This is a genomic window from Streptomyces sp. NPDC007929, assembly GCF_042959065.1.
In the GTDB taxonomy this organism is placed as follows: Bacteria; Actinomycetota; Actinomycetes; order Streptomycetales; family Streptomycetaceae; genus Streptomyces.
The window spans coordinates 93067-206730 of the sequence record NZ_JBIBKD010000009.1 but is presented as its reverse complement, the minus strand read 5'-3'; the positions used below and the strand labels follow the sequence as shown (position 1 = coordinate 206730).

The 113664-nt window shown below is 71.3% G+C and carries 101 protein-coding genes, 1 tRNA gene and 1 pseudogene (2 of these 103 cut by a window edge); 39 read left to right on the top strand and 64 right to left on the bottom strand.

Translation table 11 applies throughout. The features are described 5' to 3' along the window. From ACFZDE_RS29295 to ACFZDE_RS29225, 15 genes are all read right to left on the bottom strand, one after another. Positions 1-80, bottom strand: the 5' portion of a protein-coding gene (locus tag ACFZDE_RS29295; protein ID WP_391002532.1) for a DUF742 domain-containing protein. Its footprint begins 319 nt before the window's first position; only the first 80 of its 399 coding nucleotides appear in the window; its start codon is at positions 78-80; the stop codon falls past the left edge of the window. Continuing rightward, positions 77-484 carry a roadblock/LC7 domain-containing protein gene (locus ACFZDE_RS29290; RefSeq protein WP_391002534.1) on the bottom strand — a complete coding sequence of 136 codons (408 nt, stop codon included), beginning with the start codon at positions 482-484 and terminating at the stop codon, positions 77-79. The genes ACFZDE_RS29295 and ACFZDE_RS29290 overlap by 4 nt, the downstream gene beginning before the upstream one ends. Next, positions 481-2124 (bottom strand): ATP-binding protein, encoded by a 1644-nt coding sequence (locus ACFZDE_RS29285; protein ID WP_391204786.1) that lies wholly within the window; start codon positions 2122-2124, stop codon positions 481-483. The genes ACFZDE_RS29290 and ACFZDE_RS29285 overlap by 4 nt, the downstream gene beginning before the upstream one ends. Before the next feature lie 398 nt (positions 2125-2522). Then, entirely contained in the window at positions 2523-5372 is a 2850-nt protein-coding gene (locus tag ACFZDE_RS29280) for a DEAD/DEAH box helicase (RefSeq protein ID WP_391204783.1), read from the bottom strand. Positions 5373-5427: 55 nt separating this feature from the next. Then, positions 5428-6318, bottom strand: coding sequence for a diacylglycerol kinase (locus ACFZDE_RS29275; protein WP_391204780.1), 891 nt, complete (start codon positions 6316-6318; stop codon positions 5428-5430). Between the two features lie 31 nt (positions 6319-6349). Continuing rightward, positions 6350-7312 carry a twin-arginine translocase subunit TatC gene (gene tatC, locus ACFZDE_RS29270; RefSeq protein WP_391002541.1) on the bottom strand — a complete coding sequence of 321 codons (963 nt, stop codon included), beginning with the start codon at positions 7310-7312 and terminating at the stop codon, positions 6350-6352. 47 nt (positions 7313-7359) lie between these two features. After that, positions 7360-7641 (bottom strand): Sec-independent protein translocase subunit TatA, encoded by a 282-nt coding sequence (gene tatA, locus ACFZDE_RS29265; RefSeq protein WP_391204777.1) that lies wholly within the window; start codon positions 7639-7641, stop codon positions 7360-7362. Positions 7642-7900: 259 nt separating this feature from the next. Then, a complete protein-coding gene (locus ACFZDE_RS29260) occupies positions 7901-8095 on the bottom strand; it encodes a hypothetical protein (RefSeq protein WP_391002545.1) in 195 nt (64 codons plus the stop codon). A gap of 45 nt (positions 8096-8140) precedes the next feature. Beyond that, complete coding sequence (locus ACFZDE_RS29255) at positions 8141-8437, bottom strand: hypothetical protein (protein WP_391002548.1); 297 nt, start codon at positions 8435-8437, stop codon at positions 8141-8143. A 104-nt stretch (positions 8438-8541) separates the two neighbouring features. After that, on the bottom strand, positions 8542-9609 hold the full coding sequence (locus tag ACFZDE_RS29250; RefSeq protein WP_391204774.1) for a WYL domain-containing protein: 1068 nt from the start codon (positions 9607-9609) through the stop codon (positions 8542-8544). A gap of 17 nt (positions 9610-9626) precedes the next feature. Further along, a complete protein-coding gene (locus ACFZDE_RS29245) occupies positions 9627-10604 on the bottom strand; it encodes a WYL domain-containing protein (RefSeq protein WP_391002552.1) in 978 nt (325 codons plus the stop codon). Between the two features lie 128 nt (positions 10605-10732). Continuing rightward, entirely contained in the window at positions 10733-11104 is a 372-nt protein-coding gene (locus tag ACFZDE_RS29240) for an FKBP-type peptidyl-prolyl cis-trans isomerase (protein ID WP_221757963.1), read from the bottom strand. A 56-nt stretch (positions 11105-11160) separates the two neighbouring features. Then, the gene (locus ACFZDE_RS29235) at positions 11161-12141 is read right to left on the bottom strand and encodes an FKBP-type peptidyl-prolyl cis-trans isomerase (RefSeq protein ID WP_391204771.1); all 981 of its coding nucleotides are present in this window, start codon (positions 12139-12141) and stop codon (positions 11161-11163) included. Between the two features lie 184 nt (positions 12142-12325). Beyond that, positions 12326-13687 carry a Pup--protein ligase gene (pafA, locus tag ACFZDE_RS29230; RefSeq protein WP_031106199.1) on the bottom strand — a complete coding sequence of 454 codons (1362 nt, stop codon included), beginning with the start codon at positions 13685-13687 and terminating at the stop codon, positions 12326-12328. Positions 13688-13696: 9 nt separating this feature from the next. Further along, a complete protein-coding gene (locus ACFZDE_RS29225; RefSeq protein ID WP_391204768.1) occupies positions 13697-14956 on the bottom strand; it encodes an MFS transporter in 1260 nt (419 codons plus the stop codon). A 96-nt stretch (positions 14957-15052) separates the two neighbouring features. Between ACFZDE_RS29225 and ACFZDE_RS29220 the strand changes: the two genes are divergently transcribed. Further along, complete coding sequence (locus tag ACFZDE_RS29220) at positions 15053-16063, top strand: substrate-binding domain-containing protein (RefSeq protein ID WP_391204765.1); 1011 nt, start codon at positions 15053-15055, stop codon at positions 16061-16063. 235 nt (positions 16064-16298) lie between these two features. Here the strand turns inward: ACFZDE_RS29220 and prcA are convergent, their stop codons facing one another. The 6 genes from prcA to arc all read right to left on the bottom strand — a co-directional run bounded on the left by prcA (position 16299) and on the right by arc (position 22448). Then, positions 16299-17042, bottom strand: a complete 744-nt coding sequence (gene prcA / locus ACFZDE_RS29215) for a proteasome subunit alpha (protein WP_391002561.1) — start codon at positions 17040-17042, stop codon at positions 16299-16301. A 66-nt stretch (positions 17043-17108) separates the two neighbouring features. Next, positions 17109-17954: a proteasome subunit beta gene (gene prcB, locus ACFZDE_RS29210; protein ID WP_391204762.1), complete on the bottom strand. Its 846-nt coding sequence runs from the start codon at positions 17952-17954 to the stop codon at positions 17109-17111. After that, a complete protein-coding gene (locus tag ACFZDE_RS29205; protein WP_391205033.1) occupies positions 17906-18139 on the bottom strand; it encodes an endonuclease domain-containing protein in 234 nt (77 codons plus the stop codon). Before ACFZDE_RS29205 ends, prcB begins: the two co-directional genes overlap by 49 nt. A 400-nt stretch (positions 18140-18539) precedes the next feature. Then, positions 18540-18758, bottom strand: a complete 219-nt coding sequence (locus ACFZDE_RS29200) for a ubiquitin-like protein Pup (RefSeq protein WP_030848612.1) — start codon at positions 18756-18758, stop codon at positions 18540-18542. Positions 18759-18936: 178 nt separating this feature from the next. Further along, positions 18937-20448, bottom strand: a complete 1512-nt coding sequence (gene dop, locus ACFZDE_RS29195) for a depupylase/deamidase Dop (protein ID WP_391002568.1) — start codon at positions 20446-20448, stop codon at positions 18937-18939. Between the two features lie 233 nt (positions 20449-20681). After that, on the bottom strand, positions 20682-22448 hold the full coding sequence (gene arc / locus ACFZDE_RS29190; RefSeq protein WP_391002570.1) for a proteasome ATPase: 1767 nt from the start codon (positions 22446-22448) through the stop codon (positions 20682-20684). Between the two features lie 245 nt (positions 22449-22693). Between arc and ACFZDE_RS29185 the strand changes: the two genes are divergently transcribed. Then, positions 22694-22999 (top strand): ferredoxin, encoded by a 306-nt coding sequence (locus ACFZDE_RS29185; protein ID WP_391204758.1) that lies wholly within the window; start codon positions 22694-22696, stop codon positions 22997-22999. A gap of 59 nt (positions 23000-23058) precedes the next feature. Here ACFZDE_RS29185 and ACFZDE_RS29180 read toward each other — a convergent pair whose 3' ends face one another. From ACFZDE_RS29180 to ACFZDE_RS29170, 3 genes are all read right to left on the bottom strand, one after another. Next, a complete protein-coding gene (locus tag ACFZDE_RS29180) occupies positions 23059-23637 on the bottom strand; it encodes a hypothetical protein (RefSeq protein WP_391204755.1) in 579 nt (192 codons plus the stop codon). Positions 23638-24013: 376 nt separating this feature from the next. Then, positions 24014-24916 (bottom strand): tRNA (adenine-N1)-methyltransferase, encoded by a 903-nt coding sequence (locus tag ACFZDE_RS29175; RefSeq protein ID WP_031108685.1) that lies wholly within the window; start codon positions 24914-24916, stop codon positions 24014-24016. A 55-nt stretch (positions 24917-24971) separates the two neighbouring features. Next, positions 24972-26837 (bottom strand): site-2 protease family protein, encoded by a 1866-nt coding sequence (locus tag ACFZDE_RS29170; RefSeq protein ID WP_391204752.1) that lies wholly within the window; start codon positions 26835-26837, stop codon positions 24972-24974. Positions 26838-27023: 186 nt separating this feature from the next. Between ACFZDE_RS29170 and ACFZDE_RS29165 the strand changes: the two genes are divergently transcribed. Together ACFZDE_RS29165 and ACFZDE_RS29160 are read left to right on the top strand one after the other, a co-directional pair. Further along, the gene (locus ACFZDE_RS29165; protein WP_391204749.1) at positions 27024-28052 is read left to right on the top strand and encodes a PD-(D/E)XK nuclease family protein; all 1029 of its coding nucleotides are present in this window, start codon (positions 27024-27026) and stop codon (positions 28050-28052) included. 54 nt (positions 28053-28106) lie between these two features. Continuing rightward, complete coding sequence (locus ACFZDE_RS29160) at positions 28107-28778, top strand: response regulator transcription factor (RefSeq protein ID WP_184597440.1); 672 nt, start codon at positions 28107-28109, stop codon at positions 28776-28778. A 99-nt stretch (positions 28779-28877) separates the two neighbouring features. On the opposite strand, the gene ACFZDE_RS29155 is transcribed toward ACFZDE_RS29160, so the two are convergent. The 4 genes from ACFZDE_RS29155 to metH all read right to left on the bottom strand — a co-directional run bounded on the left by ACFZDE_RS29155 (position 28878) and on the right by metH (position 36941). Then, positions 28878-30461: an ABC transporter substrate-binding protein gene (locus ACFZDE_RS29155; protein WP_391204747.1), complete on the bottom strand. Its 1584-nt coding sequence runs from the start codon at positions 30459-30461 to the stop codon at positions 28878-28880. A 108-nt stretch (positions 30462-30569) separates the two neighbouring features. Beyond that, entirely contained in the window at positions 30570-32174 is a 1605-nt protein-coding gene (locus ACFZDE_RS29150) for an ABC transporter substrate-binding protein (RefSeq protein WP_391204744.1), read from the bottom strand. A 409-nt stretch (positions 32175-32583) separates the two neighbouring features. After that, positions 32584-33285, bottom strand: a complete 702-nt coding sequence (locus tag ACFZDE_RS29145; RefSeq protein ID WP_391204741.1) for an HAD-IA family hydrolase — start codon at positions 33283-33285, stop codon at positions 32584-32586. A gap of 140 nt (positions 33286-33425) precedes the next feature. Next, positions 33426-36941, bottom strand: a complete 3516-nt coding sequence (gene metH / locus ACFZDE_RS29140) for a methionine synthase (protein WP_391204738.1) — start codon at positions 36939-36941, stop codon at positions 33426-33428. A gap of 303 nt (positions 36942-37244) precedes the next feature. Between metH and ACFZDE_RS29135 the strand changes: the two genes are divergently transcribed. The 6 genes from ACFZDE_RS29135 to ACFZDE_RS29110 all read left to right on the top strand — a co-directional run bounded on the left by ACFZDE_RS29135 (position 37245) and on the right by ACFZDE_RS29110 (position 44273). Then, complete coding sequence (locus tag ACFZDE_RS29135; RefSeq protein WP_391002590.1) at positions 37245-38009, top strand: IclR family transcriptional regulator C-terminal domain-containing protein; 765 nt, start codon at positions 37245-37247, stop codon at positions 38007-38009. 262 nt (positions 38010-38271) lie between these two features. Continuing rightward, complete coding sequence (locus ACFZDE_RS29130; RefSeq protein ID WP_391002592.1) at positions 38272-39066, top strand: MIP family channel protein; 795 nt, start codon at positions 38272-38274, stop codon at positions 39064-39066. Between the two features lie 93 nt (positions 39067-39159). After that, positions 39160-40698 carry a glycerol kinase GlpK gene (glpK, locus tag ACFZDE_RS29125; RefSeq protein WP_391204733.1) on the top strand — a complete coding sequence of 513 codons (1539 nt, stop codon included), beginning with the start codon at positions 39160-39162 and terminating at the stop codon, positions 40696-40698. Positions 40699-40706: 8 nt separating this feature from the next. Next, a complete protein-coding gene (locus tag ACFZDE_RS29120; RefSeq protein WP_391002596.1) occupies positions 40707-42323 on the top strand; it encodes an FAD-dependent oxidoreductase in 1617 nt (538 codons plus the stop codon). 136 nt (positions 42324-42459) lie between these two features. After that, positions 42460-43131, top strand: a complete 672-nt coding sequence (locus ACFZDE_RS29115) for an FCD domain-containing protein (RefSeq protein WP_391002598.1) — start codon at positions 42460-42462, stop codon at positions 43129-43131. Between the two features lie 158 nt (positions 43132-43289). Then, complete coding sequence (locus ACFZDE_RS29110; protein ID WP_391002600.1) at positions 43290-44273, top strand: PAC2 family protein; 984 nt, start codon at positions 43290-43292, stop codon at positions 44271-44273. A gap of 66 nt (positions 44274-44339) precedes the next feature. Here ACFZDE_RS29110 and mshC read toward each other — a convergent pair whose 3' ends face one another. The 4 genes from mshC to ACFZDE_RS29090 form a co-directional block, all read right to left on the bottom strand. Further along, on the bottom strand, positions 44340-45569 hold the full coding sequence (gene mshC / locus ACFZDE_RS29105) for a cysteine--1-D-myo-inosityl 2-amino-2-deoxy-alpha-D-glucopyranoside ligase (protein WP_391002602.1): 1230 nt from the start codon (positions 45567-45569) through the stop codon (positions 44340-44342). 96 nt (positions 45570-45665) lie between these two features. After that, complete coding sequence (locus ACFZDE_RS29100) at positions 45666-46496, bottom strand: SCO1664 family protein (RefSeq protein ID WP_391204730.1); 831 nt, start codon at positions 46494-46496, stop codon at positions 45666-45668. After that, positions 46460-47047, bottom strand: coding sequence for a DUF3090 family protein (locus tag ACFZDE_RS29095; protein ID WP_391002606.1), 588 nt, complete (start codon positions 47045-47047; stop codon positions 46460-46462). The genes ACFZDE_RS29100 and ACFZDE_RS29095 overlap by 37 nt, the downstream gene beginning before the upstream one ends. A 78-nt stretch (positions 47048-47125) precedes the next feature. Further along, positions 47126-47812 (bottom strand): MSMEG_4193 family putative phosphomutase, encoded by a 687-nt coding sequence (locus ACFZDE_RS29090; RefSeq protein ID WP_391002608.1) that lies wholly within the window; start codon positions 47810-47812, stop codon positions 47126-47128. A 61-nt stretch (positions 47813-47873) separates the two neighbouring features. Here ACFZDE_RS29090 and corA point away from each other — a divergent pair, with 61 nt between their 5' ends. Beyond that, positions 47874-48869, top strand: coding sequence for a magnesium/cobalt transporter CorA (gene corA / locus ACFZDE_RS29085; protein ID WP_391204727.1), 996 nt, complete (start codon positions 47874-47876; stop codon positions 48867-48869). A 10-nt stretch (positions 48870-48879) separates the two neighbouring features. On the opposite strand, the gene ACFZDE_RS29080 is transcribed toward corA, so the two are convergent. Continuing rightward, a complete protein-coding gene (locus tag ACFZDE_RS29080; RefSeq protein WP_391204724.1) occupies positions 48880-49668 on the bottom strand; it encodes a ferritin-like domain-containing protein in 789 nt (262 codons plus the stop codon). 261 nt (positions 49669-49929) lie between these two features. After that, positions 49930-50985 carry an LLM class F420-dependent oxidoreductase gene (locus ACFZDE_RS29075; RefSeq protein WP_391204721.1) on the bottom strand — a complete coding sequence of 352 codons (1056 nt, stop codon included), beginning with the start codon at positions 50983-50985 and terminating at the stop codon, positions 49930-49932. Positions 50986-51208: 223 nt separating this feature from the next. Here ACFZDE_RS29075 and ACFZDE_RS29070 point away from each other — a divergent pair. The 3 genes and pseudogenes from ACFZDE_RS29070 to ACFZDE_RS29060 all read left to right on the top strand — a co-directional run. Further along, positions 51209-52309, top strand: a pseudogene (locus tag ACFZDE_RS29070) (polysaccharide lyase family 1 protein); the annotation flags it as partial. A gap of 144 nt (positions 52310-52453) precedes the next feature. Continuing rightward, entirely contained in the window at positions 52454-53440 is a 987-nt protein-coding gene (locus ACFZDE_RS29065) for an aldo/keto reductase (protein WP_391204717.1), read from the top strand. Beyond that, positions 53437-55926 carry a helix-hairpin-helix domain-containing protein gene (locus tag ACFZDE_RS29060; protein WP_391204714.1) on the top strand — a complete coding sequence of 830 codons (2490 nt, stop codon included), beginning with the start codon at positions 53437-53439 and terminating at the stop codon, positions 55924-55926. Before ACFZDE_RS29065 ends, ACFZDE_RS29060 begins: the two co-directional genes overlap by 4 nt. 63 nt (positions 55927-55989) lie before the next feature. Here ACFZDE_RS29060 and ACFZDE_RS29055 read toward each other — a convergent pair whose 3' ends face one another. Further along, positions 55990-56688, bottom strand: coding sequence for a hypothetical protein (locus ACFZDE_RS29055; protein ID WP_391204711.1), 699 nt, complete (start codon positions 56686-56688; stop codon positions 55990-55992). Positions 56689-56735: 47 nt separating this feature from the next. Between ACFZDE_RS29055 and ACFZDE_RS29050 the strand changes: the two genes are divergently transcribed. After that, positions 56736-56924 (top strand): DUF5703 family protein, encoded by a 189-nt coding sequence (locus ACFZDE_RS29050; RefSeq protein ID WP_391002623.1) that lies wholly within the window; start codon positions 56736-56738, stop codon positions 56922-56924. A gap of 76 nt (positions 56925-57000) precedes the next feature. Here the strand turns inward: ACFZDE_RS29050 and ACFZDE_RS29045 are convergent, their stop codons facing one another. From ACFZDE_RS29045 to ACFZDE_RS29035, 3 genes are all read right to left on the bottom strand, one after another. Then, positions 57001-57846, bottom strand: coding sequence for a chaplin family protein (locus tag ACFZDE_RS29045; protein ID WP_391204708.1), 846 nt, complete (start codon positions 57844-57846; stop codon positions 57001-57003). Between the two features lie 132 nt (positions 57847-57978). Then, positions 57979-58212, bottom strand: a complete 234-nt coding sequence (chpH, locus tag ACFZDE_RS29040; RefSeq protein ID WP_030608446.1) for a chaplin ChpH — start codon at positions 58210-58212, stop codon at positions 57979-57981. 149 nt (positions 58213-58361) lie between these two features. Next, positions 58362-59687 (bottom strand): M20/M25/M40 family metallo-hydrolase, encoded by a 1326-nt coding sequence (locus tag ACFZDE_RS29035; RefSeq protein WP_391002629.1) that lies wholly within the window; start codon positions 59685-59687, stop codon positions 58362-58364. Between the two features lie 196 nt (positions 59688-59883). Here ACFZDE_RS29035 and ACFZDE_RS29030 point away from each other — a divergent pair. Beyond that, positions 59884-59968 (top strand) — tRNA-Leu (locus tag ACFZDE_RS29030). 240 nt (positions 59969-60208) lie between these two features. Continuing rightward, complete coding sequence (locus ACFZDE_RS29025; RefSeq protein WP_391204705.1) at positions 60209-60409, top strand: hypothetical protein; 201 nt, start codon at positions 60209-60211, stop codon at positions 60407-60409. Positions 60410-60439: 30 nt separating this feature from the next. Here ACFZDE_RS29025 and ACFZDE_RS29020 read toward each other — a convergent pair whose 3' ends face one another. Continuing rightward, a complete protein-coding gene (locus ACFZDE_RS29020) occupies positions 60440-64141 on the bottom strand; it encodes an AAA family ATPase (protein WP_391204701.1) in 3702 nt (1233 codons plus the stop codon). An 88-nt stretch (positions 64142-64229) separates the two neighbouring features. On the opposite strand from ACFZDE_RS29020, the gene ACFZDE_RS29015 reads away from it, so the two are divergent. Next, positions 64230-64637 (top strand): YchJ family metal-binding protein, encoded by a 408-nt coding sequence (locus ACFZDE_RS29015; protein WP_391204698.1) that lies wholly within the window; start codon positions 64230-64232, stop codon positions 64635-64637. A gap of 2 nt (positions 64638-64639) precedes the next feature. On the opposite strand, the gene ACFZDE_RS29010 is transcribed toward ACFZDE_RS29015, so the two are convergent. After that, on the bottom strand, positions 64640-65341 hold the full coding sequence (locus tag ACFZDE_RS29010; protein ID WP_391002637.1) for an FCD domain-containing protein: 702 nt from the start codon (positions 65339-65341) through the stop codon (positions 64640-64642). Positions 65342-65479: 138 nt separating this feature from the next. On the opposite strand from ACFZDE_RS29010, the gene ACFZDE_RS29005 reads away from it, so the two are divergent. From ACFZDE_RS29005 to ACFZDE_RS28990, 4 genes are read left to right on the top strand one after another with little or no spacing between them, the layout of a single operon-like run. Further along, positions 65480-65998, top strand: coding sequence for a gluconokinase, GntK/IdnK-type (locus ACFZDE_RS29005; RefSeq protein ID WP_391204695.1), 519 nt, complete (start codon positions 65480-65482; stop codon positions 65996-65998). A 56-nt stretch (positions 65999-66054) separates the two neighbouring features. Further along, positions 66055-67452: a gluconate:H+ symporter gene (locus tag ACFZDE_RS29000; protein WP_388467632.1), complete on the top strand. Its 1398-nt coding sequence runs from the start codon at positions 66055-66057 to the stop codon at positions 67450-67452. 13 nt (positions 67453-67465) lie between these two features. Further along, positions 67466-68230: an SDR family oxidoreductase gene (locus ACFZDE_RS28995; protein ID WP_391204692.1), complete on the top strand. Its 765-nt coding sequence runs from the start codon at positions 67466-67468 to the stop codon at positions 68228-68230. 20 nt (positions 68231-68250) lie between these two features. Then, positions 68251-69282: an alcohol dehydrogenase catalytic domain-containing protein gene (locus ACFZDE_RS28990; protein ID WP_391002644.1), complete on the top strand. Its 1032-nt coding sequence runs from the start codon at positions 68251-68253 to the stop codon at positions 69280-69282. Between the two features lie 75 nt (positions 69283-69357). On the opposite strand, the gene ACFZDE_RS28985 is transcribed toward ACFZDE_RS28990, so the two are convergent. From ACFZDE_RS28985 to ACFZDE_RS28970, 4 genes are all read right to left on the bottom strand, one after another. Then, a complete protein-coding gene (locus ACFZDE_RS28985) occupies positions 69358-69981 on the bottom strand; it encodes a cytochrome b/b6 domain-containing protein (RefSeq protein WP_391002646.1) in 624 nt (207 codons plus the stop codon). Further along, complete coding sequence (locus tag ACFZDE_RS28980; protein WP_391204689.1) at positions 69965-70714, bottom strand: molybdopterin-dependent oxidoreductase; 750 nt, start codon at positions 70712-70714, stop codon at positions 69965-69967. The genes ACFZDE_RS28985 and ACFZDE_RS28980 overlap by 17 nt, the downstream gene beginning before the upstream one ends. Before the next feature lie 87 nt (positions 70715-70801). Beyond that, complete coding sequence (locus tag ACFZDE_RS28975) at positions 70802-72337, bottom strand: APC family permease (protein WP_391002650.1); 1536 nt, start codon at positions 72335-72337, stop codon at positions 70802-70804. Positions 72338-72423: 86 nt separating this feature from the next. After that, positions 72424-73374 carry a hypothetical protein gene (locus ACFZDE_RS28970; RefSeq protein ID WP_391002918.1) on the bottom strand — a complete coding sequence of 317 codons (951 nt, stop codon included), beginning with the start codon at positions 73372-73374 and terminating at the stop codon, positions 72424-72426. 345 nt (positions 73375-73719) lie between these two features. Between ACFZDE_RS28970 and ACFZDE_RS28965 the strand changes: the two genes are divergently transcribed. The 4 genes from ACFZDE_RS28965 (at position 73720) to ACFZDE_RS28950 (ending at position 76438) form a co-directional block, all read left to right on the top strand. Next, on the top strand, positions 73720-74643 hold the full coding sequence (locus ACFZDE_RS28965; protein WP_391002652.1) for a DMT family transporter: 924 nt from the start codon (positions 73720-73722) through the stop codon (positions 74641-74643). Positions 74644-75153: 510 nt separating this feature from the next. Beyond that, positions 75154-75669 (top strand): NUDIX domain-containing protein, encoded by a 516-nt coding sequence (locus tag ACFZDE_RS28960; protein ID WP_391204685.1) that lies wholly within the window; start codon positions 75154-75156, stop codon positions 75667-75669. A 44-nt stretch (positions 75670-75713) separates the two neighbouring features. Then, the gene (locus ACFZDE_RS28955) at positions 75714-76106 is read left to right on the top strand and encodes a DUF202 domain-containing protein (RefSeq protein WP_391002656.1); all 393 of its coding nucleotides are present in this window, start codon (positions 75714-75716) and stop codon (positions 76104-76106) included. Further along, entirely contained in the window at positions 76103-76438 is a 336-nt protein-coding gene (locus tag ACFZDE_RS28950; RefSeq protein WP_391204682.1) for a DUF202 domain-containing protein, read from the top strand. Before ACFZDE_RS28955 ends, ACFZDE_RS28950 begins: the two co-directional genes overlap by 4 nt. A gap of 174 nt (positions 76439-76612) precedes the next feature. Here the strand turns inward: ACFZDE_RS28950 and ACFZDE_RS28945 are convergent, their stop codons facing one another. After that, on the bottom strand, positions 76613-77569 hold the full coding sequence (locus tag ACFZDE_RS28945; RefSeq protein ID WP_391204679.1) for a zinc-binding dehydrogenase: 957 nt from the start codon (positions 77567-77569) through the stop codon (positions 76613-76615). A 200-nt stretch (positions 77570-77769) separates the two neighbouring features. Between ACFZDE_RS28945 and ACFZDE_RS28940 the strand changes: the two genes are divergently transcribed. The 5 genes from ACFZDE_RS28940 (at position 77770) to ACFZDE_RS28920 (ending at position 83415) form a co-directional block, all read left to right on the top strand. After that, positions 77770-78804, top strand: coding sequence for a phosphotransferase (locus ACFZDE_RS28940; RefSeq protein WP_391204676.1), 1035 nt, complete (start codon positions 77770-77772; stop codon positions 78802-78804). 5 nt (positions 78805-78809) lie between these two features. Further along, positions 78810-80024 (top strand): acyl-CoA dehydrogenase family protein, encoded by a 1215-nt coding sequence (locus ACFZDE_RS28935; protein ID WP_391002664.1) that lies wholly within the window; start codon positions 78810-78812, stop codon positions 80022-80024. Positions 80025-80318: 294 nt separating this feature from the next. Then, entirely contained in the window at positions 80319-81935 is a 1617-nt protein-coding gene (locus ACFZDE_RS28930; protein ID WP_391204673.1) for a SpoIIE family protein phosphatase, read from the top strand. Continuing rightward, positions 81932-83029 (top strand): cobalamin-dependent protein, encoded by a 1098-nt coding sequence (locus tag ACFZDE_RS28925; protein WP_391204670.1) that lies wholly within the window; start codon positions 81932-81934, stop codon positions 83027-83029. The genes ACFZDE_RS28930 and ACFZDE_RS28925 overlap by 4 nt, the downstream gene beginning before the upstream one ends. Positions 83030-83061: 32 nt before the next feature. Beyond that, positions 83062-83415 carry an STAS domain-containing protein gene (locus ACFZDE_RS28920; protein ID WP_391204666.1) on the top strand — a complete coding sequence of 118 codons (354 nt, stop codon included), beginning with the start codon at positions 83062-83064 and terminating at the stop codon, positions 83413-83415. Between the two features lie 17 nt (positions 83416-83432). On the opposite strand, the gene ACFZDE_RS28915 is transcribed toward ACFZDE_RS28920, so the two are convergent. From ACFZDE_RS28915 to ACFZDE_RS28905, 3 genes are read right to left on the bottom strand one after another with little or no spacing between them, the layout of a single operon-like run. Next, on the bottom strand, positions 83433-84026 hold the full coding sequence (locus ACFZDE_RS28915; RefSeq protein ID WP_391002673.1) for a TetR family transcriptional regulator: 594 nt from the start codon (positions 84024-84026) through the stop codon (positions 83433-83435). A 28-nt stretch (positions 84027-84054) separates the two neighbouring features. Continuing rightward, positions 84055-85719, bottom strand: a complete 1665-nt coding sequence (locus ACFZDE_RS28910; RefSeq protein WP_391204663.1) for an AMP-binding protein — start codon at positions 85717-85719, stop codon at positions 84055-84057. Continuing rightward, positions 85716-86489, bottom strand: a complete 774-nt coding sequence (locus tag ACFZDE_RS28905; protein ID WP_391002677.1) for an SDR family NAD(P)-dependent oxidoreductase — start codon at positions 86487-86489, stop codon at positions 85716-85718. Before ACFZDE_RS28905 ends, ACFZDE_RS28910 begins: the two co-directional genes overlap by 4 nt. Before the next feature lie 196 nt (positions 86490-86685). Here ACFZDE_RS28905 and ACFZDE_RS28900 point away from each other — a divergent pair, with 196 nt between their 5' ends. Both ACFZDE_RS28900 and ACFZDE_RS28895 read left to right on the top strand, forming a co-directional pair. Then, positions 86686-87921, top strand: a complete 1236-nt coding sequence (locus ACFZDE_RS28900) for an exo-beta-N-acetylmuramidase NamZ domain-containing protein (protein ID WP_391204660.1) — start codon at positions 86686-86688, stop codon at positions 87919-87921. 91 nt (positions 87922-88012) lie between these two features. Then, positions 88013-89329 (top strand): serine-threonine protein kinase, encoded by a 1317-nt coding sequence (locus tag ACFZDE_RS28895; RefSeq protein WP_391204657.1) that lies wholly within the window; start codon positions 88013-88015, stop codon positions 89327-89329. Between the two features lie 19 nt (positions 89330-89348). Here ACFZDE_RS28895 and ACFZDE_RS28890 read toward each other — a convergent pair whose 3' ends face one another. Further along, positions 89349-92147, bottom strand: a complete 2799-nt coding sequence (locus ACFZDE_RS28890) for a penicillin acylase family protein (protein ID WP_391204654.1) — start codon at positions 92145-92147, stop codon at positions 89349-89351. 264 nt (positions 92148-92411) lie between these two features. On the opposite strand from ACFZDE_RS28890, the gene ACFZDE_RS28885 reads away from it, so the two are divergent. Continuing rightward, positions 92412-93014, top strand: a complete 603-nt coding sequence (locus tag ACFZDE_RS28885) for a hypothetical protein (RefSeq protein WP_391002685.1) — start codon at positions 92412-92414, stop codon at positions 93012-93014. Between the two features lie 76 nt (positions 93015-93090). After that, positions 93091-93840, top strand: a complete 750-nt coding sequence (locus tag ACFZDE_RS28880; RefSeq protein WP_391205030.1) for a 3-keto-5-aminohexanoate cleavage protein — start codon at positions 93091-93093, stop codon at positions 93838-93840. A 138-nt stretch (positions 93841-93978) separates the two neighbouring features. On the opposite strand, the gene soxR is transcribed toward ACFZDE_RS28880, so the two are convergent. Then, a complete protein-coding gene (soxR, locus tag ACFZDE_RS28875) occupies positions 93979-94446 on the bottom strand; it encodes a redox-sensitive transcriptional activator SoxR (RefSeq protein ID WP_391002687.1) in 468 nt (155 codons plus the stop codon). Positions 94447-94555: 109 nt separating this feature from the next. Between soxR and ACFZDE_RS28870 the strand changes: the two genes are divergently transcribed. Continuing rightward, complete coding sequence (locus ACFZDE_RS28870) at positions 94556-95017, top strand: MaoC/PaaZ C-terminal domain-containing protein (protein ID WP_391002689.1); 462 nt, start codon at positions 94556-94558, stop codon at positions 95015-95017. 20 nt (positions 95018-95037) lie between these two features. Here the strand turns inward: ACFZDE_RS28870 and ACFZDE_RS28865 are convergent, their stop codons facing one another. From ACFZDE_RS28865 to ACFZDE_RS28855, 3 genes are all read right to left on the bottom strand, one after another. After that, the gene (locus ACFZDE_RS28865) at positions 95038-95673 is read right to left on the bottom strand and encodes a TetR family transcriptional regulator (RefSeq protein WP_391002691.1); all 636 of its coding nucleotides are present in this window, start codon (positions 95671-95673) and stop codon (positions 95038-95040) included. 70 nt (positions 95674-95743) lie between these two features. After that, positions 95744-95995, bottom strand: a complete 252-nt coding sequence (locus ACFZDE_RS28860) for a YiaA/YiaB family inner membrane protein (RefSeq protein ID WP_221760245.1) — start codon at positions 95993-95995, stop codon at positions 95744-95746. A 60-nt stretch (positions 95996-96055) separates the two neighbouring features. Then, entirely contained in the window at positions 96056-97207 is a 1152-nt protein-coding gene (locus tag ACFZDE_RS28855) for an acyl-CoA dehydrogenase family protein (RefSeq protein WP_391204651.1), read from the bottom strand. A 76-nt stretch (positions 97208-97283) separates the two neighbouring features. Here ACFZDE_RS28855 and ACFZDE_RS28850 point away from each other — a divergent pair, with 76 nt between their 5' ends. From ACFZDE_RS28850 to ACFZDE_RS28840, 3 genes are all read left to right on the top strand, one after another. Beyond that, positions 97284-97925, top strand: coding sequence for a TetR/AcrR family transcriptional regulator C-terminal domain-containing protein (locus ACFZDE_RS28850; protein ID WP_391204648.1), 642 nt, complete (start codon positions 97284-97286; stop codon positions 97923-97925). Between the two features lie 62 nt (positions 97926-97987). After that, a complete protein-coding gene (locus ACFZDE_RS28845; protein ID WP_391204645.1) occupies positions 97988-98698 on the top strand; it encodes a helix-turn-helix domain-containing protein in 711 nt (236 codons plus the stop codon). Between the two features lie 56 nt (positions 98699-98754). Beyond that, positions 98755-99723: an EamA family transporter gene (locus tag ACFZDE_RS28840; protein WP_391002922.1), complete on the top strand. Its 969-nt coding sequence runs from the start codon at positions 98755-98757 to the stop codon at positions 99721-99723. On the opposite strand, the gene ACFZDE_RS28835 is transcribed toward ACFZDE_RS28840, so the two are convergent. The 11 genes from ACFZDE_RS28835 to ACFZDE_RS28785 form a co-directional block, all read right to left on the bottom strand. Then, on the bottom strand, positions 99712-101079 hold the full coding sequence (locus ACFZDE_RS28835) for an MFS transporter (RefSeq protein WP_391204642.1): 1368 nt from the start codon (positions 101077-101079) through the stop codon (positions 99712-99714). The genes ACFZDE_RS28840 and ACFZDE_RS28835 overlap by 12 nt on opposite strands. A gap of 194 nt (positions 101080-101273) precedes the next feature. Further along, positions 101274-102356, bottom strand: coding sequence for a zinc-binding dehydrogenase (locus ACFZDE_RS28830; protein WP_391204639.1), 1083 nt, complete (start codon positions 102354-102356; stop codon positions 101274-101276). 19 nt (positions 102357-102375) lie between these two features. Further along, a complete protein-coding gene (locus ACFZDE_RS28825) occupies positions 102376-103764 on the bottom strand; it encodes an aldehyde dehydrogenase family protein (RefSeq protein ID WP_391204636.1) in 1389 nt (462 codons plus the stop codon). A 128-nt stretch (positions 103765-103892) separates the two neighbouring features. Beyond that, entirely contained in the window at positions 103893-105227 is a 1335-nt protein-coding gene (locus ACFZDE_RS28820; protein ID WP_391204633.1) for an ATP-binding cassette domain-containing protein, read from the bottom strand. 196 nt (positions 105228-105423) lie between these two features. Continuing rightward, positions 105424-106356 (bottom strand): class F sortase, encoded by a 933-nt coding sequence (locus ACFZDE_RS28815; protein WP_391204630.1) that lies wholly within the window; start codon positions 106354-106356, stop codon positions 105424-105426. A 700-nt stretch (positions 106357-107056) separates the two neighbouring features. After that, positions 107057-107644 carry a hypothetical protein gene (locus ACFZDE_RS28810; RefSeq protein WP_391002709.1) on the bottom strand — a complete coding sequence of 196 codons (588 nt, stop codon included), beginning with the start codon at positions 107642-107644 and terminating at the stop codon, positions 107057-107059. 100 nt (positions 107645-107744) lie between these two features. Further along, the gene (locus tag ACFZDE_RS28805) at positions 107745-108980 is read right to left on the bottom strand and encodes an MFS transporter (protein WP_391205027.1); all 1236 of its coding nucleotides are present in this window, start codon (positions 108978-108980) and stop codon (positions 107745-107747) included. Between the two features lie 22 nt (positions 108981-109002). After that, positions 109003-110457 carry a citrate:proton symporter gene (locus ACFZDE_RS28800; RefSeq protein ID WP_391204627.1) on the bottom strand — a complete coding sequence of 485 codons (1455 nt, stop codon included), beginning with the start codon at positions 110455-110457 and terminating at the stop codon, positions 109003-109005. A gap of 135 nt (positions 110458-110592) precedes the next feature. After that, a complete protein-coding gene (locus ACFZDE_RS28795; RefSeq protein WP_391204625.1) occupies positions 110593-112860 on the bottom strand; it encodes a molybdopterin-dependent oxidoreductase in 2268 nt (755 codons plus the stop codon). Between the two features lie 93 nt (positions 112861-112953). Continuing rightward, entirely contained in the window at positions 112954-113574 is a 621-nt protein-coding gene (locus tag ACFZDE_RS28790) for a TetR family transcriptional regulator (RefSeq protein ID WP_391002716.1), read from the bottom strand. After that, positions 113571-113664, bottom strand: partial view of a hypothetical protein gene (locus ACFZDE_RS28785; RefSeq protein ID WP_391204622.1) — the end only. 503 nt of this gene lie beyond the right edge of the window; only the last 94 of its 597 coding nucleotides appear in the window; the start codon falls outside the window, past its right edge — the gene reads right to left on this strand; it ends in the stop codon at positions 113571-113573. The genes ACFZDE_RS28790 and ACFZDE_RS28785 overlap by 4 nt, the downstream gene beginning before the upstream one ends.

Genomic DNA, 113664 nt, shown 5'->3' with positions numbered 1-113664 from the left:
TTGCCGGGTTTGCCGTCGCTCTCCTGGGGCGGGGCCGGTTCCGGGGCGAGGTCGCGCCTCTGGCGTTGCGGAGGCGTCATACGATCTGCCCGTTACGCCGGGGCGGACTGGTGAGGTGCCCACCGATCCGGACGACCAGGTCGCGCATCATGGCGCTCATCCGGCCGGGTTCGCACCGCACGTCGGAGAGCACCGCGAGGAAGGCGTTGGCGCCCGCGTTCATCAGGTAGAAGTAGCCCTGGTCGATCTCGATCATGACGAGCTTCATCTCGCCGTCGCCCACGGTGAGTTCCTGGCACACGCTGCCCGCGAGGGACTGCAGGCCGGCGCAGGCCGCGGCGACCCGGTCGGCCGCGTCCGGCTCGCCGCCGTAGCGGGCGATGCGCAGACCGTCGGCCGAGAGCACCACGATCATCTCGATGCCCGGTACGCCGTCGGCGAGTTGCTTGAGCATCCAGTCGAAGTTGCCTCGCTGCTGGATCACTTGAGGTCCCCCTCGTCATCGGCCTCGGTGGGGGCCGGGTCGTTGATCAGGTGCAGGTACTTGTGCGGGTTGCGGATGAAGTCGGTCGGGTGGGTGCCGGGTTCGATGCCCTGCTTGAGCCCCTCCCAGAAGGCCTCGAGGCCCTTGCCGGGGGCGTCGGGGGCCGACATGTCGCGCAGGGGCGGGGTCTCGGGCTCCTGCACGGCCGCCCAGGGGTTGTACTCGCCCCGTTCGGCTGCCTCCCGGTCGGCCTTCTCGTTGGCCGCCTGCTGGGCGAGGCGCTCGGCGAGGGGCATCTTCACCTTGCTGCGGCGCTGCGGCAGGCCGTTCGCGGTCCATTCGGTGACCTCGGGGACGTCGTCGTCCTCCATGGAGACCGTGGCGGGGATCTTCGGGCTGGTGGGACGGCGCCTCTTGGGCGCGCGCTTGGGGCCCTCGGGGATGCCGACCGTCATGGGGATGCCGGTGGCGCCGATGCCGTGGGCGAGTCCGACACCGGGCTCGTGGGTGATCATCTCGCTCGGCACGATGAGGATGGCCCGGACACCGCCGTACGCGGAGGCGCGCAGCGAGACCTGCATGTTGTACGCCGTGCAGAGGCGGCCCACGACGGCCAGGCCCAGGCGCGGGTGCTCACCGATGTCCTGGAGGTCGATGCCGGCCTTGGCGGCGTCCAGCATGCCCTCGATCCGGGCCCGGGCCTCCTCGTTGAGGTTGACACCGCCGTCCTCGATCTCGATGCAGACGCCGGTCTGCACCTCGGTGGCGGTGACGTGCACCTTGGTCTGCGGCGGCGAGTAGCGCGTGGCGTTGTCGAGGAGCTCGGCGGCGGCGTGGATGACCGGTTCGACGTAGATGCCCTTGACGCTGATCTTGGCGATGGAGGACAGCTGGATGCGCCGGTACTCCAGGATGCGGGACATGGCGCCGCGCAGGGTGCTGTACAGGGACACCGGCTGGGGCCACTGCCGGCCGGGGCGGCCGCCGCCGAGGACGGAGACGGAGTCGGCCAGGCGGCCGATCAGGGCGTTGCCGTGGTCGATGCGCAGCAGGTCGTCGAAGACCTCGGGGTTGCGGCCGTGGTCCTCCTCCATCTCCCGGAGTTCCTCGGCCTGCTGGTGGATGATCGCCTGGACGCGCCGGGCGACACTGACGAAGGAGCGGGCGGCCGCGTCGCGCATGGTCACTTCGCGGTCGACGATCTTGAGCACCGTCAGCAGCGTCTCGGCCTGCGGGGCGGGCAGGTCGCGGAACGCGGGGTGGGACAGGCCGAGCTTGCGAATCACCTCCCTGGGGGATTCTCCGGTGCGCAGCAGGTTGAGCGCGGCGGGCACGATCTCCCGCGAGAAGTGGACCAACTCGTTCTCGTGGGCGGCGATCCGCTGCTGCAGTTGCGCGCTGTGCCGGGCGTGCTCCGCACGCTGGTTGCGCAGCGCACGGCCGCGGCGCACCGCCTCGGCCGCCGTCGCGAGCACCAGCGCGGTGGCGATGCCGCCACACCAGCCGACGGCGCCCCGGGCCGGTTGCGCCACCAGGGCGACGGCGGCTCCGGTCGCCGCGGCCATGACTATGGCGGGCAGCAACAGCACGCGCGCGTAGGGGAGTTCACGGCGACCGGGAGGAGTTTGAACACTCACCATGTGGGCCTTCTGACAGGAGTCGACTGAGGTTCGGGGGGACGTACAGAGGGGTATGTCATGAAGCTGTCGGGATCTTCCACACATTGGGGAACAAGCGCACGAATTCATCTCAAGCCGGTGCGCTGCGGGCGAGCTTAGTCCGACCGGATCATCGCCGTGTCATATTCAGCAACTGCCGGAAAGCGGACGCGAAGGGATAGTACGCTCAGTCGTTTACACGCTGCGACATCGTTCGAATACTGTGTGTAGCCGCGAACGGGCATACGAAAACCCACTCACCGTGACGAGTGAATGGGCTCCCGTACAGCGCCCTCAGGGGGCGCGGGGCTGTGTCGCTGTGCGGCTCCGCCGCGCGGGCGCGAGCAACCGCCGACAACCGGCACCCGCGCAGCGAACGATCACCCCACCGACGAGTAGGCGACCACTCCCCGCAGCAACAGATCCACCGCCTTGCGCGCGTTCTTCACGACGGAAGACCCCTGCGGAGCCGCCGCCGCGATCTGCCCCAGCACGTCGATGACCTGCTTGCACCACCGCACGAAGTCCCCCGCCGGCATCTCCGCCTCGCGCAGCACCTCGTCGAGCCCCTTCCCGGAGGCCCACTCGTACGCGGCCCAGGCGAAGCCGAGATCGGGCTCGCGCTGCCCGACCCCCTCGGTCTGGTTGATCCGGAAGTCCTCCTCCAGCGCGTCCAGCCGACCCCAGATCCGCACCGTCTCGCCCAGCGCGGCCTTGGCCTTCCCGGACGGGACCTTCGGCGCCAGCGCGTCGTCCGCGGCCCGCGCCTCGAACACCAGCGCCGAGACGCACGCGGCCAGTTCGGCCGGGCCCAGGCCCTCCCAGACCCCCGCGCGCAGACACTCGCTCGCGAGCAGGTCCAGCTCGCCGTACAGCCGCGCGAGCCGCTTGCCGTGCTCGGTGACCTCGTCGCCGCGCAGGTAGTCCAGCTCGGTCAGCAGCGCCACGATGCGGTCGAACGTCCGGGCGATGGTGTTCGTGCGGCCCTCGATGCGCCGCTCCAGCTGCGAGGTGTCCCGCAGCAGCCGGTGGTACCGCTCGGCCCAACGGGCGTGGTCCTCACGGTCGTTGCAGCCGTGGCAGGGATGCGCGCGCAGCGCTGTCCGCAGCCGGGCGATCTCACGGTCGTCGGCCGCCTGGGAGCGCCGCTTGCGGTGCCTCTCGGCCGGGATGTGCCCGGCCTTGGTGCGCAGCGCCGAGGCGAGGTCCCGACGGGACTGCGGGGAGCGGGGGTTGAAGGACTTCGGGATCCGCATCCGCTCCAGCGGCTCGACGGGCACCGGGAAGTCCATGGACGCCAGCCGCTTCACCTGCCGCTCGGCGGTCAGCACCAGCGGGCGCGGCCCGTCGTGGTGCTCGAAACCGCGGTGACCGTTCGAACGGCCCGCCGGAAGGCCCGGGTCCAGCACCAGCGCCAGACCGGCGTACTTGCCGGTGGGCACATGGATGACGTCACCGGGCTTCAGCTTCTCCAGCGCGACGGCGGCCTCGGCGCGCCGCTGTACCGCGCCCTGCCGGGCGATCTCGTTCTCCCGGTCCTTCAGTTCGCGGCGCAGCCGCGCGTACCCCTCGAAGTCGCCCAGGTGGCAGGTCATGGAGGCCTTGTAGCCTTCCAGGCCTTCCTCGTTGCGCTGCACCTGCCGGGAGATGCCGACGACCGACTTGTCCGCCTGGAACTGCGCGAACGACGTCTCCAGCAGCTCGCGCGAGCGGTGCCGCCCGAACTGCTCGACCAGGTTGACCGCCATGTTGTACGACGGCTTGAAGCTGGATCGCAGCGGGTAGGTGCGCGTGCCGGCCAGGCCCGCGAGGTGCTCGGGGCTGGAGCCGCGCTGCCACAGCACCACGGCGTGGCCCTCGACGTCGATGCCGCGTCGGCCCGCGCGCCCCGTCAACTGCGTGTACTCGCCGGGCGTGATGTCCACGTGCTGCTCGCCGTTCCACTTGACGAGCTTCTCCAGCACCACCGAGCGGGCGGGCATGTTGATGCCGAGGGCGAGGGTCTCGGTCGCGAACACGGCCTTGACCAGTCCGCGCACGAACAGCTCCTCGACGACCTCCTTGAACGTCGGCAGCATGCCCGCGTGGTGGGCGGCAATGCCGCGCTCCAGGCCCTCCAGCCACTCGTAGTAGCCGAGGACGTGCAGGTCCTCGGTGGGGATGGAGGCGGTGCGCTCCTCGACCAGGGTGCGCACCCGGTCGCGCGCCTCCTCGTCGTTGAGCCGCAGTCCCGCGTGCAGGCACTGCTGGACGGCGGCCTCGCAGGCGGCACGGCTGAAGATGAACGTGATGGCGGGCAGCAGCCCCTCGGCGTCGAGCCGCTCGATGACCTCGGGCCGGCTCGGCGTCCAGATCCGGGACCGCTGCCGGCGCTCGCGCTCACGGTCGGCCTCGCGCATGGACCGGCCGCGCCGCCGGTCCTGGTACGACGGCCGGCTCGCCTCCATCCGCGCCAGGCGCGTGAGGTCGGGGTTGACGGCCTTCTTGTGGCCCTCGCCCTCCTCGAACAGGTCGTACATCCGCCGCCCGGCCAGCACGTGCTGGAACAGCGGCACGGGCCGGTGCTCGGAGACGATCACCTCGGTGTCACCGCGGACCGTGTCGAGCCAGTCGCCGAACTCCTCGGCGTTCGACACGGTCGCCGACAGCGAGACGAGCGTGACCGACTCGGGAAGGTGAATGATCACCTCTTCCCACACGGCACCCCGGAACCGGTCGGAGAGGTAGTGCACCTCGTCCATGACCACGTATCCGAGGCCCAGGAGGGTCTGGGAACCGGCGTACAGCATGTTCCGCAGCACCTCGGTGGTCATCACGACCACCGGCGCCTCGGAGTTGACGCTGTTGTCGCCGGTGAGCAGGCCCACCTTGTCCGTGCCGTAACGGCGGCACAGATCCGCGTACTTCTGGTTCGACAGCGCCTTGATGGGTGTCGTGTAGAAGCACTTCTTGCCCTGCTGGAGGGCGAGGTGGACGGCGAACTCGCCGACGATCGTCTTGCCGGAGCCGGTGGGCGCCGCGACCAGCACGCCCTTCCCCGCCTCGAGCGCCTGGCAGGCCTCGATCTGGAAAGGGTCGAGGCCGAAGTCGTACATCTCGCGGAAGCCCGCGAGCGCGGTGGCCTGCTCGGCTGCCCGCAGGCGGGCTGCCGCGTACCGCTCGGCCGGTGAGAGGTCCTCTGTCATCGTGCTTTCGAGCGTACCGGGCCGCACTGACAACAGGACGATCATTATCCGGATCGTTCCTGTGAAACCAGGGATCGGCGCAGCTCAGGGGCGCCGGACCTCAGGGGCCGACGACCCGCACGCCCCCGCGCACGCAGCGCGCGTTCAGCGGCAGCGGGCCGAGCGGCTCCCCGTCGGCGTAACCGGTGACGCCCTCGGCGGCGATCTCGACCCGGGCCGCCCGCAGCACGGTCACCTTGGGGTGGCCGACGTGCGTCCCGCGGTACACCTTCGGGAACACCCGCAGCAGGGTGGTGCGACTGCACTCCCCGACCACCGTGATGTCGAACAGCCCGTCGGTCAGGTCGGCGCCGGGGCAGATCCGCATGCCGCCGCCGTACGAGGAGCCGTTGCCGACGGCCACGAGCGTCGCCTCGACCTCCAGGACCTCGTCGTCGTCGAGCCGGATCCGGTACGGAACGGGCCGGAACCCGGCGAGTTCGCCGAGCATCGCCAGGTCGTACTTCAGGCGTCCGGTGGGCCATCTCATGCGGTTGCCGCGGTCGTTGACGCGGGAGTCGAAGCCGGAGGCGAGGACCGTGCCGAACCAGTGGTCGCCGACCCGCCCGAGGTCGATGTCGCGGATCCGGCCGCACTTGAGGGCATCGGCGACCATGCGGCCCGCGGCGGCCGGCTCCCGCACGGGCAGGCCGAGGGCGCGGGCGAAGTCGTTGCCGGTGCCGACGGCGACCAGGCCGAGCGGGGTGCGGGTGCCCGCGACCGCCCGCAGCGCCAGCGCCGCCATCCCGTCGCCGCCGACGGCGATCAGTGCGCCGGTGCCGTCCTCGACGGCGCCACGCGCGCGTGCCAGGGCGTCCGCGGGGTCCTCCCCGAGGACCGTCCGCACCGAGAAGCCGGCCGCCCGCAACGCGGAAGCGGCCGGCTGCGCCGCGCGGGCGCCCCGGCCGCGGCCCGCGGTGGGGTTGACAAAGAGGGTGAGCTCGCTGGTCACGGGAGCGACCCTATGAGCTGTCCGCCGATCTTCAGGTCACGTCGTCATAACCGTTGACCCGGTCCGAGCGGTCCGCGCTCGCCTGCTCGGGCAGGGCGGCCCGGCTGGTGGTCACGGGCTCGATCTCGCCGATGTCGTCGGGCGTGAGATCCAGCTCGGAAGCCTCGTCGTCGGCGGGGCCGAGGGCCTCGCGCCGGGCCCTGCGACGGTCGTTGACCAGGGAGAAGGCGACGGCCGCGAAGTACAGGATCCAGATCGGCGCCGCCAGCGCCAGCATGGTCAGCGGGTCGGTGCTGGGGGTGGCGATGGCCGCGAAGACCGTGATGCCCATGATCATGCCGCGCCACCAGCCGAGCATGCGCTTGCCGGTCAGTACCCCGGTGAGGTTGAGCATGACCAGCAGCAGCGGCAGCTCGAAGGAGAGGCCGAAGACGAGCACCATCCGCATGACCAGGTCGAGCAGGTCGTCCAGCGGGAGCAGGTTGGACGTGCCGCCCGGGGTGAACTCCAGGAGCACCTTGGCCGTGGTGGGAAGCACCGTGTACGCGAAGTACGCACCGACGATGAACAGCGGAGCGCCGGTGGCGACGAAGGCGTAGGCGTACTTCTTCTCGTGCCGGTGCAGACCCGGCGCCACGAAGGCCCACAGCTGGTAGAGCCAGACCGGCGAGGCCAGGACGACGCCGGCCATCAGGGAGACCTTCAGCGCCAGCGTGAAGGGGGTGAGCAGGCCGTTGATGGTGATCTGCGCACAGGGCTTCGCACCGGGCTGCGAGCGGGCCAGCTCCGCGAAGGTCTTGTCACAGCCGACCGAGTCGAGGATCGGCTTGGTGATCAAGTTGATGATGTCGTTGTAGAAGAAGGCGGCGAAGACCGTGACGACGACGATCGCCAGCATCGCCTTGGCGAGCCGGTTGCGGAGCTCGCGAAGGTGCTCCGCGAGGGGCATGCGCCCCTCCGGATCCCTCTCCTGCTTGCGGGCAGACTTCAGCAACCCACGTTCCCATCTCGTGCGGCGGGCCGGAGGTCACCGGCCCTGCGTCAGCGCTTGGTCGTGTCCGTGGGCTCGCTGACCGGGCGCGAGCTGGTCACGTCACCGGGCGCCGCCTGGATGGTGCGCTGCGAGGACTCGTCCGTGTTGGGCGGGCCCGCGGGCGTCGTGGAGGACTTGCCCTCGTCCTTCATCGCCTTGGCCTCGCTCTTGAGGATGCGAGCGGACTTGCCGAGCGACCGAGCCATGTCCGGAAGCTTCTTCGCGCCGAACAGCAGGATGATGACGACGAGGATGAGAATGATCTCGGGGGCTCCGAGCCTTCCGAACATAAGTCTTTACCTTCTCACCGAGGCGGCTGTGGTGGGGTGCTGTCCGACCCGTCGGACACATGTCCGAACAGATCGTGCTGGCAGCGATCGTAACGCTCGGGGGTTAACGTGAGGCAATCCCTCTGCATCCCCTGTGCGCACTCCCGTCCGCGGCCAGTGCCTCGTTAACCGGGCCGCGACCAGCAGCGTACCTGTACGAACCGCCGAGGTGACAGGGCGAAGTGTCCCAAAAGCAACTCATGGCCGACGCCCGGCCGCCTCACAGAGCGTCCACGGATCGGGCCGCGCTCTCAGCGGCCCGCTCCAGGTCCTCGGCGGCCCGGTTGATACGGCGCGCCGAGTCCGTGACCTGCCTGCCCAGCCGCTGCGCCTCCACGAAGACCCGCACGGCGAACACCCCGAGCACGACAAGACCCACGAAACCCACGGCAACCGCGAACATCGGCCAGAACATGACGCCGAGCCTAGACCTTCCTGAACGGACGAACGCCCCGACCCTCTAGACGGTGGAGTGCAGCCGCAGGGTCCGCACCCCGCCGCCGGTGAGCAACTCCACGATCCGCTCCCCCGCCGGCTTGCGGACGGACGCGCCGCACTGCGGGCAGGTGAAGGAGTAGAAGGTCGTACGGTCCGTGGCGCCGATGGCCAGGCGCAGGGCGCCCGCGGCGAGCTCGAAGGACCCGCGGCAGTCCGGGCAGCCCGCTCTGAACACGACCGGGGCCACACTTCTCATCCCGGCGAACGCGGACTCCACCGTCATGCCCCCGACACCACCGGACGTCGCCGACTCGTTCAAGCCCTCGCTCCTCTTCCTGGGTCGTTCGCCTCCGAAGGGCGCCACGCCCGGTGCCGCGGTCCGGCGGCCCCGCCCGGCCGTGGACCCCGAGGGGCGCCCGCGGTTCACTCGGGTCCGCCGCCCCGCCCGTCCACCACCACGTGCGCCGCGCGGACACCGGCCTCCGCCGCAGGCGTGGTCCGCACCGCCTCGATCCCGTCGTACGCCGCCAGCGCCTCACGGGCCGCCTGGCGGGCGCTGTCGGCGAGGTCCGGCGGCGAGACGATCCGGCCGTCCCGCCCGAGCCGCAGCGCCAGGCGCCGCAGCGACGCCGGGTCGGGGGTCCGCAGAGTGATACGCAGCCCGCCGTCGGGGAGCTCATCCGCACTGTCGTGCGGGTAGTACTCCGCGACCCAGCGACCGCCCGGCCCCACCTCGACCACGACCTCCGGATCCTCCGCCGCGGGCTGCACCAGCGCCTCCGACAGGTCCCGCAGCTCGATCTCGGGCGGCGCCGACGGCTCGTCAAGGATCTTGATCTCGGCGACCCGGTCGAGCCGGAAGGTGCGGCGCGCCTCGGAGCGGCGGCACCAGGCCTCGACATACGTGTGCCCGACGCTGACCAGGCGGATGGGGTCGATCTCCCGCTCGGTGACCTCGTCGCGCGCGGGCGAGTAGTAGCGGATCCACAGCCGGCGGCGCTCGGCGATCGCCCGGTCGACGTCCGCGAAGACGCCGCCCTCGGACTCGAAGGTCACCGACAGGCGCGAGCTGGCACCCGCGGCCTCACCGGCGGCGGTCTCCACCTTGGCCGTCGCCCGCAGCAGCGCCTGCCGGTCGCTCTCGCGCAGTCCGGGCAGGGTGGCCACCGCCCGGGCGGCGACCAGCAGCGCCGTGGCCTCGTCCGCGGCGAGTCTGAGCGGCTCGGCCGCCTCCGCCGCCAGGGCGGCCGGGTTGTGCCACCAGATGCGCTCACCGTCGGTGTCGATGTCGAGCAGGTCGCCGCCACGGAAGCTGGTGCCGCACATGGGCAGCACGTCGAGATCGGAGACCAGCTCGTCCTCGCTGATGCCGAAGGCACGCGCCACGTCCTCGACCCGCGCTCCGGGCCGCTCCTTCAGATACGTCACCAGCGAGAGCATCCGCCGGGTCTGGTCGATGGCGTTCACGGGCCTGACCGGTTTGCCTGCCACTGTCTTTCCGCTCCCCCTCAGCCCTTGGCCACGGCCCGCAGCCGGTCCACCACGTCGGCCCGCAGCTCGGCGGGCTCCAGGACGACCACGTCCGGCCCGAACTCCACCAGCCAGGCGTCCAGCCCATGGCCGTACGGAATCTCCAACTCGTCCCAGCCGTCGCCGAGTTCCCGAACCGCGGTCGCCTTCGCCCGAAGGGGGTACCCCGCTCCCGCACGCAACCGGATCCGCGCCGAGCGGTCGGCGACCTCACCGGCCCAGCTCGCCACGGTCTCCCGGACGGTGACGACATCCGGCACGGCAGCGGTGTACCGGCCGCCGCGCGAGCGGACCTTGCCGGTGATCCGCGACAGCCGGAAGACCCGCTCGGCGCCCCGGTCGCGGTCCCAGCCCGCCAGGTACCAGTGGCCCCGCCAGCACTCCAGCGCCCACGGCTCCACAAGCCGCTGCTCGGGACGGGCCGCGGTGGCCTTGCGGTACTCGAAGGCCACGGGCCTGCGGTCCCGGCAGGCCAGCATCAGCGGCTCGAAGGCCGCCTCGTGCACCGGGATACGCGGCTCCAGCGCGCCGTGCGACCCGTACGGGTCGACGTCCTCGGGGAGTCCGGCCGCGCGCAGCTTCTGCAGGGCGCCGCTGGCCGCTCCGGCGAGCCGCGCCTGCTGCCACACCTTGGCGGCGAGCCCGAGGGCGGCGGCCTCCTCGGCGTCCAGGGTGATGGGCGGGAGACGGTTGCTGTCGCGGCGGGCCAGGTAGCCGACCTCGCCGTCGAGGTTCTCGACCGTCTCGATGACCAGCCCGAGTTCGCGCAGGTCGTCCTTGTCGCGCTCGAACATGCGGTTGAAGGAATCATCAGAGCCCACCGCGCCGTTGCCCGGCCCGAAGGCCTCGACATAGGCCTCGATGGAATCGCGCAGCTCACGCTTGCTGAGCGGCCGGCGTGTCCCGAGCAGACACAGCGCCAGGTTCATCAGCCGCTCGGCCTTGGCAATGGCCATCGACGCGCTTCGCCTCCCTATGGTGCTTACGAGCGATGACCGTACCGCCACACGGTGGCACGGCAAAAGCCGAGGGCCCACGCCCGAACAGGCATGGGCCCCACATGATCGAGTCTGTCGGAGCTTGCTCAGACCCCGAGCAGGTCGACCACGAAGATCAGCGTCTCACCGGGCTTGATCAGAGGGGTCGGGCTCTGGTCGCCGTAGGCGAGATGGGCGGGGATGGTCAGCTGACGACGGCCACCGACCTTCATGCCCTGCACGCCCTGGTCCCAGCCCTTGATGACGCGGCCGCCGCCCAGCGGGAAGCGGAACGGGGCGCCGCGGTTCCAGCTGGCGTCGAACTCCTCGCCCGTGCTGAAGGAGACACCCACGTAGTGCACGGTCACGGTCTGACCGGCCTGCGCGACCGGGCCGTCGCCCTCCCAGATGTCCTTGATCTCGAGGTCCGCCGGGGGCTCGCCGCCCGGGAAGTCGATCTCGGGCTTGTCGATGCTCACTTCATCTCTCCTTGTTACGTGACCTGCGTCGGGGACAGTCTCACAGACCGGCCGGGTCAGACCGTGCCGAGGATGTCCACCGTGAAGACCAGCGTGTTCTTGGCCAGCTCGCTCTGCGGGTTCGCGCCGTAGCCCAGCGAGGGCGGGATCACCAGCAGCACCCGGTCGCCCACGTGCTTGCCGACGAGACCCTTGTCCCAGCCTGCCACCACGGAGCCGTTGCCGATCTGGAAGGCGGTGGCGCCGCCGTGATCCCAGGAGGAGTCGAACTTCTTGCCGTCCTCCCACTTGACCCCGGTGTACTGGGCGATGAGTCCCTGGCCGGCCTCGACCTTCTTGCCGTCGCCCTTGATCAGCACCTGCTCCTTGAGGTCCTTCGGGGCCTTCTCGCCCTTGGGAACGGTGATGACCGCGGCCTTCTGCGACGGGGACTTCACCTCGGGCATACCCGGCTCGGAGGGCGCCTGCTCACCCTTGGCCTCGGCCTTGGGATCGACGGTCGCGGCGGCGACCGGGTCGACCACCCAGATCAGCACGTCCTTGGCGGCGATCCCCGAGGAGGTGTTCAGACTCTGGCCGATCAGATCACCGGCCGTGCCCTGCACCAGGACACGACTGCCGGGCTTCTTGCCCTTCACCGCGTCCAGGACCTTCTCCGGAAGCTGCTGGCTCGGCTTGCCGATCTGCTCGATCGACTGCCGACGGGGCGCCTTGTCATCCGTCGCCGCCGCGGCCCAGGTGCCACCGAGCTCCTGGTCACCGCCCCACTTCTCGACGGTCCAGTCCAGCCGGACGAAGTCGGAGCCCTTGATCGGGGTACCGCTGCCCGCCGAGACCGTCTCGACCACGGTCTTGTCGGACGGCTTGCCGTCCTTGGGCACGGAGATCTCGGGCTTGGCCCCGACCTTCCCCTTGATCTCGGCGACGCCTCCGGCCGCTTCACCGTTGTTCCCGTCGTCCGATCCGCACGCGGCGGTGAACAACAGGGCGGGAACGGCCAGCAGCGCGGCCACGAGTCGTTTCGTGTTGTAGTTCATCAGTCCAACTGGGATCGGGAGTGGGGGGCAATGTCCGCCACTCTACGGCGTACACGCTCCGCACTCGCCTCACCCCGCGACACGGCACAGCCCCGGCCCCGCCGGCAGACCGGAGCCGAGCCGGAAAAGGCCGGTGCCCGCAGGTGCGAAAACCCGCGGGCACCGGCATTCGGAAGAGCAGGACTCACATTCCGGCGATCAGCTTCTCCACCCGGTCGTCCACGGAACGGAACGGGTCCTTGCACAGCACGGTCCGCTGCGCCTGGTCGTTGAGCTTGAGGTGGACCCAGTCGACCGTGAAGTCACGACGCTGCTCCTGGGCCCGCCGGATGAAGTCGCCCCGCAGCCGGGCCCGAGTGGTCTGCGGCGGAACGGACTTGCCCTCGAAGATCTTCAAGTCGTTGCAGATACGGGCCGCCTGGCCCTTCTTCTCGAGCAGGTAGTACAGGCCACGACGACGGTGGATGTCGTGGTAGGCGAGGTCTATCTGCGCGACCCGCGGATGCGACATGGTCATGTTGTGCTTGGCACGGTAGCGCTCGATGAGCTTGTACTTCATGACCCAGTCGATCTCGGTGCCGATACGGTCGAGGTCCTCCGCCTCGATCGCGTCCAGCGTACGGCCCCACAGCTCCAGGACCTGCTCCACGGTGCCGGTGCGGATACCCCGGCGCTCACAGAAGTCCAGAGCCTTCTCGTAGTACTCGCGCTGCACCTCCAGGGCGGAGGCCTCACGTCCGCTGGCCAGACGCACCTTGCGCCGACCCGTGATGTCGTGGCTGACCTCGCGGATCGCCCGGATCGGGTTCTCCAGCGTGAGGTCCCGCATCACCGTGCCCGCCTCGATCATGCGCAGCACCAGATCGGTGGCACCGACCTTGAGCAGCATGGTCGTCTCGGACATGTTGGAGTCGCCCACGATCACATGCAGGCGGCGGTAGCGCTCGGCGTCCGCGTGCGGCTCGTCACGCGTGTTGATGATGGGCCGGGAGCGGGTCGTCGCCGAGGAGACGCCCTCCCAGATGTGCTCGGCCCGCTGGCTCACGCAGTACACGGCACCGCGCGGCGTCTGCAGCACCTTGCCGGCACCACACAGCAACTGCCGGGTGACCAGGAACGGAATCAGAATGTCCGCGAGCCGGGAGAACTCCCCGTGCCGGGCGACCAGATAGTTCTCGTGGCAGCCGTAGGAGTTGCCCGCCGAGTCGGTGTTGTTCTTGAAGAGGTAGACGTCGCCCGCGATTCCCTCCTCGTGCAGGCGTCGTTCGGCGTCCACCAGGAGTCCTTCGAGAATGCGCTCGCCTGCTTTGTCGTGCGTGACCAGTTCGGTCACGTTGTCGCATTCCGGTGTCGCGTATTCCGGATGCGATCCCACGTCGAGATAGAGGCGGGCGCCGTTTCGCAGAAAGACATTGCTGCTGCGGCCCCATGACACGACACGGCGGAAGAGGTACCGCGCCACCTCGTCAGGAGACAGGCGGCGCTGTCCCCTGAACGTGCACGTGACGCCGTACTCGTTCTCCAGCCCGAAAATGCGGCGGTCCATGAGGGAACATTACGCCCGATCCCCTGAACTGAAACGGGGTTCGGGGGCACGGTTCGGATCATTTTCCGAACCGGACACAACAACCCCGCCCTGGCCGGGAGCTGCGACTACCCGTCCTGTGGCGATCAAAACCACAAGAGACACGCCACCGGCGAGAGCCGGCACGGCGAAGCCCCACAGCGCCCCGCCCACCTCGACGACAGGCCCCGCCACACCCGCTCCCACCGAGTGGCCCACCGTGAACGTCGTCACCAGCCAGGAGAACGCCTCGGTGACCGTCCCCCGCGGAGCGTGACGGTCGACCAGGACGAACGCACAGGCGATGGCGGGCGCGAGGAACACCCCGGCGAGCGCCGTGAGCCCCACCATGGGCACCGCGTCCGGCATCAGCATCAGCGGGAGATAACACACCACCAGAAGGGCCACCAGCCCGGTCAGTCGCCGCGCCGGCTCCCCGGCCCACTGCCGGGCGCCATAGACGGTGCCGCCGACCAGCGCACCGAAACCCAGCGCCGCCATCAGCCAGCCGTACACGGCGTCACCCCCGTGAGCGTCCGCGTAGGGCACCGAAGCGACCGTGATGGACCCGAGCGCCATCCCGATGAACAAGAACGCCGCCAGCAGCGCCAGCAGACCGGACGAGCGCAGCGCACCCAGCCAGTGCGCCTCCCGCGGCGCCGACCGCCAAGCACGCGAAGGCGGCGACACGACGACGGACAGCGCCCCCAGCACCCCGATCACATTCAGCACGAGCAGCGCCGCCTGGGCCGACCACAGCGACACGCACAGCGTCACCAGCAGCGGCCCGACGGTGAACATCACCTCCTGGGCCACGGCGTCCATCGCGTACGCCGTGTGCACCTGCTCCTCCCGGCGCAGCACCGACGGCCACAGCGCCCGCAGCCCACCCTCGAGCGGCGGCGTGAAAAGCCCGGCCGCGGCGACGGCCGCGTAGGCCAGCGGCAGCGACCCGATCCCGGAGAAGGCGAACAGAGCCATCGCGAGCGCGGACAGAACGGCCGCGGGCAACTGCACACGCGGCTGCCCGCGCAGGTCCACGATCCTGCCCAGCACAGGCTGCCCGACGGCGTTCGCGACGCCGTAGACGGCCGTCAGCGCCCCCGCGAGGCTGTACGTGCCGCCCTCCGCCCGGACGAACAGCACGATCGCGATGGCGGCCGTGGCGCAGGGCAGCCGGCCGACCAGCGTGCCGACGAGCAGCCGGGCGGCATGCCGCGCCCGAAGGATCTCCAGGTATCCCGTCGCCATGTCCCGCCGTCCCCGCCTAAGGTTGTACGTATAACGTCGGTTTCCATACGTACCATGTCCGCTGTTCAACAGTCCAGACGAAGGAGCAGGCTTACGGTGGCACGAGGCAGCACCCGCCCCACGAGCCGGGACGTCGCCCAAGCCGCCGGCGTCTCCCAGGCAGCCGTGTCCCTGGTCCTCGGCGACAAATGGCGCGGCCGCGTCTCCGAGACCACCGCGGAACGCGTCCGCGCAGCCGCCCGCGACCTGGGCTACCGCCCGAACCTGGCCGCCCGCAACCTACGCCTCGGCCGCACCCGCACCGTCCTCCTGGTCGTCCCCGCCCTCACCACCGAATTCTTCGCCGGCGTCTACACCGGCGCCGCCCGCGTCGCCGCCGAACACGGCTTCGGCGTCGTCCTCTACCCCTCCCCCGAGGGCATCGGCCCCGCCCGCGACCCCTTCGCCTCCGCACAGACCGCCCTGGACGGCGTCATCGCCTCCTCCATGGCCGCCGACGCCCTGACCGCCATCCGCGGCGAAGCACTCCCCCTGGTCATGCTGGACAGCGACCCCACCGGAAGCCTGGGCGCGGCCACGGTGAACCTGGACATCGCCGACGGAATCCGCCAGGTCGCCGAGCACCTGCTCTCCCTGGGCCACCGCCACTTCCTCCACCTGGCGGCGGACGTCCCCTCCTGGACCTTCGACGTACGCGCCCGGGAACTGGCGACAAGGCTCGCACAGGCCCCCGGCACATCGATCCGCACGGCCCGGTCCCCGATCTCCATCGAGGGCGCCCTGACCGCCGCCGAAGCGGCCCTCGCGGCCCCCGGAGCCCGCCCCACCGCCGTGATCTGCGACGACGACCAGCTCGCGGCCGGCACCTACAAAGCGGCCCGGCGCCTTGGCCTGCGCATCCCGGACGACCTGTCGGTCACCGGCGTCGACGACCTCGCCCTCGCCACGGCCATGGACCCCGAGCTGACAACGGTCCACCTGAACGCCGAACTCTTCGGCGAACACGGCATGCGAGCCCTACTGGCCGTCCTGGACGACCGCGCCCCCGACAGCGGCGACATCCCGGTACACCTGATCGAACGAGGCTCCACAGCCCCACCCCACTGAGAGCCCGGGGCGGGAGGCTACCCAGCAGCTGGGCGCGCCACGACGCTCCCGCAGCGGTCGGCGCGTCAACCGACAGCGAGTCGATACGGAACCCCATCGCCCCGTTCCGAGGACGGACACCCCCGGCGGCCCCGACCCCCACGCGACCGGCACACGACCGGCACACGAAAACGCGACGCGCCCCAGCCGGAAGCACCGACCGAAGCGCGCCGCACCACGTACAGCGAACGCAGAACTACTCGGCGTCCTCCGACGCCGACCCCGCGTCACCGCCGGCGGCCCCCGCATCGAGCAGCCGCGACAGCTGCGGCCCACTGATCCGCTTGAACTTCCGCTTCTGCGGCCGCGTACGGTCCAGCACCGCCACCTCCAGCCGCTCCGCGGGAATCTCCCGCTCACCACCGTTGGTGTCACGGGACAACGCCTGCACCGCCAGCTTCAGCGCCGCCGCCAGCGTCATGCCCTCCTCGTGGCGCTGATCCAGATAACTGCTGATCTGCTCGGCATTACCCCCCACCGCGACCGACCCGTGCTCGTCCACGATGGAACCGTCATGAGGCAGCCGATAGATCTGGTCACCCTCGGGCGTCTCCCCGACCTCGGCGACGACCAGCTCCACCTCGTACGGCTTCTCCGCGGCACTGGAGAAGATCGTGCCCAGCGTCTGCGCGTACACGTTCGCCAGACCCCGGGCCGTCACATCGTCCCGGTCATAGGTGTAACCCCGCAGATCGGCATAGCGCACCCCGCCGATCCGCAGGTTCTCGTACTCGTTGTACTTGCCGGCGGCCGCGAAGCCGATCCGGTCATAGATCTCGCTGAACTTGTGCAGCGCACGGGACGGGTTCTCGCCGACGAACACGATGCCGTCGGCAAACTGCAGCACGACCAGGCTGCGACCACGGGCGATGCCCTTCCGGGCGTACTCCGCCCGGTCGGCCATCGCCTGCTGGGGTGAGACATAGAACGGCGTCGACACCGGTTATCCGTCCCTCTCTGGAAGATTCCGTCGGTTCACTGGACCACCCTCACGAAGACGATCGCGCTACAGCAGCGCGGCCCGCGGCCCATCGGGCTGCTCCAGCCGCCGCTCGAGAATCGAACGCGCGATCTCGGACGCCTCGCTGTCGGTGAGCCGGCGGAAGCCGTCGTCGGTGATCACGGTGACGATGGGATAGATCCGGCGGGCGACATCGGGACCACCGGTCGCCGAGTCGTCGTCTGCCGCGTCATAGAGCGCCTGGACCACCAGCGTGGTGGCCTCGGCCTCGCTGAGGTCGTCCCGGAACAGCTTCTTCATCGCACCACGGGCGAAGATCGACCCAGAGCCGGTCGCCGCGTAGTTGTGCTCCTCGGAGCGGCCACCGGTGACGTCGTAGGAGAAGATCCGGCCCCTGTCGCGGTCCACGTCGTACCCGGCGAACAGCGGCACCACGGCCAAGCCCTGCATCGCCATGCCCAGGTTGGAGCGGATCATCGTCGACAGCCGGTTCGCCTTGCCCTCCAGGGACAACTGCGCGCCCTCGACCTTCTCGAAGTGCTCCAGCTCCAGCTGGAACAGCTTCACCATCTCCACGGCCAGACCCGCCGTGCCGGCGATACCCACCGCCGAGTACTCGTCGGCCGGGAAGACCTTCTCGATGTCCCGCTGCGCGATGACGTTGCCCATGGTGGCCCGCCGGTCACCGGCGAGGACCACACCACCGGGGAACGTCACGGCCACGATCGTCGTCCCGTGCGGTGCCTCGATCACGCCCTGCGTGGGGGGCAGTTGCCGGTTGCCGGGCAGGATCTCCGGCTGGTGCTCGGACAGGAAGTCCATGAAGGAGGAGGACCCTGGCGTCAGGAAGGCAGCCGGTAGACGCCCGGTGCTACGAGTGTTGGCTTCCACGCGATTCCTTCCAAGTAAGCGGCGGCCCGGCGGACGGCGTCGGGATCGTCTCCCAACTTGCCGATGGCCGAATTGCAGTTGAAGCACAGTACGCCTCGGACCTTACCCGTCTTGTGGCAGTGATCCACATGGGCAGCCGGGGCTTTTAGGCAGATCACGCAGAGACCCCTCTGAGAGGCGATCATCTCGTCGCGCTCAGCTTCGGTCAGCCCGTAGTTGCGCTTCAGATGACGCGCACGCCCTTCGATTGCTCGGCATGCCTTGCAGGCCGTCGAAAGGCCATCGGAAGCCGTTCTGTTGCGACCCCACTCGGAGTGCGGTTTGATCTCCCGGCAGCGTTGGCAGTACTTGTGCCCGTCCGGAGCGGCAACCCTGGGACGGGGCTTCCTGCCCCGGGCATCCTGCCGCTGCCGGTAGTACGCCGCGGAGCACTCTCGGCAGTACGCCTGGAGACCGTCCCTCATAGCCTTGTTACTCGCGAAGGCTGCTCGCGGCTTGTTCTGCTTGCACCGCGAGCAGCACTTCACGCTCTCACTCTCGAGCAACCCCAACTCCCCCGCATGACCTTCGAATCGAAGGAGAAAGTCACTCTCCGCCCTTTTGAACGAAGGAGCGCACGAAGTCCTCGGCATTTTCTTCGAGCACATCATCGATTTCGTCGAGGACCGAGTCCACGTCGTCGCTCAGCTTCTCCTGACGCTCCTTGAGGTCCTCGGAGCCCTGCGCGTCCTGCGCCTGCTCCTCGACCTCCTCGGTGGACCGGGTGGCCTTCTGCTGTCCGCCGCCGGTGTCCTTGGTCGCCATATCCCTCACCCCGCTCGGTTCGCCCGACACAGTTGCTCGGTCAAGATCAGACCCTACTCGCCGGGTCCGACAATGGCCCCGCAGTTGCTCCAACGTACGGGGGCCACCTCGATGATTCCCGGACCAGGGCTTTTCCACCCTGTCCGGCCGGTTACGAACGAGTACCCGCTTCCAGCGGTCACCCGCCCGAAAGGACCCTGACCAGGTCTTCCGCGGTGCGGCAGCGGTCCAGGAGCTCCTTGACGTGATTACGCGTTCCGCGAAGCGGTTCCAGGGTTGGGACGCGCTGCAGCGAGTCCCGGCCCGGCAGATCGAAGATCACCGAGTCCCAGGAGGCCGCCGCGACGTCGTCCGCGTACTGCTCCAGGCAGCGGCCGCGGAAGTAGGCCCGGGTGTCCTCGGGGGGCACCGTACGGGCCCGCTCCACGTCCGCGTCGGTCAGCAGTCGCTTCATGCGTCCGCGGGCGACCAGGCGGTTGTACAGGCCCTTCTCGGGCCGTACGTCGGCGTACTGGAGGTCGACCAGGTGCAGGCGCGCCGCGTCCCAGTCGAGGTTGTCCCGGCGCCGGTAGCCCTCCATGAGCTCCCGTTTGGCGACCCAGTCCAGCTCGCCGGCCAGGCTCATCGGGTCGTGCTCCAGACGGGTGAGGGTGTCCTCCCAGCGGGACAGGACGTCCTTGGTCTGGTCGTCGGCGTCGGCCCCGAAGCGCTCCTCCACGTACTTGCGTGCCAGCTCGTAGTACTCCATCTGCAACTGGACCGCCGTGAGTGTGCGGCCGCTGCGGAGTGTGACCACGCGCTTGAGCGACGGGTCGTGCGAGACCTGGTGGAGGGTGCGGACGGGTTGGTCGACGGCGAGGTCGACGGCGATGAAGCCGTCCTCGATCATCGACAGCACCAGCGAGGTCGTGCCCAGCTTGAGGTAGGTCGAGATCTCCGACAGGTTCGCGTCGCCGATGATCACGTGCAGGCGCCGGTACTTCTCGGCGTCCGCGTGCGGCTCGTCGCGGGTGTTGATGATCGGGCGCTTGAGGGTCGTCTCAAGGCCGACCTCGACCTCGAAGTAGTCGGCCCGCTGGCTGAGCTGGAAGCCGTGCTCGTGGCCGTCCTGGCCGATGCCGACGCGGCCGGCTCCGGCGAAGACCTGGCGGGAGACGAAGAACGGTGTCAGGTGGCGCACGATGTCCGAGAAGGGGGTCTCCCGCTTCATCAGGTAGTTCTCGTGCGTGCCGTAGGACGCGCCCTTGTTGTCGGTGTTGTTCTTGTAGAGGTGGATCGGCTGGGCGCCGGGCAGCTGGGCGGCCCGTTCCGCGGCCTCGGCCATGATCCGCTCGCCGGCCTTGTCCCAGAGGACGGCGTCCCGGGGGTTGGTCACCTCGGGAGAGCTGTACTCGGGGTGTGCGTGGTCGACGTAGAGCCGTGCACCGTTGGTGAGGATCACGTTGGCCAGGCCGATGTCCTCATCGGTGAGCTGGCTGGAGTCGGCGGCTTCGCGGGCGAGGTCGAAGCCTCGCGCGTCCCGCAGCGGGTTCTCCTCCTCGAAGTCCCAGCGGGCCCGGCGGGCCCGGTGCATCGCCGCCGCGTAGGCGTTCACGATCTGGGACGAGGTGAGCATGGCATTGGCGTTGGGGTGGCCGGGGACGGAGATTCCGTACTCCGTCTCGATGCCCATTACTCGCCGTACGGTCATGCGGCCCTCCTTGCCCGGCGGCACCCTCGGTCGTGGGCGCCACTCAGATACCGCTGGCGCTCGGTTGCGTGTGCGGTGCCCGTCCCCGCACTGCGCGACTCGGCGGTATGGAAGAGCCTAGAACGCCTTTGCGCTGGTGGGGAGATCATTTGCGTCATTGCGTGCTCCAGCCGTGGCCTGAAAAACAGTCGGCTGCGGGTACCCGTCGAGGGCACCCGCAGCCGCCCTGTGTTTTACAGGTACTGACCGGTGTTCGCCACCGTGTCGATGGAGCGTCCGGTGTCCGCGCCCTGCTTTCCGGTGATGAGCGTACGGATGTACACGATCCGTTCGCCCTTCTTTCCGGAGATGCGGGCCCAGTCGTCCGGGTTGGTGGTGTTGGGCAGGTCCTCGTTCTCCTTGAACTCGTCCACGCAGGCCTGGAGGAGGTGGGAGACGCGGAGGCCCTTCTGGTTCTTCTCGAGGAAGTCCTTGATGGCCATCTTCTTGGCGCGGCCGACGATGTTCTCGATCATGGCGCCGGAGTTGAAGTCCTTGAAGTAGAGGACTTCCTTGTCACCGTTGGCGTAGGTGACCTCCAGGAAGCGGTTTTCCTCGGATTCGGCGTACATGTGTTCCACAGCCGTCTGGATCATGCTCTGGACGGTGCTGGTCTTGGAGCCGCTGTGTTCGGTGAGGTCGTCGCCGTGCAGCGGGAGGCGCTCCGTGAGGTACTTGCCGAAGATGTCCTTGGCCGCCTCGGCGTCCGGACGCTCGATCTTGATCTTCACGTCGAGCCGGCCGGGCCGCAGGATGGCGGGGTCGATCATGTCCTCGCGGTTGGAGGCGCCGATCACGACCACGTTCTGCAGGCCCTCCACACCGTCGATCTCGGCGAGCAGCTGGGGGACGATGGTGTTCTCCACGTCCGAGCTGACGCCGGAGCCGCGGGTGCGGAAGAGGGATTCCATCTCGTCGAAGAAGACGATGACGGGGGTGCCCTCGCTGGCCTTCTCGCGGGCTCGCTGGAAGACGAGGCGGATCTGCCGCTCCGTCTCACCGACGTACTTGTTGAGGAGCTCGGGGCCCTTGATGTTGAGGAAGAAGCTCTTGCCGGCGGCCTGGCCGGTCACTTCGGCGACCTTCTTGGCCAGTGAGTTGGCCACGGCCTTGGCGATGAGCGTCTTGCCGCATCCGGGGGGCCCGTAGAGCAGGACGCCCTTCGGCGGCCGCAGTTCGTGCTCCTTGAACAGGTCGGGGTAGAGGTAGGGGAGCTCGACGGCGTCGCGGATGGCCTCGATCTGGCCGCCGAGACCGCCGATCTGCTCGTAGCCGATGTCGGGGACTTCTTCGAGGACGAGTTCTTCGACCTCGCTCTTGGGGACGATCTCGTAGACGTAGCCCGAGCGGGGTTCGAGCAGCAGGGCGTCGCCGGGCCGGATGTTCACGTCCAGCAGGGGCTCGGCGAGTCGTACCACTCGCTCCTCGTCGGTGTGCCCGAGCACGAGGGCCCGCTCGCCGTCCTCGAGGATCTCCTTGAGGGTGACGATGTCACCGACGCGCTCGTATTCCATGGCCTCGACCACGTTGAGCGCTTCGTTGAGCATTACTTCCTGGCCGCGTCGTAGCTCTTCGAGCTCGACGCTGGGGCTGACGTTCACCCTGAGCTTGCGGCCGCCGGTGAAGATGTCGGCGGTGCCGTCCTCGTTCGCCGTCAGGAAGACCCCGAAGCCGGCCGGCGGCTGTGCGAGCCGGTCGACTTCCTCCTTGAGGGCCACGATCTGGTCACGGGCCTCACGGAGCGTGTTGGCGAGTCGCTCGTTCTGTGCGGACACGCCGGCCAGATTGGTCTGCAGCTCGACGATCCGCTCTTCGAGAATCCTCGTGTGTCGCGGAGAGTCGGCGAGCTTACGTCGCAGGACGGCGATCTCCTGCTCAAGGTAGGCGATCTGCCCGGCCGGGTCGTCGGACCCGCGTCCCGGGCGGATGCCGCGGTTCATGTCGTCGTCGTGGGCTGCCACGGTCCTCACCTCCTCCAAGGGGAGCTGGACGCTTCCAGACCCTACCTGGGCGGGTGTCGATTGAAACCCCTAGATCACAAAGACGGTCGGGGTGTGTCCGATCTTCACCCTTGCGCTCTCCCTCACGCCAGGGGAATACCCAGCGAACATGATTGGAACCCAGCCGGAGGTAGGGTCGAACTGTTCAACACCCGCCGGAGCTGGCCGGATTCCCGATGCGGCTCGGCGGAGAAACGGCAGGAGAGATGAGCGTGCAGCAGGTGGCCGGGGCCGATGGTGAGGCGCTGGAGGTCTGGATCGATCAGAACCTGTGTACCGGCGACGGCATCTGCGCCCAGTACGCGCCTGAGGTGTTCGAGCTGGACATCGATGGTCTGGCGTATGTGAAGAGCGCCGAGGACGAGTTGCTCCAGGACAAGGGCGCGACGACGCCGGTTCCGCTGCCGCTCCTCACGGACGTGATCGACTCGGCGAAGGAGTGTCCGGGGGACTGCATCCATGTGCGGCGGGTTTCGGACAAGGCAGAGGTCTACGGTCCGGACGCGGAGTGACTGCTTCTCTACGTTCTGTTACTACTGTCTGATATCTCACACGCGCTGTCGCAGGGGCCTCACACGCTGCGAGCTCCGGCCGGGGTCGAGCGGACGAACGAGCCGCCCTGCCAACGCCATTTCGCGTCGGTCTTCTCGTCGGGGCAGCAACGCGGCACGTCGGAGGACGAGTAGCCGAGGAGCGTGGCCGTGACGGCCCCGGAGGAGACGGCGAAGTCGCTGACGGTGGTGCCGTCCTTGGGGTCGAGCAGGGTGGCCACGACGCGGGGCTTGCCGCCGTCGGCGTCGCGTGTCAGGACGTAGACGCCGTCCGGCGGGGTGCCCATGGGCGAGTCGCAGTGGACCACGGCCACCGTCTCGGGGCTGCCGTCGCCGTCGAGGTCGCCGGAAGCCCGCTTCTGCACCACGGCCTTCACGGGGCCGCACTCGATGGGGTACGTCACGGCGGCCGGGTCGGGGGGAGTGGTGTGCGCCGGAGCGCTCTTGGTTTCGGGGGCGGCGGGCTGGGCCGCCGTCGCGGCGCCGGGCTGCAGGACGGAGGAGAAGGCGACGACGCCCGCGACGGCGGTCGCGGTGGCGAGCCAGTGGATGGGACGGGTGTGGGTGTGGGCGAGCTCCGGGACGGCGGAAGACTGCACTAGGAGGGTCTCCTGAGGCTGTGCCGGTGGGGTGGCCAGCATGGTGCCACACGTCACACCGCGTGGGAACGGCGGGGTGTGGGCGTCCTGTGCCGGGGAAGTCTGAAGGGTTGCGTTTCCTGCCGCTGTGTCAGCGGGCCTGTGCGGGGGCGGGCTCCCGCTTGCCGTGCCGTGGGGCTTGGTGGTCCGTGCGGACGGTCAACGGCATCGGATGAGGGTTCACCCGGGGTGGCACGGAATCCGGGGCGGGCGACGATGGAGATCAGGCGGTGGCGGAGACCGGGGTGGCAACGGAAGGGCGCCGTGGCGGAGTTCCCGGTACGGATACGGGAACTCCGACACGGCGCCGGTGCGTTGGACGAGGTGACGGGCCGTTTCAGCGGCCGGCGCCGCCGTCGGCGTTGGGGCCCGCGTAGTCCTCGCCGTAGGCGCCCTTGGCGGGGCGGCGGCGGCGCATGGGCGGCTCGACGCCGTCGGCGAGGCGTCGTGCGGTGAGCAGGAAGCCGGTGTGGCCGATCATCCGGTGGTCGGGGCGGACGGCCAGGCCTTCGATGTGCCAGTTGCGGATCATCGATTCCCAGGCGCTCGGCTCGTTGAAGCAGCCGATCTCGCGGATGGACTCGACGGTCCGGGCGAGCTGGGTGGTGGTCGCCACGTAGCAGCACAGGATGCCGCCGGGGACGAGCGCCTTGGAGACGGCCTCCAGGCACTCCCAGGGGGCGAGCATGTCGAGGATGACGCGGTCGACGTCGGCGTCGGACAGGTTGTCCTGGAGGTCGCCGACGGTGAGCTGCCAGGCGGGGTGCGGGCCGCCGAAGTAGCGCTCGACGTTCGCCTGGGCGATCTCGGCGAAGTCGGCGCGGCGCTCGTAGCTGTGCAGCATGCCCTGGTCGCCGATGGCGCGCAGCAGGAAGCTGCTGAGCGAGCCGGAGCCGACGCCCGCTTCCACGACGCGTGCGCCGGGGAAGATGTCGGCGAAGGCCAGGATCTGCCCGGCGTCCTTGGGGTAGACCACGGCGGCGCCGCGGGGCATGGACAGGACGTAGTCGGGGAGCAGGGGGCGCAGCGCGAGGTAGGCGACGTTCCCCGTGGTGCGGACAACGCTGCCCTCGGGAGCGCCGATCAGCTCGTCGTGGGGGAAGGAACCCTTGTGGGTGTGGAAGTTCTTCCCGGCCTCGAGCGTGAACGTGTAGTGGCGGCCCTTGGGGTCGGTCAGCTGAACCTGGTCCCCGACCTTGAAGGGCCCGCGCCTGCGGGCGGCACCGGTCGGTTCGGACATGTGACCAGCCTACCGGCCCGGGAGAGGGCCACCGACCACCAGGACGGGCTCGTGGTCAGGACGGCCGTGCCATGGCCTTGACGAAGGCGCGTTCCACGTCGGCGGCGGACAGGACGCCGTAGATCTCGCCGGTCTCCTCGACCACGAGGTACTCGGTGGCCGGGGTGGCGCGCAGGGCGTCGAGGAGTTCTTCGCCGGAGAGCTCCGCGGAGACGCGCATGCCGTCGGTGAGGTCCTGGGCGAGGCCGCTGACGGCGACCCAGGGGCGGCGGTGCTCGGGGACGCCGACGATGGCGGCCTCGCGGACGAGGGAGAGGGGTTTGCCGTCGGTGTCGACGACGACCAGGGCGCGGGCGCCGGAGGCGTTGGCGCGGCGCAGGGCCTCGGAGAGGGGGGTGTCGGACTCGACGGGGACGGCGCGGCGGGTGAGGGCGCGGGCGCGCAGTTCGGGGAGGTGCTCGCGCAGGCGGGCCATGCGCAGGCTGTTTCCGGCGCCGGTCCAGATGATCGCGGCGAGGATGGCGGCGAGCAGGGCGTCGAGGACGGTGTCCATGCCGACGTTGTCGACGGCGTCGGTGCCGAGGGCGCCGGACTGGGTGAGCAGGGGCAGTCCGATGAGCACGGAGACGGCGAGGGCGCGGCCGACCCAGGCGGCGGCGATGGTGCCGGTCATGGGCTTGCCGGTGATCTTCCAGACGACGGCGCGGAGCATGCGGCCGCCGTCGAGGGGGAGGCCGGGCAGGAGGTTGAACGCGGCGACGATGAGGTTGGAGATCATCAGGCCGGCGAGCAGGACGCCGGGGACGGTGCCGGGTTCTACGGTCTGTACGGCGGCGTAGAAGACGCCGGCGAGGACGAGGGAGAGCAGGGGTCCGACGAAGGCCAGCACGAATTCCCGGCCGGGGGTCTCGGCCTCCTTCTCGATCTCGGAGACGCCGCCGAAGAACTGGAGCTGGATGCGGCGGACCGGGAGTTTGAAGCGGAGGGCGGCGACGGTGTGGGCGAGTTCGTGGACGAGGACGGAGGCGTAGAAGGCGACCGCGAAGAAGAGTGAGACCAGGTAGCGGGCGGCGCCGAGTTCGGGCAGTACGCGCTCCAGCTGGCCACCGAAGACCCAGGTGATCAGCGCGGCGACGAGGAACCAGCTCGGCGCGACGTACACCGGCACGCCGAAGGGCCGCCCCATGAGGAGCCCGCCGCGTGGCTCGGGCCGCTGGGGGGCGGGGCCTTTGCCGTCGGCGGAGTGAGCGAGGTGGCGGTCGCCGTGGGTGGGGGTGGGCTGCTGGGGGCGGTTGTGGTCACCGGAGCCGGTGGCGGGGGTGTGCGCCTTGCGCAGACGGTCCGCTTCGGGCCGGCCGGGGGCGGGTGCGGAGTGCGGGCCGCTGGCGTAGGCGCGGTCGGGGTGGGTGTCGTCCTGCGGCACGTCAGCGCCGTCGCGCGCGCCGGGGGCGGGGGCGGGGGCGGGTGCGCTCTGTGGTGCGTCGGTGTCGTGATCGGCGGGGGCCGGTGCCGGGTGCCGGTCGTCGGCGTGGGCGCGGTGGGTGTCGTCCTGCGGCACGTCGGCGCCTTCGCGCGCGCCGGGGGCTGCGCTGACGTCAGCGTCGGTGTCGGCGGGGGCGGGAGCCGGGTGCTGGTCGTCCGCAGGGGCGCTGTGGGGGTGCCTGTCCGCCTTCGGAGCGGGTTTGTCGGACCGCGTCGGGCTGTCAGCCGTCGAGTCGTCCCGCGCGGCGTCTTCGGGGGGCGCCGGGGTGTCGGCGGGCGTGGTCGGGGCGGCCGTCTGCGGTGACGGGGTGGGGTGTTCGTCCGTGGGCTGTTCGTCGGCGGGGGTCGGCTCGGCGGGCCGGGGCGTGTGCCCCGCCTGGCGCTCGGCCGGCTCGTCGTTGCCGGATCGCGGCCGCCCGCGCCCGCCGCTCTCGTCCACCGGTGTCCCCTCGATCGAAGCGTCTCCCGCGCCTGCCGGGCGGGAGGTCTCGTGTCGATGGTATGCGTCCGTCGCGGTGCGTTCCGCCCCGGCACCCCTGTGTTTCCCGTACGTCGACCTCCTCTCCCGGCTTCCCCCACGAACACGGCTGGGTCACTGTCAGTGGCGGGCCGTATGGTCTGGGGCATGGAGACGAGCACCGAGGGCGCGCCGCGGCCCGACAGCGTCCTGGCCGCGGCGGAGGAACCGCCGGTCCCGGCCGGGCCTGCGGAGTCGGCGGTGGAGACTGCCGTGGAGACGGCGGCGGACGCGCGGACGATGGCGGAGGCGGCGGCCGAGACCGCCGCCGTGAGCGACCTCGTGACCGGCACCACGGCCATAGCACCGGCCTCGTTGTCCCCCTCGCGTGCGAGTGACTTCATGCAGTGCCCGTTGCTGTACCGCTTCCGGGTCATCGACCGGCTGCCGGAGAAGCCGAGCGAGGCGGCGACCAGGGGGACGCTGGTGCACGCGGTGCTGGAGCGGCTCTTCGACGCCCCGGCCGCCGAGCGCACCCCGCCGCGGGCGAAGTCGCTGATCCCCGGCCAGTGGGACCGGTTGCGGGAGACGCGGCCGGAGGTCGTGGAGCTGTTCGCCGACGATCCGCAGGGCGAGCGGCTGGCGCGCTGGCTGGGTGAGGCCGAGCAGCTCGTCGAGCGCTGGTTCACGCTGGAGGACCCCAGCCGTCTGGAGCCGGCGGAGCGGGAGCTGTTCGTCGAGACGGAGCTGGAGTCGGGGCTGCGGCTGCGCGGCATCATCGACCGGGTCGACGTGGCTCCCACGGGCGAGGTCCGCATCGTCGACTACAAGACGGGCAAGGCACCCCGGCCCGAGTACTCCGAGGGCGCTCTGTTCCAGATGAAGTTCTACGCCCTGGTGGTGTGGCGGCTGAAGAACGTGATTCCCCGGCGGCTCCAGCTGGTCTACCTCGGCAGCGGCCAGGTGCTGACGTACGACCCGGTGCTCGCCGATCTGGAGCGGGTCGAGCGCAAGCTGCTGGCGCTGTGGGAGGCGATCCGGCTGGCCACCGAGACGGGTGACTGGCGGCCGCGTCCCACGAAGTTGTGCGGCTGGTGCGACCATCAGGCCCACTGCCCGGAGTTCGGGGGTACTCCCCCGCCCTATCCGCTGCCGGTGCGTGCGGCGCAGCCGCCGGTGCCGGGTGAGGGCGGCTGAGTCGGGCGTCTGCGCGCAGGGCAGAATGGGGCCGGACTAGCGAAGGAGACTTACGTGGCCATCCGCGTCCTACTGGTCGACGACCAGCCGCTGCTCCGTACCGGCTTCCGGATGATCCTGGAGGCCGAGCAGGACATCGCGGTCGTCGGGGAGGCCGGTGACGGACTGCAGGCACTTGACCAGGTGCGTGCGCTTCAGCCCGATGTGGTTCTGATGGACATCCGCATGCCGCGGATGGACGGTGTGGAGGCGACCCGGCAGATCACCGGGCCGGAGCGGGACGGCCCGGCGAAGGTGCTGGTGCTGACGACCTTCGATCTCGACGAGTACGTGGTGGAGGCGCTGCGCGCCGGTGCCAGCGGGTTCCTGCTGAAGGACGCACCGGCCAATGAGCTGGTGCAGGCGATCCGGGTCGTGGCCTCGGGTGAGGCGATGCTCGCGCCGAGCATCACGCGTCGGCTGCTCGACAAGTACGCCACGCATCTGCCGTCGGGTGAGGAGCCGGTGCCGGACACGCTGCACACGCTCACCGACCGCGAGGTGGAGGTGCTGAAGCTGGTGGCGCGGGGGCTGTCCAACGCGGAGATCGCCGCCGATCTGTTCGTCAGCGAGACCACCGTCAAGACGCATGTGGGGCATGTGCTGACCAAGCTGGGCCTGCGCGACCGTGTCCAGGCGGCGGTGTACGCGTACGAGAGCGGGCTGGTGCGCCCCGGCGCGCAGTAGCGGCCGCGAGCCGGTATGTGAGAGGGCGCCCCCCGCCGCGCGGGGGGCGCCCTCTCACATAGGTGCGTCTTCACATGGGTGCGTCTTCACATGGGTGCGTCAGGCGTCCTTGCTGAGCTCCCAGAAGCGGAAGACGGTGGACGCGTCGAGGCAGTACTCCAGGCCGTAGACGCCGTCACGTACGACCGCGTACTGCTTGGCCTGCCACACCGGCAGGACGGGGAGTTCGTCGGCGACGATGTCCTGCAGCTCGCCGAACTCCTTGTCGGTGGCGGCCCGGTTGGTCAGGGCGGCGGTGCGCGGGATGAGCGAGCCGGTGATGGTGCCGTTGTCGTAGTTGTTGCTCAGCACGTTGCCCTTGCCGAAGAAGGGGGCGGTGAAGTTGTCGGCGTCCGGGTAGTCCGGCACCCAGCCCTTGACGTAGACGCCGTACTTGCCCGCGGCGATGTCCTTCTCGTACTGGCCGAAGGGGACGGACTTGACGTCGGCGGCGAACAGGCCGCTGGCGTTGAGCTGGCCGGCGATGGCGGTCAGCTCCTGGTCGGTCGCGGGTCCGTAGCGGGACGGGGTCGACCAGAGGGTCAGCTTCACCTTGCCGGTGATGCCGTCCTTGCGCAGCGCGGCCTGGGCCTTCGCCTTGGAGGGGCGGGCGCCGTAGGTGTCGAAGAAGGCCGTGTTGTGGCCCGCGATACCGGCCGGGATGATCGAGTACAGCGGGGTGGCGGTGCCCTGGTAGACGTTCTTGATGAGGGCTTCGCGGTCGAGCAGGTGGGCGATGGCCTTGCGGACGCCGAGCTTTCCGGCGACCGGGTCGTCCATGTTGAACACCAGGTGCTGGACCTCGGCGCTGCTGCCCTCGACGACCTCGACGCCGGTGCCGTCGTCGGCCTTCTCGGTGTCGGCGATGTCGCCCGCAGTGAGGCCGCGGTAGGCGATGTCGACGTCCCCGTTCTGGATGGCCTGCTTCAGGGCGGTCTGGTCGCCGTCGAAGAACCTGAGCGTCACGCCGGTGTTGTTCACCTTGGCGGTGCCCTTGTAGTTGTCGTTGACGGAGAAGACGGCCTTCTCGTCGTCGAACGATTCGAGCTGGTAGGGGCCGGAGCCGACGGCTTTGCCGTCCTTGCGCAGCCCGTTCGCGTCGTACTGGGTGTGGTCGACGATGGAGCCGGCGCCGGAGGCGATCTTGCTGGGGAAGGTGGCGTCGGCGGTGTTGAGGCGGAAGACGACCGTCTTGTCGTCGGGTGTCTCGACCTTGTCCAGCATGGGGAACATGATCGCGGGCCCGTCGGGGTCGTTGATCTTCAGCATGCGGTCGAAGGAGAACTTGACGTCCTCGGAGGTGAGCTCGTCACCGTTGCTGAACTTGAGGCCGTCCTTGAGCGTGCACTTGTAGACGGTGGTCTGCGTGTCGGTGAACGCGCAGTTCTCGGCGGCTTCCGGCTGCGGTTCCGTGGCGCCCTTGGGGAAGCTCAGCAGGGACTGGAAGACGTTGTTGAACAACAGCCAGGAGCCGGGGTCGTAGCCGGAGGCCGGGTCCGTGGCCAGGACGTCGTCGGACATCCCCACCACCACGTTGGAGCCGTCCCCCGCGGAGTCTCCGCTCTCCGTGCCACAGCCGGTCAGCAGTCCGGAGGCGAGGCCGGCCACGATGGGCAGGACCGGCCACTGGTTGCGTATCTTCACGTGTGTGCCTTGTCGTCGGTTCTCGAGAACTCCCGGAGCATGTCCCCGGCTCCGGGGCACGGCTCCCCGGGGGCCGCGGTCACAGGCCCCGGGGATCCAGCGGGTCCGTCAGCCGCTCACGCCCCGCCCGAGCTCCCACAGCTGGAGCGTCGAGGCGGAGTTGAGCGCGTAGGCGGTACCCGTGACGTCGTCGCGAGCGGCGACGTACTGCTTGCCCTGCCACAGCGGCAGCACCGGCACGTCGCCGGCGACGATGTCCTGAATGTCCGTCAGGCTGGAGGAGGCGGACAGCCGGTCCGCCTCTCGGCGCGATTCCGGGATCAGGGTGTTGCGGATCCGGCTGTTGTCGTACGGCGAGCCGAGGGTGTTGTCGGCGTCGAGGAAGGGCGCGAGGAAGTTGTCGGCGTCCGGGAAGTCCGGGAACCAGCCCATGCCGTAGACGTCGTAGTCGCCCTTCTTCTCGGCCGGGCGGAAGGTGTCCCAGGGGGTGCCCTTGATGTCGACGTCGAACAGGCCGCTGGAGTTGAGCTGCTGGCGCAGGACCTCGAACTCCTTCTTGGTGGCGGGGCCGTAGTGGTCGGTGGTGTAGTGCAGCGTCAGCTTCACGGGGGTGGTGACGTTCGCCTGGGTGAGCAGGGAGCGGGCCTTGGTGACGCTGGGGTCGCCGTACTTGTTGAAGAACGAGTTGGAGTGGCCGGTGACGCTGGCCGGGACGAGCGAGTACAGCGGCTCGGCCTGGGAGCCGTAGACCTTGGAGACCAGTTCGCTGCGGTCGATGAGCTGGGCCATGGCCTGGCGCACGGCCTTGGACTTCACCGTGGGGGCGTCGGTGTTGAAGCCCAGGTAGCGGATCTCGAGGCCGGGCATCTCGACGAGGTCGACGTCGGTGTCCGCGTCGCCGGAGAGCTTGCGGATCTGCTCGGGCGACATGGCGCGGGTCATCAGGTCGATGTCGCCCTTCTCGAGCGCCTCGCCCATGGCGCCGGCGTCCTTGAAGGAGACCATGTCGACCTTGTCGTTGTTCACCTCGATGGTGCCCTTGTAGTCGGGGTTCTTGGTGAACTCGGCCTTGACCAGCTCGCCGTCCTCGACGTCGGCCTTGAGGGTGTAGGGGCCGGAGCCCTCCAGGTCGAAGCCGTCGCGCAGCTTGTTCTTCGGGTAGTCCTCGGGGTTGACGATGCCGGCGACCGGGGTCGACAGCTTGTAGGGGAACGTCGCGTCGGCGGTCTTCAGGTGGAAGATGACCTCGCGGTCGCCCTGGGTCTCGATGGTGTCGATGGTGGACAGCAGCGCGAACACGCCGCTGTCGGCCTTGAGGGACCGGGCGCGGTCGATGGAGTACTTCACGTCGGCCGCCGTGACAGCGTTGCCGTCGGCGAACGTCAGGCCGTCGCGCAGGGTGCAGGCGTAGCGCTCGTTGCCGGTGTCGGTGAAGCCGCAGCGTTCGGCGGCCTCCGGTACGGGCTCGCCCTCGCCGCGCGGCTGGATCATCAGGGTCTGCACGGTCTGGCGCAGGATGTTCCAGGTGCCGACGTCGTAGGCGTAGGCGGGGTCGAGGGGCGCGGGGGCGTCCTTCGAGGCGGTGAACCGGTCCGTGGTGCCGACGACGATCGCGCCGCTGCCGCCGCTCCCGCTGTCGGACCCGCCGCAGGCGGCGAGCACCGGCGCGAGCAGGCCGATCACGGCCGGCAGCACCAAAGTCTTGCGGTTCATGCTCGAGTTTCTCCAGAGCTGTGTACTCCGTGTACCCGGCATGCAGGGGTGGCGCAGCGGATCACGGGGATGGGGCGATGTTCTCGCGTCGAGATTAGTCGGGGCCGGCAGGAGGGTTCGCAGCCACCGGAGTTGAGCACCCATCACGCTGTGGAACCGGGTGTGGACAGACCGAAGGCCCGACAGTGGAAGCTTTGGGGCAGCGTTTCACCAATCGGGACACAAGGGCACGCCCGCGGCCCCCTGGAGGGGGTGCGCAGCACACGGAAGATCGGCTGTCGACCTCGGACCGCGTGGGGAACGTCACACGCGTAAACGGGTTCGAAGGTACAGGAATTCGATCGTTCGCCGGGGGTCGAATTCGCCTGGGGAATTACCTCCCAATCGCCGTTGCACGCTGGGTGAACGCCTAACGCATTTCCGTCATCAGGCCGTGCAGAAATGACAGGTCGACCTCTTCGAGGGAGGTCACGACCGTGCGGCGCAGGGCCGGGGCGATGGGGGCCACGGAGGGCACGGCGACGACCTGGCAGCCGGCGGCCTCGGCGGCGGCGACGCCCGTGGCGGTGTCCTCGATGACGGCGCACCGGGCCGGGTCCACGCCGAGCCCGGTGGCGGCGGCGAGGTAGGGGTCGGGGTGGGGCTTGGTGCGCGGCACCTCGTCGCCGGCCACTGTGAGGCCGAAGTGATGGGCGCCGAGCGAGGTCAGGACCTTGTCGATGATGCGCCGGTGGGAGGCGGAGACGAGGGCGGTGGGGATCTCGTACTCGTACAGCTCGGCGAGCAGCCGTCCGGCGCCGGGCATCAGTGGCAGGGCGCGGCCGATGCGGGCTTCGAAGCCGTCGTTCAGGAGCACGGTGAGTTCGTCGAGGGGGATGTCGGCGCCGGTGGCCTCGATGAGGAAGCCCGCGCTGCGGGTCATGGGGCCGCCGACCACGACGTGCCGCCAGGACTGGTCGAGTGTGTGGCCGAGGGAGGCGAAGACCTCGCACTCGACGTCCCACCAGAAGCCCTCGGTGTCCACCAGGGTGCCGTCCATGTCGAGGAGCACGGCTTGCAGAGCCGATCCTTCGACGGTGCGGGTTCCTGGCGCGGGGACCGTACTGGTCATCCACGTACCTCCTTGAGGGACGATCAGGCCGGCTCCCACGAGGGGAACCGGCCTGCGGTGGACCGACCAGTCTACGACGTGCGCGCGGGAAGCGCCTCTTTTTGCTCTCTGGGCCGGGTGGGACGGCCCCGGGGCGTTGGTCAGCGGGCGTTGAAGTACTTCGCCTCGGGGTGGTGGATCACGATGGCGTCCGTGGACTGCTCGGGGTGCAGCTGGAACTCCTCGGACAGCTCCACGCCGATGCGCTCCGGCTCCAGCAGGTCGGCGATCTTGGCCCGGTCCTCCAGGTCGGGGCAGGCGCCGTAGCCGAGGGAGAAGCGGGCGCCGCGGTACTTCAGCGCGAACATGTCCTCCATCTCGGCCGGGTCCTCCCCGGCGAAGCCCAGTTCGGAGCGCACGCGCGCGTGCCAGTACTCGGCGAGCGCCTCGGCCAGCTGCACGGACAGCCCGTGCAGTTCGAGGTAGTCGCGGTAGGCGTTGGCCTCGAAGAGCCGCGCGGTCTCCTCGCCGATGCGTGAGCCTACGGTGACGACCTGGAGGCCGACGACGTCGGTCTCGCCGGACTCCTCCGGGCGGAAGAAGTCGGCCAGGCACAGGCGGCGGCCGCGGCGCTGGCGCGGGAAGGTGAAGCGGGTGCGCTCGTTGCCCTGCTCGTCCAGGATGATCAGGTCGTCGTCCTTGGAGACGCACGGGAAGTAGCCGTAGACCACGGCCGCCTCCAGCATGTTCTCCGTCTGGAGCCGGTCCAGCAGGCCGCGCAGCCGGGGCCTGCCCTCGCTCTCGACGAGTTCCTCGTAGGTCGGGCCCTCGCCGGTGCGGGCCTGCTTGAGGCCCCACTGGCCCTTGAACAGGGCGCCCTCGTCGAGCCAGCTCGCGTACTCCTTGAGCTGGATGCCCTTGATGACGCGGGTGCCGCGGAAGGGCGGGGTGGGGACGGGGTTGTCGGTGGCGACGTCGGAGCGGACGTGCCCTTCCTCGGGGCGCTCCTCGGTCGCGGCCGGGGTCGTGGCCCTGACCCGGCGCTGCTTGAGCTCGGGGAGCTGCACGCCGGGCACGCCGCGCTTGACGCCGATGAGGGCGTCCATCAGGCGCAGGCCCTCGAAGGCGTCGCGGGCGTAGCGGACCTCGCCCTGGTAGATCTCGTGCAGGTCCTGCTCGACGTAGGCGCGGGTGAGGGCGGCGCCGCCGAGGATGACCGGGTAGCCGGAGGCCAGTCCGCGCTGGTTGAGCTCCTCCAGGTTCTCCTTCATGATCACCGTGGATTTCACCAGCAGGCCGGACATGCCGATGACGTCGGCCTTGTGCTCCTCGGCGGCTTCCAGGATCGCGGAGACCGGCTGCTTGATGCCGAGGTTGACGACGTTGTAGCCGTTGTTGGACAGGATGATGTCGACGAGGTTCTTGCCGATGTCGTGCACGTCGCCGCGCACGGTGGCCAGCACGATGGTGCCCTTGCCGGCCTCGTCGGTCTTCTCCATGTGGGGTTCGAGGTGGGCGACGGCCGTCTTCATGACCTCGGCGGACTGCAGGACGAAGGGCAGCTGCATCTGGCCGGAGCCGAAGAGTTCGCCGACGACCTTCATGCCGTCCAGCAGGGTCTCGTTGACGATGTCGAGGGCGGGCCGCTCCTGGAGGGCCTCGTCCAGGTCTGCCTCCAGGCCGTTCTTCTCGCCGTCGATGATGCGCCGCTTGAGGCGCTCGTCCAGCGGCAGGGCGGCCAGTTCCTCGGCCTTGCCGGCTTTGAGGGACTTGGCGGTGGCGCCCTCGAACAGCTCCATGAGCTTCTGCAGCGGGTCGTAGCCCTCGGCGCGGCGGTCGTGGATGAGGTCCAGGGCGGTGCGGACCTCCTCCTCGCTGAAGCGGGCGATGGGCAGGATCTTCGAGGCGTGCACGATCGCCGAGTCGAGTCCGGCCTTGACGCACTCGTCGAGGAAGACGGAGTTCAGCAGGATGCGGGCGGCGGGGTTGAGGCCGAAGGAGATGTTGGACAGGCCGAGCGTGGTCTGCACCTTCGGGTGGCGCCGCTTGAGTTCGCGGATGCCCTCGATGGTGGCGACGCCGTCACCCCGGGACTCCTCCTGGCCGGTGCAGATGGTGAAGGTCAGGCAGTCGACGAGGATGTCCTCCTCGTGGATGCCCCAGTTGCCGGTGAGGTCCTCGATGAGGCGTTCGGCGATCTCGACCTTCTTCTCGGCGGTGCGGGCCTGGCCCTCCTCGTCGATGGTGAGCGCGATGAGGGCGGCGCCGTGCTCCTGGGCGAGGGCGGTGACCTTGGCGAAGCGGGACTCGGGGCCGTCGCCGTCCTCGTAGTTCACCGAGTTGATCACCGCGCGGCCGCCGAGCTTCTCCAGGCCGGCCCGGATGACGTCGACCTCGGTGGAGTCCAGCACGATCGGCAGGGTGGAGGCGGTGGCGAAGCGGCCGGCCAGTTCCTCCATGTCGGCGACGCCGTCGCGGCCCACGTAGTCGACGCACAGGTCGAGCATGTGGGCGCCTTCGCGGATCTGGTCGCGGGCCATCTCCACGCAGTCGTCCCAGCGGGCGTCGAGCATGGCCTCGCGGAACTTCTTCGAGCCGTTGGCGTTGGTGCGCTCGCCGATGGCCAGGTAGGAGGTGTCCTGCCGGAACGGCACGGACTGGTACAGGGAGGCCGCGCCCGGCTCGGGCTGCGGGGTCCGCTCGGTGGGGGCGGTGTCCCGGACGCGCTCGACCAGCTGTCGCAGGTGCTCGGGGGTGGTGCCGCAGCAGCCGCCGACGAGGGAGAGGCCGTAGTCGCGGACGAAGGTGCCCTGCGCCTCGGCCAGCTCGGGCGCGGTCAGCGGGTAGTGGGCGCCGTCCCTGGTCAGCACCGGCAGGCCGGCGTTGGGCATGCAGGACAGCGGGATGCGCGAGTGCCGGGACAGGAAGCGCAGGTGCTCGCTCATCTCGGCCGGGCCGGTGGCGCAGTTCAGGCCGATCATGTCGATGCCGAGCGGCTCCAGCGCGGTCAGGGCCGCGCCGATCTCGGAGCCGAGCAGCATGGTTCCGGTCGTCTCGACGGTGACGGAGACGATCAGCGGGACGGTCTGGCCGGTGGCCTCCATGGCCCGGCGGGCGGCGATGACGGAGGCCTTGGTCTGGAGGAGGTCCTGGGTGGTCTCCACGAGCAGCGCGTCGGCGCCGCCCGCGAGCAGGCCCTCGGCGTTTTGCTGGTAGGCGTCCCGGATGGCGCCGAAGGTGGTGTGGCCGAGGGTGGGCAGCTTGGTGCCGGGTCCCATCGAGCCGAGCACCCAGCGCTGCTGCCCGGTGCTGCGGGTGAACTCGTCGGCCACCTCGCGGGCGATGCGGGCGCCGGCCTCGGACAGTTCGGTGACGCGCTCGGGGATGTCGTACTCGCCGAGGGCGGTGAGGTTGGCGCCGAAGGTGTTGGTCTCCACGCAGTCCACGCCGACGTCGAAGTACGCGGAGTGGACCGATCGGACGATGTCCGGGCGCGTCACGTTGAGGATCTCGTTGCAGCCTTCGAGATTCTCGAAGTCGTCGAGCGTGGGGTCCTGCGCCTGGAGCATGGTGCCCATCGCTCCGTCGGCCACGACCACGCGGGTGGCCAGGGCTTCTCGGAGCGCGGACACACGGGCCCGGCTGTCTGCGGAAGGGGTCGGCGGCACAGAGGCCATGGAAAGGGCTCCCTCGGATGCGACGGCTGTCGGCTTTGCGGCTTCCCGGACAGCCGGAGGGCTTCCGGGATGGGCGCACCGCGCCAGCGTAACCGCCCGTGGGCTTGGATGGGCAGCACGTCCACGGGGCGGACTTCCGGTGGTGCCGGATCGGCCACCGGGTGACGGATCGGCCACGGGTGGCTGAAAAATGGCGTCCTGCCATTAGCGGGAGGTCGACATCGACCGGTAGTGTTCGACATTGCCGAACGACGGCTGTGGTGCCGCTTGTCGGCGGTCGAAGGGGACGGAGGCAGTACGGCGATGGCACGGAACATCCAGTCGCTCGAGCGGGCGGCCGCGATGCTGCGGCTGCTCGCGGGCGGCGAGCGACGGCTCGGCCTGTCGGACATCGCCTCGTCGCTGGGCCTGGCCAAAGGCACCGCCCACGGCATCCTGCGCACCCTCCAGCAGGAGGGTTTCGTGGAGCAGGACGACGCCTCCGGGCGCTACCAGCTGGGCGCGGAGCTGCTGCGGCTGGGCACCACCTACCTCGATGTGCACGAGCTGCGGGCGCGCGCCCTGGTGTGGGCCGACGACCTGGCCCGCTCCAGCGGCGAGAGCGTCTACCTGGGCGTCCTGCACCAGCAGGGCGTGCTGATCGTGCACCACGTCTTCCGGCCCGACGACAGCCGGCAGGTGCTGGAGATCGGGGCCATGCAGCCGCTGCACTCCACGGCCCTGGGCAAGGTGCTGTCCGCCTACGACCCGGTGGCGCACAGCGAGGCGCTGGAGGCCGACCGCAAGGCGTTCACCGACCGGACCGTGTGCGAGCCGGAGGACTTCGAGCACCTCCTGGACGTCACGCGGGCGCGGGGGTACGCGGCGGACGTGGAGGAGACCTGGGAGGGGGTGGCGTCGCTGGCCGCCCCCATCCACGACCGGCGGCGCATGCCGGTCGGGTCGGTCGGCATCACCGGCGCGGTGGAGCGGCTGTGCCGGGACGGCGAGCTGCGGCCGGAGCTGATCGCGGCGGTGCGCGACTGCGCCCGCGCGGTCTCACGGGACCTGGGCGCGGGGCGGTTCTGACGCCCCAAGGGCCGACCGGGGCGCCGTACGGCGTTCCGGGTTTCGGCATGCCCGCGCTCACCTGCGGCAAAGATCCTTCGGACCGCCGCGATCAGTAACGATCGCATTTTCGACAACCCAGCCCTTGACGTGTTCGTAACGCCGAAGCAAGACTCCCGTCCATCGGTCGACATTGTCGAACAGCTACCGGCAATACGCGCTAGAGTGTGACAACGCCAGGCCGGTATCGAACTTCCCTGGACGTAGGACAAAGGAGTCGCGGGTGTCCAGCTCCGACATCTTCATCGGCGAGACCATCGGTACCGCCATACTCATCCTCCTCGGCGGCGGCGTCTGTGCCGCCGTCACGCTGAAGGCCTCCAAGGCACGCAACGCCGGCTGGCTGGCCATCACCTTCGGGTGGGGCTTCGCGGTGCTCACGGCCGTCTACACCTCGGCACCGCTGTCCGGTGCCCATCTGAATCCGGCCGTGACGCTGGGTATCGCCATCAAGGACGGCGACTGGAAGAACGTCCCGGTCTACTGGGCCGGCCAGGTCCTGGGCGCCATGATCGGCGCCACCCTGGTCTGGATCGCCTACTACGGTCAGTTCCACGCCCACCTCACCGACCGCGAGATCGTCGGCGGTCCGGGGGCGCAGAACACCAAGGTCAAGGCCGTCGAGGCCCAGGAGAAGGGCGCCGGCCCCGTGCTGGGCGTCTTCTCCACCGGCCCCGAGGTCCGGGTCGCCTGGCAGAACATCGCCACGGAGGTCATCGGCACCATCGTGCTGGTGCTCGCCGTGCTCACCCAGGGCCTGAACGACAAGGGCAACGGCCTGGGCAACCTGGGCGCCCTGATCACCGCGCTGGTCGTGGTCTCCATCGGCCTGTCCCTCGGCGGTCCGACGGGGTACGCGATCAACCCGGCCCGTGACCTCGGTCCGCGCATCGTGCACGCCCTGCTGCCCCTGCCCAACAAGGGCGGCTCCGACTGGGGCTACGCCTGGGTCCCCGTGGTGGGTCCGCTGATCGGCGGCGCCATCGCGGCAGGCATCTACAACGTCGCGTTCGCCTAGGAGCGTCCCCCGGAGCGATTTCCTCCCCTGCGGGAAACTTCCAGCACGCGCCGTACGTAAAGCCCCATAAACCCGGAATTACCAGGAGACACAGTGACCGACGCGCACACCGCCGGCCCCTTCATCGCCGCCATCGACCAGGGCACCACCTCCAGCCGCTGCATCGTCTTCGACCGGGACGGCCGGATCGTCTCCGTCGACCAGAAGGAGCACGAGCAGATCTTCCCGAAGCCGGGCTGGGTCGAGCACAACGCCACCGAGATCTGGACCAACGTCCAGGAGGTCGTGGCCGGAGCGATCGCCAAGGCCGGCATCACCCGGGACGACATCAAGGCCATCGGCATCACCAACCAGCGCGAGACGACCGTGCTGTGGGACAAGAACACCGGTGAGCCCGTCCACAACGCCATCGTGTGGCAGGACACCCGCACCGACGCCCTGTGCCGCGAGCTCGGCCGCAACGTCGGCCAGGACCGCTTCCGCCGCGAGACGGGCCTCCCCCTCGCCTCCTACTTCGCCGGCCCCAAGGCCCGCTGGCTGCTCGACAACGTCGACGGTCTGAAGGAGCGCGCCGAGGCGGGCGACATCCTCTTCGGCACCATGGACACCTGGGTCATCTGGAACCTGACCGGTGGTGCGAGCGGCGGCAAGCACGTCACGGACGTCACCAACGCCTCGCGCACGATGCTGATGAACCTGCACACCATGCAGTGGGACGAGAAGATCTGCGAGTCCATCGGCGTCCCGCAGCAGATCCTCCCCGAGATCCGCTCCTCCGCCGAGGTCTACGGCGAGATCACCGGCGGAAAGCTCGGCGACCTGCTCGGCGGCATCCCGGTCGCCTCCGCGCTCGGTGACCAGCAGGCGGCCCTGTTCGGCCAGACCTGTTTCGCCGAGGGCGAGACGAAGTCGACCTACGGCACCGGCACCTTCATGGTGATGAACACCGGTGACAAGATCATCAACTCCTACAGCGGCCTGCTGACCACGGTCGGCTACAAGATCGGCGACCAGAAGACGGTCTACGCCCTGGAGGGCTCGATCGCGGTCACCGGTTCGCTGGTGCAGTGGATGCGCGACCAGATGGGCCTCATCTCCACCGCCGCCGAGATCGAGACCCTCGCCCTGTCGGTCGAGGACAACGGCGGCGCCTACTTCGTACCGGCCTTCTCCGGCCTGTTCGCCCCGTACTGGCGCTCCGACGCCCGCGGTGTGATCGCCGGCCTGACCCGGTACGTCACCAAGGCGCACCTCGCGCGCGCCGTGCTGGAGGCGACCGCCTGGCAGACGCGGGAGATCGCCGACGCCATGACCAAGGACTCCGGCGTGGAGCTGGCCGCCCTCAAGGTCGACGGCGGCATGACGTCCAACAACCTGCTGATGCAGACCCTCGCCGACTTCGTGGACGCCCCCGTGGTGCGCCCGATGGTCGCCGAGACCACCTGCCTCGGCGCCGCCTACGCCGCCGGCCTCGCCGTCGGCTTCTGGAACAGCACCGACGACCTGCGCGCCAACTGGCGCCGGGCCGCCGAGTGGACCCCCCGCATGGACGCGGAAAAGCGCGCCCATGAGTACAAGAACTGGCTCAAGGCCGTCGAGCGGACCATGGGCTGGCTCGAGGACGAGGAGTAAGAAACAGCATGACCACCAAGTCCACCCTGCAGTCCGTGCCTGCCCTGGGGACGCACCCGGCCTCCGGCTCGAACCCGAGCCGAGCCGAGACCAGGGAGCAGCTCTCCAAGGCGTCGTACGACCTTCTCGTGATCGGCGGCGGCATCCTGGGCATCTCCACCGCCTGGCACGCCGCGCAGTCCGGCCTCAGGGTGGCTCTGGTGGACGCCGGTGACTTCGCCGGCGCCACGTCCTCCGCCTCCTCCAAGCTGCTCCACGGGGGTCTGCGCTACCTGCAGACCGGCGCGGTGAAGCTGGTCGCGGAGAACCACTTCGAGCGCCGTGCGGTCTCCCGTCAGGTGGCTCCCCACCTGGCGAACCCGCTCACGTTCTACCTCCCCGTGTACAAGGGCGGGCCGCACGGCGCGGCGAAGCTCGGCGCGGGCGTCTTCGCCTACTCCGCGCTCTCCGCGTTCGGTGACGGCGTCGGGCACCTGCTGTCGCCGGCCAAGGCCGCGCAGGACGTGCCGGAGCTGCGCACCGAGAACCTCAAGGCCGTGGCCGTGTACGGCGACGACCAGATGAACGACGCCCGCATGGCGCTGATGACGGTCCGCGGGGCCGTGGAGGCGGGTGCGGTCGTCCTGAACCACGCCGAGGTGACGGGCCTGCGCTTCACGCAGGGCCGGGTCACCGGCGCCGAGCTGAAGGACCGGCTGTCCGGCGACGAGTTCGGCGTCAGTGCCCGGCTGGTGCTGAACGCGACCGGCCCGTGGGTCGACCACCTGCGCCGGATGGAGAACCCGAACGCGGCGCCGTCCATCCGCCTGTCCAAGGGCGCGCACCTGGTCCTCAAGCGCACCTCCCCGTGGAAGGCCGCGCTCGCCACCCCGATCGACAAGTACCGCATCACCTTCGCCCTCCCCTGGGAGGACATGCTGCTGCTCGGCACCACCGACGAGGTGTTCGAGGGCGACCCGGCGGATGTGTCGGTCACCGAGCAGGACATAACCCAGATCCTCGACGAGGCCGCCTTCTCGGTGCGCGACCAGCAGCTCAGCCGCGACCTCATCACCTACTCCTTCGCGGGCCTGCGGGTGCTGCCGGGCGGCCCCGGCGACACCGCCAAGGCCAAGCGCGAGACGGTGGTGACCGAGGGGCGGGGCGGCATGCTGTCCGTCGCGGGCGGCAAGTGGACCACCTTCCGGCACATCGGCCGCACGATCATGAAGAAGCTGGAGGCGCTGCCGGGCCACCCGCTGGGTGACGACTTCGAGCCGATCAGCGCGCTGCCGAAGAAGCTGCCGCTGCCCGGCATCGCCAACCCGCGCGCGGTCGCCCACCGGCTGCTCACCGACCGCCCGGCGCCCGGCCCGCGGATGGCGGCCGACACGGCCAGGCACCTGGCCACGCACTACGGCTCGCTGGCCTTCGACATCGCCCGCATGGCCAACGAGAGCCCGGAGCTCGCCGAGCGCGTCCACCCCGACGCCCCGGAGATCTGGGCGCAGGTCGCCTGGGCCAGGGACCACGAGTGGGCCGAGACGCCGGACGACGTGCTGCGCCGCCGCACGACGCTGACGATCCGCGGTCTCGCCACGGACGACGTCCGCGCCAAGGTGCGGGACCTGCTCGACAAGAAGTAGGCACGGGCCGGGGACCCGATGTACGGAAGGGGCGGCTCCACGCCGACGGAGCCGCCCCTTCCGCGTTCCCGCGTCCGCATAATGACCTGATACGTCGGAGGTCTTGAACCCACTTGAACCCACTGGGAGGCCGGCCATGGCAGTCACCGACGAGGCGATCGAGAAGATCAAGGCAATGATCGTCTCCGGCGCGCTGCGCCCGGGCGACCGGCTGCCCAAGGAGAGCGAACTCGCCGCCGACCTCGGGCTGTCCCGCAACTCCCTGCGGGAGGCGGTGCGCGCCCTGTCGCTGATCCGGATCCTGGACGTACGGCAGGGCGACGGCACCTACGTCACCAGCCTCGACCCGCAACTGCTGCTGGAGGCGCTGAGCTTCGTCGTCGACTTCCACCGCGACGACACGGTCCTGGAGTTCCTGGCGGTGCGCCGCATCCTGGAGCCGGCCGCGACCGCGATGGCGGCGGTGCGGATCAGCGAGCAGCAGCTGGACGCGCTGACGGCCCAGCTGGACAAGCTCGGTGAGGCCCCGTCCGTGGAGGATCTGGTCGCCTGCGACCTGGAGTTCCACCGGGGCATCGTGCACAGCTCGGGCAACTCCGTGCTGTGCTCGCTGCTGGACGGGCTGTCGGGCCCCACGACCCGGGCCCGGATCTGGCGCGGCCTCACCCAGGAGGACGCCGTCGCCCGCACCCTGCGCGAGCACCGGGCGATCCTCGCGGCCCTGCGTGACCGGGACGCCGAGGCGGCCCGCTCCTGGGCGACGGTGCACATCGCGAGTGTGGAGCAGTGGCTGCGCTCCACGCTGTGACCAGGGCCTCACCGACCGCTCGGAGGGATCCGGGGTGTTCGGGGGCGGATCGCGGGGCAGTGATGGGGGCACTCCCCCTGCAAGGGGGCTGCGGGCGCCCCCGCGGCACGCCGTAAGGTTGGGTGGTCAAGCGAGGGCACGTCGGAAGGAGGCGCTGGGTGATCGAGCTCGAGGGGGTTCCCGAGCTGGTCGACCCGGTCATGGTGGCCGCGTTCGAGGGCTGGAACGACGCCGGCGACGCCGCCTCCACCGCGGTCGCGCATCTGGACAGGGAATGGAAGGGCGAGGTCTTCGCGGCGCTCGACGCCGAGGACTACTACGACTTCCAGGTGAACCGCCCCACGGTGTTCATGGAAGCGGGCGTCCGCAAGATCACTTGGCCCACGACCAGGCTGTCGGTGGTCCGGGTCGGCGGTGACAAGCCGCGCGACCTGGTCCTCGTGAGGGGCATCGAACCGTCCATGCGGTGGCGGTCGTTCTGCAACGAACTGCTCGGCTTCGCGCACGAACTGGGCGTGGAACTGGTGGTCGTCCTCGGCGCCCTGCTCGGCGACACCCCGCACACCCGTCCGGTTCCGATCAGCGGCACGACGTCCGATCCGGATCTGGCCCGCCGGATGGATCTGGAGGAGACCAAGTACGAGGGCCCCACGGGCATCGTCGGCGTCCTCCAGGAGGCGTGCACGCACGCGGGCGTGCCGGCCGTCTCACTCTGGGCGGCGGTGCCGCACTACGTGTCGCAGCCGCCGAACCCGAAGGCCACCCTGGCGCTGCTGAACCGCCTGGAGGACCTGATCGACGTGCGCATCCCGCTGGGCGAGCTGGCCGAGGACGCGCGTGCCTGGCAGGTCGGCGTGGACCAGCTGGCCGCCGAGGACAGCGAGGTCGCCGAGTACGTCCAGTCGCTGGAGGAGGCGCGGGACACCGCCGAGTTGCCCGAGGCGTCCGGGGAGGCCATCGCCCGGGAGTTCGAGCGCTATCTGCGGCGCCACGACGGTGGCGGACCGCCCGCGCCCGGTGGTCACGCCACGGCGGACGGCAGCGACAGCACCTCGTACCTGCGGGACAACCCCAGCGGCCGTACCCGCCCGCCGAAGCCGCCGAAGCCGGGCACGGACGACGACGAGTCGTCGGACGACTAGAGGCGCGCCACGATGCGCCAGAGGGGCGTCTCCCGGCCGGGAGACGCCCCTCTGCGTGCCTGTGGGCTACAGCGCCACACCCAGCAGCGCGTCCACCGCCCGGGAGACGACCCCGGGTGCGCCGATGTCTGTGCCGCCGCTCCGCTCCTGGAGCGCGACCCAGCGGTCGACCGCGGCGAGCGCGGCCGGGGCGTCCAGGTCGTTGGCGAGGGCCTCGCGGATCTCGTCGACCAGCGCGTCCGACGGCGGCCCGTCGGGCCGGGACACGGCGGCCCGCCAGCGGCCGAGCCGCGCCACGGCGTCCTGGAGGACCTGGTCGGTGTACTCCCAGTCGGCGCGGTAGTGGTGGGCGAGCAGCGCGAGCCGGATGGCGGCCGGGTCGACGCCGTCGTGCCGGAGCTTGGAGACGAAGACGAGGTTGCCCTTGGACTTGGACATCTTCTCGCCGTCCAGGGCGACCATCCCGGCGTGCACGTACGCCTTGGCCATGGGGAACTCGCCGGTGAGGGCCTGGGCGTGCGAGGCGCCCATCTCGTGGTGCGGGAAGGCCAGGTCGGAGCCGCCGCCCTGGATGTCGAAGCCCATGCCGAGGTGGTCCAGGGCGATGGCCACGCACTCGATGTGCCAGCCGGGGCGTCCGCGTCCGAGCGATCCGCCGTCCCAGCTGGGCTCGCCCTCGCGGGCCGCCATCCAGAGCATCGGGTCGAGCGGGTTCTTCTTGCCGGGGCGGTCGGGGTCGCCGCCGCGCTCGGCGGACAGCAGCCGCATCGCCGCGGCGTCGAGGCGGGAGACCTTGCCGAAGTTCGGGTCGGACTCGACGGAGAAGTAGACGTCCCCCTCCAGCTCGTAGGCGGCGCCCATGTCCCGGAGCCGCTCGACGAGCGGGACGATCCCGGGTATGGCCTCGACGGCGCCTATGTAGTGCCGCGGCGGCAGCATCCGCAGGGCCGTCATGTCCTCGCGGAAGAGGGCCGTCTCCTGCTCGGCGAGCGCCGCCCAGTCGAGGCCGTCGCGCTGCGCCCGCTCCAGGAGGGGGTCGTCGACGTCGGTGACGTTCTGGACATAGTGAACCTGCCGCTTGGTGTCGAGCCACACGCGCTGCACGAGGTCGAACGCGTTGTAGGTCGCCGCGTGTCCCAGGTGTGTGGCGTCGTACGGGGTGATGCCACACACGTAGATACGGGCGACGGGACCGGGGTCGAGGGTGACGAGGCCGCCGGTCGCGGTGTCGTGGATCCTCAGGTCGCGGCCCTGACCAGGCAGGGCGGGGACCTCGGAAGCGGGCCAGGCATGCATGCCATGAGCCTAACCGGACTGAAGTTCCATATACGAATGGGAGCGGGCCACACGGCCGAGAAGGCGCTCTTGCGGTGTTCCGGGTGCCTGTGCTTGCTACACGGGTGGCCAGGGGATCGCCGGCCACTCGCCGCTCGGCTCCGGGTGGGTCCCCGAGGTGAGCAGCGCGTCGACCCGCGCGCGGGTGGCGTCGATCTCGGCACCGGTGATCAGCGGTTCGAGCCGGGCGGCGAGCGGGCCGCCCTCGGCAAGGGCCGTGCGCAGGCCCTGGAGGACGCCGGTGGCCTCCTCGGTGAGGGCCTCCCCCGCCCAGCCCCACAGCAGGGTCCGCAGCTTGTTCTCGGCGTTGAAGGTGACCCCGTGGTCGATGCCGTAGAGCCGTCCCGCACCGGTGGGCAGCAGGTGGCCGCCCTTGCGGTCGGCGTTGTTGATGACCGCGTCGAAGACCGCGAGCCGCCGCAGCCGTTCGTCGTCGGCGTGCACGAGCAGCGCGGTGCGTCCCTCGCCGACCTCGGCGAAGCCGACCGCCTTCCAGCCCGGTCCCGGCTCCTCGCCGTCGACCAGGGCGAGCAGGTCCGCCTCGGGCGTCACCTCGACCCACAGCTGGCACATGCCCTCGCCGTAGGGGCCCTCGCGCAGCACGGTGGGGGGCACGAGGCCCCAGCCGGTGGCCTCGGAGACCTCGTACGCGGCGACCTCGCGCTGGGCCAGCGTCCCGTCGGGGAAGTCCCACAGGGGCCGCTCCCCCGCGACCGGCTTGTAGACGCAGGCCGCCTCCTCGCCGTCGAGGGAGACCGTGCAGTACAGGGCCGCGTTGGAGGCCTCACGGATGCGTCCGCGCACGGTCAGTTCGCCGCGGGCGAGCAGTTCGGCGGCGTTCACCGGAGGTGTCACGCTCCGCGGCGGTATCCGTTCTGGCGCGGACATACGTGTCCTTCCGGGTCGAGCGGGAGGCTGCACAGGGGGCACGGCGGCCGCCCGGCGTTGACGACGTCGAGGGCGCGCTTGGCGAAGGCCCTGGCCTGGGCGCCGGTGAGCCGGACCCGCAGCATCGGGGGCCCGTTCTCCTCGTCCTGGAGGAGTCGCTCCTCGGCCTCGGCGAGGTCCTCCTCGGATTCCGCGTCGAGCTCCACGAGCGCCTGCGCCTCGACGATCATGAGCTGCTCGTCGCCGTCCCAGGCCAGCGCCATGGTGCCGACCCGGAACTCCTCCTCGATGGGGGTGTCCAGCGGGGCGCTGTCGGTGTCCGAGGGTGCGACGGCGGGGACGTGGGCGCTGCCGCCGCTACGGCGTACGACCTCGTCGAGCAGTTCGTCCATGCGCTCGGCGAGGGCGGCGACCTGGGTCTTCTCCAGGGCCACGCTGGTCACCCGGGAGCCGGCGGAGGCCTGGAGGAAGAACGAACGGCGCCCGGGCAGTCCGACCGTGCCGGCCACGAAACGCTCCGGATGGTCGTAGAGGAACACCTGACGGGACACGTCCTGTCTCCATTGGGATCGTGGGAACCGTGTGACCACGGCACTGCTGCGACCGCTTCACCCTACTGCGGCGAACGATCACGGTGCGCCCGCACCGCCTCCGACTTCGGCCTCGCCGCCCGGCGGTTGCGCGCGCGGCGCCAGGGAGGTGAAGTCGCCGGTGTCACCGAGGCGGACGAGGAACGGCCGCAGCCGTGTGTAGCGGATCGCGGTGATGGAACACGGTTCGACGGAGATCCGCTGGAAGAGGTCCAGGTGAAGTCCGAGTGCGTCGGCGACGAGCGATTTGATGATGTCGCCGTGCGAGCACATCAGGTAGACGGCGTCGGCGCCGTGGTCGCGCTCCACGCGCGCGTTCCACTCGCGTACGGCCTCGGCGGCGCGCGTCTGCATGGCCCGCATGGACTCTCCGCCGGGGAACGCCGCCGCGGACGGGTGGGTCTGCACCACCTCCATCAGGGGCTCGTCGTTGAGCTCGGCGAGCTTGCGTCCGGACCAGTCGCCGTAGTGGCACTCCCCGATGCGCTCGTCGGTGTGCGGGCTCAGGTCCGGCCGGGCCTGGAGCAGCGGCCGGAGGGTCTCCTGGCAGCGCTGGAGCGGGCTGGTGACGATTTCGGCGAGGGGCAGTTCGGCGAGCCGCCCGGGGAGCGCGGCGGCCTGGGCGGCGCCGCGCTCGTCGAGGGCGACGCCGGGCGTCCAGCCGGCGAGCAGACCCTCGGTGTTGGCGGTGGAACGTCCGTGCCTGACCAGGAGAAGCGTGGGCATGCGCTCCAGCGTAGGCGCACGCGCGCGTGTGGTGTCGTTCGAGTGACGGGAGAGTTCCTTCGTGATCGTCGACTGTGCCATCTACCGCGAGGGGCAGCGGTCGGAAGGGCCCGAGGACCTCTCCGACGCCCTGGGTGAGGCCCGCACGGCGGGCGGGTTCGTGTGGATCGGGCTGCACGAGCCGACGGAGGCCGAGTTCGACCGGGTGAGCCGGGAGTTCGGGCTGCACCCGCTGGCTGTCGAGGACGCCCTCAAGGCCCACCAGCGGCCCAAGCTGGAGGTGTACGACGACTCGCTGTTCGTGGTGCTGAAGCCGGTGGCGTACGAGGCGCGCAGCGACACCGTCTCCTCCGGCGAGATAATGATCTTCCTGGGTGAAGGGTTCGTGGTGACCGTCCGGCACGGCGAGGGCGCCCCGCTCAAGGCCGTACGGCACCGGCTGGAGCATGAGCCGGAGCTGCTCGGCAAGGGCCCCACGGCCGTGCTGTACGCGGTCGCCGACGCGACCGTCGACCACTACCTGGACGTGGCGACCGAGTTGCAGACCGACCTGGAGGGGCTGGAGGCGGAGGTGTTCTCGCCGGACGGCGGGGGCTCGCGGAACACGGCGTCGCGGATCTACGACTTCAAGCGGCAGGTCCTGGAGTTCCGCCGGGCGACCGGGCCGCTGGCCCCGCCGATGAGCCGGCTGGCGGGGACGGCGTCGACCGGGGTGGCCGTGCCGTTCGTGGACGACCGGGCCCGGCCGTTCTTTCGTGACGTCAGCGACCACCTGACGCGGGTGAACGATTCCGTGGAGAACCTGGACCGGCTGGTGTCGGACATCCTCTCGGCGCATCTGGCGCAGATGAGCGTCCGGCAGAACGACGACATGCGGAAGATCTCCGCGTGGGCGGCCATGGCCGCGATCCCCACGATGCTCGCGGGGGTCTACGGCATGAACTTCGAGCACATGCCCGAGCTGCGCTGGGTCTGGTCCTATCCGGTGCTGATCGCCGTGATGGCCGTCCTGGAGGTGATGGTCTTCCGGCTGTTCAAGCGACGGGGGTGGCTGTAGCCGGGCCCGTTCAGGCGAACTCGGGCTCCGGGTTCGCGGGCCCGCCGAGGGCGTTGCGGCGCTCGGGCGTGGCCAGCGACACCATGCGGCGCCAGCCGCCCAGGCGTTCGTAGGCGTAGACGGCGTGGATGCCCGCGACGAGCACCGCCGACCTGGCCTTGGGCCAGCCGAGGATGCGGCCCATGTGCGCCATGACGGCGAGGCTGACGTCGCGGTAGATCCGGATCTCGGCGAGCGCGCACGCGCGCAGGGTGCGCTGGATGGCCCGGCCGTGGCCCGCGTAGGCGAAGCGCAGCAGTTCCTCGTGGCAGTAGGCGAGGTGGTTGTCCTCGTCGCCCGCGATCTGCTTGACCGCGCGGCCGATGTCGGGGTGGTCGGAGAAGTGCTTGCGGAGCAGGTCCATCTGCTCGGAGGCGCGCTGCTCGGTGACCCTGCTGTGCGAGAGGTAGGTGACGATGTCCTGGACCGTGAGCCGCTCGTCGCGGTTCAGCTGCTCGTGCGGGAGGCCGATGCCGTTCTTCTCCAGAAGCATGGTGTAGTCGGTCTCCGGCGGGACCGGTACGGGGTCGAGGCCGCGCTTCTTCAGCAGGGCGTTGAAGATCCGGCCGTGCTTGTCCTCGTCGGCGCCGTGCCGGCTGATCTTGGGGGCGAGGGCGCGCTCGGCCTCGGGCACGAGCGCGGCGATCCGGGCGTTCTCCCAGCCGCCCTGGGACTCGCCGCTCGCGGCGATGGAGCAGAACAGGGCGAAGGACTCGTCGTTGTCGAGGATCTCCTGGAACAGACTCTTGGCCGAAAGCATCGTGGGCACCTCTCCCGCGCGCGTGGGCGACTGCGGCTTTCCCGCAGGTTCCGCGAACAACGAGTCAAGTGCGGGGCGGTAGGTGCTGCAACAGGTGTGAGGGACAACTCCGCCGAATGGAGGACGCGGGGGCGGGCGTGCCGGGCCGGGCGGTGCCGCCAGGGCCGTAACCGCGGGGGGCTGCGCGCGTTGTTCCGCGTGACGGCCGTGGCGGGGAAGACCCCCGAGCCCCCACCACGGCCGCGAAAACTTCCCGTCGGTTCAGGCGAGCCCGGCGCGCTTCAGGGCCTCCGTGCCGGCTCGCAGGGACGCGAGCCGCTCGTCGAGTGTGAAGCCCGCCGGTGCGAGGGACAGGGTGGTGACGCCGGCGGCGGCGTAGGCCTTCATCCGGTCGGCGATCCGGTCCACGGAACCGAGCAGGGTCGTCTTGTCGATCAGGTCGTGCGGTACGGCGGCCGCGGCGCCCTGCTTGTCGCCGGAGAGGTACTTGCTCTGGATCTCGGCGGCTTCCTGCTCGTAGCCCATGCGCTGGGCGAGCTGGTTGTAGAAGTTCTGCTTGGGGCTGCCCATGCCGCCGACGTACAGCGCGGTGTACGGGCGGAAGGTGTCGGCGAGCGTGGCCACGTCCTTGTCGTCGCCGACGGCCAGCGGGAGGGTCGGGCAGACGTCGAAGCCGTCGAGGGTCTTGCCGGCCTTCTCGCGCCCGGCCCGCAGGTGGGAGATCGCGGTGTCTTCGAGGTGTTCGGCGGACGGGAAGATCAGCAGGGCGCCGTCGGCGATCTCGCCGGTCTGTTCCAGGTTCTTCGGGCCGATCGCGGCGATGTACAGCGGGATGTGCTCGCGCTGCGGGTGCACGGTCAGCTTGATGGGCTTGCCCGGGCCTCCGGGCAGGGGCAGCGTCCAGTGCTGCCCCTCGTAGGACAGCCGCTCGCGGGTCATGGCCTTGCGGACGATCTCGACGTACTCGCGGGTGCGGGCGAGCGGCTTGTCGAACTTGACGCCGTACCAGCCCTCGGAGACCTGCGGGCCCGAGACGCCGAGGCCGAGGCGGAAGCGGCCGCCGGAGAGGGAGTCGAGGGTGGCGGCGGTCATGGCCGTCATCGCGGGCTGGCGGGCCGGGATCTGGAAGATGGCCGAGCCGACGTCGATGCGCTCGGTCTGGGCGGCGACCCAGCTCAGCACGGTGGCGGCGTCGGAGCCGTAGGCCTCGGCGGCCCAGCAGACGGCGTATCCGAGCCGGTCGGCCTCCTGGGCGACGGCCAGGTTGTCCGCGTCCATTCCGGCACCCCAGTAGCCGAGGTTGATACCGAGCTGCATGCCGCATCCCCTTACTGATCAGTAACGTGCCTTGTGCGGGCACCTTAGCGCGGGGGCCGGGGCGAGGTACACGGCCACAGCCGGTCGGTCGCGTCAGCCCGTCGTTTAGATGGGTGAACAAGAATCATGGACGCGACCATTGACGCGTCCACGACGAGTCCATACCTTTCGCGGGAAAGCGCTTTCCATCCTCCACCTTCCGCAGTCGAACGGAGAGGCACCGATGAAGCGATCACTCCCCCCGCGACTCCCCGCGGCCCTGGCCACCCTGGCCCTCGCCGCCGCCACCGGCACGCTCGTGGCGACGCCCGAGGCCTCGGCGGCGACCGGCAGCGCCACCGGCTACGCGACCCAGAACGGCGGGACCACCGGTGGCGCGGGAGGCCAGACGGTCCGGGCGACGACGGGAACGGCGATCCACCAGGCCCTCTGCGGCCGGACGAGCAAGAGCACCCCGATCGTCATCGAGGTCACCGGGACCATCAACCACGCCAACACCAAGAAGGTCTCCGGCACCGGCTGCGACACCGCCGACGGCGTGATCGAGCTCAAGAAGGTCAGCAACGTGACCCTGGTCGGGGTCGGCAGCGGCGCCGTCTTCGATCAACTGGGCATCCACATCCGCGAATCGAAGAACATCATCATCCAGAACGTGACCGTCCGGAACGTCAAGAAGTCGGGCTCCCCCACGTCCAACGGCGGGGACGCCATCGGCATGGAGAGCGGCGTCCGCAACGTCTGGGTCGACCACACCACCCTGGAGGCCTCGGGCGGTGAGTCGGAGGGCTACGACGGCCTGTTCGACATGAAGAACAACACCCAGTACGTGACGCTGTCCTACAGCGTCCTGCGCAACTCCGGCCGCGGCGGCCTGGTCGGCAGCAGCGAGAGCGACCGGTCGAACGGCTTCATCACCTACCACCACAACCGCTACGAGAACATCGACTCCCGGGCCCCGCTGCTGCGCGGCGGCATCGCGCACATGTACAACAACCACTACGTGCGCCTCAACGACTCCGGCATCAACTCCCGCGCCGGCGCCCGCGCCAGGGTGGACAACAACTACTTCGAGGACTCCAAGGACGTCCTCGGCACCTTCTACACCGACGAGGCCGGCTACTGGCAGGTCAACGGCAACGTCTTCGACAACGTGACCTGGTCCCGCCCCGGCAGCGAGAACAACCCGGCGGGCCCGGACCCGAAGTCGAACACCACCGTCTCCATCCCGTACGCGTTCGGCGCGGACGCCGCCGCCTGCGTACCGGCCGTCGTGAGCCGAACCGCGGGCGCCGGGAAGGGCCTTCAGGTGTCGGACGGCAGGTGCTAGCGGAGCCCTCCCGGCACCGGCGGATCACACGGGGGCGGGGGCCCACGCCCGCCCCCGCCCCCGTCCCGCCCCGTCCCGCCCCGGAAATCCATGGTCCGCGGCCACCCACACCGCAGGTTCTGGCCAGTAATCTCGGCGTTCATGGAGCAGAGGCATCTCGGCCGCACCGGCCTTCGTGTGTCCCGGATCGGGCTCGGCACCCTGACCTGGGGGCGGGACACCGACGAGCATGACGCCGCGGACCTCATGAAGACGTTCTGGGAAGCGGGCGGGACCCTCGTCGACACGGCGGACGTGTACGGCGACGGTGAGGCCGAGTACCTTCTCGGCAGGCTCATGGACGGTCTGGTGCCGCGCCGTGACCTGGTCATCTCGACCAAGGCCGGCAGTGTGCCGGACCCGGACCGCCGCTTCGACGGCTCCCGCGGCCATCTGCTCTCCGCGCTGGACGACTCACTCGCGCGGCTCGGCACGGACCACGTCGACCTGTGGCATGTGCACGCGTACGACCCGGACACCCCGCTGGAGGAGACCCTCCAGGCCCTCGACCTGGCCGTCTCCAGCGGGCGTGCCCGCTATGCCGCCGTCTCCAACTTCTGCGGCTGGCAGCTGGCCAGGGCCGCGACCTGGCAGCTCGCGGCTCCCGGCACCCGGACCCGGGTGGCCGGCACGCAGTTGGAGTACTCCCTGCTCCAGCGCGGTGTCGAGCGCGAGGTGCTGCCGGCCGCGCTCGACCTCGGCATAGGCCTGCTGCCGTCCTCACCGCTCGGGCGCGGGGTGCTGACGGGCAAGTACCGGGGCGACACGATGCCGCCGGACTCGCGGGGCGCCTCGGAGCATCTCGCGCCCTTCGTCGCGCCGTACCTCGACGACACGGCGAGCCGCATCGTGGACGCCGTGGCGACCGCGGCCGACGGCCTCGCGGTGACGCCGCTCCAGGTGGCCCTGGCGTGGGTGCGCGACCGGCCCGGTGTGACCGCCCCGATCGTCGGCGCGCGCAACGCGGCCCAGCTCAGGGCGGCATTGTCAGTGGAGACCCTTAGTCTTCCTGACGAGATCTGCCGGGCGCTCGACGATGTGTCGGCGCCCGTGCACCGCTATCCCGATCACGACTGGAGCACGCTGTGAGCACGGAGCCCGAGACCACGGAGGACACCGAGCCGGGGACGCCGGGCACCGGACAGCACCACGGGGCGGTCCCCGCCGACGTGGACACCGGGGGCACCGAGACGGCCCCGGACGCGCGGCAGGCGTCCGGGGCCGAGGGTGCCGACGCGGGCGTCGGGGAGATGCCCGAAGCCGGGGGCGCGGACGCTGGCGCCGGCACGGGGCCGGTGGCCGGGGCTGAGGGCGATGCAGCGGCTGCCGGGGAGCACTCCGAAGCCGGCGGCGCCGACGCGAGCGCGGGGCAGGGGTCCGAGGCCGAGGGTACCGACGCGGTCTCGGAGTCCGGGCAGGCGTCCGGAACCGAGAGCGCCGACGCGGTCTCGGAACCCGGGCAGGCGTCCGAGGCCGAGAGCGCCGACGCGGTCTCGGAGTCCGGGCAGGTGTCCGAGGCCGAGGCCGAGTTGCGGGCTCAGCAGGTCGAGCGGGAGCGGATCGAGCAGCGCAAGGCCGAGAAGAAGACGCCGATCGAGAGCGGCACCAAGCTGAGCGGCACGGCCGCCGATCTGCTCGCGGCCGTACGGGCCGTCGAGAGCGGTGAGAAGCCGGCGGCCACGGTGTTCGAGGAGCCCCGGCCTGCTCCCCGGCCCTCCGCCCCCGAGCCGGAGCGGCGGCCGCAGCCGGTGGTACCCCAGCCCGCCACCGCGTCCACGGCACCCGCGCCCGAGGCGGTCCGGTCCGTACGGCAGGTGCTCTCCGAGGGCGGTGCCCCGGAGGCCCTCGCACCGCAGGTCGCCGCGGCCCTCGGCGAGGGCGCGGAGGAACAGTTGCGCGCCGACCCCTGGCAGTTGCTGCGGACGCCCGGTGTGCGGCCGGAGCAGGCCGACGGGTTCGCGCGCTCGCTGCTCGGCGCCGAGTGCGGGCCGGACGACGAGCGGCGCGGCCGGGCCGTCACCGGCTGGCTCCTGGAGCAGGCCGCGCTCGCCGGGCACACCGCCCTGGAGATGCCGGCGCTCCTCGCGGCCCTGGCCCAGCGCGGCGTCCCGGAGCCCGAGAGCGCCGTGCAGGACGCGATCGCGGAGGGAGAGGCACTGGTCTTCCAGGACGCCCTGGAGGAGACCGGCGCCCCGGCCCCGGTGGCCACCGACGGAGACGAAGAGGACGTGGAGCGTCCGGTCCGTGTCCTGGTCGGTCTGGAGCGATACGCGCTGGCGGAGGAGAGCCTGGCCGACGGCCTGGGCCGGCTGGTCAACTCGGTGCCCAAGCAGGACGGTTCGGCCGAGGACTGGGAGCGGGCGGCCGCCGCCGCGCAGGGTTCGACGGCGGAGCTGATCCGCGCGGTGGCCGGACAGGGCCTGGTGCTGCACACCGGCGGGGAGGCGTCCCTCGCCGAGCCAGCGGCACTGCTGAACACCGCTCGGTCTCTTGGGCTGCGAGCCTGGGCGGCCGCGCACGGCCCGATCGGCCGCAGCCGTTTCGCGGCTCTGCTGAAGCGGTCCGGCCCGGCGGCGGACGACCCGGGGCGAGCCGGCGAGGCTCCGGCCGGACCGGGCGGCTCCCCCGTCGCCACCGTCTCGGGGCTGCTCTCGGGCGCCGAAGGGCCCGGCCGGGACGCGGACGGGGCTCTCGATCTCGATCTGCTCGTGGTGCTCGACGCACCGCAGCTGGACGTCGAGACGGCGGCCCTGCTGACGGAGTCGCTGCCGGACGGGGCGCGGCTGGTGCTGGCCGGGGATCCGGCGGTGCTGTGGTCCGTGGGGCCGGGGCGGGTGTTCGCTGATCTGCTCGCGGCGCGGATCTGCCCCCAGGTGGCCTCGCGGCGGCCGGATCCTGGGCCGCTGGGCGAGCTGGTCTCCGGCATCGGCATCGGCGAGCTGAACCAGGTCGAGGCCCCCGGCAAGGAGGTCGTGATCGTGCCGGTGCGGGACGCCGGCGAGGCCGTGCACCGGACGGTGCAGCTCGTCGCGGACTCGGTGCCCCGCGCGATCGGCGTACCGGCCGAGGAGACACAGGTGATCACCCCCGGGCACGGCGGCGCCGTCGGGACGCGCGCGCTCAACGCGGCCCTGAAGGAACGGCTCAATCCGGGCCCGGGCCGCTTCGGCGGCTTCGACCCCGGCGACCGGATCGTCCACTCCCCTGCCCCGGGGCGTGCGCTACCGGGCCGGGTGGTGACGGCGGACGCCGAGGGACTGCATCTGTCGTGCGGGGGCGAGAGCGTCGTCGTCCCCAAGGAGCGGGTGGAGCAGTCGGTGCGGCACGGGTGGGCGCTGACCGCGCACCAGGCCGCGGGGAGCCGGTGGTCGGCGGTGGTCGTGGTGCTGCCCGGCGATGCGGCGCAGGCACTCAGCAGGCCGTGGGTGTACACGGCGTTCGGGCGGGCCGACCGGCATCTGTCCGTGGTGCACGGGGTGGAGCAGGCACTGCCCCGGGCCGTGGCCGAGGTCCCGGCGAAGCCGCGGACGACCCGGCTTCCGGTGCTGCTCGCGCCGCAGGTCAGCGGCGCGTGACGGGGGTGGTGGTCAGGGGCCCGGGCTCCTGACCACCACCCCCGTGGTCGCCGTCGTACGCGCTCAGCGGCGGTCCGCGTCCAGCGGCTCCAGGTCCTCGTCCTCGTCGCCGTCGAGCTCGTCCTCGAGATCGTCGCCGTCCTCGTCGTCGACGTCGTCGATCTCGTCGTCGAAGACGGCGCTGACGTCGAAGCGGCAGACCACCTGCTGCGGATCCACCTGCTCGAACGGCGCCTCCAGCCACTCGCCGGGCTCGGCCGGTTCCTCCGCCGCTGTCACCCAGAGCGTGGAGTCGCCCTCCTCCAGTCCGAACTCCTTGTGCCGGGAGGCGATCTCGTCGGGCTCGAACTCGCCGAACAGCAGCCCCAGCGCGCCGTGCACGGTCCCGGAGGCCGGGGAGCCGTCCTCGCCCTCCGCCGCCTCGATCCGCTCGGCGTGAGACAGCAGGCGCTGCGGCTCGGCGACGGCGTAGTCACGGCGGATCAGCACACTCAGCGCGTTCGGTTCCTCGGGGCCCGTGTACGGGGGCAGCGCGTCCTCCGCACCGGGGATCTCGAAGGGTGTGACCTCGTCGTAACGGTCGTAGAGCAGTTCGTCGTACACCTCTGCGGCCGCGGCCAGCTGGTTGAACGCCTCGAACACGGCCGGGTCGTCGTCCCCTGACCTGCGTTCGACCGCGGCCAGGTGGCGGTCGAGCGCGGTCTTGACCGCCTCGGCGGCGGCGCGTACCTCGGCAGCGGTGGGCTGCGCAGCATCAGACATAGTGCAGACGCTATCCGTACCGGGCCCCAGCCCGCACAATAGATGCGATGCCGGAATACGAATTTGTCGACGTACACGTCCCCCGCGGGGTCTCCCGCAAGGAGACGGCACGTCTGCTGACGGACCACGCGGAGTACGGACACTGGGAGTTGCACCGTCTGACCCTGCTGCGCGACGGCAGCCGCAAGGTGCGGTTGCGCCGGCGGATCATCCGCCAGGTGCGGGCCACGTGGTGAGCGGGGACGGGGCACTGGGAGAACACATGACGGAGCGGGCCCCGCGGCAGCGGGGCCCGCTCCGTGCGCGGGGGTGTCAGGCCGAGGCGCGGGCCTTGCGGTAGAGGATCGCGCCCGCGAGCAGCGCTCCCGCGCCGGCCGGCAGGGCCAGACCGAGCGGCAGATCGCTGCCGGTGCTGGCGAGCTGCGCGTCGCCGTCGGGCTGTGTGACGAACTGGCCGCCCGGCTTGTTGCCGTGCGAGGAGCCGCCCGGGGTCTCGCCGTCGGTGGAGGGCGGGGTGCCCGGGGTGCCGGGACCGCCCGGGTCACCGGGGCTGCCGGGGTCACCCGGATTTCCGGGGGTGCCGGGATCGCCCGGGTCGCCGGGGTTGCCCGGGTCACCGGGGTCGCCGGGGTTGCCCGGGGTCTCGTGGCCGCCGCCCGGCGGGGTGCTGTGGCCGCCGCCGTTGGAGCAGTCGTTGCCCGTGCTGGGGTTGCCGACGCCGATGACGTTGACACTGTTGCCGCAGACGTTCACCGGCACGTGGACCGGCGCCTGGACGTGGTTGCCGGAGCCGACGCCGGGCGAGTCGGTGGCGTGCCCACCCGCGTGGGAGCCGCCATGACCGCCGTTGCCGCCGTTGCCGCCGTGACCGCCTCGGCCGCCGTGCTCGTCGTATCCCCCCGACGACGATTTACCACCCTTGTTGGCGCAGGAGTTGCCCACCGACGGGTTGAGCACACCGATGACGTCGACCGTGTTCCCGCACACGTTGACCGGCGCGTACACCGGGGCCTGCACCGAGTTGCCGGACAGTACGCCGGGCGAGCCCGACGCCGAGCCCTGGGCGCCCGAGTCGGCGTGAGCGGAGCCGCCCGCGGCGGCGATCACGCCGGTCGCGGCCGCCACAGTCATCAGACCCTTGCGGGTAGCCTGTCGCATTTGCTGAATACCTGCCTTCGACCGTGTCTCGAATTCTTCTCGAATTCCGCGAAAGAAGCGTTCGGTCCCGGAGCGCATGGCACGCGCTCCGGGACCGATGGCTTTGAAACTCCCCTCAGCGAGGGGAAAGCATCACTTGTTGATGCAGGTGTTGCCGAAGGCGGGGTTCAGCAGCCCGATCACGGAGACCGTGTTGCCGCAGACGTTCACCGGGACGTGAACGGGCACCTGGACAACGTTGCCGGACAGGACGCCCGGGGAGTGCACGGCGGCACCCTGAGCACCCGAGTCGGCGACGGCCAGGCCCGCGCCCGCGAGAACCAGCCCACCGGTGGCAGCCGCAGCAGCGACGACCTTCTTGATCATTATTCCTCCTAGTTGGCAAAGCGACCCATCTTGCGATCGCATTACCTGTAACGAGGAGGGAGTAATGAGGCTACGAGCTTATGGTCGCATTCACTCTTCCCAGTCGATTCCGTACGCGCGACCGAATATGACGGTGCGCGGGCCCGGTTTCAGGACGCGTCGATGAAGCGGTCGAGCACGCGCACACCGAACCGCAGGCCGTCCACCGGCACCCGCTCGTCCACGCCGTGGAACATCCCGGCGAAGTCCAGCTCCGGGGGGAGCTTCAGCGGCACGAAGCCGAAGCCGCGGATGCCCAGGTCGTCGAAGGACTTCGCGTCCGTGCCGCCGGAGAGCATGTAGGGGACCGCCTTGGCGGTCGGGTCCTCCGCCAGCAGCGCGGACTGCATCGCCGCCACCAGCGCTCCGTCGAAGGTGGTCTCGACGGCCTTGTCGGCGTGGACGTCCTCGCGCCGCACGTTCGGGCCGAGGATCCGGTCGAGGTCGGCGAGGAACTCCTCCTCGTGGCCCGGCAGGAACCGTCCGTCGACATGGGCGGTCGCCTCGCCGGGGATGACGTTGACCTTGTAACCGGCACCGAGCTGGGTGGGGTTGGCCGTGTTGCTCAGGGTCGCGCCGATGAGCTTGGCGATGCCGCCGAGCCTGGCCAGGGTCGACTCCATGTCCTCCGGGTCGAGCTCCAGGCCCAGCGCGTCACCGAGTTCGTCGAGGAAGGCGCGGGTGGTCTTGGTGACGCGCACCGGGAACTTGTGCCGTCCGAGCCGGGCGACGGCCTCCGACAGCTCGGTGATCGCGTTGTCCCGGTGGATCATCGACCCGTGCCCCGCCGTGCCGGCCACGGTGAGCTTCATCCAGTGCATGCCCTTCTCGGCCGTCTGGATCAGATAGAGCCGGCGCTGCTCACTCACGGTGAACGAGAATCCGCCCACCTCGCTGATCGCCTCGGTGACGCCCTCGAACAGGTCGGGGTGGTTGCGCACGAGGTGCTTGGCTCCGTACGTACCACCCGCCTCCTCGTCCGCGAGGAACGCCAGGACGATGTCGCGCGGGGGCTTGCGCCCACTGCGCAACCGGTCGCGGACGACCGCCAGGGTCATCGCGTCCATGTCCTTCATGTCGACGGCCCCACGGCCCCACACACAGCCGTCGGCGACCTCGCCGGAGAAGGGGTGGTGGGTCCAGTCGTCGGCGTTGGCCGGTACGACGTCGGTGTGGCCGTGGATGAGGAGCGCGGGCCGGGAGGGGTCCTCGCCCTCGATGCGGGCGACCGTGGAGGCGCGGCCCGGGTGGGACTCGAAGATCTGCGGCTCCAGCCCGACCTCGGCGAGCTTCTCGGCGACGTACTCGGCCGCCTTGCGCTCGCCCGGACCCGAGTGGTCGCCGTAGTTGCTGGTGTCGATCTGGATCAGCTCGCGGCAGAGGTCCACGACCTCGTCCTCGCCGGTGACGCTCCTGGCCGTGTCCGTCTCGCTCACGTGCTTCCTCCCGGTGTCACTGCTGGTGGGTCCCTCTCATCCTCTCTCTCCCGGGCCCGCACCCCAAGAGCGCTCCCGACCCGTCACACGCCGTTCACCCCTCGCCGGGGTGCAGACGGGGGGTGATCGGCCACCCCGGAAAGCCTGGTAATGTTTACGTCGTCGCCGCGGGGATAACCCACGCGACAGACACCTTGTCCGGGTGGCGGAATGGCAGACGCGCTAGCTTGAGGTGCTAGTGCCCTTTATCGGGCGTGGGGGTTCAAGTCCCCCCTCGGACACATGAAGCCTGAGGGCCGTGACCACGAGGTCACGGCCCTCAGGCGTTGTCGCATACGCAGGGCGGCCGGCAAGCGTGTCCGGCGTTCGGCGTTCGGACCTGTTCGGCCGAACAGGCCTTCGTTATCTCTCTGACCTGCCCTTTCGCGTACGGCTTCGGAGTGATTCGGGGCCCGGCCCTCCGAGGACCGCGTGGGATCAGGGTGATGTCACCAACCAGACGCGGAGTCCAGGAGGACGGCATGCGGAAGATGATCACCCTGAGGAGCGCGGTCATCATGGGCGCGGCGGTGGCAGCCGGTGTGGCCACGGGCGGCGCGGTGGAGGCCGTGGCCGGGATCGAGGAGGCGGGCCCCGTGGTGACCGGGGCGGTGGCGCTGTGGTTCGCGGAGAAGCTGGACCGGATCATCGGCGAGGACGGCGGCGAGGAGCCGCGGGCCTGAGCCCCGGAGGGCATGAGGAAGGGCGCATCCTCAGGGGTGCGCCCTTTGCCGTGCCACGTCCAGCCGGACGGCCAGGGACGAGCCGAGGTAGTCGGCCTCGAAGGGAAGCAGGCGGTTCTGGATGTCGGGGCGGAGGCTCCGCAATGCCCGCTCCGCGTATCGGCGGCACCAGGATCCCTGGTCCAGCGCGACCGCCAGTCTGAGGAGCCGAAGCAGGGCGACCTGGCCCTCCCCTCCCTCGGCCGGGCGGATCAGGAAGTGGAAGAGGGCCTCCATGAGCGGCTGGATGATGCCACCGTCGTTCGTCCGGCGCTTTCGCCACTCTCCTTGGACGAGGCGTGTCTCCACAGCGGAGAGGTCCGTCGTTGAGATGTCCGCGCCCAGAAGTGTCACGATGCGGCCGACCAGTCCTTCGCTCCGGGTCCGGTCGAGCAGGCGGCAGCTGGTCACCAGCAGGGAGATCCGGGCCCTGTCCAGCTCGTCGCTCTCCTGCAGTCCGCCGCCCAGCTTCGTCAGTTCCTGGACGATGTCGTCGACGGCGTCGGACGGCAGCGATTCGCTCTCCGTCGCCAGCCGCCGGCTGATCAGCTCCAGCAGGCGCGCGCCGCCCGAGCCGCTGAGTGTGGGGAGCGCGGCCAGACATGTCTCGTAGCGGGGCAGGACGTCCTGGTGCGGGGCGGGCGGGCAGATCAGGAGGGCAATCAGGGCATGCGCCGCGGAGACGGGGCGTCCGGCGGAGTCGAGGGTGAAGCTCGATGTGAGCGGGGTGAACTCGTCGAAGACGGGGAGCGAGGGCTCGACCAGACGTTCCGCGTCCGGGTCGTACAGCGGGCGGGTCCGTAGCAGTGCGCTCAGTGGTTCGTCCTTGATCCCCGGCATGACCGTCCGCAGCAGCCACGACGTGGTGGGTGCCTCCGGATGCGCGTCGTGCTGCCCCAGCCGGAGGACGAGGTCCAGGTGCGCGACGCCCTGTCCGGTCGGCACCGGGACGGTGCCCACGGCGCCGACGAAGGCGTCCCAGGACGCGGGCGGCAGCTGGGACTTCCAGAGCGTCGCGTGGGTGCGCCAGACCTCCGCCGGGAGTTCGCCCTCGGTGATCAGCTCGGAGAATCTCAGGAGCCGGCCGGTGGCCATGGCGACCAGCAACAGGTTGGCGCTGTAGCAGGCGTGGCGGAAGGTTACCGGTACCGGGCCCAGGGTGTAGCCGGTGTCGCTGCCCGGCGGCAGTCCGTGCAAGGCCTGGGGAAACAGGCGGGTCACCGTGTCGTCGGTTCCCGGCAGCAGGTCGCCGAGGTAGTCGATGATCTGGGCGCGGTCGGTGAGCGGCGCGAACGACAGCAGGGCGAACAGCAGTCCCTCGTAGGGCCCTTGGTCGGGGCAGTGCCGCAGCGTGCGTGCGATCTTGCGGGCGACGAGGTACTCGCCGAAGGTGGCGTGCAGGAACTCGTACCAGACACGGTCCTCGCCACCGTCGAACGTCGCCTTGGCTTCGTGGATGAAGAAGAAGAACTCTCCGAACAGCAGGCGCGTGGATCTTCGGGCTCCGGTGTGGCCGGGGGCGCGCAGGAAGGTCAGGTCGTGGTCGGCCTCCTCGGCGGTCACTCCCTGGCTGCCGCGGTTGAACATGCCGACGGCGATCACGGAGAGCAGGTCGAGTTCTTCGTCCACCTTCGCTTCCACGGCTTCGGGGCGCATTTTGCAGTGGTGTTTGCGGATCTGGCGGCGGACGAACAGGGTGAGCAGGCGCTCGTAGAGGGTGGTGACGCCGTTCATCGGCGAGGGCCACGCGGCGTCGCCCTCGTCGCGCATCGTGTAGTAGAGCGTCAGCATCAGCAGGAGCAGGGGCTGGGGGGCCAGGTCGGGGTGGAGGGCGCCCAGGTCGCTGGGGAGAGCCGGGATGCGGCGGCCCTGGTTGAGGGTGTTCCAGACGTCCGACCAGCGGGCGATGCGGGCCGCGTCGAACGGCTCCAGGCGGATGATGACCGTCTCGTCGGGGATCTTGGCCTGGTCCGCGACCACGGTGCGGCTGGTGACGACCGCGGCCACCGGAAGCCCGGCCTCGGCCGACCTCTCCTGGAAGTGGGCGATCTCTTCCAGGTAGTACCAGTGGTCGGCCCCGCCCGCCTGGAGCAGTTCGTCGAGGCCGTCGAGGATCAGGACGGGCAGCACGCCCTCGCAGGAGGAGGTGACGCTGTCCCAGGTGACGTCCTTGTTCGTGGCGTCGCGCAGTGCCTGGGCGATCTGGTCGAGGATCTCGGCGTCGGCCGTCACGTTGCGCAGCTCGACCCTGATGGGCAGGTAGTCGGTGGGTGGGAGGCGTGCGGCCAGCAGGCGGGTGAGCAGCGACTTGCCCGCGCCCGGGTCGCCCAGGATGAGCATCGGCCGGTTGACCGTGGGGAAGCCACTGAAGTGCCCGGCGAGGAAGCCCTGGATCTCCTGCCTCAATGGCCGGGTGCTCCACCAGGCGTCGACGTGGGGTCTGCTGTCGGAGTGGTAGACCGCCGTCCGGAAGGCCGGATTCACATAGCCCCTGGACAAGGTCGGGACCCGGGGGGCGGAGTTCGACCGGCCCCGGTGGGCTTCGCTGATCGGTGAGACGGGGTGGTTGAGCGCACGGCGGTGGATCTCGGACAGCCGGGCGGACCAGGCCGGTGCCGGAGCCCGTCGTGCCAGCGCCCTCAGCAGCGTTTCCAGTCCGTCGAGTCCCCGCTTCTGGGTGTGCAGGTCGTGGTACAGCTCCCGTAGCCGGTCGCGTACCTCGTCGTCGACGCGGGCCCCGAGGGCTCCCGCAGCGTTCGAGCCGTCCTGCATGCCTGCCCAGACGAACAACTCCGGGCATTCGGAGGCCAGTTCCGCCAGGCGGCTCTCATAGACCGAGACGCAGCGGTACGTCTCCTGAGGGGACGGTCGCCGTCCCGTCAGCCGCGCCCAGACGGTGGCGTAGTGGTCGACGACACGGCTGTGGTGGTCGTCGTAGCGGGTGTTGGCGACCGGCAACGGTGCTGCGGCGAAGGCGCCGTCACCCAGGCTGTTCTCGAAGACGAGGTTCAGGTCGAGCCCGACGCCGTCGGCGAGGACGGCGTCCAGCAGGGGGCCCGCGACACAGCCCTCGACCACCACGATGGTGTGTGCGGCGTGCAGCAGTCGTACCCGATGAGGATGGCAGGAGCGGCGTACTCGGCGCCCGAGGTCTGCCATCATGCCCCGGGAGAGGTCGTGGAACTGGTCCCGGAAGGCGGACGCCCCCTCCGCGGACAACAGCGTGCCCGCTCTCAGGGCGTGCATCTCGTCCCGTAACTCCTCGGTGCGGCCGGCGAGTACGGCGCCGGCGCCGTACGGCACCGCCGGATCCCATTCGTCTCCGAGCCCGACGGCGTACTCCTGGAAGCGTTCCGCCTCGTAGGCGTCCTGGCAGACCGGGCAACCCGGCTGGTCCCCGGGATCACCGTGTTCACGGCCCGGGCGCTTCTCCGGGGCCCGCTGGGCGTCGAGTTCACGCACCAGTTCGTCGAGCCGGCGCCGCCAGTAGGACAGGGACCCGCCGCAGGCGGTCACGACCTCTCGGATGACGTCCCAGTCGGGGGCCTTCGCCCGCTTGCCGTTCAGCAACTCCGAGAGGGCTGACGGGCTGAGGTTCAGCAGGCCGCAGAGTTGCTGCCGGCTGATGCCGCTCCTGGTGACCTCGTCCTTCAGCGGCCTCCAGAAGGCAGCCACCGCGTCGACGCCCGTCACGTGGTTCCCCCTGTCGTGCAACTCTTCCCTGCGACGGAGGATAAGGGCGCCGGGGGGTGCCGGGATGTCTGTCTGCACAATGGTGGCCATGACACGCCGCAGCGCCAGTCGCCCTCGCCCCGCACAGCCCGCCGCCTGCCCCTGCGGGCTCCCCCAGGCCTACGAGGACTGCTGCGGTCGGTTCCACTCCGGGGCCGCTGCCGCGCCGACCGCGGAGGCGCTGATGCGGTCGCGGTACTGCGCCTTCGTGAAGGGGGACGCCGGGTATCTGCTGCGGACCTGGCATCCGGGGACGCGGCCCGGGACGCTGGAGCTGGATCCGGGGATGCGGTGGACCGGGCTGGAGGTCCTGGGGACGAGCGAGGGGTCCGCGTTCCACGCCACCGGCACCGTGGAGTTCCGGGCGTCGTACCGGGGTGGGTCGCTGCGTGAGCTGAGCCGGTTCGAGCGGGTCGACGGGGCGTGGGTGTACGTGGACGGGGTGTTTCCCGCGTAGCGCTACGGCGCCAGGATGTCGAGTTCCTGGAGGGCGCCGACCGTGATCTCGCGGGTCAGTTCCTCGGCGCGGGGGGCGTCGCCCTCGCGGATGGCCTCGGCGACCTGGACGTGCAGGGTGACGGCGGCCGGGTCGGGGTCCTCGAACATCACGTCGTGCTGGGTGCGGCCGGTCAGGACCTCGGCGACGACGTCGCCGAGGCGGGCGAACATCTCGTTGCCGCTCGCGACCAGGACGACGCGGTGGAAGGCGACGTCGTGGTGGAGGTACCCCTCCAGTTTGTGACCGCGGGAGTGGGCGACCATGCCGAGGGCGCATTCGGTCAGCTCGGCGCACTGCTCGGCCGTGGCGTGCCGGGCGGCGAGGCCGGCCGCGACCGGTTCGATCGCCGAGCGCAGGACGGTGAGGGAGCGCAGCTGCCCGGGGCGGTCGGCTCCGGCCAGGCGCCAGCGGATGACCTGCGGGTCGTAGACGTTCCACTCGGACTTCGGGCGGACCGTCACGCCGACGCGGCGGCGCGACTCGACCAGGTACATGGACTCCAGGACGCGGACCGCCTCGCGCATCACGGAGCGTGACACGTCGAAACGCTGGGCGAGCTCGTCGGTGCGCAGCACACTGCCCGGCGGGAACTCACCCGCTGTGATCTCGGGGCCGAGGGTGTCCAGTACCCGGCCGTGCAGCCCCCGGCCCGTTGTGCTCATGCACTCAGCGTACGGGGTAGATCACGGAGACAAAAAGTCAGACTTATTCATGACAGGCTCTTGAATTCGTCGTACCTAATGGGTTTCAGTTGCGTCGACATCACGGGTCGACCTCGGACAGCAGACAGTGAGGCAGCGATGAACACCCCCCACGTCGTCGTGGTCATGGGCGTAGCGGGCACCGGCAAGACCACCATCGGTCCCCTGCTCGCGGCCCGGCTCGGCGTTCCGTACGCCGAGGGCGACGACTTCCACCCGCAGGCCAACATCGCCAAGATGTCGGCCGGCACCCCGCTCACCGACGAGGACCGCCTGCCCTGGCTCGACGCCATCGGCGCGTGGGCGCACGGGCGGGCCGGGCTCGGCGGGGTCGTGAGCTGCTCGGCACTGAAGCGGTCGTACCGCGACAGGTTGCGGGCCGCCGCGCCGGGCGTGGTCTTCGTGCACCTCACGGGTGACCGCGCGCTGATCGAGGACCGGATGTCGCACCGGCAGGGGCACTTCATGCCCACGGCGCTGCTCGACTCCCAGTTCGCCACGCTCCAGCCGCTCGCGGCGGACGAGGCGGGGGTCGGGGTGGACGTCGCGGGCGGCCCGGAGGAGATCACCGAGCGGGCGGCGCACGCCCTCGACGACCTCCCCGAGCCCGTCCAGTAGCCCCTGACGGGTTTCCCTCTCCCCTCCCCTTCTCCCCGAACGCAAGGGAACTCACCGTGACCAGACTCAGCGTCGAGATGCTGGCAGCGGACGCACCCGAGCCGATCACCTCGGCCGGCCACGCTCAGCTGGGCATCGCCGTCCTGGCGGGCATCGCCGTCATCGTCCTGCTCATCACGAAGTTCAAGCTGCACGCCTTCCTGTCGCTGACCATCGGGTCACTGGCGCTCGGCGCGATCGCCGGGGCGCCCCTGGACAAGGTGCTGCTCAGCTTCAGCGCCGGCCTCGGCTCCACGGTCGCCGGGGTCGGTGTGCTGATCGCCCTCGGGGCGATCCTCGGCAAGATGCTCGCCGACTCCGGCGGCGCCGACCAGATCGTCGACACCATCCTGGCCAAGGCCGGGGGGCGGTCGATGCCGTGGGCGATGGTGCTGATCGCCTCCGTGATCGGGCTGCCGCTGTTCTTCGAGGTCGGCATCGTGCTGCTGATCCCCGTCGTGCTGATGGTCGCCAAGCGCGGCAACTACTCGCTGATGCGCATAGGCATCCCGGCGCTCGCGGGCCTGTCCGTGATGCACGGCCTGGTGCCGCCGCACCCCGGTCCGCTGGTCGCGATCGACGCCGTCGGGGCCGACCTCGGCGTGACGCTGGCGCTCGGCGTGCTCGTCGCCATTCCGACGGTGATCATCGCCGGGCCGGTGTTCTCGAAGTACGCGGCCCGCTGGGTCGACGTCCCCGCCCCCGAGAAGATGATCCCGCAGCGCGCCTCCGAGGAGCTCGACAAGCGTCCCGGCTTCGGCGCCACGCTCTTCACCGTGCTGCTCCCGGTGATCCTCATGCTCGCCAAGGCACTGGTCGACATCGTCGTCGACGACCCCGAGAACCCGGTGCAGCGCGTCTTCGACGTCATCGGTGCCCCGATGATCGCCCTGCTCGCCTCGGTGCTGGTCGGCATCTTCACGCTGCTGCGGCCCGCCGGGTTCTCCAAGGAGCGGATCTCGCCGCTCGTCGAGAAGAGCCTCATGCCGATCGCGGGCATCCTGCTGATCGTCGGCGCGGGCGGCGGCTTCAAGCAGACGCTCATCGACACCGGTGTCGGGCAGATGGTCCTGGACATCTCCGAGGACTGGGCCATCCCCGCGCTGCTGCTGGCCTGGCTGATCGCGGTGGTGATCCGGCTCGCGACCGGTTCGGCGACGGTGGCCACGGTCTCGGCGGCCGGTCTGGTCGCCCCGCTCGCGGCGGACATGTCCACCACGCACGCCGCTCTGCTCGTCCTGGCCATAGGCGCCGGCTCGCTGTTCTTCAGCCACGTCAACGACGCCGGTTTCTGGATGGTGAAGGAGTACTTCGGGCTGAGCGTCGGTCAGAACATCAAGACCTGGTCCGTCATGGAGACGATCATCTCGGTGGTCGCCGGCGGTCTGGTCCTGCTGTTGTCCCTCGTGATCTAGGAGCGTCGCGGCGATGACGGCTCATCCCCTCTTCGACATCGGCGGCCGTACGGCCCTGGTCACCGGTTCCAGCCGGGGCATCGGACTCGCGCTCGCGCGCGGTCTGGCGGAGGCCGGCTGCACGGTCGTGCTGAACGGACGTGACCCAAACCGGCTCGCCGAGGCCGCCGCCGGGCTGCCCGGCGACCGGGTGCACACGGCCGTGTTCGACGTGACCGACGGATCATCGGTGGCCTCGGGGGTCGCCGAGGTCGAGGAGCGGGTGGGCCCGCTCGACATCCTCGTCAACAACGCGGGCATGCAACTGCGCGCCCCGCTGCTGGAGTTCGGGGAGTCCGACTGGCACCGGATCCTGGACACCAACCTGACCAGTGCCTTCCTGGTGGGCCGGGCGGCGGCGCGCCGGATGACGGAACGCGGCCGGGGCAAGATCATCAACATCTGCTCGCTGCAGAGCGAGGTGGTGCGGCCCGGGATCGCGCCGTACGCCGCCACCAAGGGTGCCCTGAAGATGCTCACCAAAGGCATGTGCGCGGACTGGGGGCCGTACGGGGTGCAGGTCAACGGCCTGGGCCCGGGTTACATCGAGACCGAGCTGACCCGGCCGCTGGTGGCGGACGAGGAGTTCAGCGCCTGGGTGCGGCGGCGCACTCCGGCCGGGCGCTGGGGCCGTACCGAGGACCTGGTCGGCGGGGTGCTGTTCCTCGCCTCCCCCGCGGCGGACTTCGTCAGCGGGCAGGTCCTGTATGTCGACGGCGGTATGACGAGCGTGCTGTGACCTGCCGGGAGGCTGCTGTGATGCTGGGGTGTGTGATCCACGGTCAGGGCGATCTGAGGGTGGCGGAGCTGCCGGAGCCGGAGCCCGGGCCGGGGCAGGCGCTGGTCGCCGTGCGGTACGGCGGGGTGTGCGGGTCCGATCTGCACTACTGGTGGCACGGCGGGGTCGGCGACTTCCGGCTGCGGGAGCCGATGGTGCTCGGGCACGAGATCGTGGGGACGGTGGTGGAGTACGGCCCCGGGGCCACGGGTCCGGGGCCGGGCAGTGCCGTCGCCGTGCATCCGGCGACCCCGTGCGGGGTGTGCCCGGAGTGTGCGGCCGGGCGGCGGAACATCTGCCGGGACACGCGGTATCTCGGCAGTGCGGCGCGGTTTCCCCATGTGCAGGGAGGTTTCGCGGCCCGGGTGGTCGTGCCGGCGGAGCAGGTGCGGGCGCTGCCCGACGGGCTGGAGCTGCGGCGGGCCGCGCTGGCCGAGCCCCTGTCGGTCGCCCTGCACGCGGTGCGGCGGGCCGGTGGAGTGGCGGGTCGGCATGTGCTGGTGACGGGCGCCGGGCCCATCGGGTGCCTGGTGGTCGCGGCGGCCAAGGCGGCCGGGGCCGCACATGTCACGGTGTCGGATCTGCTGCCCGAGGCGCTCGCGTACGGCAGGATCGCCGGGGCCGGGACGGTTGTGCGGGCCGATGATCCCGAGGATCGCGGGTGGCCGGACGAGGCCGATGTGGCCATCGAGGCGTCCGGGGTGGCCGCGGGGCTCGACACGTGCCTGCGGCGGGTGCGGCGGGGCGGGGTCGTGGTCCAGCTGGGCATGCTGCCGGCCGGGCGGAGTCCCTTCGCCGGGAACCTCGTGGTGAGCCGGGAGATCGAGCTGCGGGGGGCGTTCCGCTTCGACACGGAGTTCGACGAGGCGCTGGAACTGCTGGCGGTGGAGCCGGGGTTCGACGGGTTGATCAGTGCGGTGGTGCCGGTGGCGGAGGCCGAGTCGGCGTTCGCGCTGGCCGCTGATCGGAGTCGGTCGTGCAAGGTGCTGTTGGAGTTCGTCTGCGCGCCGTAGGGCTTCGCGTCGTGGGGCGGCTGCGGGTGCGTCGTGGTTGGTCGCGCAGTTCCCCGCGCCCCTGAGGTACGAGGCCTACGGGCGCCATAGGGGGTGCTCTTGCTTCGCCCATTCTCTGCTCACCCTGCCCGTGCGCATGCCCCTTCTGGATTCCGGGTCCGCCAGGGCCATGCCGATGTGGCCGGCCAGGACGATGCCGATGGTGAGGGCCAGCCAGTCGTGGACGAAGGTGGCGCTGGTGCGCCAGAGCAGGGGGGTGAGGTGGGTGAACCACATCATCAGACCCGTGGCGAGCATGACCAGGGTGGCGCCGGCGATCCAGGCCGCGTAGAGCTTCTGCCCGGCGTTGAACTTGGCCGCGGGGCGGGACGCGGGGCTCTTGTCGCGGTGCAGGGCGGCGCGCAGCCAGGTGCGGTCGTGCGGGCCGAAGCGGTTGAGGCGGCCGAGGTCGGCGCGGAAGGCCCGGGAGGCGAGGGCGGCCAGGACGGGGACGGGCAGGGCGAGTCCGGCCCACTGGTGCAGGGTGACGATGAGGGCGCGGCGGCCGACGAGTTCGGCGAGCTGGGGGACGTAGAGACAGGCCGCGGTGACGACGCAGATCCCCATCAGGGCGGCCGTGCTGCGGTGGGTCCAGCGCTGGAGCGTGGTGAAGCGGCGCACGTGGGCCGTGTCCGGCGGGGTGTCAGCTCGTAGGGTCATCGTCGCGTCCGTTCGAGCGGCCCACCCAGGCGTCGACGTCGTAGCCGCGCTCCTCCCAGTAGCCCGGCCGGACCTCGTCGGTGACGGTGATGCCGGAGAGCCACTTGGCGGACTTGTAGAAGTACATGGGCGCCACGTAGAGGCGGACCGGGCCGCCGTGGGAGTGGCCGAGGTCCTTGTCCTGCATGCGCAGGGCGACCAGGACGTCGGCGCGGCGGGCCTGGGCGAGGGTGAGGCTCTCGGTGTACGTGCCGTCGAAGCAGGTGAAGCGGATGGCCCTGGCCGTGGGGCGGACGCGGGCGGCGTCCAGGATCCGGGACAGGCGTACGCCCTCGAAGGGGGTGTCGGGGACGCGCCAGCCCGTGACGCACTGGACGTCGCGGACCATGCGGGTCTGGGGCAGGGCCTTGAGGTCGTCGAGGGTGTAGGTCGTGGGGCGGTCGACCAGGCCGTCCACGGTGAGCCGGTAGGTGCGGGCGTTCTTGCGCGGGACGGAGGAGGCGACGGAGTAGTAGCGGAAGCCGCCGCCGTTGGGGAGCAGGCCGGTCAGGCCGGTGGGGTCCTTGTCGGCCGCGCCGCCCAGGAAGGCCTCCAGGCCGCGTTGCAGCGGGGGCGCGGCGACCACGCCGGCGGCACCCAGGGCGAGGGTGCCGAGGAAGACGCGGCGGCCGATCGGGGTGCCCCGCTCTTCGGGGTGCTCGTGGTGCACACCCTTGGGTACGTCGTCGTTCACGTATTCATTCGAACACCCGCGGCCCCGGTACGGCAGGGATCGCGGGTGCCCGTCAGATTTCCGTAACCAGTTCTTACGCTGCTCCGCTCAGGAGGAGGCGGCCTTGTCGAGCTGGAACGCCTCGTTGCCGAGGCCGATCCGGGCGTGCTTCTCGGGGGCGCGGGCGCGCAGCACCAGGCCGAGGACCACTCCGGCGAGCGCGGCGAGGCCGATGATGCCGGGCAGTACCCAGCTCAGCGAGGAGTCGGGCCCGGCGCCGACCAGCACCTCGAAGTCCTTCACCGTGTAGCCGGCGATCACCAGCAGGGCGATGCCCGCCAGCGCGGACGTGACCAGCCGCCAGGCCTGGGGGCCCGCGGCGCCGCGGCGGACGAAGAAGACGACGACGGACAGGGACGCGGTCGCCATCAGCACGATCACGCCGAGGGCGCCGACGTTGCCGAACCAGGTGAACAGGTGCAGGACGGGCGCGGTCGGGTCGCCGGTGGGCTTGTCGTCGGCGAGGGCGAACGCGGCCACGACCAGCACGGCCACCACGGTCTGGAGCAGCGAGCCGGTACCCGGGGCGCCGCTGCTGCCGCTGGTGCGGCCGAAGGCGGCCGGCAGCAGGCCCTCGCGGCCCATGGCGAAGGCGTAGCGGGCGACGACGTTGTGGAAGCTGAGCAGCGCGGCGAACATGCCGGTGACGAACAGGATGTGCAGGACGTCGGTGAAGGTGCCGCCCAGGCGGGATTCGGTGAGGAAGAACAGCAGCCCGGCGCTCTGCTTCTGGGAGGTGCCGACGATCGCGGAGGGGCCGGTGGCGACGGTGAGGGCCCAGGAGCTCAGCGCGAAGAAGACGGCGACCCCGCCGACCGCGAAGAACATCACCCGCGGCACCAGCACGTGCGGGCGGCTGGTCTCCTCGGCGTAGACGGGGGCCTGCTCGAAGCCGAGGAAGGCGGCGATGCAGAAGCACAGCGCGGTGCCGACGCCCGCGCCGGTGAGGGTGTCGGGGTTGAAGGCGTGCAGCGACAGGCCTTCCTTGCCGGGGTCGGCGAGGGCGGCGACGTCGAAGATCACGACGAGGAGCACCTCGATGACCAGCAGCACGCCGAGCACCTTGGCGTTGACGTCGATCTTCAGCCAGCCGAGCAGTCCGACGGCGAGGGCGGCCACGAGGGCCGGTATCCACCAGGCGATCTCCAGGTCGGCGTAGGTGGCGAGGAGTCCGGAGACCTCGAAGCCGAAGATGCCGTAGATGCCGACCTGGAGCGCGTTGTAGGCGACGAGGGCGACCAGGGCGGCGCCCGCGCCGGCGGTGCCGCCGAGGCCGCGGGAGATGTAGGCGTAGAAGGCGCCGGCGTTGTGGACGTGGCGGCTCATCTCGGCGTAGCCGACGCTGAACAGGATCAGGACGACGCCGAGGACGACGAAGAGCAGCGGCTGGCCGACGATGCCCATCACCGCGAATGTGGTGGGCATGACACCCGCGACGACCATGAGCGGGGCGGTCGCGGCGAGGACGGAGAGCAGCAGGCCGCCGGTGCCGAGCCGGTCGGCGCGCAGGGCACGCTCCTGCCCCTTGAACGTACTGATGCCGCCGGAGGCGGATGGGCTCGTTCTCGAACTGTCCGTGGTCATCGGGGGAGCGTCCTCACTCTTCGGGTCGGGGGTCAGGCCGTGGCTTCTCGGGTCGGGGGTCAGGCCGCGGCTCTTCGGTCGGGGGGTCAGGCCGTGCCGAGCGCTTCGGCGCGGGCGGCGGCGAAAGCGGTGTGCGGGTCGCGGTCCGGGTACGACCAGGGCGCCGGGGTGGCGTGGCGGCCGATCCGGTGGAACAGGGCGGCGGCCTCGGCGCCCCGCCGCTCGCAGAACTTGGCGTGGGCGAGGAAGTTCAGGTCGATCAGCCGCCGCGGGTGGCCTTCGAGCTCCCACTCCAGCCACCAGTCGAAGGCGGTCTTCATGACCTGCCGGGCGCGGCGGCCCGCCCAGTGGCCGGAGGCGGCCGGGTCGGGGCTCGCGTGTCCGGCGGCGGCCAGTACGCGGTAGCGCTCGGCGTGCGCGATGACCGGCAGGATCGCGAGCGGGGAGTCGGCGGGGGCCTGTTCGGAGGCCCAGTTGGCGAAGTCGTAGACCTCGTGCAGCGGGTCCGGGCCGGCCTCGGTGCGGCGGGCTGCGAGCCGGGCGACCATCAGGTGGTGGGCGTGGTGGTGGTCGGCGTAGCGGGCGCGGACCGCCTCGAAGCCGCGGACCACGTCCTGGTCCGCGCCGGCCGCGCAGTCCAGCATGAGCAGGCCGAGCCAGGGCGTGGGGTCGGCGGGGGCGCGCCTCGCGGCGTCCTGGCAGGCCTCGCGGGCCCGGGCCGGTTTCACCTTGCCGTGCAGGGCGCGCCGGACCTGGGCGAGGGCGAGCAGCACGCCGGCGTCGGCGGACTCGGGTTCGACGAGCTGCCACTCCCGGGCCCACGCGGCGCAGGAGGGTTCGCGGGCGAGGACGGTGACGCGGTGGCCGCGCCGGTCCCAGTCGTCCCCGGTGTGGGCCAGGAGGGAACGGGCGTTCTGCCAGCGGCCCTGCGCCAGTGCGGCGCGGGCGGCCACGAGCTCGGCGTCGTCGAGGGCCTCGTCGAAGGCCTGCGACACACGTCTGCGGCCACGGCCGAGGGGAGGCGGGGGTGGGGACACCGCGAACTTCCTCACGCGCTCTTCTTGTGTTCCGGCTCACGGCGACAGGGGGAGTGCGGGTATGCACACTGCCATGAACTGATCACGCACAGCCAACCCCCAGCCAACGGTCGGCGTCAAGGGCCGTTGGGGCGTTACACGCGTCAACTGTTGCTTCTTGTGAGGGAATTGTGACCCGGGAGGCGCGAGAGGCGGGTGGGGCGAGCATCCGATATTTCCGTTTCGCCCTTTGTGACGTACGTCATAGCGTGGGCTGTCGCCGCCCCCGACGATGGCATGACGTACGGGCGCGCCGGGCGGAGCCGGCCGGTACAGTCGGCCCCTACGCCATCGTGACCCGACCTGATGATCGAGGTACACCGCGTGTCGGTTCTGGTACTGGCGCTCGCCCTGGGTGCCGCCTGCTGTCTGGGCTTCGGTTTCGTGCTCCAGCAGAACGCGGCCCAGCGGGCCCCGTTGAACGACTTCCTCTCCTTCCGGCTGCTGCTCGACCTGGTGAAGGTGCCGCGCTGGCTCGGCGGCATCGCGCTGATGGTCGTCGGCATGGGGCTGGGCGCCGCCGCCCTCGGGCAGGGCGAGCTGTCGCTGGTGGAGCCGCTGCTGGCGACGAACCTGCTGTTCGCGCTCGCGCTCTCCCGCAAGCAGACCCGGCAGCCGCTCGGCCGCCAGGGCTGGGCCGGCCTCTTCCTGCTGGCGGGCGGTGTGACCGCGTTCATCGTGGCGGGCCGTCCGGAGGGCGGTGCCGCGACAGCCGACCCGGTGCGGCAGTGGCTGATCATCGGGGTCATGATCGGGCTCGCCCTGCTGCTCACGACCCACGGCAAGCGGTCCCGGCTCAGCTCCGGCCCGGTGCTGCTGGCCCTGGCCGCCGGGCTGCTCTACGGCGTGCAGGACGCGCTGACCAGGGTCAGCGGACAGAAGGTCGCCGACAGCGGCCTCGCCGAGCTGTTCACCGGCTGGGAGCCGTACGCGGTGCTGGCGCTGGGCGTCACGGGGCTGGTCCTCGTGCAGAGCGCGTTCGAGACGGCGTCGCTGCGCAAGTCGCTGCCCGCCCTGACCGCGGCCCAGCCGCTCGCCGGGATCGTCTGCGGCGTCGGCTTCCTGGGCGACCGGCTGCGCACCGACGCGGTCGCCCTGAGCTGGGAGGCCGGCGGCCTGCTGGCCGTGGTCGCGGGCATCGTCCTGCTGGGCCTGCACCCGGCGATGCCGCACGGCGCCCCGGAACGCCCCCGGACACCCACACCCGCGATCAGCCCGGCGTCCCCCTGACGGAGCGGTGACGCCGGGGCGGCTCCTTCTGGGGCCAGCCAACGGGGTGTGCGCGCCCTTCTGGGGGCAACGGGGGTGCGCGTCCTGACGGAGGGCGCGCACGCGGCCCGGGGTGCGTGGCCTGCCGACGGTCAGGATGCTGGCCTGCCGAGGGCGGCTGAGGTGCGGGTCGTGCCGGGATTGCCGGAGGCCCGTGTGCCGCCGGGATTGCCGGAGGCCCGTGAGACACCTGGATTCGCCCGCGGCGCGTGTACCGCCGAGATCGCCGGAGGCACGCCTGCCGCCGGGGGCGCACACGGCGCATGAACCCGCGGAACTTCCCGGGCGGCGCGCGTGGTGCCAGGATTGCCCAGGGCGTGGGGCCCACCAAGATCGCCCGCGGCGCGCCTGCCGCCGGAGGCGCGTCTGCCGCCGGAGGCGCGCCTGCCGCCGGGGGCTCCCACGGCGCATGGCCCAGGGCGTGGGGCCCACCGGGGTCGCCCGCGGCGTGCGTCCTGCTTGGATGAGGGCATGAGTGCTGCTGACGAGATCCTCGACGTCGTCGACGAGAACGACCAGGTCGTCGGGCAGTGCCCGCGCGGGGAGGTCTATGCCCGGGGGTTGCGCCACCGGTGCGTGTTCATCCAGGCCCGGGACGCCGAGGGCCGGATCTTCGTGCATCGGCGTACCCCCACCAAGCTGGTCTTTCCCGCCCTGCACGACATGTTCGTGGGCGGCGTCGTCGGCGCGGGTGAGTCCTACGACGCGGCGGCGCTGCGCGAGGCGGAGGAAGAGCTGGGCGTGAGCGGTCTGCCGCAGCCGCGGCACCTCTTCACCTTCCTCTACGACGACGGCTCCGGCCGAACCTGGTGGTCCGCGGTCTACGACGTCCGCTGCGAGCTTCCGGTCCGGCCGCAGGCCGAGGAGGTGGCCTGGTACGCCTTCCTCTCCGACGCGGAGGTCGAGCGGCGCCTGGCCGACTGGGAGTGGGTGCCGGACGGGCTGGCGGCGTACGAGCGGCTCAAGGCGTTCCGGTCGGCCGGCTGAGGCGGAGGCGGAGGCGGACCGGGCACCCGGGTAGGGTCGCGCACGTGATCGAGTTCGTACGGAACGTCCGGTTGTGGTTCGCCCCGGCGGAGGTCCGGGAGGACGGCGAGACGCCCGACTACCGGTTCTCGCTGGCGAACGAACGCACCTTCCTGGCCTGGCTGCGCACCGCGCTCGCGCTGATCGGCGGCGGCTTCGCCGTGGACCAGTTCCTGCCGGACCTGCGCTGGGCCTGGCGGGTCGGGCTGGCGTTCGCTCTGCTGGCCGCGGGCGTGCTGTGCTCTCTGCGGGCGGTCAACCACTGGGTGCGCTGCGAACGAGCCATGCGCCGGGGCGAGGACCTGCCGGTGTCCCGCTTCCCCGCCCTGCTGAGCCTGGTCGTCGCGGTCGTGGCGGTCGCCATGGTCCTGGTGGTGCTGGTGGGGTGGGAGGGATGAGCACCTCGGTCGCCCGGCCGGCGGACCCCGATCGCGATCCCGGGTTGCAGCCCGAGCGCACCCGGCTCGCGTGGCGGCGTACGACGCTGTCGGGCTCGGTCGTCGCCGTGCTCGCGGTGAAGACCGTGCTGCACGGCGGGGCGTCGGCGGCCAGGATCGTCGCGTGTGCGCTGTGCTGTGTGCTGTGGCTGGGCTTCCTGCGCATCGCCCACCGGCGCATCCACACCCTCTCGACCGCCCCGAGCCCCGCCGCGTTCGCCCCTCGGCACGCGGCGGCCGCGGTGCTGTGCACGGTGGCGATGGCGGTGTGCGGGGCGACCCTGGTGCTTTAGGGCGCCCGTCACACGCCAGTTCCGCCCCCGGGCGATCAGGACACCGTTTCCGCCCCGGGTGCTCCCCGACCCCGGTTCCGGCGCTGGCGCTCCCCACGGCCCCAGTTCCAACCCAAGCGCCCCCGACACCGGCTCCAGCCCTGGCGATTCAAGGCGCCCGGCCCCCTGGGCGCTTCACTCGTGCTCGTCCTCGTCCTCGTTCTCCCAGTCCACCGTCACCACGATCTTGCCGCGGGTGCGGCCCTCCTGGTTCAGCCGGTGCGCGTCCGCCGCCCGCTCCAGGGGGAACGTCTCGTCGACGTGCACGCTCACCACGCCCTGCTCCGCCAGGTCGGCCAGGTGCTGGAGGTCCTGTGCGTCGGGGCGGACGAAGTAGTAGCGGCCGCCGTAGTTCACGACGTCGTTGTCGGCGATCGAGGCCAGGCGGCCCTCGGGGGCCAGCAGGTTCGCCGAGACCTTCAGCGCGTCCCCGCCCACCGTGTCGAACACCGCGTCCACCCCCTCCGGCGCCAGTCCGCGCACCCGCTCGCCGAGGCCCTCGCCGTACGCCACCGGCTCCCCGCCCAGGCCCCGCACGAAGTCGTGGTTGGGCCCGCTCGCCGTGCCGATCACCCGGGCACCCAGGTGGGTGGCCAGCTGCACGGCGATGGAGCCGACGCCCCCGGCCGCGGCGTGCACGAGGACGGTCTCGCCCCGCTTCACCTGGAGCACCTTGTGCAGCACCTGGTAGGCGGTGAGCCCGACCAGCGGCAGCCCGGCCGCCTCCTCGAAGGAGAGGTTGCGCGGTTTGCGGGCGAGGGTGCGCACCGGCGCGGCCACGTACTCGGCGAAGGTGCCCCGGGAGAGGAAGTCCTCGCGCACGTACCCGAAGACCTCGTCCCCGACGTCGAACTCCGACACGGCCACGCCGGGGCGTACGACGACGCCCGAGACGTCCCAGCCGGGCACCACGGGGAAGACGGGGGCGAGGATCGCGTCGAGGTAGCCCTCGCGGGCCTTCCAGTCGACGGGGTTCACGGCCGCCGCCCGTACCTTCACCAGCACCGCGTCGGGGCCGACCTTCGGATCGCGGACCTCGCCGAACGCCAGCACCTCGGGTCCGCCGTACCGTGAGTAGCTGATGGCCTTCATGGCTTTGACCTTCCGGGCTCGCGGGACGCCACGCAAGCCGGATGGCCTGAACGAACCGGCCGAAACCTCCCCGGTCGCGCGGGGTGAGGAGCCGTCGGCCTATCGTGGCTCCGATCACGTTTCGGTCCCGCTCTGGACGACATACCGACCGGTCGGCATCATGAGTCGGGAACAGTCCACCTCCCCCGTAGGAGCGACGCATGAGCCCCGACCACCCGCCCGGACTCGATCTCGACCGGTTGCGCGGCCTGCTCGACCGCGAGCGGCCCGGCCTGGTGACCGGCCCGCTGTCCGGCCGGCTGATCGAGGGCGGACGGTCGAACCTCACCTACGCGGTCTCCGACGGCACCGCCCGGTGGGTCGTCAGACGCCCCCCGCTCGGCCATGTCCTGGCCACCGCGCACGACATGAAGCGCGAGCACCGGGTGATCAGCGCACTGCACCCGACCGCCGTGCCGGTGCCCCGGCCGGTGCTGCTGTGCGAGGACGAGGAGGTGCTCGGATCGCCGTTCTACGTCATGGAGTTCGTCGAGGGCACCCCCTACCGCACCGCCGACCAGCTCCTCCCCCTCGGCGCCGAGCGCACCCGGGGCGCGGTGCTGAACCTGGTCGACACGCTGGTGGAGCTGCACGCGGTCGACCCGGGCGAGGTGGGTCTCGCCGACTTCGGACGGCCCGAGGGGTTCCTGGACCGGCAGCTGCGGCGCTGGGGCAAGCAGCTGGACGCCTCACGCAACCGCGACCTGGACGGCATCGACGAGCTGCACGCCGCCCTCGGGCGCGAGCTGCCCGACTCCCCCGCCCCGGCGGTCGTGCACGGCGACTACCGGCTCGACAACGTGCTGATCGGCGAGGACGACCGGATCAACGCGATCCTGGACTGGGAGATGTCGACGCTGGGCGACCCGCTCACCGACCTGGGCCTGCTGGTCATGTACAGCATGCCGCTCGGTATGCCCGACTCCCCCGTCTCCACGACCGCCGAGGCACCCGGGCATCCGGCGCCGGCGGAACTGATCGAGCGGTACGCCGCGCGCTCGGGGCGCGACGTCTCCGCGGTCTCCTGGTACACGGCGTTCGCCTGGTTCAAGCTCGCCGTGATCCTCGAGGGCATCCACTACCGCTACACGCTGGGCCAGACGGTCGGGCGGGGCTTCGACCGCATCGGCGACCTCGTGCCCGTCTTCGTCCGGCACGGACTGACCACTCTTCACGAAGGCCTCCAGGAGGGCTGATCCGTATGGACTTCGCTTTCGACGCGCGCACCGAAGAGCTGCGCGGCAAGCTCCTCGCCTTCATGGACGAGTACGTCTACCCGGCCGAGGCGGTCGCCCACGAGCAGCGCGAGCGGCTGGCCTCGCCGTGGGAGACCGTGCCCGTGGTGGAGGAACTGAAGGCCGAGGCCCGCAGGCAGGGCCTGTGGAACCTGTTCCTGCCGGACTCCGAGTACGGGGCCGGGCTCACCAACCTCCAGTACGCGCCGCTCGCCGAGATCATGGGCCGCTCCCCGCAGCTGGCGCCGACGGTGACGAACTGCGCGGCGCCCGACACCGGGAACATGGAGGTGCTCACCCAGTTCGGCGACGAGCGGCAGCGCAAGCAGTGGCTGGAGCCGCTGCTGGCCGGGGAGATCCGCTCGGCGTTCGCGATGACCGAGCCGGAGGTGGCCTCCTCCGACGCCACCAACATCACCACGCACATCGAGCGGGACGGCGACGAGTACGTCATCACCGGCCGCAAGTGGTACATCTCCGGGGCGATGCACCCCGACTGCAAGATCTTCATCGTGATGGGCAAGACCGACCCGGACGGGGAGGACATCCGCCGCCAGCAGTCCATGGTGCTGGTGCCGCGCGACACCCCGGGCGTCACCATCAAGCGGGCCATGCAGGTGTTCGGGTACGAGGACCACTACCACGGCGGTCACGCCGAGGTGATCTTCGACCACGCGCGCGTGCCGGTGTCGAACCTGGTCGGTGAGGAGGGCGGCGGTTTCGCCATCGCGCAGGCGCGGCTGGGCCCCGGGCGCATCCACCACTGCATGCGGCTGATCGGCATGGCCGAGCGGGCGATCGAGCTGATGTGCCGGCGCGCGGTGTCCCGGACCGCGTTCGGCAAGGCGCTGGCCCAGCAGGGCGTGGTCCACAACTGGATCGCCGACGCGCGGGTGACGGTGGAGCAGCTGCGGCTGCTGGTGCTGAAGACCGCGTGGCTGATGGACACGGTGGGCAATCGCGGCGCGCACACCGAGATCCAGTCCATCAAGATCGCCACGCCCCGGGCGGTGGTGGACATCCTCGACCGGGCGATCCAGCTCCACGGCGCCGGCGGCGTGAGCCAGGACTTCCCCCTGGCGGAGCTGTACGCGGGCGCGCGAACCCTGATGATCGCGGACGGCCCGGACGAGGTGCACCAGCGCTCACTGGCCCGCCGGGAGCTGAAGCGGTACATGTGACGGACCGCGGGCGACAGGGGCCGCGGGGCTTCCCCCCGCCACTCCTGCCGCCCGCATCGCCCCGAACCGGGCGCCCGGACGTGAACGAGGTGTGAAACTTCGCACTGTCTGGTGAGCGGCCGTCTGGGTACGGGTGCTGTTTCGGGGGAGGACGGGGCGCGGAACCGCTCATCGCCGGGCTCCGGGGACGTCCGGCGGTTGCACCGCCGGACCGCACTGCGGGACTGTGCATCGAGAACCGTTCCGTTCAGTCTTCGCAAAGTGAGGTGTGGGTCACGCGTAGGGGCCCCGTACATGACTTCTTCCCCGGCCAGGCCCCGCGGCGGTGCGGTGGGCACGGTGAGTGCCGCCTCCGCCCCCTTCCCGGTGGTGGTCCTCGACGCGGACGGGCACGTCGCCGAGCTCAACGACGTGGCCGGCGCGCTGCTGCCGATGGCGCGTGTCGGCCGGCCGCTGACCTCCCCCGCCTGGCTCGCCGCCGCCGACCGGACCCGGCCGGGCCCTGCCAGCGGGACGGTGGGTGACCGGTCGTTCTCGGCGCATCCCACCGCTGCGGAGGGCGGCCGAACGGCCTGGTGGCTGATGGAGGAGACCGCCTACCGCTCCGCGCTGGGAGAGCTGGAGGCCGAGCGCGGGCGCACCCGGTTCCTCACCGAGGCCTCCAGTGCCCTGCTGGCCTCGCTGAACCTGGAACGCTGCATGGAGGTCACGGCGCGCCTGGCCACCGAGCATCTGGCCGACGCCGCCCTGGTCATCGCGCCCACCGCCGCCAGGACTCTGCCGGTGGTCGCCTGCGACCACCGCGGCGAACTCACCCGCAGCACCGTGTCCGCGGCACCGGACTCCGTACCGGGACTGGCCGAGGCGCTGCGCGGCTTCCCGCCCGTGCCCTCACGCTGGATAGACCCCGCGACGGCCCCGGACTGGGTGATCCCGGAGGGATTCGGCGAGGTCGGCTCGCTGGTGATCACACCGCTGCCCGGGCTCGGCGTGCCGGCCGGGGCGCTGATCCTGCTGCGCCGGAGGCAGCAGGGCGCGTTCAGCGAGGCCGAGGAGTCGCTGGCCGGGCTGTTCGCCGCCCGGGCCGGGGCCGCGATGTCGGCCGCCCGCCTCTACGCGGAGCAGAACTCGATCTCCGACACCCTCATGCGCGAGCTCCTGCCGCCCACCCTGCGGCAGACGGAGGGCGTGGAGTTCGCCGGCGGCTACCGGGCCAGCAAGGACACCGAGCGCGTCGGCGGCGACTTCTACGACGTCCACCCGCCCGCCGAGGACTCCCCCGAGACCCTCGTCGTGCTCGGGGACGTGGCCGGCAAGGGACTGGAGGCCGCGGTCCTCACCGGCAAGATCCGCAACACGCTGCACGCGCTGCTGCCGATGGCCGACGACCACGCCAGGATGCTGCGCCTGGTGAACAACGCCATGCGCACCAGCCACCACACCCGCTTCGTCACCCTCGTGATGGCCTCGGTCCGCCGGGAGGAGCGCGAGGTGGTGCTGCGGCTGACATCGGCCGGGCACCCCGCGCCGCTGATCATCCGGCGGGACGGCACCGTGGAGGAGGCCGACACCCGCGGCACCCTGATCGGCGTCCTGCCGGCCATCACCTCCCGCACCGCACAGGTCCGGCTGGCGCCGGGCGAGACCTGTCTGCTGTTCACCGACGGCGTCACCGAGGCCAGGGGCGGCCCGCTGGGCGACACCATGTTCGGCGACCAGCGCCTCAAGCGCGCCGCGGCCGAATGCGCCGGCATGCCGGCCGAGGCGGTCGTGGAGCGGGTGCAGATGGTCACCTCGCAGTGGATCGGCGACGGGCGCCACGACGACATCGCCGTCCTGGCCATCACCGCACCGCGCGGTGCCCACCTCGGTGCGGTGGACGGGGCGACCCGGGGCAGGTACACGGCATGACCGCACGCCTCACCGACATCGACGACGGGCCGGGCCGCCACGGCGTGGGCGCCGGTCTTGCCGCACCGTACGACGACGCCGCGTCCGCGCCCTGGGCCGACCGGCTGTGGGCCGCCGTCAGCACGGGAGACGAGTACGCGGCCGTCGACGTCGTCACCGACGCCCTGGCCGCGGGCCTGGATCCCGAGTCGGTGCTGCTGGACGTCGTCGGCGCCGTACAGCGCAAGGTCGGTTCCGAATGGGCCGCCAACCGTATGAGCGTGGCCGACGAGCACGCCGCCACCGCCATCAACGACCGGGTCATCGCCGTGCTGCCGGCGCGGCGTCCGGCGAACAGCCGGGGCCGCGTCACGGTCGCCTGTGTGGACCAGGAGTGGCACGCCCTGCCCGCCCGGCTGGTGGCCGAGACACTGCGGCTGCGCGGCTGGCGGGTGGACTACCTCGGCGCGCAGGTCCCCACCGCCCATCTGATCAGCCACATCCACCGCACCGGACCGGACGCGGTGTGCCTGTCCAGTTCGCTGCCCACCCGGCTGCCGCTCGCGCACAGCGCGATCACCGCCGTCCAGGCCGCCGGCACCCCGGTCATGGCCGGTGGTCTCGCCTTCGGGGCCGACGGCCGCTACGCCCGGCTGCTGGGCGCCGACGCCTGGGCGCCCGACGCCCGTGCGGCGGCGGACCGGCTCGCGGCCGGGCCCCTGACCCGGCCGGTGCCCGCCCACCAGGCGACCGACGACCTGCCGCACCTGGCCGACCAGGAGTACACACTGGTCGCCCGGTCCTCCACCCGCCTGGTGCGCGACACCTTCCAGCGCCTCGAAGAGCACATCCCCGCCATGCGGGACTACAGCGACGAGCAGCGTGAGCGCACCGCCGAGGACATCGCCCACATCGTCAACTTCCTGACGGCCGCCCTGTACGTCGACTCCGACGACGTGTTCACCGGCTTCCTCACCTGGACCGCCGAGGTGCTCACCGCCCGGAGCGTCCCGGCACGCTCGCTGCTGCCGTGTCTGGACCTGCTGGAGGAGCAGCTGCACGACTTCCCCCGCGCCCGCCGGCTCCTCGGCGCCGGACGCACCGCGATCGCCTGACGCCCCTGACCCCGAGACGCTGGACGTACTCCGTGACCACCTCCTCCCACGGCACCGGCCCGCACGCCGTGCACCTGGCCCTCACGGGCGATCTGGACTTCGACACGTGCGCGGAACTGCTGCGGCGGGTGCGGACCGCCCTCGGCGCCCGGCGGGAGGTCACGGATCTGCACCTGGACTGCCGGGAGCTGAACCTGGTCGACTCCATGGGGCTGTCGACCCTGCTCGAGATCCACCGCTCGACCGGCCTGGACGGGATCGCCTTCCACCTGGAGGGCGTCGGTCCGGCACTGCGGCGGCTGCTCGAACTCACCGGCACCTACGCGTACCTGACGAGCCCCCAGCGGGCCGGGGCGCCCGCCGAGAGCGGCCACGGCCGCACCTGAGGCGGCCTGGAGGGCCGCTACGGGCGCAGCGCGCGCAGCAGCAGGTCGGCCAGGTGGTCCGCGACCTGCTGGGGCGTGAGGGGCCCGTCGGGGCGGTACCAGGTCGACAGGTGGTGGACCGAGCCGAAGTGGTAGTCGACCACGAGGTCCGCCGGGGTCGCCTTCGAGAAGACACCCGAGTCCTGGCCCTCCTCCACCAGCGCGCGGAAGCGTTCGTGGTAGCGGCGGCGCTCGGCGCGGACCTGCTTGTCCTTCTCGGGGCTGAGGTGGTGCATGGAGCGCCAGAAGATCATCGCGTCGTCGAGGTTCTCGATGGTCGTCACCACGACGTCCGCGGCGGCGTGCCGCAACCGCTTCTCCACCGGCTCGTCGGCTCCGGCCACGGCGTCCAGCCGCTCCTGCTGGATGCGCAGCACACGCGCGTACACCTCGTGCAGCAGGTCGTCCTTGGAGCCGAAGTAGTGGTAGAGCGCTCCCTTGGTGACGCCGGCCGCCTCGACGATCTCCTGCACCGAGGTGCGGTCGTAGCCCTGCTCGGCGAAGAGCCGGGTGGCGGCGGCCAGGAGCCGCTGAGGCACGGGCGTGCCGTCCGAGTCCGTGGTCCTGGGCACTGCCGCCACCTGCCTTTCCGTTCTGCTGTCAGTTGCCGTGTGTACGGGAACGCAGTTCCCGACGGAGGATCTTCCCACTGGCCGTCTTCGGCAAGTCCGGCAGGATCTCCACCTGGCGCGGATATTTGTAGGCGGCCAGTCTCTCCTTGCAGTAGGCGGCGAGCGCATCCGGGTCCGTGTCGGCGTCCGGCCGCAGGCTGATGTACGCCTTGACGGTCTCGCCGCGGTACCCGTCGGGCACCCCGACGACGGCGGCCTCGCGCACCGCCGGATGTGTGTAGAGGACGTCCTCGACCTCGCGCGGCCACACCTTGAAGCCGGAGGCGTTGATCATGTCCTTCTTGCGGTCGACGACGTAGAGCCAGCCCTGTTCGTCCATGAAGCCGATGTCGCCGGTGCGCAGTTCGGCGCCGGGGAAGGTCTCGGCGGTGGCGTCGGGGCGGCGCCAGTAGCCGGGCACGACCTGCGGGCCCCGGACGACGATCTCGCCCTGCTCCCCGAAGGGCAGCTCCTCGCCGGCGTCGTCGACGATCCGTACGACCGTGTCGGGGCCGGGCAGTCCCACCGCGAGGGTTCCCGACACCGGGTCGACGGGCGCCTCCAGGCCGGGCGGCACCGAGGCGCAGGGCGCGGTGCACTCGGTCAGTCCGTAGCCGTTGCGGATGTACGGCCCGAAGCCGGCCCGGAACTCCTCCACCAGGGCGGGCGGCAGCGGGGCGCCGCCGGAGGAGATCACCCGGAAGGAGGAGAAGTGGTCGCGGGTGACGGCGGGGTGGGCGGCCAGCGCCATGAAGGCCGTGGAGGGTCCGACGGTGTAGTGCGGGCGGTGCTCGGCGAACGCGTCGAGCACCACGCCCGGCTCGAAGCGGTAGGCCAGCACGAGGGTGCCCCCGCTGTTCAGGCAGGCGCCCAACTGGCAGACCATGCCGGTGATGTGGAACAGCGGTGCCAGCGCGAAGTACACGGGCCGCTCGGGCAGCCCGAGGCCGGTCCGCTGCCGCTCGGCGTTGTACATGATGTTGCCGTGGGTGTTGGTGGCGCCCTTGGGTGTGCCGCTGGTGCCGGAGGTGTAGCTGATCAGCGCGATGTCGCCGGTGCCGGGATCACGGTCCCCGGGCACGGTGTGCCCGGCCCGGGCCACGGTCACCAGGTCGTCGGCGTCGGGGGCCTGCGGCAGGCGCTCGAAGGTCAGCACGCGCGCGTCGCCGCGGCTCTGGAAGTCCAGTTCGCACCCGGTGAGCACGATCCGCACGGGCGAGTCGGCGGCCGTCTCGCGCAGATACGACTCCCAGGCCCGGTCCGAGCAGATCAGCGCGGCCACCTCGCCGTCCCGCAGGACGTGCGCCACCTCGCCCGACTTGTACATCGGGTTGACGGGCACGACGACCGCGCCCGCCTTCCACGCGCCGAGCAGGGCGAGCACGAAGTGCGGGGAGTTCTGCAGCAGCACCGCGACCCGGTCGCCGCGCCCGAGACCGCGGGCGGCGAGGTGCCCGGCGACGGAGTCGCTGAGCTCGTCGACCTCCCGGTAGGTGAGCCGGCCGTCGAAGTAGGCCAGGACGTCGTGGTCGGGCGTCTCGGCCACGGCGGCGCGCAGGGCGTGCACGAGGGAGCCGGCCGGGCTGATCGGGGCCTTCTGGGCGTCTTCGAGCAGTCCGAGCCAGGGCTTGGCGGCGTAGCGGGACTCGGTCACCGGGCCTCCTCCCACTGCTGCTGGATGCGGTTCATGCCGGACAGCCACCGGTCGGGGTCACCGGCCCGGGCCTGGTGGTAGGCCTCGACCTCGGGGTGCGGCAGGATCAGGAAGCGGTCCTCCTCGATGCCCTTCAGCAGCGCGTCGGCGACGGTCTCCGGCTCGATCGCGGTCGGCCGGAGCACGAGGTCGCCCGCGCTGCCGGTGGCGGCCAGCATGTCGGTGCGCACGCCCTGCGGGCAGATCGCGTGGACCCTGACACCTCGGTGCCGGTACGTCAGCGACAGCCACTCGGCGAAGGCGAGCGCGCCGTGCTTGGTGACGGCGTAGGGCGCGGCGCCGATCATGGTGAGCAGCCCGGCGGCGGAGACGGTGGAGACGAACCGGCCGCTGCCGCGCTCCAGCCAGGCGGGCAGCAGTTCCTGCGCGGCCCGCACATGAGCCATGACGTTCACGTCCCAGGACAGGGCCCATGCCTTCTCGTCCAGCGGCTGCCCCGGCGTGATGCCGTCGGCGGCGACACCGGCGTTGGCGCAGTAGACGTCGACGGTCCCGCCGAGTGCGTCCCGGGCGTCGCCGACGATCCCCGAGGCGTCGCCGGGTACGGCGATGCCGCCGATGTCGTCCGCGACGCGCTTGGCCCGCTCGCCGTCGAGGTCGTTGACGACGACCCGGGCCCCTTCGGCGGCGAACCGCCGGGCCAGCGCGGCCCCGATCCCGCCGCCCGCCCCCGTGACAACGACTCCGGCGTCTTGAAAGGCTCCCACCATCGGTCTCCTCAGTCGCGGCTCTGCAATAGCGCCAGACTAACCGGTCGGTATGTACCAGGAAAGGGGCGCGGGGTGATGCGCCCCCAGGGGCGCGGGGAACCGCGCGACCGGCCACACCCGGCCCGCAGCCTCCCCACAACCCGCGGAAGCGCATACCGTGCCCATGCCGACCGTCCCCGCTCAAGGAGGTCACCGCATGCGCCCTTCCAGACGAGCCGTCATCACCACGGCCACGGCGGCAGCCGTATCAGCCACCTCCACCGCCTCCGCCGCCCAGCGCCGCAGGCAACTCCGTACCGGTTTCGAACGCCTCGCCCAAGACGGCTACGCCCTGCTCGCGAACCAGAAGATCGGCGTCGTCACCAACCCCACCGGCATCACCCGCGACGCCCGCCACATCGTCGACGTCATGCACGCCGACCGGCGCGTGGACCTCAGGGCCGTCTTCGGGCCTGAACACGGCTTCCGCGGCACCGCCCAGGCCGGCGGCTCCGAGGGCCGTTACGACGACCCGGCGACGGGCCTGCCCGTCTACGACACGTACCTCAAGAGCGGCCGGGCGCTCGCGGACATCTTCACCGCGTCCGGCGTGGACACGGTCGTCTTCGACATCCAGGACGTCGGCGCCCGCTTCTACACGTACATCTGGACGCTGTACGACTGCATGGAGGCCGCCCAGCTCGCCGGAAAGCGGTTCGTCGTGCTGGACCGGCCGAACCCGGTGAGCGGCCGCGCGGCCCTCGGCCCGGTGCTGCACAAGGAGTTCGCCACGTTCGTCGGGCGGCAGCCCATCTCCCAGGCCCACGGGATGACCGTCGCCGAGCTGGCGCGGCTGTTCAACGAGGAGTTCCTGACCGAGGCCGTGCCGCTGGAGACCGTGACGATGTCGGGCTGGAGGCGCTCGGACTTCTACGACGCCTCCGGGCTGCCCTGGGTGCCGCCCAGCCCGAACATGCCGACGCCCGAGACGGCCCTGGTGTACTCGGGGACGTGCCTGTTCGAGGGCACGAACCTGTCGGAGGGGCGCGGCACGACCCGGCCGTTCGAGCTGCTGGGCGCGGAGGGCGTCGACCGGCGCTGGGCGGCCGCGGCTAACGAACTCGCCCTGCCCGGCGTGTGGTTCAGGGAGGCGTACTTCGCGCCGACGTTCTCCAAGTTCCAGGGCAGGACGATCGGCGGTGTGCAGGTCCATGTGCACGACCGGGCCGCCTTCGATCCGGTCCGCACGGGGATCGCCCTGCTCGTCACCGCCCAGCGGGTCTGGAGCGGTTTCGCCTGGCGCCCGGACCAGTGGATCGACAAGCTCACCGGCTCCGCCCTCGTACGGACGATGATCGACGCGGGCGCGGACACCGACGAGGTGGTGGCGGGATGGCAGCGGGAGCTGGCGGCGTTCCGCAGGACGCGGCGCACGTACCTGCTGTACCGCTGAGCCGAATGCGCCCGTGACGTATGGCCAAGTCCCCCCGTTGGCAGGACGATGCGCCACATCGTGGCGTCACCCGGGGACCAGGGGGCCTGTCATGGCGGATCCGGCGATGAGTGTGACTCCCTACTGGGAGCTGGCCTTCGACGCGGACGGGGACCCCGGGGGCCGCGCGCGCGACCGGCTGCTCGCCGGGGTGCGGGAGCGCGGCGTGCGTGACCTGGTCGTCTTCGCGCACGGCTGGAACACCGACCGCTCGGGCGCGACCCGCCTCTACGACCGCTTCTTCGCGCCCGTGCCGCGGCTGGCCCCGGCGGCCCGGGTCGGCTACGTCGGGGTGCTGTGGCCGGCGATGCGCTTCTCCGACGAGCCGATCCCGGACTTCCCGCGGGCCGTGGCGGCCGAGCCGGCGAGGCGTCCGGAGCTGGACAAGGACACCCGGCACGCCCTGCTGGAGACGTTCCCGGGCCGGGCGATCCTGGTCGACCAGATCGCCCGGCTGCTGGAGCAGCAGCCGCCGGAGGCGGCGGAACTGGAGGAGTTCGGGCGGCTGGTGCGGACGCTGGTGGAGGTGGTGGCGCCCGGGCCGCAGGCGCTGTTCGCGGCGGACACGGTGGCGGAGGGCGTGCCGCAGAGCGAGCCGGGGATGTTCGCCGGGTCGTCGGCGGCGGCCTGCGAGGAGTTCGCGCGGGCGCTGGCGGAGCTGGAGGCGTCCGGGGCGCCGCGGGGGTTCCGGATCCCCAACCCCTGGGACGGCGCGCACGAACTGCTGCGGCAGGCGACGTACTACGCGATGAAGCGGCGTGCGGGGACCGTCGGGGAGCGGGGGCTCGGCCGGGTCGTCGGGCAGCTCGCGCAGGCGGCTCCGAAGGTGCGGGTGCACCTGGTCGGGCACAGCTTCGGCGCGCGGCTGGTGTCGTTCGCGCTGCGGGGCCTGCCCGAGGGCGTGCGTACGGTGAAGTCGGTGACGCTGCTGCAAGGGGCCTTCTCGCACTACGCGTTCGCCGCCCGGCTGCCGCACGACGCCCGGGCCGGAGGGGTGCTCCAGGGGCAGCAGAACCGTATCGACGGGCCGCTGGTGTGCTGCCACTCCCGGCACGACGCGGCCCTGGGCACGATGTACCCGCTGGCCTCGCGGATGGCGGGCGACAGCCGGTCGGTCGCGGAGCCGCTCCTGGGGCGGGTGCTGGGCGCCAAGTGGGGTGCGATGGGGTACGGCGGGGTGCGGGCGGTGCCGGGCACGCGCGCGTACACCCTCGCCGAGGCCCTGGCGGCGAAACTGCCCGCCTCGGGGTGCGTGAACGTCGACGCGGCGGCGGTGGTCAGACGCGGCGGGCCGCCGGCCGGTGCGCACAGCGACATCCTGCACGCGGAGCTGGCCCGGCTGGTCCTGGCGGCGGGCCGGGTTCGCTGACCCGCCGCCGGGCATGGCGTCACCGGTGTGAGGTGAACTCCACGACCTGCTGGTAGGTCGGCCGGTTCTGCCAGCTGATCTTGCCGTGCTTGATGCCGCCGAGGGTGCGGTGGTTGATCGAGTCGGCGCACCACTGGTCGCCCGCCGCGCACACGTCGTCACCGGGGTAGACCTGGGCCGCGGTCTTTCCGGCCGCCTCCTTCAGGGTGCCGACGAGGGTGTCCCGGCAGGCGGCGAGAGCGCCGTCGCCGCAGTAGGTGCGGGCCAGCGGCCCCTTCACCTGCTCGCCGAGCACCGTGCGGAGGTCCTTGTCGACGTAGCTCCACCAGCCGTACTGGAAGGAGCTTCCCGCGTGCGAGCCGGTCGGGCCGTGCCCGGCCGACGGGGCTTCGTCGACGGGGAGGTTGGCGGTCATCGCCGTGTACAGGTCGCTGCCGAGGCCCGGTTCGAACTCGGCCTTGACCAGGAGCGGCCACCAGGCGTCCAGGATGCGGATCGCGTCGGCGTCGGCGTACTTCTTCGAGCCGGCGGCGGTCTCGGTGCGCTTGCCGCCGGCGGCGGCCCAGGCCTGGAGTTTGCTCACGGCGGCCGCGGCGGTGGGATCGGTGACGGGCGAGCTGGTGACGACCTTCAGGAGCTCGGGCAGGACGTCCTCGGCCCGCAGGTCGGCCAGTCCCGCGTCGGCCATGGCCTTCACCAGGGCGGCCCGGGTCACCCCGCCCTGCTGGACCAGCTTCTTCACCCGGTCCTCCAGGAGGTTGCCGCGGTGCACCGAGCCGTTGCCCCAGGGCGCGGTCGTGTAGTCCCTGGCCTGCTTGTTGTTCCAGGAGACGTAGTAGTCCTGGTCGATGGAGTTCGGGTGGGCGGAGGGCGGGGTGTAGTCGGCCGTGTTGGTCGCCGGGTCCCAGCCGCGCCACTCGTACGCCGGGCGCGCCCAGGCCGGGAACTCGGCGTCGACGCCGCTCGCGCGCACCGGGTTGTCGCCGCTGTTGTAGTACGCGGTGTGCTCGGAGTCGGCGTAGAACCAGTTGAAGGTGTAGTTGATGTGCTGCACGGCCTTCTGGAAGGACTCGGGGCCCTTGACGTAGTCCGGGTCGTTCAGCATCTGGAAGCCGATGATGGAGTCGGCCTCGTGCAGGAAGGACGAGCGCAGGGTGGTGTAGGCGACCTTCTTGCCGCCGACCGTGGCGCGGTACTCGACGGGGCCGTACTTCGTGCGCCACACGCGCATGGTGTACGAGCCGGCCGCGGTGCCGTCGGCGACCGTGGGCTTCCAGGCGTTCTTCTGCTCGATCTTCTCCATCGGCGTGCAGGTGCCTCGGTACAGGTAGTGGTAGTCGTCCTGGCACAGTTCGACGGCGTAGGAGTCGATGATGTCCTGGCCGGAGGTCGTGGCGCTCCACGCGTAGTCCTGGCCGCGGCCGAGTTCGACGTACATGCTCAGGCCGGCGAAGGAGGCGCCGCGGGCGCTGATGCCCGGGCCCTGGATCTCCTGGAGCAGGAGCAGCTGGGGGGCGAAGTAGCCGGTCTGCGGGCCGAACACGGCGACGGGGTGGCCGCCGGCGGTGTGCTTGCCGCTGACCACGAGGGCGTTGGACATGCCGCGCTTGGCGGACGACGTGGCGCTCTTCGCGGCCTGGCCGGACGCGCCGGTGGCGGCGGACGTCGCGGCGCTGCCGGTGCGGTCGTACACGAGCGGTTCGGGCTCCACCGAGCCGGCGTCGGGCAGGGCCGTGCCCTGCGGGTCGGCCGGTTTGGTGCCGTAGGGGAAGCTGCCGCTCCGCTGGGTGAGGACGGCCTCCGGGTCGTTGCGCATCCGGAAGGACTCCCAGACCTTGGTGCCCTCGGCGACGCCGTACTTCTCCTGGGCGGCCATCAGGGAGAGGGCGTTGTTCACCTCGCCGCCGCCGCCCGAGCCGAACAGCGCGCCGATCACGGAGGCCAGCGCGACCAGGTCGGTGATCTTGAAGTGCTGGATGGTTCCGGCGTTGGTGACTGAGTCCTTGTGCCCGGTGAGTACGTACTCACCGGGGAAGGTGCGTCCCTTGTCGGAGGCGTCGATGTAGGCGTTGATGCCGTCGAGGTAGGCCTTGACGTCGGCGAGGGCCTGCTGTCCGCGTTCGCCGTTGGTGGCGACGGCGTTGTCGATCTGCGCCTGCAGATCGGCCTCGCTGTACGGGGCGTGCCGCCAGAACTGCTGCTCCAGGCCCTGGTTGGAGGGCGCACCGCCCGCGAAGGAGGTCAGCTGACCGCGCCCGACGTGCCGGAACACGTCCATCAGCCACAGCCGGTCCTGGGCCGCCGCGTAGCCGGCGCCGAACTCCGTGCCGTAGCGGGTGGTGCCGGTGATGTGCGGCACACCGGACTTCTTGTCCCGGACGATCGTCACGTCCGTGCGTCCGGCGGGTTTGAGGGTGGAGGCGACCTGGCCCGCGGGGACTCCGAAGGACGCGTCGTTGAAGAAGGTGTTGATCTTGTCGTTGGTGAGGGCGGGGTAGCCCTTGGCGAGGTTCGCGTAGGGCCCGAGCTGGTCCTCGGCGTGCTCGGGCTGGGTGCCGAAGGCCTGGTTGAGGAGGATCTGGGCGAGGGTGGCGTTGCCGTTCTGGCCGGGCGGGAGGATGTCCGAACACTGGTTGCCGCAGTGGTCGTTCGCCGCGGCTGTGACCTGGGGGGTGGCTGTTTCCGAGGCGGCGGCCGGGGCAAGCGGCGACAAGAGACCTGCGATCAGGGTGCATACCGATGCTGTCTTCAGGAACCCGGGGATTCCGCTGGGAGTTCTCATTCTGTCGAGAACGGTGCGTGGGGCACGCCGTGGCATGGGGGGCTCCTCCCGACGGGGGTGGGCGGGATGTTACCGCCGGTATCCCCCGGCTTGAAGATGAACAAGCGTCACTTTTTGAAGTCGGCACAACTGGCACACGGATCACGGCAGTCGACTCGTGAGCCTCTTCGGGCCGCTTATGGAGGCCATTTGAAATCGGATGGAGCCGATTCGCTTGTCGATACGTCTATTCGGCGACGTCCTTACGACGACGCCGAGGTGACCGGAAAACAGGTGCAGGTGTGACGGAGGTGCAGGACGATGGCGGGTTTCCGGAGTCTGGCGAGACAGGTCCGCGATCCGCGGTGCGATCTGGCCTTGCGGCGTTATTCGCTGCGCAAGTGCCTTGAGAGGTTCGCGCCTTACGGACACAGGGCGACCTGGGACCATCTGTGCTCCCGGGCCGGGTTCGGTCCCGAGGACCGCTCCCCCGATCCGGTGCGGCTCGTGGCCGCACTGGACGAGCTGGAGGAGGCGCGGGCGGTCTGGCTGGCCTATGAGGTCGAGTTCGCCGAGCGCCGCAAGAAGGAGAAGCACGACGGGCTGCGCAGGCCGGGCAGTGTGGACGACTGGCACCGGCTGACCTGGGGCGGGTTCGGTGTGGCGTGGTGCGACGATCCGGCGGTCCATCCCCGTGAACCGCTGGCCGAGGTGCTGCGCCGGCTGATCGCCGCGCTGGAGCGCGCGCCGGGCTCGGCCTGCCCGGTGTGCGACGGGCAGCGGCTGGTCTGGAGGTACGACCTGGACCACGAGCCTTCGTCCGGTCCGGTCTGCACGGACTGCGGCATCCTGGTGCCGCGCCCCGTGCTCACGCCCGAGTCGCTGGCGTACGCCCGGCGGACGAGGATGCTGGTGTCGGCTTGACGGATGCGGGTGCGCGGGGGGGTGCGCCGGGGATGCCGCACCCCCACTGTCGGTGGTGACTGGCACCCTCGACACCATGACGCAGGTGTGCCTGAACGGTCCGCGGACGGCCGCCGACGGTGCGGCCGTGCCGCTGACACCCGAGTCGATCGCCGACTCGGCCGCGGAGGCCGTCGCCGCCGGGGCGACGGACCTCCATGTCCACCCCAAGACCCCTTGCGGGCGGGACACGTTGTCGCCCCGGGTGCTCGAACAGACGCTGTCGGCGATCCGGGAGCGCGTTTCGGTGCCGGTCGGGGTGACCACGGGAGCGTGGGCGGAACCCGACCCCGCCACCCGGCTGGAGCGGATACGCGCCTGGACCGTGCTGCCCGACCACGCCTCGGTCAACTGGCACGAGCCGGGGGCGGAGGAGACGGCCGCACTGCTCCTGGAGCGCGGGGTGGGCGTGGAGGCCGGCATCTGGTCGGGCACGGACGGGACCGCGCGGTTCGCGGCCTCACCGCTCGGGCCGAAGGTACTGAGGGTCCTGGCGGAGGTGACCGACCCGGACCCGGCGACCGCCGGCGCGTCCGCCCGGGCACTGCTGTCCGGCATCGGGACGGCGCACGGGCACCCGGTGCTGCTGCACGGCGAGGACGAGAGCGCCTGGCCGGTGCTGCGCCTCGCGGGCCGCCTGGGCCTGGCCACCCGGATCGGACTGGAGGACATGCTGGTCCTGCCGAACGGGAACCGGGCCAGGTCGAACGCGCAACTGGTCACGGCCGGTCTCGCGGAGTACGGGGCGAGCCGGGCGGGCGCCGGGGCCTGCCGTTCGGAGACCTGAGTCGGAGATTTTCGGGTAGTTCTCGCAAGCTGCCTGGCGTGCCGACGGCCGGACTCCAGCAGGCCGGGCCGGGCCTGGCGGCCGCACAGCATCCGGCTGCGGGCCGCCGATCTGACGAAGAATCTCTGACTCAGGTCACTAGCGGCGACCGCCCCGGTCGACCATCAGGCGGGAGCCGGTGAGGCGTTCGCCGAATGCGTCGTCGGGGTTGGAGAGCACGCAGGACTCCAGGGAGAGGCAGCCGCAGCCGATGCAGTCGGCGAGGTGATCCCGGAGCCGGTTCAGCTGCTCGATGCGCTCCTCCAGTTCGGCGCGCCAGACTTCGGAGAGGTGCGCCCAGTCCTCCCGGGTGGGCGTGCGCTCCTCGGGGAGTTGCGCGAGCGCTTCGCGGATCGTCGCCAGGGGGATGCCGACCCGTTGCGCGGCCCGGATGAAGGCGACCCGGCGGAGCGTGTCACGGGAGTAGCGGCGCTGGTTGCCCGAGGTCCGGCGGCTGCCGATCAGGCCCTTGGACTCGTAGAAGTGCAGGGCCGAGACGGCCGCGCCGCTGCGCGCCGCGAGCTGGCCGACCGTGAGCTCATGGATCTTCTCTGGAATCTGGGGCACCCCTCGAACCCTACCGAGTCCGTTGACACAGCCCCCGCGGCCGACCATGCTAAGCAGTCGCTTAGAGATTGAGCGCGCAGACCCCCTGCACACGAGAGGCCTGGAAGACATGGCAGAGCCGAGGATCTTCACGTCCGTCGACGACCTGAAGTCGGCGGTGGGCGAACAACTGGGGTACACCGACTGGCTCGACATCGACCAGAAGCGGATCGACCTCTTCGCGGAGGCCACCGGTGACCACCAGTGGATCCACGTCGACCCGGAGAAAGCAGCCGCCGGCCCCTTCGGCACCACCATCGCGCACGGCTATCTGACCCTGTCGCTGCTGCCCCTGTTCGGACCGCAGCTGATCAGCGTCGAAGGCGTGAAGATGGGCGTCAACTACGGCACCAACAAGGTGCGCTTCCCCGCCCCGGTGCCCGTCAACTCCCGACTGCGGGCCACGGCGAGGATCAGCGCCGTCGACGAGGTGCCGGGCGGCGTGCAGGTGACCGTCGCCTTCAGTGTGGAGCGCGAGGGCGGCGACAAGCCGGTCTGCGTCGCCGAGTCGGTGGCGCGCTACTACCTCTGAGGCCCGTGCTCCTGTGCCCCTCAGGCCGTCGCACCCCGGGCCCCGACCATCCGCAGCACGAGCTCGGCGTACAACTCGCCGACCTGCTCCGGAGTCCGGGGCCCGTCGACGTTGAACCACCGGGCCACGTCGATGCACAGGGAGAGCACGGCCAGTGTCGTGCCGTGCACGTCGATGACCTCGAACTCGCCCGAGCGCGTGCCCTCCTCGATGATCCCGCGCACCTCGCCGTCGACCTGGCGCCGCAGCGCGAGGATCTCGGCGCGAGCGTCCGGCCCGAGTGATTCGAGTTCGTACTGCACGACCCGCGCGGTGGTGCGGCCGCCCGCGTGCCAGCGCACGAAGGAGCTCACCGCGTCGGCGAGCCGCTCGGTGGGGCTGCCCTCGCGCCGGGCCGCCGTCCGCAGGATGTCCAGAGCCTTCTCGTGCCCGATCCTGCTGATGCGGTGCAGCAGCTCTTCCTTGGTCTTGTAGTGGATGTAGAGCGCCGCCGGGCTCATCCCGGCGCGGCCCGCGATGTCGCGGGTCGTCGTGGCGTGGTAGCCACGCTCGGCGAAGGCCTCCACCGCGGCGACCAGCAGCCGCCGCGCCGCGTCGGGCGTGACCTCGCCCCACGCATGCGCCTCGCCGCCGGCCGTCTCCTCCGCCGTACTCATCACTCGCCCCTCTCCACTGGCAGGAGGAACACCATACCGCCGAAGGTGAGCGAGCGCTTAGTGCCGCCGCTCAGCGCTTCTCGTAGGGAGCGTAGGAGGGGGCCACCCCAGATCCCTCCTGCCGGTCCCGGATCACCTTGGACAGGGTGAAGGCCGAGGTGACCAGGTACAGGACGGCGATGGCGAGGAAGGCCCGCACCCAGGCGTCGGCGCTCAGCTGGTAGATGCCGATCGCGGTGGCCGCCATGGCGACGGCGAAGGAGGCGACGGCCTGGCCGTAGAAGGCGGCCGTGTTCTGCTGCTTGCCCGGTGTGTCACTCATGGGGGAAAGCATCGGCGGACGTGGCCCGCGCCACATCCGCCGAAGTACTCAGGCGCGTACTCAGAACGCCGAGACCCCTGTCAGCGCCCGCCCGATGACCAGCTTCTGGATCTGGCTCGTGCCCTCGTAGAGGGTCATCACCCGGGCGTCCCGCAGCAGCTTGCCCGCCGGGTACTCGTCGATGTAGCCGTAGCCGCCGAAGACCTGGAGGGCGTTGTTCGCCGCGCGGACGGCGGCCTCCGAGGCGAACAGCTTGGCCTTGGACGACTCCACGGCGAAGGGCTGCCCGCGGTCGATCAGGTCGGCGACCCGCCAGGTCAGCAGCCGGGCGGCGTCGACGTCCAGCGCGATGTCACTGATCAGCTCCTGGACGAGCTGGTGGTGGGCGATGGTCTTGCCGAACTGCTCGCGCTCCCCCGCGTACCGCACGGCCGCGTCGAGGGCGGCCTGGGCGATGCCGACGCAGCCCGCCGCGACCGACATCCGGCCCTTGGCGAGAGCCGACATGGCGATCGAGAAGCCCTTGCCCTCCTGGCCCAGCAGGGCGGAGGCCGGTACGCGCACGTCCTCGAAGACGAGTTCGGCGGTGGCCTGGCCGCGCAGCCCGAGCTTGCCGTGGAGGGTGCGGCGGGTCAGGCCGGGCGTGTCGGTGGGGACGAGGAAGGCGGAGACGCCCTTGTGGCCGGGGGCGTCCGTGGAGCGGGCGAAGAGCAGGACGACGTCGGCCCAGGTGCCGTTGGTGATGAACATCTTGGTGCCGTTCAGGACGAAATCGTCACCGTCGCGTACCGCCCGGGTCGCGAGGTTGCCCGCGTCCGAGCCCGTGCCCGGCTCGGTCAGGCCGAAGCAGCCGATCGACGCACCCGAGGTCAGCCCGGGCAGCCAGCGGCGCTTCTGCTCCTCGCTGCCGTGGGCGGCGACGCTCTTGGCGACCAGGCCGAGGGAGACCGAGACGATGCCGCGCACGGACGAGTCACCCCGGCCCAGCTCCTCGGTGACCAGGCAGTACGCGAGGTGGTCGCCGCCGGAGCCGCCGTACTCCTCGTCGATCGTCAGGCCCAGGAAGCCGACCTCGCCGAGCTTCTTCACGATCGCCCGGTCGACGTCCTCGGCACGGTCCCAGGCGACGGCGTGCGGGGTGATCTCGCGCTCCACGAAGTCCCGCGCGAGCTGCCGGACCGCGCTCTGCTCCTCGCTGAGCTCCAGATTCACCACAGGCCACCCCATTGAAAGCGGTACATTTAAATTAGCACTGCTAGTTTTGCCGTGCAGCCCTACTATGTGCGCCATGGCCCGACCGCGCAAGCCCTTGCTCAGCACCGACCGGATCGTCGAGACGGCCCGCGCGCTCGTGGACGCGGAGGGTCTGGCCGCCGTCTCCACACGGCGGCTCGCCGCCGAACTGGGCGTCAGCGGGCCCTCGCTGTACAACCACTTCCGCACCAAGGACGAGATCCTGGAGGCGGTCGCCGACTCGGTGAGCGGCCAGGTGGACCTGTCGATGTTCCAGGGCGGCCGGGACTGGCGGACCGCGCTGCACGACTGGGCCGTCTCCTACCGGGCCGCCCTGCGCGACCACCCCAACATCGTGCCGGTACTGGCCCGCGGGCCCGGCCGCCGCCCGGCCGGACTGCGCCTCGCGGACGCCGTCTACGGCGCGATGGTCGCCGCGGGCTGGCCGCCGGCGCAGGCCACGTCCATCGGCGCGCTGATGCGCTACTTCGTGATGGGATCCGCGCTCGGTTCCTTCGCCGGGGGCTTCGTGGACGACGCGAGCGCCTACGACCCCGCCGACTACCCCCATCTCCAGCAGGCCCACCTCCTCGCCGAGCAGCAGGAGAAGATCGACGAGCGTGCCTTCGAGACGGGCCTGACGGCTCTGCTGGACGGGCTGGCGCAGCAGTACGAGCAGGTGCGGCGCACGGCGTAGGGGCGTTCGGCGTCTCGGACCCTTCGGCGGTGGCCGAACCGTCCGTGTTCCATGCTGGGGACATGACGACGAGGGACCCGCAGGCGACGGCTCTGGCGCGGCTGGCCGCGCTGTTCGCCGACGAGACCCGGGCCGCGTGCCTGCTGGCGCTGCTCGACGGACGGGCCTGGACCGCGGGCGAGCTGGCCCGGCACGCGGGCGTCGCCGCGTCGACGCTGAGCGAGCACCTGGGGCGGCTCGTCGCGGGTGGGCTGCTCGCCGAGGAGCGCCAGGGCCGCCACCGGTACGTCCGGCTGGCCGACGCCCGGGTCGCCCAGCTGGTGGAGGACCTCGCCGCCCAGGTCTCGCCGTCCGCGGTCGTACGGCCACGGACCTTGCGGGAGTCGAGCGCGGGCTCGGCGATGGCCCGGGGCCGCACCTGCTACGACCATCTCGCCGGGCGACTCGGCATCGCGGTCACCGACGCCCTGACCGCGCGCGGACTGCTGGAGCAGGAGACGGGGTTCGCGCTCACCGACGCGGGGCTGGCGTGGTTCGCGTCGGCCGGGATCGCCCTGGCGCGGCGGGGCCGGCGCCCACTGGCCCGGGCCTGCCTCGACTGGACCGAACGCCGCCCCCACCTCGCGGGCATCGCGGGCGCGGCCCTGTGCCGTCACGCGCTGGACACGGGCTGGTGCGTACGGATCGGCTCGGAGCGGGCGGTGAAGGTGACGGAGACCGGCCAACGCGCCCTGCGCGAACTGCTGGGGGTGGAGGCGGCGGCGTTGCGATAGCCCCGTCCGAAATCCGCGAGCTTTCAGCCTCTCCCCCTCTTAGCCTCTGGAGCATGATGTCGAACACCTCCCCGTCCCGTGCCGATCGTCGGGCGGAGTTGCTCGCTGCCGGTGCGGCCGCGGTCACCGTCGTGTTGTGGGCGTCCGCCTTCGTGTCGATCCGCAGTGCGGGTGACGCCTACTCGCCAGGGGCGCTGGCACTCGGGCGGCTCCTGGCCGGGGCGCTGACGCTGGGGGTGATCTGCCTTTTGCGGCGGGAGGGGCTGCCGCCGCGTCCGGCCTGGCGGGGCATCGCGATATCGGGGCTGCTGTGGTTCGGCTTCTACATGGTCGCCCTCAACTGGGGCGAGCAGCAGGTCGACGCGGGTACGGCCGCCCTGGTCGTGAACACCGGGCCGATCCTCATCGCGCTGCTCGGGGCCCGGCTGCTCGGCGATCCGATGCCGCCGCGGCTGCTGGCGGGGATGGCCGTGTCGTTCGCGGGCGCCGTGACAGTCGGTCTTTCGATGTCGGGCGAGGGCGGTTCCTCGGTGCTCGGGGTGGTGTTGTGCCTGCTGGCGGCCATCGCGTACGCCGGTGGTGTCGTGGCGCAGAAGCCGGCGCTGGGCACGGCGAGCCCGCTGCAGGTGACGACGTTCGGCTGCCTGGTCGGCGCGGTGCTGTGCCTGCCGTTCGCGGGACAGCTCGTCCAAGAGGCCGCGTCGGCGCCCGCCTCGGCCACGCTCAACATGGTCTACCTGGGTGTCTTCCCGACCGCGCTCGCCTTCACCACCTGGGCGTACGCGCTGTCCCGGACGACCGCGAGCAGGATGGGCGCGACGACGTACGCGGCGCCCGCGCTGGTCGTGCTGATGTCGTGGCTGTTCCTCGGCGAGGTGCCGGGGGTGCTCACGCTGGTGGGCGGTGTGCTGTGTCTGGCCGGTGTGGCGGTGTCCCGGTCGAGGTCACGGGCGGCGGCGCGGGCCGCGGCTCCGGGAGCGGTTGTGGAGCCACGGCCCGAGCAGGCCACGGACTCAGCCCGCTGACCCGGTCTTCGTCTCCGGCCCGGCGTCCGTCTTCGTCTCCGCCGCGCGCGCCCGGTCCGCGAGGATCTTGATCGACACCAGGGCGATCACCGAGAGCACGACGATGTACCCGGACACCGCCATCGACGTGCCCGTCGCCTCCAGCAGCAGCACCATCATGAAGGGCGCGAGCCCGCCGCCCGCGACGGCCGCGATCTGGTAGCCGAGGGAGGCGCCGGTGTAGCGCATCTCGGGCGTGAACAGCTCGGCGAACAGGGCGGCCTGGGGGCCGTACATGATGCTCAGGAAGCAGCTGGCGACGAACGTGCCGACCGCGAGCCACAGCAGTGAGCCGGTGTCGATCAGCAGGAAGAGCGGTACGGCCCATACGGCGATGCCGGCCGCGCCGAGGGCGTAGATCCGGATGCGGCCGACGCGGTCGGAGAGCGCGGCGGCGGCCGGGATCAGCACGAGCTGGGTGAGGCTGACGCAGAGCGAGACGGTGAGCACCGCGCTCTTCTTCATGTCCAGCTCGCGGGTCGTGTAGTCGAGGACGCCGGTGATGAGGATGTAGAAGGTGGCGGTGTTCACCGCGAAGGAGCCGCCGGCCAGGAGCACCGTGCCCAGGTGGCCGCGCAGGATCGTGCGCAGCGGTGAGCTCTGCTCGGACTTCTCCTTCTCGGCGAGCGCCCGCTCGGCCTCGCGGAACGCCGGGGTCTCCTCGACGCGTGTGTGGATGTACCAGGCGAGGGCGAGGACCAGCAGCCCGACCAGGAACGGCACGCGCCAGCCCCAGGCCGCGAACGCCGAGTCGGTGGTGAGGGCTCCGGCCAGCAGGAAGACGGTGTTGGCGGTGACGACGCCGATGGGGACGCCGAGCTGGACGACGCTGCCGTAGACACCGCGTTTGCCCTCGGGGGCGTACTCGGTGGCCAGCAGCATCGCGCCGCCCCACTGGGCGCCGACGGCGACGCCCTGCGCGATCCGGAGCAGGACGAGCAGGACGGGGGCGGCGACGCCGATCGTGTCGTAGGTCGGGAGCAGGCCGATGGCCGTGGTGGACACGCCCATGAGCGTGAGCGCGAGGACGAGCATCGGCTTGCGGCCGCGCTTGTCGCCGAGGTGGCCGGCGACGATGCCGCCGATGGGGCGGGCGAGGAAGCCGACGGCGAAGGTCGCGAACGAGGCGAGGACGCCTGCCGTGGGACTGCCGGCGGGGAAGTAGAGGTCGCCGAGCACGAGGGCGGCGGCGATGCCGAAGACGAAGTAGTCGTACCACTCGACGGCCGAGGCGAGTGCCGCCGCGGTGGCCACCCGTCGGCGGTTGCCCACGGCCGGCGTGGTCGTGACGGGCTGAGCGGAAGGTGCCGTGTCCATGTGGTGCACGCTCCGGGGGGTGCGGGGGACGGAACGGGGGGTGGCGCGAGTTCCGGGGAACGTACTGACCGGACGGTATGGCCGTCAACGGGTCGCGCACCAGGAGTTTTCGCCTGCACCTGGCATCGATCACGGGCCCGGACATGCCGAGGGCCCCGGCCTCGCGAGGAGGCCGGGGTGCGCCGGATCCGGGGCTAGAAGACGACCAGCGCCCGGCCGCCCTTGCCCGCCAGCATGTTCTCGAAGGCCGCGGGGATGCCGTCCAGGGAGATGCGCTCGGTGACCAGCGCGCTCAGGTCGAGACGGCCCGCCCGGATGTGCCCGGCCAGGACCGGGAGGTCCCGGGCCGGGTCGGAGTTGCCGTAGACGCATCCGGAGAGGGTGCGGCCCCAGTGGAAGATCTCCAGGGCGTTGAAGGTGACCTGCTGGTCCTTGCCGCCGATGCCGACGACCGTGGTGCGGCCGCCGCGGCGGGTGGAGTCCCAGGCCGTGCGGATGCTGACCGCGCGTCCGGCGCACTCCACGGCGACGTCGACGCCCTGCTTGCCGGTGAGGCCGCGGATCTCGCGGGCGGTGGTGTCGGAGGCGACGACGTAGTCGGTGGCGCCGGCCGCCCTGGCCAGCTCCTCCTTCTCCGCGGACACGTCCACGGCGACGATCTTCGAAGCACCGGCGATGCGAGCGGCCTGGAGGGCGGCGAGGCCCACTCCCCCGACGCCGAACACCGCGACCGTCTCACCGGCCCGGACCCGCGCCGAGTGGTGGACGGCGCCGTAGCCGGTGAGGACGGCGCAGCCGAGGAGGGCGGCGTCGGTGAGCGGGACGCCGTCCGGGACCGGCAGGACGCAGGACGCGGAGACGACCGTCTCCTCGGCGAACGCGGCGACGTTCAGGCCGGGGTGCAGGTCGGTGCCGTCGGCGGTGCGGGCGTGGACAGCGGCGGCGCCGGTGAGGGCGTTGGCGCACAGCCACACCTCGCCGAGCGAGCAGGCATGACAGGCACCGCAGGACGGGGCCCAGTTGAGGACGACCCCGTCGCCGGGCGCGACGTGGGTGACCCCCTCGCCGACGGCGACGACCGTGCCGGCGCCCTCGTGGCCGAGGACGGCGGGGACGGGCACGCGCATGGTGCCGTCGGACAGCGACAGGTCCGAGTGGCAGACCCCGGCGGCGGCGAGCCGGACGCGGACCTGGCCGGGTCCGGGGTCGGGCAGGTCGATGCCGGTGATCTCCAGTGGGGAGCCGATGGCGGGCAGGACGGCGGCGCGGACAGCCATGACGGAAGGGACTCCCTGACTAGAACTGGAGGGACTTGGTCTGGAGGAACTCGGCCAGGCCGTGCAGGCCGAGTTCGCGGCCCACACCGGACTGCTTGTAGCCGCCGAAGGGCGCGAGCGGGTTGAAGCGGCCGCCGTTGATGTCGACCTGGCCGGTGTCCATCCGGCGCGCGAACGCCACCGCCTCGGCCTCGTCGGCGGCCCAGACGGCGCCGGCCAGGCCGTACACCGTGCCGTTGGCGATGCGCAGGGCGTCCTCCTCGTCCTCGTACGCCAGGATCGACAGGACCGGGCCGAAGATCTCCTCCTGGGCGATGGTCATGTCCGGGGTGACGTCCGCGAAGACGGTCGGGGCGACGAAGAAGCCCTGCTCGCGCGGGGCTTCGGGGCCGCCGGCGACCAGGCGGGCGCCCTCCGCGAGGCCCTTGTCGACATAGCCGCGCACCCGGTCCCGCTGCTTGGCGTTGACGACCGGGCCGATCCGGTCGCCGTACTTGGCCGCGGCGGCCGCGGCGAGTTCGACGGCCTCGTCGTACCGGTCGCGGTGGACCAGCATCCGGGTCCAGGCGCTGCACGTCTGCCCGGAGTTGGACATGACGTTGGCGACCCCGACGTTGACCGCCTTGGCCAGGTCGGCGCTCGGGAGGATGACGTTGGCGGACTTGCCGCCCAGTTCGAGGGCGACCTTCTTGATCTGCCCGGCGGCGATGGCGGCGAGCTGCCGGCCGACGGCGGTGGAGCCGGTGAAGGAGACCAGGTCGACACCGGGGTGCTCGGCGAGGGCCTGCCCCGCGACCGGACCGCGGCCGGTGACCAGGTTGAAGACGCCCGCCGGGACCCCTGCCTCGTGCACGGCGTCGGCGAAGAGGCGGGCGACCAGCGGGGTGTCCTCGGCGGGCTTCAGCACGACCGTGCAGCCGGCCGCGAGGGCCGGGGCGACCTTGGCGACGATCTGGTGCAGCGGGTAGTTCCAGGGCGTGATCGCGGCCACGACACCGATCGGCTCGTGGTGCACGACCGAGTTGCCGGTCTTCTCCTCGAAGGCGTACGTCGCCGACAGCTCGGCGTAGGAGCCCGCCACCGCGATCGGCACGCCCACGTGGACGGACTGCGAGAACTTCAGCGGGGAGCCGAGTTCGGCCGTGACCGTCTCGGCGATCTCGTCCGCGCGGGCCACGAGCACGTCCCGCAGGGCGGCCAGGCGCGCCGCGCGCTCGGCGGGCGGGGTCGCGGCCCAGTCCGGCAGGGCGGCGCGGGCGGCCCGTACGGCGGCGTCGACGTCCTCGGCGGTGCCCGCCGGGACGGTGCCGATGACCTGCTCGTCGGCCGGGTTCACGACCTCGATCACGTCCTGGCCGGCGGCGGGGCGCCAGGCGCCGTCGATGTACATGCCGTCATGTGCCTTCATCGCGCATCCTCCGGGGCGGGGCATCGTCGTCCGACACATAAACTAGCGACGATAGTTTTCTGGCGCCAGACACCCCTGCTCATTGCTCATCGGAGCACGCAGATCGCCACTCCCGGATGTGCCGCGCCTCACTCCCCCAGGTCGGGCAGGCGGTCCGGGTGCGGACAGATCCGGTCGCCGTGCTGGTCGAAGACGAAGAGGTGGGCGAGGTCGACCAGGAGCGGCACCTGCATGCCGTGCCGGAGGGCCAGGTCCGGGGTGGTGCGGACGATGAGGTCGCCGGGCAGGCGTACGTCGGTGCTCGCCGGGGCGGCGGGCTCGGAACGGTCCACGGCGAGCACGGGTCCGGCCCGCCCGGCCGCGGACAGCTCCTTGAGCCTGGTGAGGACCGAGCCCTCGCGACGGCGCCGCCGGGCGGGGCGTCCGGGGCGGGGGCGCGGGGCCTCCAGATCGGGGACGACGGCGGGGCTGGAGCCGGTGTTGAAGTGGACGAGGATCTCGTGCCCCTGGAACTCCACGTGCTCGACCAGGCCGGTGATCGGCACCTCGCCCGGGCGGGCCGCGCTGTGCTTGGCGATCCGGACGGCCTCGGAGCGCAGCCCGACGATGACCTCGCGGCCCTGCTGGACGCGCAGCAGCTGGTGGTCCAGCGAGAGCGGCTCGGGCAGGCGCAGGAACTGCTTGCCCAGGCTGATGGTCATCGCCCCGTCGAGCGGGGCCCGCACCAGACCGCGCAGCAGGTTGATGCGCGGGGTGCCGATGAACGCGGCGACGAAGACGTTGCTGGGCAGCGCGTAGACCACGCGGGGGCTGTCGACCTGCTGGAGCACACCGCCGCGCAGCACGGCGACGCGGTCGCCGAGCGACATGGCCTCGGCCTGGTCGTGGGTGACGTAGATCGTGGTGACGCCGAGCTCCTGGGTGAGCCGGGAGATCTCGGCGCGCAGATGGGTGCGGAGCTTGGCGTCGAGGTTGGACAGCGGCTCGTCCATCAGGAACGCGGAGGGGTGGCGGGCGATGGCCCGGCCCATGGCGACCCGCTGCCGTTCGCCGCCGGAGAGCTGGCCGGGCAGCCGGTCGAGGAGATCCTCGATGCCGAGCATGCGGGCGGTGGCGTCGACGCGAGGCGCGGGGTCCGCGCCCGGGTCCTCGATACGCAGCGGGAACCCGATGTTCGCGCGGCTGGTCATGTTCGGGTACAGGGCGAAGTTCTGGAAGACCATCGCCATGTCCCGGCCGGACGGCGGCAGGTCGTTGGCGTACTCGCCGTCGAGCAGCAGTCTGCCCTCGTCGATCTCCTCCAGCCCGGCGATCATTCTGAGCACGGTCGACTTTCCGCAGCCGGACGGGCCGAGCAGCACGAGGAACTCGCCGGGCCCGATGTCCAGCGACAGCCGGTCCACCACGCGGAGGCCCCGCGTATAGGACTTGCTCACGTCGTGCAGGGAGATGGCGCGTGTCATGGGGTGCCCCCGAGGGGTCATCAGGGCGCTGGTGCTCCGCGGTCGGAAGCCCCGTGCGGGTCGTACGGGGCTCTGGGTCACGGAAGTTAACGGAATGTGTGCGGCCGGGGGAAGAGACCGGACAAGATCGGGGGCTTCGGTCCATCTGGTGAGAAGGGTGACGGCCCGACCGTTCAGTCGAGGGGAGCGGCCCGGGTCAGCGGACGCCGGTGAGATGGGCGAAGACGACCACGTTCCCGGAGTAGCCCTTCCTGCGGTCGTAGCTGCCGCCGCAGGTGATCAGACGCAGCTCGGGACGGCCGCGCGCGCCGTACACCTCCTGGCTGGGGAAGTGCGCCTTCTCGTACGACTCGACCTTGTCGACCGTGTAGACGGCGATCCGCCCGTCGGCGCGGCGGGCCTTGACGATCCGGCCCCGCTTCAGCTCGGGCAGCCCGGCGAAGACGGCCGGTCCGCTGTCCGTGTCCAGGTGACCGACGGCCACGGCGGTGCCCTGCTCACCGGGTGAGGCGCCGTGCCGGTACCAGCCGACGAGCCCGGGGTCGTCCTCCGGCGGGGCGGTGAGGCGCCCGTCGCGGTCCAGGCCGAGGCCCATGACCGGGGCGTCGAGACGGAGGTAGGGGATGAGGAGCCGGGTGGCCCGGGAGGGGGGCAGGGGGCGGGGCTTGCGGGCGGCGGCGGGGGCGGGGGTAGCGGGTTTGGGAGTGGGGCGGGGGGTGGCGGCTGTGGGTCGGGGGTGAGGTGGGGGCGTGGCGGGGGTGCGGGAGGCGCCGGTGGCGGGCCCGGGGGTGCGGGCGGGGGGTGCGGGGGGCCGGGGTGGGACGGTGCCGGTGGGGCGCTGCGGGGTGGCGCCGGAGGCCCCGGGCGGAACGGCCGTACCCGCGCCGGAGGCCCCGGGCGGAACGGCCGTACCCGCGCCGGAGGCCCCGGGCGGAACGGCCGTACCCGCGCCGGAGGCCCCGGGCAGGCGCGTCGTACCCGCACCGGAGGCCCTTGGCAGGGCTGCCGTGCCCGTGCCGGAACCCGCCGGGTGGGCGGCCGTGGTGAGGCCCGGCGGGAGGGCCGTGACCGTGCCGCCGGGTTCTTCGCCCCGGTCCCAGGAGACGCCGACCACCACCAGCAGCGACACGGCCACCACGATCGTCCGGGTCAGCCGATAGCCACGCGTCCGGCGCCAGGGCCTCCGGGGCGGCCGCGCGGGCGGAGCAGGGGCGCCGCGAGCAGCCGCGTACGGCCCCGCCGGGACGGAACCGGAACGGGAGGCGGAAGGGGCGACGGGACCTCGCCGGGCCCGGGGGTCCTGGACAGAGCCGGTCCCCCGGCGGTCGGCCGCACCGGCCCCGCGCCGACGCACAGGACCGGCGGCGGCCCCGGAACTCGGTCGGGCACCCCGGTTCCCGAGTCCGGCGGCGGCACTCCGCCGCCCCGGCGGAACCGCCACGCCCCCGCGCCCTCCGCCACGCCGCCCCGACGTCGAACCGGCAGCCCCGAAACCAGGAACGCCCCCAGAACCGGAACCCAGACGACCACGACCACCAGCACGGACACGGTCACGAGCACCAGAACCCACAACCGCACCGAACCCGGCACCACGCCGACCTGAACCGGAACCCGAACCGTCACCGACACCAGCACGGCCACCGCCACCGCCACCAGCTACAGCACCAGCGCCCGAGCCCGCACCCGCACGAAACCCGGCACCGCCCCGAACCGCCGAGGCGGTGCCGGATTCGGCACCGCCTCCACGTCGACTCTCCGGCCCGGCGTCGGGACCGAGCGCGTCACCGCCCCGCCCCGGCCGGGGGGCGGGGCGCTCCGCGGATCGTGCCTTACGCGGCGCCATCGGGGCGGCGCCGGAGCCGGAACCAGACCGTCCCGGCGACGGCGGCCAGGCCGACCGCGGCCGCGCCGGTGACCGGCGTGAAGGCCTCACCGCGGGCGATTCCGCCGCCGCCCGCGGGCGGGCCGCCGACCGGTGTCGTCGGCTTGGAGGTCGGGCAGTCGACCTTGAACACCTTGAACTTGCCCGCGCCGTGGGCCTGGTCGGTGAGCCAGGTCAGCTTGTACTGCCCGTTGGGCAGGTCGACGGCCTCGGTACGGCCCGCGCCGGTCGCGTCGGCGGTGAAGGTGCCGGTGCGCGTGGCACCACCGGGAACCTCGGGCTGGGTCTGGATGGTCCAGTTGACCTTCTCGCCCGCGTCGAAGTTGAACGCGGCGAGGTAGAAGTCGCAGACCTTCGGGTCGTTGCGCTGGTTGACCGTGGCCGTCGTGCTGGCGTGGATCTTGACGTCTCCGTTGTCCCCCGGGATCGGAGCGGCGACGGCGGACACCCCGCTCAGGGCGGTCCCTGCGAGGGTGAGGGCGGCGAGGGCGGCGGTACGGGTGCCGGCACGACGCGCGAGGGGTACGACGGGCATGAACATGCCTCCAAGTCAGATGATTTTCATACAAACACCTCGTCACCTGACTCTCTGTCACCCCACTGCCGAAAAGGACGGAGCACCGCCCTACGACGTGTCAGATATCGCTCTTCCGGCGCAGCGGCACCCCACGCCTGAGCCCACTACGCGCCTCGGAGGCCTCGACCTCCCGCGGCGACCGCACCGCGACCCCGGACGACAGCAGCAACAGCGCCCCCAGCATCACGAACGGCGCCGCCACGCCCGCGACTCCGGCGATTAGCCCCGCCGCGGCGGGCGCGGCGACCTGCCCGAGCCGGTTGCCGGTCAGGCGCAGGGCCAGAGCCGTGGAACGGGCGTCGTCGGGGGCGGCCTGGACGACCGTCGTCATGGACAGGGGCTGCCCGACCCCCAGGCAGAAGCCCAGCGCGACCAGCAGCAGGCCGAGCGCCCACACCGGCACCGGCAGGGCGATGCCCGCGCAGAGCAGCGCCGCGAGCAGACAGGTGAGCGTCAGCAGCAGGGTCCGGCCGAGCAGCCGCAGCAGGGGCGTGAGCACCATGCGGCAGGCGATCGTGGCCGCGGCGCGCAGACTGAGCAGGACGCCGATCACGGACGGCGCGATGCCCCGGTGTTCGCCGACCACCGGCAGGTAGGCGGTCAGGATGTCGGTCGCGGACAGCACGGCGAGGCTGATGAAGATGCCCGCCGGTACTCCCCGAGTGCGCAGGATGCCCCGGACCGGGATCCGGTCGCCCTTGCCGGGGCGGGAGGCCGACGCCGTACGGCGGTGCTCGATGCGCCACAGCGAGGTGAACGCGACCGCCGCCGTCGCACCCGCCACGATCAGGGCGAGCGCGCTGCTGCCGGCCAGGTCCCCGCCGCCGATCAGCGCACCCGCGGCGACCGGGCCGACCAGCTGACCGAGGGCGGCGCCGATGGTGAAGTGGCCGAAGTTGCGATCCTGTTCGTGCGGTGCGGACTGGCGGGCGACCAGGGACTGTGCGCCGATGACGAAGCACAGGTGCCCGAGGCCCATCACCCCGCTCCACAGGGCCATCGTCCCCAGGGAGCCGGCGACGCCGCTGAGGGCGCAGCCGCCGGATATGAGCACCACGCCGACCGGCAGCAGCGGCGCGCAGCGGCCGTGGTCGGTGCGGCGGCCCAGGGGCACGGCGGCGAACAGCGGCAGCAGGGCGTAGACACCGGCGATCACACCGATCGCGCGCTCGTCCGCGCCCAGCGCGAGAGCCCGGTAGGAGACGGCGGGCCGAGCCATCGACACCGCCCCCTGCGCGAAGCTGAAGGCGATGACGAGGCGGAGCAGCCAGCCGCGGTTCCCACCGGGCCTCACGATGACGTCCTCCATGGGGTGACTAGATGATCCCGAACAGCATGCCCGCGCCGAGGATGACCAGGCAGGTGAGGGCGGCCCACTTCACGACGAACTTGGTGTGGTCGCCGAACTCGACCTTGGCCATGCCGACCAGGACGTAGACGGCCGGGACGAGCGGGCTGGACATGTGCAGCGGCTGGCCGACCAGCGAGGCGCGGGCCATCTCCAGCGGGGTGACCCCGTGCGCGGCACCGGCCTCGGCGAGGACGGGCAGGACACCGAAGTAGAAGCCGTCGTTCGACATGAAGTAGGTGAGCGGCAGGCTCAGCAGGCCGGTGACGAAGGCCATGTGCGGGCCCATGCTGGCGGGGATGACGTCGACCATCCACGTGGCCATGTGGTCGACCATGCCGGTGCCCTGGAGGACGCCGGTGAAGACGGCGGCGGCGAAGACCATGCCGGAGACGTTCAGGACGTTGTCGGCGTGGGCGGCCAGGCGGGCCCGCTGGGCGGGGATGTTCGGGAAGTTCACGGAGAGGGCGAGCGCGGCGCCGATCAGGAACAGCACCGGGATCGGCAGCCACTCCATGATCATGGCGGTGAGCAGGGAGACCGTCAGGAGCGCGTTGAACCAGTAGAGCTTGGGGCGCAGGGTGTCCCGGTTCGGGTCGAGGCCCTTGAAGCCTTCGTCGTCCCCGGCGGCGGCGGTATCGTCGGAGGCGCCGGTACCGGAGGTACCCGCGCCACCCGCACCGGCCATGCCACCCGCGCCGCCCTTGCGCATCGAGACCTTGCCGTCACCGGAGTCACCGGCGCCACCGGCACCCACGAGCACCGTCTCGGTCTCCTTCTCCTCCTCCAGCACGTCGTCCAGCGTCAGCACGCCCAGCCGCCGGCGCTCGCGCACACCGAGCACGTAGGAGAGGACGAAGACGAAGAGCAGGCCCACCAGGAGCGCCGGGATCATCGGGACGAAGATGTCGCTGGCGTCGAGCTTCAGCGCGGTCGCGGCACGGGCGGTCGGGCCGCCCCACGGGAGGGTGTTCATCACGCCGTTGGCCATGGCGGCGACGCCGGTCATCACGACCAGGCTCATCTTCAGGCGCTTGTACAGGGGATACATCGCCGAGACGGTGATCATGAAGGTCGTGGAGCCGTCGCCGTCCAGCGACACGATCGCGGCGAGCACCGCGGTGCCGACGACGATCCGCATCGGGTCGGCTTTGCAGAATTTGAGAATGCCGCGGACGATCGGGTCGAAGAGACCGACATCGATCATCACGCCGAAGTAGACGATCGCGAACATGAGCATCGCCGCGGTGGGGGCGAGGTCGGTCACGCCGTCGAGGACGTAGTCGCCGAGCTTGGCGCCCTTGCCGACGAACACGCAGAACAGCGCGGGAATCAGCACGAGCGCCGCGATCGGCGACATCTTCTTCATCATGATCAGGACCAGGAAGGTCGCGATCATGGCGAAGCCGAGGATGGTCAGCATGAGTGGATACCTAACGTTCGCCCTTGAACATCCCACCAGGGCCGGCGGTGTCCGAGACGTTAGGTCCCGTCAAGCAGCGTTAACAAGACGTTGACGTGCGAGCAATAAGCGCAAAACTGCTGGTCACAGCTTTGCTCAGGTCAGAGCGGTGAGCTTTTCGGTCACCGCGGGGGATTCCGCCGCGGCCACGGGGGCGACCTCGACGGGTACGCCGTTGAGGACCGCGTTGCCCGACAGCGGGTCGAGGAGACGGCCGTCGAGGAGCTGGTTGACGTTGACGCCGGGGTCGGTGGAGGCGTGGCTGAGGCGGGTGCCGGGGCGGTCGTGGCCCCAGCCGTGCGGCAGGCTCACCACACCCCGTCGCACGGTGTCGGTGACCTCGGCCCGCGCCGTCACCTCTCCCCCGGCGCCCTTCACCCGCACCGGCTCCGCGTCGCTCACGCCGAGCCGCTCGGCGTCCTCGGGATGGATGTGCAGGGTGCAGCGGTTCGAACCACCGGTGAGGGCGGGCACGTTGTGCATCCAGCTGTTGTTGGAGCGCAGATGGCGGCGGCCGACCAGGACGAGCCCCTCGGGGCGTTCGGCGAGGGCCGCGCGCAGCCGGGGCAGGTCGGCCGCGATCGGGCCGGGCAGCAGCTCCACCCGGCCGCTGCGGGTCTTCAGGGGCTGCGGCAGGCGGGGCTGGAGCGGGCCGAGGTCGATGCCGTGCGGGTGCGCGAGCAGCTTCTCCAGGCTGAGCCCGTCCGGCCGTACGCCGAAGCCGTCGCCGTAGGGGCCGAGGCGCAGCATCATGTCGAGCCGTCGCTCGGGGCCGGTGTCGCCGGTGAGCCGGGCGGCGAGGTCGCGCGGGTCGGCGCCGTGGACCGGTGAGTGCGGCTCCTTCACCGCCTTGCCGAGGGTCTGGTCGATGACCATCCGGTCGACGTCCGCGGGGTCGGCGCCGTGCATGCCGGTGACGGCCAGGACGAGCCGGGCCAGGATCTCCGTCTCGGCCATGCGGCCGGGTTCCAGGGGGATCGCGGGGCGGGTGTAGCGGACCTGGTTGCGTACGGCGAGGGTGTTGAAGGCGAAGTCGTGGTGCGGGCTCTGCGAGGGCGGGGGCGGGGGCAGGACCACGTCGGCGTGGCGGGAGGTCTCGTTGAGGTACGGGTCGACGCTGACCATGAAGTCGAGCGATTCGAGGGCCTTGTCGAGGCGGTCGCCGTCGGGCGCGGACAGTACCGGGTTGGCGGCGACTGCGATCAGCGCGCGCACCGGCTCGCCCTCGTCGGTGGCGGTGTCGATCTCCTCGGCGAGGGCGGAGAGGGGCAGTTCGCCCTTGGCCTCGGGGTGCCTGCTCACCCGGGAGTGCCAGCGTCCGAGGGCGAAGCCGCGGCCGGGTCCGGCGGGGCGCGGGGTCTTGTCGGTGGCGGCCCGCGGGAAGAGCGCGCCGCCGGGCCGGTCGAGGTTGCCGGTGAGGATGTTGAGGACGTCGACGAGCCAGCTGGCCAGGGTGCCGTGCGGGACGGTGCAGCTGCCGATCCGGCCGTAGACGGCGGCGGTGGGGGCGGCGGCCAGGTCGCGGGCGAGGGCGCGGATGACGCCGGCCTCGACGTCGCAGGCCTCCGCGACCGCCTCGGGCGTGAACTCCCGCAGTTCCGCGGCCAGTTCCTCGACGCCCTGGACGTGCGGGGTCGGGTGGAGGAGGTTCTCCGCGTAGAGCACCTGGGCCATCGCCGCGAGCAGCAGCGCGTCGGTGCCGGGCCGGACGGCGATGTGCCGGTCGGCGAGCTTGGCGGTGCGGGTGCGCCGCGGGTCGATCACGACGAGGGTGCCGCCGCGGGCCTTGAGGGCCTTCAGCTTGCCGGGGAAGTCGGGGGCGGTGCACAGACTGCCGTTGGACTCCAGCGGGTTGGCGCCGATCAGGAGCAGATGGTCGGTGCGGTCGAGGTCGGGGACGGGGATGGCGTTGGCGTCGCCGAAGAGGAGGCCGCTGGAGACGTGTTTGGGCATCTGGTCGACCGTGGAGGCGGTGAAGACGCTGCGGGTGCCGAGCCCGGCGAGCAGGACGGGCGGGTAGAGGGCGCCGGCCATGGTGTGCACGTTCGGGTTGCCGAGGACGACACCTACGGAGTTCGGGCCGTGCCGCTCCACGACGGGCCGGATGCCGGCGGCGACCGCGTCGAAGGCCTCCTCCCAGGTGGCCTCGCGCAGTTCGCCGTCGCGCCGCACGAGCGGGGCGCGCAGCCGGTCGGGGTCGGAGTCGACCGCGCCGAAGGAGGCGCCCTTGGGGCAGATGAACCCCTGGCTGAACACGTCGTCGCGATCACCTCGGGCATGGGTGACGCGCGTGCCCTCGATGGTGAGGGTCAGGCCGCAGGTGGCCTCGCACAGGGGGCAGATACGCAGGGCGGTGCGGGACACGGGTCCTCCCGGGGCGGCGGCTACGGTGACGCGCTGACGCGCCCGAGCATACCGACCGGTATGCACGGTGGGGAGGCCTGTGCGGGATCCGGGTCAGTCGAGCACCCTGGCCAGATAACCCCGCAGCATCTCCCGCGCCTCGTCGATGATCCGCCGGTCCCCCTCCGGCGCGATCCGGAACGCCAGGTGCACCAGGGTGTCGGCGGTCTCGACGGCGATCAGGAAGACGCGGCGCAGATCCTCGTCGGGCTCGCGGTCGAGGTATCCGGAGAGGAGTTCGGTGAGACGGTCGGCGACGCGATGGTTGGGTTCGGCGTCGCGGGCGCCGACCGGGATCTGGTTGCCGAAGTCGACGAGGGAGAAGCCGGGCGCGGTGCGCTTCATCTCCAGGTACTCGTCGAGCACGACGTCCATGGCCGTGCGCCAGCCCCCGGCCTCCCCGGCCTGCCGCAGGCGCTCGGTGACGCGCGCGGTGTACCGCTCCAGGTTGCGCTGCGCCAGCGCGTCGGCCATCTGGCGTTTGTTGCCGAAGAACCGGTAGACGGAACCGATCGGCACCTCGGCCCGCTGGGCGACGGCGCGGGTGCTCAGCGCGTCGTAGCCGACCTCGTCGAGGAGGTCGGCGCAGGCGTCGAGGATCCGGGTGAGGCGTTCGGCGCTGCGCCGCTGCACGGGCGCACGACGCAGGGATGTCGCGGGAGGCACGGGCTTCATGATGCCCCTCGGGCGCGCTCGGGTGAACCCTGCCCCCCGGGGTCCGTGCCCTGCGTCCGGGCCTTGCGCCGGGAGGTGGTGTCCGGCGAG

Excerpts from the sequence above, each read along its gene's own strand:
- ACFZDE_RS29285 (WP_391204786.1), bottom strand. The coding sequence starts at position 2,124 with ATGGTGAGTGTTCAAACTCCTCCCGGTCGCCGTGAACTCCCCTACGCG.
- ACFZDE_RS29280 (WP_391204783.1), bottom strand. The coding sequence starts at position 5,372 with ATGATCGTCCTGTTGTCAGTGCGGCCCGGTACGCTCGAAAGCACGATG.
- tatA (WP_391204777.1), bottom strand. The coding sequence starts at position 7,641 with ATGTTCGGAAGGCTCGGAGCCCCCGAGATCATTCTCATCCTCGTCGTC.
- ACFZDE_RS29260 (WP_391002545.1), bottom strand. The coding sequence starts at position 8,095 with ATGTTCTGGCCGATGTTCGCGGTTGCCGTGGGTTTCGTGGGTCTTGTC.
- ACFZDE_RS29245 (WP_391002552.1), bottom strand. The coding sequence starts at position 10,604 with ATGGCCATTGCCAAGGCCGAGCGGCTGATGAACCTGGCGCTGTGTCTG.
- ACFZDE_RS29235 (WP_391204771.1), bottom strand. The coding sequence starts at position 12,141 with ATGAACTACAACACGAAACGACTCGTGGCCGCGCTGCTGGCCGTTCCC.
- pafA (WP_031106199.1), bottom strand. The coding sequence starts at position 13,687 with ATGGACCGCCGCATTTTCGGGCTGGAGAACGAGTACGGCGTCACGTGC.
- ACFZDE_RS29225 (WP_391204768.1), bottom strand. The coding sequence starts at position 14,956 with ATGGCGACGGGATACCTGGAGATCCTTCGGGCGCGGCATGCCGCCCGG.
- ACFZDE_RS29205 (WP_391205033.1), bottom strand. The coding sequence starts at position 18,139 with ATGATCGCCTCTCAGAGGGGTCTCTGCGTGATCTGCCTAAAAGCCCCG.
- ACFZDE_RS29200 (WP_030848612.1), bottom strand. The coding sequence starts at position 18,758 with ATGGCGACCAAGGACACCGGCGGCGGACAGCAGAAGGCCACCCGGTCC.
- dop (WP_391002568.1), bottom strand. The coding sequence starts at position 20,448 with ATGACCGTACGGCGAGTAATGGGCATCGAGACGGAGTACGGAATCTCC.
- ACFZDE_RS29185 (WP_391204758.1), top strand. The coding sequence starts at position 22,694 with ATGAGCGTGCAGCAGGTGGCCGGGGCCGATGGTGAGGCGCTGGAGGTC.
- ACFZDE_RS29175 (WP_031108685.1), bottom strand. The coding sequence starts at position 24,916 with ATGTCCGAACCGACCGGTGCCGCCCGCAGGCGCGGGCCCTTCAAGGTC.
- ACFZDE_RS29165 (WP_391204749.1), top strand. The coding sequence starts at position 27,024 with ATGGAGACGAGCACCGAGGGCGCGCCGCGGCCCGACAGCGTCCTGGCC.
- ACFZDE_RS29150 (WP_391204744.1), bottom strand. The coding sequence starts at position 32,174 with ATGAACCGCAAGACTTTGGTGCTGCCGGCCGTGATCGGCCTGCTCGCG.
- ACFZDE_RS29145 (WP_391204741.1), bottom strand. The coding sequence starts at position 33,285 with ATGACCAGTACGGTCCCCGCGCCAGGAACCCGCACCGTCGAAGGATCG.
- metH (WP_391204738.1), bottom strand. The coding sequence starts at position 36,941 with ATGGCCTCTGTGCCGCCGACCCCTTCCGCAGACAGCCGGGCCCGTGTG.
- ACFZDE_RS29135 (WP_391002590.1), top strand. The coding sequence starts at position 37,245 with ATGGCACGGAACATCCAGTCGCTCGAGCGGGCGGCCGCGATGCTGCGG.
- ACFZDE_RS29120 (WP_391002596.1), top strand. The coding sequence starts at position 40,707 with ATGACCACCAAGTCCACCCTGCAGTCCGTGCCTGCCCTGGGGACGCAC.
- ACFZDE_RS29115 (WP_391002598.1), top strand. The coding sequence starts at position 42,460 with ATGGCAGTCACCGACGAGGCGATCGAGAAGATCAAGGCAATGATCGTC.
- mshC (WP_391002602.1), bottom strand. The coding sequence starts at position 45,569 with ATGCATGCCTGGCCCGCTTCCGAGGTCCCCGCCCTGCCTGGTCAGGGC.
- ACFZDE_RS29100 (WP_391204730.1), bottom strand. The coding sequence starts at position 46,496 with ATGTCCGCGCCAGAACGGATACCGCCGCGGAGCGTGACACCTCCGGTG.
- ACFZDE_RS29090 (WP_391002608.1), bottom strand. The coding sequence starts at position 47,812 with ATGCCCACGCTTCTCCTGGTCAGGCACGGACGTTCCACCGCCAACACC.
- ACFZDE_RS29080 (WP_391204724.1), bottom strand. The coding sequence starts at position 49,668 with ATGCTTTCGGCCAAGAGTCTGTTCCAGGAGATCCTCGACAACGACGAG.
- ACFZDE_RS29075 (WP_391204721.1), bottom strand. The coding sequence starts at position 50,985 with ATGCAGCTCGGTATCAACCTCGGCTACTGGGGTGCCGGAATGGACGCG.
- ACFZDE_RS29065 (WP_391204717.1), top strand. The coding sequence starts at position 52,454 with ATGGAGCAGAGGCATCTCGGCCGCACCGGCCTTCGTGTGTCCCGGATC.
- ACFZDE_RS29055 (WP_391204711.1), bottom strand. The coding sequence starts at position 56,688 with ATGTCTGATGCTGCGCAGCCCACCGCTGCCGAGGTACGCGCCGCCGCC.
- ACFZDE_RS29050 (WP_391002623.1), top strand. The coding sequence starts at position 56,736 with ATGCCGGAATACGAATTTGTCGACGTACACGTCCCCCGCGGGGTCTCC.
- ACFZDE_RS29045 (WP_391204708.1), bottom strand. The coding sequence starts at position 57,846 with ATGCGACAGGCTACCCGCAAGGGTCTGATGACTGTGGCGGCCGCGACC.
- chpH (WP_030608446.1), bottom strand. The coding sequence starts at position 58,212 with ATGATCAAGAAGGTCGTCGCTGCTGCGGCTGCCACCGGTGGGCTGGTT.
- ACFZDE_RS29025 (WP_391204705.1), top strand. The coding sequence starts at position 60,209 with ATGCGGAAGATGATCACCCTGAGGAGCGCGGTCATCATGGGCGCGGCG.
- ACFZDE_RS29015 (WP_391204698.1), top strand. The coding sequence starts at position 64,230 with ATGACACGCCGCAGCGCCAGTCGCCCTCGCCCCGCACAGCCCGCCGCC.
- ACFZDE_RS29010 (WP_391002637.1), bottom strand. The coding sequence starts at position 65,341 with ATGAGCACAACGGGCCGGGGGCTGCACGGCCGGGTACTGGACACCCTC.
- ACFZDE_RS29005 (WP_391204695.1), top strand. The coding sequence starts at position 65,480 with ATGAACACCCCCCACGTCGTCGTGGTCATGGGCGTAGCGGGCACCGGC.
- ACFZDE_RS28995 (WP_391204692.1), top strand. The coding sequence starts at position 67,466 with ATGACGGCTCATCCCCTCTTCGACATCGGCGGCCGTACGGCCCTGGTC.
- ACFZDE_RS28990 (WP_391002644.1), top strand. The coding sequence starts at position 68,251 with ATGCTGGGGTGTGTGATCCACGGTCAGGGCGATCTGAGGGTGGCGGAG.
- ACFZDE_RS28985 (WP_391002646.1), bottom strand. The coding sequence starts at position 69,981 with ATGACCCTACGAGCTGACACCCCGCCGGACACGGCCCACGTGCGCCGC.
- ACFZDE_RS28975 (WP_391002650.1), bottom strand. The coding sequence starts at position 72,337 with ATGACCACGGACAGTTCGAGAACGAGCCCATCCGCCTCCGGCGGCATC.
- ACFZDE_RS28965 (WP_391002652.1), top strand. The coding sequence starts at position 73,720 with ATGATCGAGGTACACCGCGTGTCGGTTCTGGTACTGGCGCTCGCCCTG.
- ACFZDE_RS28960 (WP_391204685.1), top strand. The coding sequence starts at position 75,154 with ATGAGTGCTGCTGACGAGATCCTCGACGTCGTCGACGAGAACGACCAG.
- ACFZDE_RS28950 (WP_391204682.1), top strand. The coding sequence starts at position 76,103 with ATGAGCACCTCGGTCGCCCGGCCGGCGGACCCCGATCGCGATCCCGGG.
- ACFZDE_RS28945 (WP_391204679.1), bottom strand. The coding sequence starts at position 77,569 with ATGAAGGCCATCAGCTACTCACGGTACGGCGGACCCGAGGTGCTGGCG.
- ACFZDE_RS28940 (WP_391204676.1), top strand. The coding sequence starts at position 77,770 with ATGAGCCCCGACCACCCGCCCGGACTCGATCTCGACCGGTTGCGCGGC.
- ACFZDE_RS28935 (WP_391002664.1), top strand. The coding sequence starts at position 78,810 with ATGGACTTCGCTTTCGACGCGCGCACCGAAGAGCTGCGCGGCAAGCTC.
- ACFZDE_RS28930 (WP_391204673.1), top strand. The coding sequence starts at position 80,319 with ATGACTTCTTCCCCGGCCAGGCCCCGCGGCGGTGCGGTGGGCACGGTG.
- ACFZDE_RS28925 (WP_391204670.1), top strand. The coding sequence starts at position 81,932 with ATGACCGCACGCCTCACCGACATCGACGACGGGCCGGGCCGCCACGGC.
- ACFZDE_RS28905 (WP_391002677.1), bottom strand. The coding sequence starts at position 86,489 with ATGGTGGGAGCCTTTCAAGACGCCGGAGTCGTTGTCACGGGGGCGGGC.
- ACFZDE_RS28900 (WP_391204660.1), top strand. The coding sequence starts at position 86,686 with ATGCGCCCTTCCAGACGAGCCGTCATCACCACGGCCACGGCGGCAGCC.
- ACFZDE_RS28895 (WP_391204657.1), top strand. The coding sequence starts at position 88,013 with ATGGCGGATCCGGCGATGAGTGTGACTCCCTACTGGGAGCTGGCCTTC.
- ACFZDE_RS28890 (WP_391204654.1), bottom strand. The coding sequence starts at position 92,147 with ATGCCACGGCGTGCCCCACGCACCGTTCTCGACAGAATGAGAACTCCC.
- ACFZDE_RS28885 (WP_391002685.1), top strand. The coding sequence starts at position 92,412 with ATGGCGGGTTTCCGGAGTCTGGCGAGACAGGTCCGCGATCCGCGGTGC.
- ACFZDE_RS28880 (WP_391205030.1), top strand. The coding sequence starts at position 93,091 with ATGACGCAGGTGTGCCTGAACGGTCCGCGGACGGCCGCCGACGGTGCG.
- ACFZDE_RS28870 (WP_391002689.1), top strand. The coding sequence starts at position 94,556 with ATGGCAGAGCCGAGGATCTTCACGTCCGTCGACGACCTGAAGTCGGCG.
- ACFZDE_RS28865 (WP_391002691.1), bottom strand. The coding sequence starts at position 95,673 with ATGAGTACGGCGGAGGAGACGGCCGGCGGCGAGGCGCATGCGTGGGGC.
- ACFZDE_RS28860 (WP_221760245.1), bottom strand. The coding sequence starts at position 95,995 with ATGAGTGACACACCGGGCAAGCAGCAGAACACGGCCGCCTTCTACGGC.
- ACFZDE_RS28850 (WP_391204648.1), top strand. The coding sequence starts at position 97,284 with ATGGCCCGACCGCGCAAGCCCTTGCTCAGCACCGACCGGATCGTCGAG.
- ACFZDE_RS28845 (WP_391204645.1), top strand. The coding sequence starts at position 97,988 with ATGACGACGAGGGACCCGCAGGCGACGGCTCTGGCGCGGCTGGCCGCG.
- ACFZDE_RS28840 (WP_391002922.1), top strand. The coding sequence starts at position 98,755 with ATGTCGAACACCTCCCCGTCCCGTGCCGATCGTCGGGCGGAGTTGCTC.
- ACFZDE_RS28835 (WP_391204642.1), bottom strand. The coding sequence starts at position 101,079 with ATGGACACGGCACCTTCCGCTCAGCCCGTCACGACCACGCCGGCCGTG.
- ACFZDE_RS28830 (WP_391204639.1), bottom strand. The coding sequence starts at position 102,356 with ATGGCTGTCCGCGCCGCCGTCCTGCCCGCCATCGGCTCCCCACTGGAG.
- ACFZDE_RS28825 (WP_391204636.1), bottom strand. The coding sequence starts at position 103,764 with ATGAAGGCACATGACGGCATGTACATCGACGGCGCCTGGCGCCCCGCC.
- ACFZDE_RS28820 (WP_391204633.1), bottom strand. The coding sequence starts at position 105,227 with ATGACACGCGCCATCTCCCTGCACGACGTGAGCAAGTCCTATACGCGG.
- ACFZDE_RS28810 (WP_391002709.1), bottom strand. The coding sequence starts at position 107,644 with ATGCCCGTCGTACCCCTCGCGCGTCGTGCCGGCACCCGTACCGCCGCC.
- ACFZDE_RS28800 (WP_391204627.1), bottom strand. The coding sequence starts at position 110,457 with ATGCTGACCATCCTCGGCTTCGCCATGATCGCGACCTTCCTGGTCCTG.
- ACFZDE_RS28790 (WP_391002716.1), bottom strand. The coding sequence starts at position 113,574 with ATGAAGCCCGTGCCTCCCGCGACATCCCTGCGTCGTGCGCCCGTGCAG.